General features: G+C 73.2%; 106 protein-coding genes (2 of these 106 running past the window's edge). 26 read left to right on the top strand and 80 right to left on the bottom strand.

Annotation, left to right across the window (positions count from 1 at the left end; all coding sequences use genetic code 11):
- The 16 genes from gltB to ACQPZP_RS16500 all read right to left on the bottom strand — a co-directional run.
- A protein-coding gene (gltB, locus tag ACQPZP_RS16575) for a glutamate synthase large subunit (RefSeq protein WP_433478500.1) crosses the window boundary here: on the bottom strand, nt 1–3,938 show its 5' portion. It extends 634 nt beyond the left edge of the window; the window shows 3,938 of its 4,572 coding nt (coding positions 1–3,938); its start codon is at nt 3,936–3,938; its stop codon lies off the left edge, out of view.
- Between the two features lie 283 nt (nt 3,939–4,221).
- Entirely contained in the window at nt 4,222–5,337 is a 1,116-nt protein-coding gene (locus ACQPZP_RS16570; RefSeq protein ID WP_433478499.1) for a hypothetical protein, read from the bottom strand.
- 33 nt (nt 5,338–5,370) lie between these two features.
- Nucleotides 5,371–6,162, bottom strand: a complete 792-nt coding sequence (locus ACQPZP_RS16565; protein WP_433478498.1) for a hypothetical protein — start codon at nt 6,160–6,162, stop codon at nt 5,371–5,373.
- A gap of 69 nt (nt 6,163–6,231) precedes the next feature.
- A complete protein-coding gene (locus ACQPZP_RS16560) occupies nt 6,232–6,969 on the bottom strand; it encodes a VIT1/CCC1 transporter family protein (RefSeq protein ID WP_433478497.1) in 738 nt (245 codons plus the stop codon).
- Between the two features lie 12 nt (nt 6,970–6,981).
- The gene (gene lgt, locus ACQPZP_RS16555) at nt 6,982–8,382 is read right to left on the bottom strand and encodes a prolipoprotein diacylglyceryl transferase (RefSeq protein WP_433478496.1); all 1,401 of its coding nucleotides are present in this window, start codon (nt 8,380–8,382) and stop codon (nt 6,982–6,984) included.
- 46 nt (nt 8,383–8,428) lie between these two features.
- The gene (locus ACQPZP_RS16550) at nt 8,429–9,286 is read right to left on the bottom strand and encodes a DsbA family protein (RefSeq protein WP_433478495.1); all 858 of its coding nucleotides are present in this window, start codon (nt 9,284–9,286) and stop codon (nt 8,429–8,431) included.
- 131 nt (nt 9,287–9,417) lie between these two features.
- A complete protein-coding gene (locus tag ACQPZP_RS16545) occupies nt 9,418–10,194 on the bottom strand; it encodes a DsbA family protein (protein WP_433478494.1) in 777 nt (258 codons plus the stop codon).
- 58 nt (nt 10,195–10,252) lie between these two features.
- Nucleotides 10,253–10,744: a vitamin K epoxide reductase family protein gene (locus ACQPZP_RS16540; protein ID WP_433478493.1), complete on the bottom strand. Its 492-nt coding sequence runs from the start codon at nt 10,742–10,744 to the stop codon at nt 10,253–10,255.
- Between the two features lie 128 nt (nt 10,745–10,872).
- A complete protein-coding gene (gene trpA, locus ACQPZP_RS16535) occupies nt 10,873–11,685 on the bottom strand; it encodes a tryptophan synthase subunit alpha (RefSeq protein WP_433478492.1) in 813 nt (270 codons plus the stop codon).
- On the bottom strand, nt 11,682–12,914 hold the full coding sequence (gene trpB / locus ACQPZP_RS16530; RefSeq protein ID WP_433478491.1) for a tryptophan synthase subunit beta: 1,233 nt from the start codon (nt 12,912–12,914) through the stop codon (nt 11,682–11,684). Before trpB ends, trpA begins: the two co-directional genes overlap by 4 nt.
- A gap of 127 nt (nt 12,915–13,041) precedes the next feature.
- Complete coding sequence (trpC, locus tag ACQPZP_RS16525; RefSeq protein WP_433478490.1) at nt 13,042–13,848, bottom strand: indole-3-glycerol phosphate synthase TrpC; 807 nt, start codon at nt 13,846–13,848, stop codon at nt 13,042–13,044.
- A gap of 113 nt (nt 13,849–13,961) precedes the next feature.
- Nucleotides 13,962–14,417 carry a DUF2752 domain-containing protein gene (locus tag ACQPZP_RS16520; protein ID WP_433468654.1) on the bottom strand — a complete coding sequence of 152 codons (456 nt, stop codon included), beginning with the start codon at nt 14,415–14,417 and terminating at the stop codon, nt 13,962–13,964.
- Nucleotides 14,418–14,446: 29 nt separating this feature from the next.
- Complete coding sequence (locus tag ACQPZP_RS16515; RefSeq protein ID WP_433478489.1) at nt 14,447–15,115, bottom strand: response regulator transcription factor; 669 nt, start codon at nt 15,113–15,115, stop codon at nt 14,447–14,449.
- Nucleotides 15,112–15,711, bottom strand: coding sequence for a Trp biosynthesis-associated membrane protein (locus tag ACQPZP_RS16510; RefSeq protein ID WP_433478488.1), 600 nt, complete (start codon nt 15,709–15,711; stop codon nt 15,112–15,114). Before ACQPZP_RS16510 ends, ACQPZP_RS16515 begins: the two co-directional genes overlap by 4 nt.
- 111 nt (nt 15,712–15,822) lie before the next feature.
- Nucleotides 15,823–16,029 carry a cold-shock protein gene (locus tag ACQPZP_RS16505; protein WP_018657218.1) on the bottom strand — a complete coding sequence of 69 codons (207 nt, stop codon included), beginning with the start codon at nt 16,027–16,029 and terminating at the stop codon, nt 15,823–15,825.
- 248 nt (nt 16,030–16,277) lie between these two features.
- On the bottom strand, nt 16,278–16,985 hold the full coding sequence (locus ACQPZP_RS16500; protein ID WP_433478487.1) for a TIGR03085 family metal-binding protein: 708 nt from the start codon (nt 16,983–16,985) through the stop codon (nt 16,278–16,280).
- Nucleotides 16,986–17,122: 137 nt separating this feature from the next.
- Between ACQPZP_RS16500 and ACQPZP_RS16495 the strand changes: the two genes are divergently transcribed.
- The 4 genes from ACQPZP_RS16495 (at nt 17,123) to ACQPZP_RS16480 (ending at nt 22,651) form a co-directional block, all read left to right on the top strand.
- Nucleotides 17,123–18,973, top strand: a complete 1,851-nt coding sequence (locus tag ACQPZP_RS16495; protein WP_433478486.1) for an ABC transporter ATP-binding protein — start codon at nt 17,123–17,125, stop codon at nt 18,971–18,973.
- Nucleotides 18,970–20,766: an ABC transporter ATP-binding protein gene (locus tag ACQPZP_RS16490; protein ID WP_433478485.1), complete on the top strand. Its 1,797-nt coding sequence runs from the start codon at nt 18,970–18,972 to the stop codon at nt 20,764–20,766. Before ACQPZP_RS16495 ends, ACQPZP_RS16490 begins: the two co-directional genes overlap by 4 nt.
- A gap of 103 nt (nt 20,767–20,869) precedes the next feature.
- Entirely contained in the window at nt 20,870–22,123 is a 1,254-nt protein-coding gene (locus ACQPZP_RS16485) for a hypothetical protein (protein WP_433478484.1), read from the top strand.
- Between the two features lie 78 nt (nt 22,124–22,201).
- Entirely contained in the window at nt 22,202–22,651 is a 450-nt protein-coding gene (locus tag ACQPZP_RS16480; protein WP_433478483.1) for a hypothetical protein, read from the top strand.
- Between the two features lie 6 nt (nt 22,652–22,657).
- Here the strand turns inward: ACQPZP_RS16480 and ACQPZP_RS16475 are convergent, their stop codons facing one another.
- Nucleotides 22,658–23,275, bottom strand: a complete 618-nt coding sequence (locus tag ACQPZP_RS16475) for a hypothetical protein (RefSeq protein WP_433479621.1) — start codon at nt 23,273–23,275, stop codon at nt 22,658–22,660.
- Nucleotides 23,276–23,406: 131 nt separating this feature from the next.
- On the opposite strand from ACQPZP_RS16475, the gene ACQPZP_RS16470 reads away from it, so the two are divergent.
- On the top strand, nt 23,407–23,742 hold the full coding sequence (locus tag ACQPZP_RS16470; protein ID WP_433478482.1) for a hypothetical protein: 336 nt from the start codon (nt 23,407–23,409) through the stop codon (nt 23,740–23,742).
- 19 nt (nt 23,743–23,761) lie between these two features.
- On the top strand, nt 23,762–24,937 hold the full coding sequence (locus ACQPZP_RS16465) for a winged helix DNA-binding domain-containing protein (protein ID WP_433478481.1): 1,176 nt from the start codon (nt 23,762–23,764) through the stop codon (nt 24,935–24,937).
- A gap of 7 nt (nt 24,938–24,944) precedes the next feature.
- Here ACQPZP_RS16465 and ACQPZP_RS16460 read toward each other — a convergent pair whose 3' ends face one another.
- Nucleotides 24,945–25,562, bottom strand: coding sequence for a hypothetical protein (locus ACQPZP_RS16460; protein ID WP_433478480.1), 618 nt, complete (start codon nt 25,560–25,562; stop codon nt 24,945–24,947).
- Nucleotides 25,563–25,706: 144 nt separating this feature from the next.
- Here ACQPZP_RS16460 and ACQPZP_RS16455 point away from each other — a divergent pair, with 144 nt between their 5' ends.
- From ACQPZP_RS16455 to ACQPZP_RS16445, 3 genes are all read left to right on the top strand, one after another.
- A complete protein-coding gene (locus ACQPZP_RS16455; RefSeq protein ID WP_433478479.1) occupies nt 25,707–26,840 on the top strand; it encodes an acyl-CoA dehydrogenase family protein in 1,134 nt (377 codons plus the stop codon).
- Nucleotides 26,840–27,808 (top strand): acyl-CoA dehydrogenase family protein, encoded by a 969-nt coding sequence (locus ACQPZP_RS16450; RefSeq protein ID WP_433478478.1) that lies wholly within the window; start codon nt 26,840–26,842, stop codon nt 27,806–27,808. Before ACQPZP_RS16455 ends, ACQPZP_RS16450 begins: the two co-directional genes overlap by 1 nt.
- 66 nt (nt 27,809–27,874) lie before the next feature.
- Nucleotides 27,875–29,566: a CocE/NonD family hydrolase gene (locus ACQPZP_RS16445; protein WP_433478477.1), complete on the top strand. Its 1,692-nt coding sequence runs from the start codon at nt 27,875–27,877 to the stop codon at nt 29,564–29,566.
- Nucleotides 29,567–29,752: 186 nt separating this feature from the next.
- Here ACQPZP_RS16445 and ACQPZP_RS16440 read toward each other — a convergent pair whose 3' ends face one another.
- From ACQPZP_RS16440 to ACQPZP_RS16400, 9 genes are all read right to left on the bottom strand, one after another.
- The gene (locus ACQPZP_RS16440) at nt 29,753–30,598 is read right to left on the bottom strand and encodes an ATP-grasp domain-containing protein (protein ID WP_433478476.1); all 846 of its coding nucleotides are present in this window, start codon (nt 30,596–30,598) and stop codon (nt 29,753–29,755) included.
- 31 nt (nt 30,599–30,629) lie between these two features.
- On the bottom strand, nt 30,630–31,391 hold the full coding sequence (gene hisF / locus ACQPZP_RS16435; protein WP_433478475.1) for an imidazole glycerol phosphate synthase subunit HisF: 762 nt from the start codon (nt 31,389–31,391) through the stop codon (nt 30,630–30,632).
- On the bottom strand, nt 31,388–32,143 hold the full coding sequence (gene priA, locus ACQPZP_RS16430; RefSeq protein WP_433478474.1) for a bifunctional 1-(5-phosphoribosyl)-5-((5-phosphoribosylamino)methylideneamino)imidazole-4-carboxamide isomerase/phosphoribosylanthranilate isomerase PriA: 756 nt from the start codon (nt 32,141–32,143) through the stop codon (nt 31,388–31,390). The genes hisF and priA overlap by 4 nt, the downstream gene beginning before the upstream one ends.
- A gap of 34 nt (nt 32,144–32,177) precedes the next feature.
- The gene (gene hisH / locus ACQPZP_RS16425) at nt 32,178–32,813 is read right to left on the bottom strand and encodes an imidazole glycerol phosphate synthase subunit HisH (RefSeq protein ID WP_433478473.1); all 636 of its coding nucleotides are present in this window, start codon (nt 32,811–32,813) and stop codon (nt 32,178–32,180) included.
- The gene (locus tag ACQPZP_RS16420) at nt 32,810–32,980 is read right to left on the bottom strand and encodes a hypothetical protein (RefSeq protein WP_433478472.1); all 171 of its coding nucleotides are present in this window, start codon (nt 32,978–32,980) and stop codon (nt 32,810–32,812) included. Before ACQPZP_RS16420 ends, hisH begins: the two co-directional genes overlap by 4 nt.
- A 2-nt stretch (nt 32,981–32,982) precedes the next feature.
- Nucleotides 32,983–33,576, bottom strand: a complete 594-nt coding sequence (gene hisB / locus ACQPZP_RS16415; RefSeq protein ID WP_433478471.1) for an imidazoleglycerol-phosphate dehydratase HisB — start codon at nt 33,574–33,576, stop codon at nt 32,983–32,985.
- A complete protein-coding gene (locus ACQPZP_RS16410) occupies nt 33,573–34,661 on the bottom strand; it encodes a histidinol-phosphate transaminase (RefSeq protein ID WP_433478470.1) in 1,089 nt (362 codons plus the stop codon). Before ACQPZP_RS16410 ends, hisB begins: the two co-directional genes overlap by 4 nt.
- A complete protein-coding gene (gene hisD, locus ACQPZP_RS16405; protein WP_433478469.1) occupies nt 34,658–35,965 on the bottom strand; it encodes a histidinol dehydrogenase in 1,308 nt (435 codons plus the stop codon). The genes ACQPZP_RS16410 and hisD overlap by 4 nt, the downstream gene beginning before the upstream one ends.
- A 67-nt stretch (nt 35,966–36,032) precedes the next feature.
- Complete coding sequence (locus ACQPZP_RS16400) at nt 36,033–36,845, bottom strand: PhzF family phenazine biosynthesis protein (RefSeq protein ID WP_433478468.1); 813 nt, start codon at nt 36,843–36,845, stop codon at nt 36,033–36,035.
- A 176-nt stretch (nt 36,846–37,021) separates the two neighbouring features.
- Between ACQPZP_RS16400 and ACQPZP_RS16395 the strand changes: the two genes are divergently transcribed.
- Both ACQPZP_RS16395 and ybaK read left to right on the top strand, forming a co-directional pair.
- On the top strand, nt 37,022–37,696 hold the full coding sequence (locus ACQPZP_RS16395; RefSeq protein WP_433478467.1) for an LON peptidase substrate-binding domain-containing protein: 675 nt from the start codon (nt 37,022–37,024) through the stop codon (nt 37,694–37,696).
- A gap of 23 nt (nt 37,697–37,719) precedes the next feature.
- Nucleotides 37,720–38,217, top strand: a complete 498-nt coding sequence (gene ybaK / locus ACQPZP_RS16390; RefSeq protein WP_433478466.1) for a Cys-tRNA(Pro) deacylase — start codon at nt 37,720–37,722, stop codon at nt 38,215–38,217.
- Here ybaK and ACQPZP_RS16385 read toward each other — a convergent pair.
- Nucleotides 38,101–38,703 carry a hypothetical protein gene (locus tag ACQPZP_RS16385; protein ID WP_433478465.1) on the bottom strand — a complete coding sequence of 201 codons (603 nt, stop codon included), beginning with the start codon at nt 38,701–38,703 and terminating at the stop codon, nt 38,101–38,103. The two genes, ybaK and ACQPZP_RS16385, sit on opposite strands and share 117 nt — an antisense overlap.
- Before the next feature lie 128 nt (nt 38,704–38,831).
- On the opposite strand from ACQPZP_RS16385, the gene ACQPZP_RS16380 reads away from it, so the two are divergent.
- The gene (locus tag ACQPZP_RS16380; protein WP_433468627.1) at nt 38,832–39,536 is read left to right on the top strand and encodes a DUF6882 domain-containing protein; all 705 of its coding nucleotides are present in this window, start codon (nt 38,832–38,834) and stop codon (nt 39,534–39,536) included.
- A gap of 246 nt (nt 39,537–39,782) precedes the next feature.
- Here ACQPZP_RS16380 and dnaE read toward each other — a convergent pair whose 3' ends face one another.
- From dnaE to ACQPZP_RS16360, 4 genes are all read right to left on the bottom strand, one after another.
- Nucleotides 39,783–44,474: a DNA polymerase III subunit alpha gene (dnaE, locus tag ACQPZP_RS16375; RefSeq protein ID WP_433478464.1), complete on the bottom strand. Its 4,692-nt coding sequence runs from the start codon at nt 44,472–44,474 to the stop codon at nt 39,783–39,785.
- Nucleotides 44,475–44,675: 201 nt separating this feature from the next.
- The gene (locus tag ACQPZP_RS16370; RefSeq protein WP_433478463.1) at nt 44,676–45,608 is read right to left on the bottom strand and encodes an RluA family pseudouridine synthase; all 933 of its coding nucleotides are present in this window, start codon (nt 45,606–45,608) and stop codon (nt 44,676–44,678) included.
- Nucleotides 45,608–46,339, bottom strand: coding sequence for a signal peptidase II (lspA, locus tag ACQPZP_RS16365; RefSeq protein WP_433478462.1), 732 nt, complete (start codon nt 46,337–46,339; stop codon nt 45,608–45,610). Before lspA ends, ACQPZP_RS16370 begins: the two co-directional genes overlap by 1 nt.
- Nucleotides 46,312–46,734, bottom strand: coding sequence for a TraR/DksA family transcriptional regulator (locus ACQPZP_RS16360; RefSeq protein ID WP_433479620.1), 423 nt, complete (start codon nt 46,732–46,734; stop codon nt 46,312–46,314). The genes lspA and ACQPZP_RS16360 overlap by 28 nt, the downstream gene beginning before the upstream one ends.
- Nucleotides 46,735–47,433: 699 nt before the next feature.
- On the opposite strand from ACQPZP_RS16360, the gene ileS reads away from it, so the two are divergent.
- Nucleotides 47,434–50,607 carry an isoleucine--tRNA ligase gene (ileS, locus tag ACQPZP_RS16355; protein ID WP_433478461.1) on the top strand — a complete coding sequence of 1,058 codons (3,174 nt, stop codon included), beginning with the start codon at nt 47,434–47,436 and terminating at the stop codon, nt 50,605–50,607.
- Nucleotides 50,608–50,700: 93 nt separating this feature from the next.
- Nucleotides 50,701–51,498 (top strand): DUF1707 SHOCT-like domain-containing protein, encoded by a 798-nt coding sequence (locus ACQPZP_RS16350; RefSeq protein ID WP_433478460.1) that lies wholly within the window; start codon nt 50,701–50,703, stop codon nt 51,496–51,498.
- A gap of 33 nt (nt 51,499–51,531) precedes the next feature.
- Here the strand turns inward: ACQPZP_RS16350 and ACQPZP_RS16345 are convergent, their stop codons facing one another.
- The 19 genes from ACQPZP_RS16345 to mraZ all read right to left on the bottom strand — a co-directional run bounded on the left by ACQPZP_RS16345 (nt 51,532) and on the right by mraZ (nt 72,801).
- Entirely contained in the window at nt 51,532–52,857 is a 1,326-nt protein-coding gene (locus ACQPZP_RS16345) for a hypothetical protein (RefSeq protein WP_433478459.1), read from the bottom strand.
- Between the two features lie 152 nt (nt 52,858–53,009).
- Entirely contained in the window at nt 53,010–53,939 is a 930-nt protein-coding gene (locus tag ACQPZP_RS16340) for a DivIVA domain-containing protein (RefSeq protein ID WP_433478458.1), read from the bottom strand.
- Between the two features lie 57 nt (nt 53,940–53,996).
- Nucleotides 53,997–54,293 (bottom strand): YggT family protein, encoded by a 297-nt coding sequence (locus ACQPZP_RS16335; protein ID WP_173397743.1) that lies wholly within the window; start codon nt 54,291–54,293, stop codon nt 53,997–53,999.
- A 21-nt stretch (nt 54,294–54,314) separates the two neighbouring features.
- Complete coding sequence (locus ACQPZP_RS16330) at nt 54,315–54,851, bottom strand: cell division protein SepF (protein ID WP_433468619.1); 537 nt, start codon at nt 54,849–54,851, stop codon at nt 54,315–54,317.
- Between the two features lie 105 nt (nt 54,852–54,956).
- A complete protein-coding gene (locus tag ACQPZP_RS16325) occupies nt 54,957–55,670 on the bottom strand; it encodes a YggS family pyridoxal phosphate-dependent enzyme (protein WP_433478457.1) in 714 nt (237 codons plus the stop codon).
- Nucleotides 55,667–56,395 (bottom strand): peptidoglycan editing factor PgeF, encoded by a 729-nt coding sequence (gene pgeF, locus ACQPZP_RS16320; RefSeq protein ID WP_433478456.1) that lies wholly within the window; start codon nt 56,393–56,395, stop codon nt 55,667–55,669. Before pgeF ends, ACQPZP_RS16325 begins: the two co-directional genes overlap by 4 nt.
- Nucleotides 56,392–57,852, bottom strand: coding sequence for a cell division protein FtsZ (ftsZ, locus tag ACQPZP_RS16315; protein ID WP_433478455.1), 1,461 nt, complete (start codon nt 57,850–57,852; stop codon nt 56,392–56,394). The genes pgeF and ftsZ overlap by 4 nt, the downstream gene beginning before the upstream one ends.
- Nucleotides 57,853–58,089: 237 nt before the next feature.
- The gene (locus ACQPZP_RS16310) at nt 58,090–58,836 is read right to left on the bottom strand and encodes a cell division protein FtsQ/DivIB (RefSeq protein ID WP_433478454.1); all 747 of its coding nucleotides are present in this window, start codon (nt 58,834–58,836) and stop codon (nt 58,090–58,092) included.
- A 63-nt stretch (nt 58,837–58,899) separates the two neighbouring features.
- A complete protein-coding gene (gene murC / locus ACQPZP_RS16305) occupies nt 58,900–60,309 on the bottom strand; it encodes a UDP-N-acetylmuramate--L-alanine ligase (protein WP_433478453.1) in 1,410 nt (469 codons plus the stop codon).
- The gene (murG, locus tag ACQPZP_RS16300; RefSeq protein ID WP_433478452.1) at nt 60,306–61,400 is read right to left on the bottom strand and encodes an undecaprenyldiphospho-muramoylpentapeptide beta-N-acetylglucosaminyltransferase; all 1,095 of its coding nucleotides are present in this window, start codon (nt 61,398–61,400) and stop codon (nt 60,306–60,308) included. Before murG ends, murC begins: the two co-directional genes overlap by 4 nt.
- Nucleotides 61,401–61,439: 39 nt before the next feature.
- Nucleotides 61,440–62,693: a putative lipid II flippase FtsW gene (gene ftsW / locus ACQPZP_RS16295; RefSeq protein ID WP_433468612.1), complete on the bottom strand. Its 1,254-nt coding sequence runs from the start codon at nt 62,691–62,693 to the stop codon at nt 61,440–61,442.
- Nucleotides 62,694–62,695: 2 nt separating this feature from the next.
- Nucleotides 62,696–64,117 carry a UDP-N-acetylmuramoyl-L-alanine--D-glutamate ligase gene (murD, locus tag ACQPZP_RS16290; protein WP_433478451.1) on the bottom strand — a complete coding sequence of 474 codons (1,422 nt, stop codon included), beginning with the start codon at nt 64,115–64,117 and terminating at the stop codon, nt 62,696–62,698.
- Entirely contained in the window at nt 64,099–65,157 is a 1,059-nt protein-coding gene (mraY, locus tag ACQPZP_RS16285) for a phospho-N-acetylmuramoyl-pentapeptide-transferase (protein ID WP_433468610.1), read from the bottom strand. The genes murD and mraY overlap by 19 nt, the downstream gene beginning before the upstream one ends.
- Nucleotides 65,154–66,536, bottom strand: coding sequence for a UDP-N-acetylmuramoyl-tripeptide--D-alanyl-D-alanine ligase (locus ACQPZP_RS16280; RefSeq protein ID WP_433478450.1), 1,383 nt, complete (start codon nt 66,534–66,536; stop codon nt 65,154–65,156). The genes mraY and ACQPZP_RS16280 overlap by 4 nt, the downstream gene beginning before the upstream one ends.
- Nucleotides 66,533–68,068, bottom strand: a complete 1,536-nt coding sequence (locus ACQPZP_RS16275) for a UDP-N-acetylmuramoyl-L-alanyl-D-glutamate--2,6-diaminopimelate ligase (protein ID WP_433478449.1) — start codon at nt 68,066–68,068, stop codon at nt 66,533–66,535. The genes ACQPZP_RS16280 and ACQPZP_RS16275 overlap by 4 nt, the downstream gene beginning before the upstream one ends.
- An 81-nt stretch (nt 68,069–68,149) precedes the next feature.
- Nucleotides 68,150–70,354: a penicillin-binding transpeptidase domain-containing protein gene (locus ACQPZP_RS16270; protein ID WP_433478448.1), complete on the bottom strand. Its 2,205-nt coding sequence runs from the start codon at nt 70,352–70,354 to the stop codon at nt 68,150–68,152.
- Entirely contained in the window at nt 70,351–71,112 is a 762-nt protein-coding gene (locus tag ACQPZP_RS16265) for a hypothetical protein (protein WP_433478447.1), read from the bottom strand. Before ACQPZP_RS16265 ends, ACQPZP_RS16270 begins: the two co-directional genes overlap by 4 nt.
- Nucleotides 71,109–72,125 (bottom strand): 16S rRNA (cytosine(1402)-N(4))-methyltransferase RsmH, encoded by a 1,017-nt coding sequence (rsmH, locus tag ACQPZP_RS16260; RefSeq protein WP_433478446.1) that lies wholly within the window; start codon nt 72,123–72,125, stop codon nt 71,109–71,111. Before rsmH ends, ACQPZP_RS16265 begins: the two co-directional genes overlap by 4 nt.
- 244 nt (nt 72,126–72,369) lie before the next feature.
- Nucleotides 72,370–72,801, bottom strand: coding sequence for a division/cell wall cluster transcriptional repressor MraZ (mraZ, locus tag ACQPZP_RS16255; RefSeq protein WP_433468604.1), 432 nt, complete (start codon nt 72,799–72,801; stop codon nt 72,370–72,372).
- Between the two features lie 393 nt (nt 72,802–73,194).
- On the opposite strand from mraZ, the gene ACQPZP_RS16250 reads away from it, so the two are divergent.
- Genes ACQPZP_RS16250 through ACQPZP_RS16240 form a run of 3 tightly spaced genes read left to right on the top strand, consistent with a single transcriptional unit; the run spans nt 73,195 to nt 77,960 of the window.
- Entirely contained in the window at nt 73,195–74,211 is a 1,017-nt protein-coding gene (locus tag ACQPZP_RS16250; protein WP_433479619.1) for an AAA family ATPase, read from the top strand.
- A 3-nt stretch (nt 74,212–74,214) separates the two neighbouring features.
- Nucleotides 74,215–75,504, top strand: a complete 1,290-nt coding sequence (locus ACQPZP_RS16245; RefSeq protein ID WP_433478445.1) for a DUF58 domain-containing protein — start codon at nt 74,215–74,217, stop codon at nt 75,502–75,504.
- Nucleotides 75,501–77,960: a transglutaminase TgpA family protein gene (locus ACQPZP_RS16240; RefSeq protein WP_433478444.1), complete on the top strand. Its 2,460-nt coding sequence runs from the start codon at nt 75,501–75,503 to the stop codon at nt 77,958–77,960. Before ACQPZP_RS16245 ends, ACQPZP_RS16240 begins: the two co-directional genes overlap by 4 nt.
- A 129-nt stretch (nt 77,961–78,089) precedes the next feature.
- Here ACQPZP_RS16240 and ACQPZP_RS16235 read toward each other — a convergent pair whose 3' ends face one another.
- From ACQPZP_RS16235 to ACQPZP_RS16210, 6 genes are all read right to left on the bottom strand, one after another.
- Nucleotides 78,090–78,482, bottom strand: a complete 393-nt coding sequence (locus ACQPZP_RS16235; RefSeq protein WP_433468601.1) for a DUF3040 domain-containing protein — start codon at nt 78,480–78,482, stop codon at nt 78,090–78,092.
- A gap of 147 nt (nt 78,483–78,629) precedes the next feature.
- Complete coding sequence (locus ACQPZP_RS16230; protein ID WP_433478443.1) at nt 78,630–79,895, bottom strand: DNA polymerase IV; 1,266 nt, start codon at nt 79,893–79,895, stop codon at nt 78,630–78,632.
- A gap of 102 nt (nt 79,896–79,997) precedes the next feature.
- The gene (locus ACQPZP_RS16225; protein ID WP_433478442.1) at nt 79,998–80,783 is read right to left on the bottom strand and encodes a methyltransferase domain-containing protein; all 786 of its coding nucleotides are present in this window, start codon (nt 80,781–80,783) and stop codon (nt 79,998–80,000) included.
- 58 nt (nt 80,784–80,841) lie between these two features.
- A complete protein-coding gene (nusB, locus tag ACQPZP_RS16220; RefSeq protein ID WP_433478441.1) occupies nt 80,842–81,258 on the bottom strand; it encodes a transcription antitermination factor NusB in 417 nt (138 codons plus the stop codon).
- A gap of 49 nt (nt 81,259–81,307) precedes the next feature.
- Nucleotides 81,308–81,865, bottom strand: a complete 558-nt coding sequence (gene efp, locus ACQPZP_RS16215) for an elongation factor P (RefSeq protein WP_433478440.1) — start codon at nt 81,863–81,865, stop codon at nt 81,308–81,310.
- A 33-nt stretch (nt 81,866–81,898) separates the two neighbouring features.
- The gene (locus tag ACQPZP_RS16210) at nt 81,899–82,975 is read right to left on the bottom strand and encodes a M24 family metallopeptidase (RefSeq protein WP_433478439.1); all 1,077 of its coding nucleotides are present in this window, start codon (nt 82,973–82,975) and stop codon (nt 81,899–81,901) included.
- A 152-nt stretch (nt 82,976–83,127) separates the two neighbouring features.
- Between ACQPZP_RS16210 and ACQPZP_RS16205 the strand changes: the two genes are divergently transcribed.
- On the top strand, nt 83,128–84,606 hold the full coding sequence (locus tag ACQPZP_RS16205; protein WP_433478438.1) for a flavin monoamine oxidase family protein: 1,479 nt from the start codon (nt 83,128–83,130) through the stop codon (nt 84,604–84,606).
- A 127-nt stretch (nt 84,607–84,733) separates the two neighbouring features.
- Nucleotides 84,734–85,456 (top strand): hypothetical protein, encoded by a 723-nt coding sequence (locus ACQPZP_RS16200; protein WP_433478437.1) that lies wholly within the window; start codon nt 84,734–84,736, stop codon nt 85,454–85,456.
- On the opposite strand, the gene ACQPZP_RS16195 is transcribed toward ACQPZP_RS16200, so the two are convergent.
- From ACQPZP_RS16195 to ACQPZP_RS16185, 3 genes are all read right to left on the bottom strand, one after another.
- The gene (locus ACQPZP_RS16195) at nt 85,431–86,477 is read right to left on the bottom strand and encodes an LLM class F420-dependent oxidoreductase (protein WP_433478436.1); all 1,047 of its coding nucleotides are present in this window, start codon (nt 86,475–86,477) and stop codon (nt 85,431–85,433) included. The genes ACQPZP_RS16200 and ACQPZP_RS16195 overlap by 26 nt on opposite strands.
- 71 nt (nt 86,478–86,548) lie before the next feature.
- Complete coding sequence (locus ACQPZP_RS16190) at nt 86,549–87,214, bottom strand: enoyl-CoA hydratase-related protein (RefSeq protein WP_433478435.1); 666 nt, start codon at nt 87,212–87,214, stop codon at nt 86,549–86,551.
- 32 nt (nt 87,215–87,246) lie between these two features.
- Nucleotides 87,247–87,693, bottom strand: coding sequence for a PaaI family thioesterase (locus ACQPZP_RS16185; protein WP_433478434.1), 447 nt, complete (start codon nt 87,691–87,693; stop codon nt 87,247–87,249).
- 100 nt (nt 87,694–87,793) lie between these two features.
- Here ACQPZP_RS16185 and ACQPZP_RS16180 point away from each other — a divergent pair, with 100 nt between their 5' ends.
- Nucleotides 87,794–88,369: a TetR/AcrR family transcriptional regulator gene (locus ACQPZP_RS16180; protein WP_433478433.1), complete on the top strand. Its 576-nt coding sequence runs from the start codon at nt 87,794–87,796 to the stop codon at nt 88,367–88,369.
- 16 nt (nt 88,370–88,385) lie between these two features.
- Here the strand turns inward: ACQPZP_RS16180 and aroQ are convergent, their stop codons facing one another.
- The 4 genes from aroQ to aroC are packed head-to-tail and all read right to left on the bottom strand — an operon-like array spanning nt 88,386 to nt 91,598.
- Nucleotides 88,386–88,835 carry a type II 3-dehydroquinate dehydratase gene (gene aroQ, locus ACQPZP_RS16175; RefSeq protein WP_433468589.1) on the bottom strand — a complete coding sequence of 150 codons (450 nt, stop codon included), beginning with the start codon at nt 88,833–88,835 and terminating at the stop codon, nt 88,386–88,388.
- Complete coding sequence (gene aroB / locus ACQPZP_RS16170; protein WP_433478432.1) at nt 88,832–89,905, bottom strand: 3-dehydroquinate synthase; 1,074 nt, start codon at nt 89,903–89,905, stop codon at nt 88,832–88,834. The genes aroQ and aroB overlap by 4 nt, the downstream gene beginning before the upstream one ends.
- Entirely contained in the window at nt 89,902–90,411 is a 510-nt protein-coding gene (locus tag ACQPZP_RS16165) for a shikimate kinase (protein ID WP_433478431.1), read from the bottom strand. Before ACQPZP_RS16165 ends, aroB begins: the two co-directional genes overlap by 4 nt.
- Nucleotides 90,412–90,419: 8 nt before the next feature.
- Complete coding sequence (gene aroC, locus ACQPZP_RS16160) at nt 90,420–91,598, bottom strand: chorismate synthase (protein WP_433478430.1); 1,179 nt, start codon at nt 91,596–91,598, stop codon at nt 90,420–90,422.
- A 79-nt stretch (nt 91,599–91,677) separates the two neighbouring features.
- On the opposite strand from aroC, the gene ACQPZP_RS16155 reads away from it, so the two are divergent.
- Complete coding sequence (locus tag ACQPZP_RS16155; protein WP_433478429.1) at nt 91,678–92,685, top strand: DUF2332 domain-containing protein; 1,008 nt, start codon at nt 91,678–91,680, stop codon at nt 92,683–92,685.
- On the opposite strand, the gene ACQPZP_RS16150 is transcribed toward ACQPZP_RS16155, so the two are convergent.
- The 13 genes from ACQPZP_RS16150 to ACQPZP_RS16090 form a co-directional block, all read right to left on the bottom strand.
- Nucleotides 92,682–95,654: a glycine--tRNA ligase gene (locus tag ACQPZP_RS16150; RefSeq protein ID WP_433479618.1), complete on the bottom strand. Its 2,973-nt coding sequence runs from the start codon at nt 95,652–95,654 to the stop codon at nt 92,682–92,684. The two genes, ACQPZP_RS16155 and ACQPZP_RS16150, sit on opposite strands and share 4 nt — an antisense overlap.
- A gap of 52 nt (nt 95,655–95,706) precedes the next feature.
- A complete protein-coding gene (locus tag ACQPZP_RS16145) occupies nt 95,707–96,456 on the bottom strand; it encodes a phytanoyl-CoA dioxygenase family protein (protein WP_433478428.1) in 750 nt (249 codons plus the stop codon).
- 55 nt (nt 96,457–96,511) lie between these two features.
- Nucleotides 96,512–97,207: an SseB family protein gene (locus ACQPZP_RS16140; protein ID WP_433478427.1), complete on the bottom strand. Its 696-nt coding sequence runs from the start codon at nt 97,205–97,207 to the stop codon at nt 96,512–96,514.
- Nucleotides 97,208–97,288: 81 nt separating this feature from the next.
- Nucleotides 97,289–98,395, bottom strand: coding sequence for a ring-opening amidohydrolase (locus ACQPZP_RS16135; protein WP_433478426.1), 1,107 nt, complete (start codon nt 98,393–98,395; stop codon nt 97,289–97,291).
- 44 nt (nt 98,396–98,439) lie between these two features.
- Nucleotides 98,440–99,402, bottom strand: a complete 963-nt coding sequence (locus tag ACQPZP_RS16130) for a carbamate kinase (RefSeq protein ID WP_433478425.1) — start codon at nt 99,400–99,402, stop codon at nt 98,440–98,442.
- A gap of 77 nt (nt 99,403–99,479) precedes the next feature.
- A complete protein-coding gene (locus ACQPZP_RS16125) occupies nt 99,480–100,577 on the bottom strand; it encodes a CU044_5270 family protein (RefSeq protein ID WP_433478424.1) in 1,098 nt (365 codons plus the stop codon).
- On the bottom strand, nt 100,574–101,128 hold the full coding sequence (locus tag ACQPZP_RS16120) for an RNA polymerase sigma factor (protein ID WP_433478423.1): 555 nt from the start codon (nt 101,126–101,128) through the stop codon (nt 100,574–100,576). Before ACQPZP_RS16120 ends, ACQPZP_RS16125 begins: the two co-directional genes overlap by 4 nt.
- A gap of 79 nt (nt 101,129–101,207) precedes the next feature.
- Nucleotides 101,208–102,371 (bottom strand): pyridoxal phosphate-dependent aminotransferase, encoded by a 1,164-nt coding sequence (locus ACQPZP_RS16115; protein ID WP_433478422.1) that lies wholly within the window; start codon nt 102,369–102,371, stop codon nt 101,208–101,210.
- 59 nt (nt 102,372–102,430) lie between these two features.
- Nucleotides 102,431–103,036 (bottom strand): response regulator, encoded by a 606-nt coding sequence (locus ACQPZP_RS16110; protein WP_433478421.1) that lies wholly within the window; start codon nt 103,034–103,036, stop codon nt 102,431–102,433.
- Nucleotides 103,033–104,271 (bottom strand): sensor histidine kinase, encoded by a 1,239-nt coding sequence (locus ACQPZP_RS16105; protein ID WP_433478420.1) that lies wholly within the window; start codon nt 104,269–104,271, stop codon nt 103,033–103,035. The genes ACQPZP_RS16110 and ACQPZP_RS16105 overlap by 4 nt, the downstream gene beginning before the upstream one ends.
- Before the next feature lie 40 nt (nt 104,272–104,311).
- A complete protein-coding gene (locus tag ACQPZP_RS16100; RefSeq protein ID WP_433478419.1) occupies nt 104,312–105,106 on the bottom strand; it encodes an ABC transporter permease in 795 nt (264 codons plus the stop codon).
- The gene (locus tag ACQPZP_RS16095) at nt 105,103–106,032 is read right to left on the bottom strand and encodes an ABC transporter ATP-binding protein (RefSeq protein WP_433478418.1); all 930 of its coding nucleotides are present in this window, start codon (nt 106,030–106,032) and stop codon (nt 105,103–105,105) included. The genes ACQPZP_RS16100 and ACQPZP_RS16095 overlap by 4 nt, the downstream gene beginning before the upstream one ends.
- A gap of 90 nt (nt 106,033–106,122) precedes the next feature.
- On the bottom strand, nt 106,123–106,761 hold the full coding sequence (locus tag ACQPZP_RS16090; RefSeq protein WP_433478417.1) for an NAD(P)-dependent oxidoreductase: 639 nt from the start codon (nt 106,759–106,761) through the stop codon (nt 106,123–106,125).
- 80 nt (nt 106,762–106,841) lie between these two features.
- Between ACQPZP_RS16090 and ACQPZP_RS16085 the strand changes: the two genes are divergently transcribed.
- The gene (locus ACQPZP_RS16085) at nt 106,842–107,417 is read left to right on the top strand and encodes a TetR/AcrR family transcriptional regulator (protein ID WP_433478416.1); all 576 of its coding nucleotides are present in this window, start codon (nt 106,842–106,844) and stop codon (nt 107,415–107,417) included.
- On the opposite strand, the gene codA is transcribed toward ACQPZP_RS16085, so the two are convergent.
- Both codA and ACQPZP_RS16075 read right to left on the bottom strand, forming a co-directional pair.
- Nucleotides 107,414–108,703, bottom strand: coding sequence for a cytosine deaminase (gene codA, locus ACQPZP_RS16080; RefSeq protein WP_433478415.1), 1,290 nt, complete (start codon nt 108,701–108,703; stop codon nt 107,414–107,416). The genes ACQPZP_RS16085 and codA overlap by 4 nt on opposite strands.
- Nucleotides 108,704–108,711: 8 nt before the next feature.
- Nucleotides 108,712–110,112 carry an acyl-CoA synthetase gene (locus ACQPZP_RS16075; RefSeq protein ID WP_433478414.1) on the bottom strand — a complete coding sequence of 467 codons (1,401 nt, stop codon included), beginning with the start codon at nt 110,110–110,112 and terminating at the stop codon, nt 108,712–108,714.
- A gap of 58 nt (nt 110,113–110,170) precedes the next feature.
- Here ACQPZP_RS16075 and ACQPZP_RS16070 point away from each other — a divergent pair, with 58 nt between their 5' ends.
- The 4 genes from ACQPZP_RS16070 to ACQPZP_RS16055 all read left to right on the top strand — a co-directional run bounded on the left by ACQPZP_RS16070 (nt 110,171) and on the right by ACQPZP_RS16055 (nt 113,017).
- On the top strand, nt 110,171–110,770 hold the full coding sequence (locus ACQPZP_RS16070) for a uridine kinase family protein (protein WP_433478413.1): 600 nt from the start codon (nt 110,171–110,173) through the stop codon (nt 110,768–110,770).
- Between the two features lie 280 nt (nt 110,771–111,050).
- Entirely contained in the window at nt 111,051–111,293 is a 243-nt protein-coding gene (locus ACQPZP_RS16065; protein ID WP_433478412.1) for a hypothetical protein, read from the top strand.
- A 298-nt stretch (nt 111,294–111,591) separates the two neighbouring features.
- Nucleotides 111,592–111,918, top strand: a complete 327-nt coding sequence (locus ACQPZP_RS16060) for a hypothetical protein (protein ID WP_433478411.1) — start codon at nt 111,592–111,594, stop codon at nt 111,916–111,918.
- A gap of 52 nt (nt 111,919–111,970) precedes the next feature.
- Nucleotides 111,971–113,017, top strand: coding sequence for a hypothetical protein (locus tag ACQPZP_RS16055; RefSeq protein WP_433478410.1), 1,047 nt, complete (start codon nt 111,971–111,973; stop codon nt 113,015–113,017).
- Between the two features lie 7 nt (nt 113,018–113,024).
- Here ACQPZP_RS16055 and ACQPZP_RS16050 read toward each other — a convergent pair whose 3' ends face one another.
- On the bottom strand, nt 113,025–113,954 hold the 3' portion of the coding sequence (locus ACQPZP_RS16050; RefSeq protein WP_433478409.1) for a hydantoinase B/oxoprolinase family protein. 888 nt of this gene lie beyond the right edge of the window; the window shows 930 of its 1,818 coding nt (coding positions 889–1,818); its start codon lies beyond the right edge, outside the window; it ends in the stop codon at nt 113,025–113,027.

Here is a 113,954-nt window from a genome sequence, read left to right as displayed (position 1 = left end):
GAGTTGCCCGCCGAGCCGGTGAAGACGACGTCGATCGTGTCGTCGGGCAGGCCCGCGCCGCCCCACTTCTTGGTCACCTCGTGGCCGAGCGTCGTGCCGACCGTGCGGTTGACGTTGCGGATCGGCAGCTCCAGCTTCACCGGGTCGCCGAACGCGATCGCGCCCTCGGCGAGCTGGATCAGCGTGTTGTCCAGGGCCTTCTCCAGCCCGTGGTCCTGCACGGTGACCCGGTGCAGGGCGGCGCCCGCCGCCCGGTCCGGGGTGTGCAGGATCGGGGCCAGGTCGAGGCCGGCGGCCTTCCAGTGCTCGACGGCCTCGCGGGTGTCGATCATCTCGACGTGCCCGATCGCCTCGTCCAGGGAGCGGAACCCGAGGGCCGCCAGGTACTCGCGGACCTCCTCGGCGACGAACTCGAAGAAGTTCACGACGAACTCCGGCTTGCCGGAGAACCGCTCCCGCAGGACGGGGTTCTGGGTGGCGACGCCGACCGGGCAGGTGTCCAGGTGGCAGACCCGCATCATGATGCAGCCCGACACCACCAGCGGCGCGGTCGCGAAGCCGTACTCCTCGGCGCCGAGGAGCGCGGCGACGACGACGTCGCGGCCGGTCTTCATCTGCCCGTCGGTCTGCACGACGATGCGGTCGCGCAGCCCGTTCAGCAGCAGCGTCTGCTGGGTCTCGGCGAGGCCGAGCTCCCAGGGCGCGCCGGCGTGCTTCAGCGACGTCAGCGGGGACGCGCCGGTGCCGCCGTCGTGCCCGGAGATCAGCACCACGTCGGCGTGCGCCTTGGACACCCCGGCCGCGACCGTCCCGACCCCGACCTCGGCGACGAGCTTGACGTGCACCCGCGCCGCCGGGTTGGCGTTCTTCAGGTCGTGGATGAGCTGCGCCAGGTCCTCGATCGAGTAGATGTCGTGGTGCGGCGGCGGCGAGATGAGGCCGACGCCCGGGGTGGAGTGCCGGGTCTTGGCGATCCACGGGTAGACCTTGTGGCCGGGCAGCTGGCCGCCCTCGCCGGGCTTGGCGCCCTGCGCCATCTTGATCTGGATGTCGTCGGAGTTGGTGAGGTACTCCGAGGTCACGCCGAACCGGCCGGACGCGACCTGCTTGATCGCGCTGCGCCGCAGGTCGCCGTTCTCGTCCGGGGTGAACCGCGCCGGGTCCTCGCCGCCCTCGCCGGTGTTGGACTTGCCGCCGAGCCGGTTCATCGCGATCGCGAGGGTCTCGTGCGCCTCGGCCGAGATGGAGCCGTAGGACATCGCGCCGGTGGAGAACCGCTTGACGATCTCCGACACGGGCTCGACCTCGTCGATCGGCACCGGTTCCCGGTCGCCCTCCTTGAGCTTGAACAGCCCGCGGAGGGTCATCAGCCGCTCGGCCTGCGAGTCGACCTTGGCGGTGTACTCCTTGAAGATCTCGTAGCGGCGGGTGCGGGTGGCGTGCTGCAGCTTGAACACCGTGTCCGGGTTGAACAGGTGCGGCTCGCCCTCGCGGCGCCACTGGTACTCGCCGCCGACCTCCAGGGTCCGGTGCGCGAGGTCGTTGCCGCCCGGCGGGTAGGCGCGGGAGTGCCGCTGCGCGACCTCGCGGGCCAGCACGTCGAAGCCGACGCCGCCGAGCCGGGACGTGGTGCCGGTGAAGCAGCGGCCGACGACGTCCGCGCCGAGCCCGATCGCCTCGAAGATCTGCGCGCCGGTGTAGGACGCGACCGTGGACACGCCCATCTTCGACATGACCTTCAGGACGCCCTTGCCGTACGCCTTCACGAGGTTCCGGACGGCCTTGGCCGGATCGAGGCCCTCGATGACGCCGCCGCGGACGAGGTCCTCGACGGTCTCGATGGCCAGGTACGGGTTGATCGCGGACGCGCCGTACCCGATGAGCAGCGCCATGTGGTGGCACTCGCGGGCCTCGCCCGTCTCGATCACCAGGCCGACCCGGGTGCGGGTCTTCTCCCGGATCAGGTGGTGGTGGACGGCGCCGGTCAGCAGCAGCGACGGGATCGCGGCGCGGGCCGAGTCGGCGCCGCGGTCGGACAGCACGATGATCCGCGCGCCCGCCTCGATCGCCCGGCCGACCTCGGAGTTGATCTCCTCCAGGCGGTCCTGCAGGGCCTGCCCGCCGCCGGCGACCTCGTAGAGGCCGTGCACGACATGGGCGTGCAGGTGCGGCAGCGATCCCTCGTCGTCGATGTGGATGATCTTGGAGAGTTCGTCGTTGTCCAGGATCGGGGTGGGCAGGACGAGCCGCCGGCACGAGTCCGGTCCCGGCTCCAGCAGGTTGCCCTCCGGGCCGAGCGTGGACTGCAGCGAGGTGACGAGCTCCTCGCGGATCGCGTCCAGCGGCGGGTTCGTGACCTGCGCGAACAGCTGCTTGAAGTAGTCGAACAGCAGCCGCGGGCGCTCCGACAGCACCGCGATCGGGGTGTCGGTGCCCATCGACCCGATCGGCTCCGCGCCCGTCCGCGCCATCGGCGTCAGGATGATCCGCTGCTCTTCGAGGGTGTAGCCGAACGTCTGCTGCCGCCTGACGAGCGTCTCGCGGGTCGGGATCTCCCGCTCGCGCTGCGGCAGCTCCTCGAACCGGACCAGGCCCTCGTGCAGCCACTGCCCGTACGGGTGCTCGGCGGCGAGCTCGGCCTTGACCTCGTCGTCCTCGACGATCCGCCCGGCGGCGGTGTCGACGAGGAAGATCTTGCCGGGCTGCAGCCGGCCCTTGCGCACCACCTTGGCGGCGGGGATGTCCAGCACGCCCGCCTCGCTGGCCAGCACGACCAGGCCGTCGTCGGTCACCCAGTACCGGCCGGGACGCAGCCCGTTGCGGTCCAGGACGGCGCCGACGACGGTGCCGTCGGTGAAGCTGACGCTGGCGGGGCCGTCCCACGCCTCCATCAGCGTGGAGTGGAACTCGTAGAAGGCCCGGCGGCCCGGGTCCATCTCGGTGTGGTTCTCCCACGCCTCCGGGATCATCATCAGCACCGCGTGCGGCAGCGACCGGCCGCCGAGGTGCAGCAGCTCCAGGCACTCGTCGAACGAGGCCGTGTCGCTGGCCTCGATGTCGATCACCGGGTACGTCCGGGACAGGTCGCCCGGGATCAGGTCGGACTTCAGCAGCGCCTCGCGGGCCCGCATCCAGTTCCGGTTGCCCTTGACGGTGTTGATCTCGCCGTTGTGCGCGATGAACCGGTACGGGTGGGCGAGCTCCCACGCGGGGAACGTGTTGGTCGAGAACCGCGAGTGGACCAGCGCGATCGCGCTGGAGAAGCGGCGGTCCGACAGGTCGGGGAAGAACGGCTCCAGCTGCGGGGTCGTCAGCATCCCCTTGTAGACGATCGTCCGGCTGGACAGGCTCGGGAAGTAGACCTGGACGTCCTGCTCGGCGCGCTCGCGCATGCAGAACACGGCGCGGTCCAGCTCCAGGCCCGTCTTGCCCGCGTGCGGGCCGCCGGCGGCGGGGGCGACGAACAGCTGCGCGAAGTGCGGCATGACCCGGCGGGCGGCCGGGCCGGTGAAGTCGGCGTCGTGCGGAAGCTCGCGCCAGCCGAGGACGGACAGGCCCTCCTCGACGCAGAGGGTCTCGACGTGGGCGGCCACGGCGGCGCGCTCGTCGCCGTCCGCGGGCAGGAACGCGATGCCGGCCGCGTACGCGCCGGCCTCGGGGAGCGGGAAGCCGCAGACCTCGCGGAAGAAGGCGTCCGGGATCTGGACGAGGATGCCGACGCCGTCGCCGTCGTCGGGCTCCGCGCCCACCGCCCCGCGGTGGTCCAGGTTCTTCAGGACGGTCAGGGCGTTCTGGACGATGTCGTGGCTCTTGCGTCCGTGCAGGTCGGCGACCATGCCGACGCCGCAGGCGTCGTGCTCGTTGGCCGGGTCGTACAGGCCCTCCGGCCGGGGACGGCCAGGTACGCGGCCAGCAGGTGTGAGGGCAGCAGCAGCCATCAACCCTCCCGTCGTCGTCGTGTCACTGCTTGATGTCAGTGCAAGCACGGGACGGCGTTGGCCCTGCTGCGGTGAGATGACATTACATCACTGCCGGGATCATGCCCGACTGCACCGGATCGCGAAACTTCATCGTCGCAATCGCCCGTGCGTCATCTCGGATTGGTTTAGACCAGAGTACCGGCTTCGGTCCGGCGCAAAACGTCCCGAACCCGGTGAGGATCATCACCGGGCCAGGAGGTTTACCGTGCGAATCCTCCGCCGACCTGCCGGAAGATCTCCCTCAGTGGGAGGCGCGGGCGGCACGGCCGAGGACCGCCGGGGCCTTCCCGCCCTCGATCAGCAGCGACAGCAGCGTCTCGTCCTTCTCGTCGCCCTTGCCGTCCAGGCGCTGCGCCCACGACACCACCGCGAAATGCCCCATCGCGAGGCCGCGCGCCATCCCGAAGCCGCGGCCGAACCCGTCCAGGGGGGCGGGCGCCTCCAGCGGCCGGACGAAACCCGCGCCGATCGTGGTCTCCAGCTTCGCGACGAACCGGTCCGCGTCCGCCGATCCGGCCAGGTTGAACACCGCGACGGCCAGCGCGTAGCCGTTCCCGGTGTCGGAGTAGATCCCCCGCGCCGCCTGCGTGCAGCCGCCCCTGCCCAGATCCTCGCCCACCGTCGTGCCCCACACGGCGGCGGCGCAGTCGCCGTCCAGCCGCTTCGCGCGCAGCTTCAGCGTCGCCTTCCCGTCCGGGACCGACAGCTTCGCCGCCGACGAGGGGAACGCCTCCCCGGCCGTCAGCGGGTCGGCGTCCGCACTGCGGGAGGCGATCCCGGCGTACGCGGCACTGGACGGCGAACTGGAGTAGGAGGTCGGCGAGACACCCGTCCCGGCGGGCTTGCCGATCTTCGCGTTGGTCGCGCCGGGGGTCTTCGGAGGATCTCCGCCGTCCAGGAGGACCACGGCGCCGAGCCCGAGAAGCACCAGCACGCCCAGGAGCGCCGCCGCGGCGAAGTACGGCTTCGGCCCGGGACCCCCGCGCCGAGCCGCACGGGCCCGGCGTTCCCGTTCGGCGGGACGTCCCGCCGGCCTGCCCGGCCGGCGGCCCCTGCCGCCCTTCTTCGGCCGCTTGCCGCGCGGACCCGGGCGCTGGGGCGGGATGTCGCCGTAGGCGTCCTCGGCGGGCGGCGCGCCGTCCAGGGGCGCCTCCTCATAGGGGGCGTCGTCGTAGGGCGTCACGGGCGGCGGCGGGGCGGGGCGTTCCCTCCGGGGCGCGGGACGGCGCGACTGGCCCGCCCGGCGGGGACCGCCCGCGCGGGCCTGCGCCGACCGGCGCGGGGCGGGCTGGCGGCGGCCCTGGCGGCTCACCGGGGGCCGCCCCCGCCCGCCGCGGCGCTGCTCATCGGAGTCCACGACCACGCGGACGGCCGGGCGGCACCGGCCGGCTCACTGGCCGGACCGCCCGCCGGAGGCCAGCTCAAGGCGCCCGTACAGGAAGTCGGCGGCGTTCTCGATCACCAGGCTCACATCGATCATCTCGTTGAGCGAGGCGGGCTGTGCGCCGCCGGCCCGCTCCACCCACGTGACCACCGCGTAGTGGCCGTAGGTCTTGGAGTAGGCGGCGCTGAACCCGGGCCCGAACGCGGGCACGCCCGGTGCCTTCAGCGGGGTCACCCAGCCGGCGCCGGCCGCCGGGTCCAGGTCGCGGAGGATCTGCTTGACCCCCTCCTCGCTCACCAGGTTGATCACGACGAACTGGCCGACGTACTTCTTGTCGTCGCTCACGTAGGCGGCCCGGACGACCTGGTTGCACTGGTACTTGGCGAGGTCGGCCTGCAGCCGGGAGCCCCACGTCGCGGCCTTGCAGTCCGAGCTCAGCTTGGACGCGGCCAGCGCGAAGGAGTACTTCCCCGACTTGAGGTTCTTGGCGGAGAACGCCTCGCCCTCGGTGATCGCGCGGCCGTCGGCGGACCGGCTCGCGATCTTGGCGAAGCCCTCGCCGAGGTAGTCCGGCGCGTAGGCGGTCGGCGCCGCCTGCTTCGCCGCCGGTTCGTCCTTCCCGCCGGTCAGCATGACCACCGCGACGGCCGCGACGATCACCACGACCAGCGCGGCGGCCGCGGCGAGCAGCAGCTTCGGACTGGGGAGCTTTCGGCCGGGCTTGTCGTCCGGCCAGAAGTCCCGCCCGCGGCCCTTCTGCGCGGCCTCGGCGGAACCTGAGTCACGAGCCTCGATCACAGCCCCGGAGCTTAGCGGTCCGGGTCGCCCCCGCGCGGCCAAAAGGGCGTTTCATCCAGATTCCTTCGGCTACAGCCCGTTGGTACCGATCAGCGCGCCGACGCCGTAGGTGATCGCCGCGGCGGCGGCGCCGAACAGCAGCTGCCGCGTCCCGCCGAACCACCAGGCGCGGGTCGTGACCCGCGACACCAGCGCCCCGGCGATGAACAGCCCGAGGGCCGCGACTCCCGCCGCCGGCCACAGCGAGGTGGCGCCCAGCAGGTACGGCAGCACCGGCAGCAGCGCGCCGACCGCGAACGACAGGAACGACGAGCCCGCCGCCAGCACCGGCGAGGGCAGGTCGCCGGGCGTCACCCCGAGCTCCTCCCTGCTGTGCACCTCCAGGGCCTCGTCGGGGTCGCGGGACAGCTGCCGGGCGACCTCGGCGGCCGTCTCGGGGTCCACGCCGCGGGCCTCGAAGACCTCGGCCAGCTCCCGTTCCTCGGCCGCCGGATGGCGGGCGAGCTCCAGCCGCTCGACCTCGATCTCGGCCTCCGCCAGCTCCGACTGGGAGGCGACCGAGATGTACTCCCCCGCCGCCATCGAGAACGCGCCCGCCGCCAGGCCGGCGAGGCCCGCGAGCAGGACGACCTTCTGGCTCGCCTGGCCGCCCGCGACGCCCGCGATCAGCGCGAAGTTGGAGACCAGCCCGTCCATCGCGCCGAACACCGCGGGCCGCAGCCAGCCCCCGGTGACGTCCCGGTGCCGGTGGTGGTGCTCCGCCGTGGTACCGGGCTTCTCACTGGTCATCTCGCCTGAGTCGGACACCGTCGCCGTTTCCTACTTCCCGTCCTTGACGGGCTCCCCCTTCTCGGTCCGATCGGGGTCGGCGGCACCGTCGTCCCCATTGTCCCCGGCCACGGACGCCCCTCCGGCCTCGGGGGTCTCACCTTCGTCCGCGGCTTCGGCCCCGCTCTCCTCGGCCTCCGGCTCCTCGGCCTCCGGCTCCTCGGCGTCGGCCCGCGGCTCGGCCGCCGCCTCCCCGGCCTCTTCCGGCTCGGCCTCTTCCGGCTCCGGCTCAGCCTCTTCGACCTTCGCCCCAGCCTCCTCGGGCTCCGGCTCTTCGGCCTTCGCCTCAGCCTCTTCAGGCTCCGCCGCGGGCTCTTCCGGCTCCGCCTCGGCCTTCTCGGGCTCGGCGGGATCCTCCTCGGACTCGGCCTCGGGCTCTTCAGGCTCCTCGTCCGGCTGCCCGGGCTCGGCCCCCGGTTCCTCGTCGGCCTGCTCCGCGATCTCGCCGACGGAGCCCGTGGCGCTCTTGGCGTTGTCCGTGGCGCCCGCGTCCTGCGCCTCGGTCTCCTTCGCGACGGAGACGCCGCCGGACGGGGTCTCCGCGGCCGGGCCGCCGACGTTCTCGGGGCCGGTGCGGCCGCGGGCCAGGTACAGGTAGGCGACCGCGCCGACGAAGATGACGATCGACGTCCAGTCGTTCAGCCGCAGGCCGAGGAAGTGGTGCGCGTCGTCGATCCGCAGCGCCTCGATCCAGCCCCGCCCGGCCGTGTAGGCGGCCACGTAGAGCGCGAAGGCGCGGCCGTGCGTGAGCTTGTAGCGGCGGTCCGCCCAGATCACGAGGATCGCGACGCCGACGCACCACAGCGACTCGTACAGGAACGTCGGATGGTAGGTCGCGACGTCGGCGTACTTGGGGTCGAGGGCGGGGCCGCCGTCCAGCATCGGCCGGTGGTTCTCGTCGATCTTCAGCGCCCAGAAGGTGTCCAGCGGACGGCCGTACAGCTCCTGGTTCCAGTAGTTGCCCCAGCGGCCGATCGCCTGCGCTAGCGCGATCCCGGGCGCCACCGCGTCGCCGAGCGCCAGCACCGAGATCCCGCGCCGCCGGCAGCCGATGACCGCGCCGACCGCGCCGAGGGCGACGGCGCCCCAGATGCCGAGCCCGCCCTTCCAGATCTCCAGCGCCCGGACGGGGTCGCCGCCCTCGCCGAAGTAGCGCTGGTAGTCGGTGATCACGTGGTAGAGCCGCCCGCCGACGAGGCCGAACGGAACCGCCCACACGGCCACGTCGATGATCACCCCGGGCGTGCCGCCCTTGGCGGCCCAGCGGCGCTCGCCCAGCCAGACCGCGGCGACGATGCCGAGGATGATCATGATGGCGTAGGCACGCAACGGGATGGGGCCGAGGTGCCAGACGCCCTGCGAGGGACTCGGTATGTAGGCGACCGGGTGCATGAGCGTTGACGTTACCGCCTTCCGGGCACCGTGTGCGCCCCCTGTGTCACCGCGATGAGGCCGTTACACCCGCCGCCCGGCCGAGGGCGGCCTCCGAGGCGCCGTCCGGGGTGCCGCCGGAACGCGTGCCGCCCGGGGCGGGCGTGCCGCCGGCGGCCTTCGCGACGGCCTTCTTCAGGCCGTCCGGGGACCCGAGGACCTCGTCGCGGACCTTCTCGCCGCCCAGCGCCAGGTACGGGGTGGAGTCGACGCCCGCCTTCCCCGCCTGGGCGCTCGCCTGGTCCACCGCCTTGATCTTCTGGTTCCCGTCGACGCAGGCGGCGAAGGACGGGTCGGTGACGCCCAGGTCCCCGGCCCACCTGATCAGGTCCGGCGGGGAGAAGCCCTTCTCGCCCTCGGGAGGCTGCTCGGCGTAGAGCCTGTCGTGGTACTCGACCCAGTGGCCGGCGGGCATGCAGGCGGCGGCGTTCGCGGCCCGCCGCGAGTTGGACATCAGCGGGTCCTGCTGGAACAGCTGGAACGGCCGGTAGACGACCTTCACCCTGCCCTCGGCGGCGAGCTGCTTCATCGTCCCGCCGAGCCGCTTCTCCATCGCCCTGCACGCCGGGCACTGGAAGTCCTCCCAGACGTCGAGGACGGGTGCGGTCACGCCCGGCTGCGCCATCGCGACCGATCCGTCCTGCTGCCGCGTCGCGGGCGCCAGCGCGCCCTTGTAGGAGTCGTCCAGCGGCTTGTTCCCGTCCCCGGAGGTCGCGACGACCACCACCACGACCGCGACGGCCACCACGGCGACGGCGCCGAGGACGACCAGCAGCGCCCGCTGCCGCCGCCGCCGGGCCGCGGCGCGCGCCCGTTCGCCCGCGAGCCGCTTGCGCGCGGACGGCTCCCTGCCCTGCTCGCTCATCGATCCCCCGATCGGCTACTGCGCGTGCACGTGAGCATCTACGAGCGTAGCGGGGAAGGGTCCGCCGGGCGGGCAGAAAGGCCGCGCCGCGCCGTCCCGGGGGGGACGGCGCGGCGCTCAGGGGCCTGTGGTCACTTGCCGGCGGCGGCCGCCGCGTCGATCGTCGCCCGCAGGGCGGCGGGGTTCATGAACTGCGTCTGGTCGAGCTTCTGGCCGTTCAGGAAGACCGTCGGCGTGCCGTCGACGCCGCGGTCCTGCAAGGCGTACTTGGTCATCGCGTCGACCGTGGACTTCTTCTGCCCGTCCCGCACGCACTTCTCGAAGTTCGGGTCGGTGACGCCGACGTTCTTGCCCCACTTGACGAGGTCGTCCGGCGAGAAGCCCTTCGAGCCCTCGGCGGGCTGGAACTTGAAGAGCGCGTCGTGGTAGGAGATCCACTGGGCGGCCGGGACGCACAGCGCCGCCTCGGCCGAGCGCAGCGAGTTGATCTTGACGGGGTCCTTCTGCTGGCCGAACAGGTGGAACGGCCGGTAGACGACCTTGACCTTGCCCTGCTGCGCGAGATCCTCGATGGTCTTGCCGGTGGTGGACTCGAACTGCTTGCAGATCGGGCACTGGAAGTCCTCGAAGATCTCCAGCTCCGGCTTGGTCACCCCGGACTTGGCCATCAGGATGGAGCCGTCGGCCTGCCGGCTGAGCGGGGCGAGCGCGCCCTTGTGCGGCTCGGCGCGGCCGTTCTTGTTCTTCTGGTCGATGACGATGACGGTCGCGACCACGATCACCGCCACCGCCACCACCGACCCGAGGACGATGGCGAGCAGCCGCCGCTGCTTCTCCCGCGCCGCCTGCCGCTTGCGCTCGGCGGCCAGGCGGTCCCTCGCGGACCGCTCTCGTGCGGCCTTGCTCATTGAGTCTCCTATGAATGCGGACCCGCGCCGTCACCGGTGCGGCGCGGTACCGGCGAGATTAGTCGACCTGACCGATCCGCCGGAATTCGTCGATCAGAACGAGGATGAACAGCAGGACGGTGATCACGTGGACGCCGGTGCACCACAGGCAGATCTTGTGCAGGATCGCCAGCTCGACGGTGACGAGGTACACGACGAACAGCACGCCCACCGCGGCGCTCGCCACCCGTCCCCACCGCAGCGGCGGCAGCGTCGACCGCAGCGCCCACGGCGTGATCAGCGCGCCGAACGCCACGAAGAACGCGAGGCCGAGCAGCGGCATCGGGATCCCCGCGAGGGAGGAGTACTCGCTGGTCGTGACGGCGTGGCAGTCGACGGTCCGGGACGCCGAGCACACCAGCGCACCCTCGTCGTAGTGCGTGATCGTCAGATAGACGGAGATCCCGAGCCCGGCGAGCGTCAGCAGCCAGGCCGCGCCCTGGAACCACACGGGCGGCAGCGGCGTCCCGGCCGCCCCGGCCCGGTCCTTCGCCGTCATCTCTTGCGTCATCGTGATCCTTCCGGGACCGCCTCCGCCGGCGAACACACCCTATTGGAGAGCGGAGGCGGCACATGACATGAACTCGGCGGCCGCCGCGAGGAGTTCCCGCGGCGGCGTAAAACGTCCGCGCGAGCCCGTCAGCGTCCGTGGCGGACGCCCGCCGCCAGCTCCTCGGTGAGCGACCGGACGCCGGCCAGCCCGGAGGCGGGGTCGGGGGCGTCCAGCAGGCGGCGGATGAACGCCGAGCCGACGATCACGCCGTCGGCGAACCCGGCGACCTCGGCGGCCTGGGCGCCGGTGCCGACACCGAGGCCGAGGCCGACCGGCAGGTCGGTCCCGGTCTTGTCGAGGACGGCGCGGGTCCGCTCGACCAGCCGCGGGGCGCCGGTGCCGACGGCGGTGCGGGCGCCGGTGACGCCCATCAGGGACGCCGCGTAGACGAAGCCGCGGCACACCCCGGTGATCGTCTCGATGCGCTCGTCGGTGGAGCTGAGCGCGACGAGGAACACCCGGTCGAGGCCGTGCGCGTCGGACGCCTCCAGCCACGCGCCGCCCTCCTCGGGGGTGAGGTCGGGCGTGATCAGCCCGGACCCGCCGGCCGAGGCGAGGTCGCGGGCGAAGGCGTCGGTGCCGTAGTGGTCGACGGGGTTCCAGTACGTCATGACGAGGGTCGGGACGCCGGTGGCGGCGACCGCCTCGACCGTGCGGAAGACGTCCGCGACCCGGACGCCGCCGACGAGCGCCTGGTGGACTGCGTCCTGGATTGTGGGGCCGTCCATCATCGGGTCGGTGTAGGGCAGGCCGATCTCGATGACGTCGCAGCCCGCGTCGACCATGGTCCGCGCCGCGTCGATGGCGCCCTGGTAGGTGGGGAACCCGGCGGGCAGGTAGCCGACGAGCGCCGCGCGCCCGTCGGCCTTGGCCTTGTCGTAGGCGGTCTTGACGGTCACGCGTTCTCTCCCTCGGGCATCAGGCCGAAGAAGGTGGCGGCCGTGTGCATGTCCTTGTCGCCGCGTCCGGACAGGCACACCACGATCGTGGCGTCCGGGCCGAGCTCCTCGCCGACCTTGAGCGCGCCCGCGAGCGCGTGCGCGGACTCGATCGCCGGGATGATCCCCTCGGTGCGGCACAGCAGCGCGAACGCGTCCATGGCCTCGGCGTCGGTGATCTCGCGGTACTCGGCGCGGCCGGTGTCGTGCAGCCACGAGTGCTCGGGGCCGACGCCGGGATAGTCGAGGCCGGCGGAGATCGAGTGGGTTTCGAGGGTCTGGCCGTCGGCGTCCTGCAGCAGGTAGGTGCGCATGCCGTGGATGACGCCGAGCGTACCGCCGACGAGGGTCGCGGCGTGCTTGCCGGTGGCGACGCCGTCGCCGCCCGCCTCGAACCCGTACAGCCGGACGGACTCGTCCGGGACGAAGGCGTGGAAGGTGCCGATCGCGTTGGAGCCGCCGCCGACGCAGGCGACCACGGCGTCCGGGAGGGCGCCGGTCATGTCGAGGCACTGCCGCCGCGCCTCGACGCCGATGATCCGCTGGAAGTCGCGGACCATCATCGGGAACGGGTGCGGGCCCATGGTGGAGCCGATGCAGTAGTGGGTGCCGTCGACGGTCGCGACCCAGTCGCGGAACGCCTCGTTGCAGGCGTCCTTGAGAGTGCGGCTCCCGTTCTTCACCGGGATCACCTCGGCGCCGAGCATCCGCATCCGGGCGACGTTGAGGGCCTGCCGCTCGGTGTCGACCTCGCCCATGTAGACGGTGCAGGTCAGGCCGAGCAGCGCCGCGGCGGTGGCGGTGGCGACGCCGTGCTGCCCGGCGCCGGTCTCGGCGATCACACGGCTCTTGCCCATCCGCCTGGTGAGCAGCGCCTGGCCGAGCACATTGTTGATCTTGTGGGAGCCGGTGTGGTTGAGGTCCTCGCGCTTGAGCAGCACGCGGGCGCCCGCGTGCTCGGAGAAGCGCCTGGCCTCGGTCAGCAGGCTCGGGCGGCCCGCGTAGTTCGCGAGCAGGTCGTCCAGCTCGGCGGTGAAGGCGGGGTCGTTCTTGGCGGTCTCGAACTCGCGGGTGAGCTCGTCCAGCGCCGCCATCAGCGCCTCGGGGGCGAACCGCCCGCCGAAACGGCCGAAGTGGCCCGTGGCGTCGGGCACGGCTCCAGCACCGCGCGCGGCGGTGTCGATGGTCATGGGAAAACGCGTCCTGTCATGGGAGAAGTGGCGATCCGGTCAGTGGGGTCCTGTTTCAGCCCCGCCATCGCTCCCGGAGCGGTTCGACCTGCATGCACTCACCCTACCGAGCCGCGGGCCCCGGCCGTCAGCCGCTCTGCCGCAGCGCCGGGTGGGCGCCCGCCGCGACCAGGTCGGCGACCGCGGAACGCGGGTCCTTGCCGACCACGAGGCTCTCCCCGACCAGCACCGCGTCGGCGCCGCTGGAGGCGTAGGCGAGCAGGTCGTGCGGCCCCCGCACCCCCGACTCGGCGACCTTCACGACGTCCTTGGGCAGCGTGGGCGCGACCCGGGCGAACACGCCGCGGTCGACCTGCAGGGTGCGCAGGTCGCGGGCGTTCACGCCGATGACCCTGGCGCCCGCGTCGACGGCGCGGGCCGCCTCCTCCTCGGTGTGCACCTCGACGAGCGGGACCAGCCCGATCGACTCGGCCCGCTCGACCAGCGAGACCAGGGCGTCCTGTTCCAGCGCGGCGACGATCAGCAGCGCCATGTCGGCGCCGGCCGCGCGCGCCTCCCACAGCTGGTAGGAGGTGACGATGAAGTCCTTGCGCAGGACGGCGACGTCGACGTCGGCGCGGACCTCGGCGAGGTCGGCCAGGCTGCCGCCGAAGCGGCGCCGCTCGGTCAGCACGCTGATCACCTTCGCGCCGCCGGCCGCGTAGTCGCGGGCGAGCGCGGCGGGGTCGGCGATCGCGGCGAGCGCGCCCTTGGACGGGCTGCTGCGCTTGACCTCGGCGATGACCGAGACGCCCTGCCCGCGCAGCGCGCCGAGCGCGTCCCGCGGAGCCGGGGCCTTCGCCGCCTTCTCCTTGAGGGCGTCGAGCGGGACCTCGCGCTGCCTGTCGGCGAGATCGGCCCGGACGCCCTCGATGATCTCGTCCAAAACGCTCAAGGTCGCAGGCCCCCTATTTCAGGTCGTTCCGTCCACCGATCGTAGCCGCCCCCTCGGACGCTCCCCGCACCCGGGCGGGCCGTCCGGCGCCGCCGCGCCGCGGGCGGCGCCCGTCAGGGCGCCAGCGCGTGCGCGAACGGCAGGTTGCGGACGATCCAGTAGACGACGAGAAGGCCGACGAACGAGTACGCGACGACCGGCTTGAACAGGGCCGAGCGCATCGGCAGCCCTTGCGCGGTCCTGACCGTCCACCGGACGTACAGGTAGCCGAAGACCGGCAGCATGACGAACAGCAGCGGGTTGAGCCCGAACGCGGTGCCCACGTGCCCGTGCGTGAGCGCGTACACGAGCCGCGTCATGCCGCAGCCGGGGCAGTAGTACCCGGTCAGGGCCAGGAACGGGCAGCCGGGGTAGTGCCCGGGCTCGTTGGGGTCCGCGCGGAACGCGATGACCAGTGCTCCGGCGACGACCCCGCCCAGCACCGCCGCCTGGGGCGCCAGCGCCCGTCCCAGGCTCCGCCCGGCGGGCGCATGCGAGTGCTCCTGCGCGTGGGCGGATAGGCGGGTCACACGTCCACCTTAAGCGTCCCCTGGAGGGATCAGGCGTCCAGGACGTAGCCGACGCCCCGGACGGTTCTGATGGGGCTGCCTTCGCCGAGCTTGGCGCGGAGCTGGGCGACGTGGACGTCGACCGTGCGGCTCCCGGCGCCGGCGCCGGGCCCCCAGGCGGCGTCGAGGAGCTGTTCGCGGGTGAAGACGCGCCCCGGGTTGCCCATGAGGAATTCGAGGAGGTCGAACTCGGTGACGGTGAGGGTGACGCGGCGGTCGGCGACGACGGCGGCGCGGTCGCGCGGGTCGAGGGCGATGCGGCCGGCGCGCAGCGGGCCCGGCGGCGTCTCGGCGGGCCCGCCGTGGCGGAGGGCCTCGGCGACGGCGCCGACGAGCACGCGGGGGCCGAAGGGCCGGTCGACGCGGTGGTCGCCGAGCGCCGGCGCGATCGCCGGATCGAGCGGGCCGGTGACGGCGACGACGGGCGCGGGGCGGGCGGCGTCGGCGACGCGCCGGTAGAGGTCGGCGGGCAGCGCGCAGGTGGACAGGTCGAGGACGACGACGTCCGGGCGGCTGCGCCGGGCGGCGGCGGGCGCCCGCGCCGGGTCGGCCTCGATCTCGACGTCGAAGCCCTCGCGGGCGAGGTAGCGGCGCTGGAGTTCGGCGACGGCGGGGTCGTGCTCGATCACGAGGACGAGGCCTCCCCCGTCGGCGCTCACGATCGTCCGTTCCGCCGCGCGGTCGGGTCCTCGCCTCGGTCGAGGGACTTCCACAGCGCGGACGGGTCGTCCTCCGCGGCCGCGGCGTCGCGCGGGGCGGCGCGCTCGTAGCGGGCCGACATGCCCGGCCAGCGCGTCCCGCGGACGGCGGTGAGAAGCCCGGCGACGACGAGCAGGATCCCGCCGGTGACCGAGACCATCCACCACAGGTCGACGTCCAGGGCGGGGTCGGCGCCGAGCTTGAGCAGGGCGCTCTTGTCCCCGGCGGCGGACAGCACGTTCGGGCGCTGGACGGCGGCGGTGGAGGCGTAGGCGATGCCGGCGCCGAACAGGGCGATGAGGACCCCCACGCCCGCGCGGACGCGTCCCCGGGTGGCGAACAGGGCGGCGAGCCCTGCGAGGCCGGCCCATCCGAGGGCGCCGGACGCGCCGCCGAGGTCGCCGCCGGTGAGGTGCTGTGTGAACGGGGTGATGGCGTTCTCGGCGCTGACGGTGGCCCAGGTGCGCCCGGCGGCGAGCAGGGCGAGGCCGGCTCCGGCGGCGCACAGCAGCGCCGTCAGGCCGCGTTCACGCGCGGGTGTTCCACCTAGCGACATGCGCCCATTCTGCCGTCCGTCCCGCGATGCGAGGCACGGACCCCGCCCGGACGTGACAGGGCCCACCCTCCCTGGCGGTGGGGGGTGGGCCCTGATGTACGACTGCGGGTGTTACAGGGGGACGACCTGGTCGGCCTGCGGACCCCGGTTACCCTGCGTCACCTCGAACTGGACGCGCTGGTTCTCGTCCAGCGTGCGGTACCCGGAGGACTGGATGGCCGAGTAATGCACGAAGACGTCCGGCCCGCCGCCGTCCACGGCGATGAAGCCGAAACCCTTCTCGGCGTTGAACCACTTCACGGTGCCCTGCTGGGGCATGTCTTTCTCCTTGCGGCAAAACCTGGGCCCACACCTCGCGGGCCCGTGCGGTCGCTGCGGAACGCTCTCGCCCCCGGTACGGTCCCGGAAAAGCCAAAACGCCCGCTGCCATCAGTTCGCGGGCGTCTTGAACGATCGAGAACCACGACTGCAACCGACCGCCCCACCGTATCACCGCTTCCGCGTAAAGCGGAGGAGCCGCATCACTTGCGTTTCTCCTCTCGGCGAACCGTGCCGTTACCTGCCCGTTAAAGACTCCAACCGGTCTCGGTCAGGGTCTTGACAGCGTCCGTGGCCCCGGTGAGGCGGACCTTCGCGACGTCCCCGCGGCCCAGTGCCCACAGGACGAGTTCGCCGACCGGGCCGTGCACGCGCACGGCTCCGCGAGTCCCGCCGGAGACGCGGACGCTCCTGCCGTCCGGTTGGACGAGCGTTACCTCGACATGAACTTTTCTTAGGACAAAGCGGGCAATTTTTATCCGTCGCCAGAGAAGTTCCTCGAGTTCCCGCGAGATCTCCCGAGGCTCCCAGTCGGGACGCGCACGGCGGACGTCCTCATGGTGAACAAAGAACTCGACGCCGTTCGCGATTTTGTCGACTCCGGGAACCGCGTAGGGCGAGAACTTCGGCGGTCCCTGCCGAAACCGTTCCACCAGCCGGTCGAACGGCACGGCGCGCGCCGTCCGCCGCCGCACACGCTCGGTGTAGAAGGCCAGCGGGGACAGCAGAATTCCCGGGGCCGCGTCGGGGCGTCCCTCCCGGACGACCAGATGGGCGGCCAGGTCGCGCGCGTTCCAGCCGGCGCATCCGGTGGCCGCTTCCGGCCCGGCCTCCGCCAGCGCGGCCGCCAGCAGCAGCCGCTCGCGGCGGACGGGGCCCGCGCCGGCGCCGGAGTCGGCACCGGTGGCCGCCGGTCCGGACGCGGCGGGGACCGGGTCGTCCTCGGGCGTGCTCATCGCCTGATCGTAGGCCGTCGCGAGGCGGCCGGGAATAAGCGTCCGGGCGGGATGGTAGGTGATATCCGGACCCGCAAATCCCCCCATCGCGGACGTGAGGGGGATTTCGGCCCCCCGCCCGTGATCAAGGAGTCGCCGTGCCACCTGCGTCCAGACGCGTCAGCCCGCATGTCCTCAGGGAGGGCCTGGGCGTCCTGTGGGTGGCGGTGAAGGCGGAACCGCGGGTCTTCACCCTGTCGGTGCTCGCCAGCGCCCTGTACGCGGCGATGACCGTGGCGACCGCGCGGGTGCTCGGCTGGGCGACCGAGAAGGTCGTGCTGCCGGCGTTCGAGTCGGGGCACACGACGGCCGGGGCGCTGGCCGGGGCCGCCGCCGTCGTCATGGCGGTGGCGCTGCTGAAGGCGCTCGGCGTCGCCGGCCGCCGGTTCTACGCGGGCCTCATGCAGTACCGGCTGCAGGCGTCCTACCGCCGGTCGGTGACCCGGCAGTACCTGCGGCTGCCGCTGGCCTGGCACCACCGGCATCCGACCGGGCAGCTGCTGTCGAACGCCAACGCCGACGTGGAGGCGGTGTGGGCGCCGATCGCGCCGCTGCCGATGGCGGTCGGCGTGGTGTTCATGCTGCTGATCGCGGCCGTGTCGATCCTGGTCACCGACGTGGTCGTCGCCGGGGTCGGCTTCCTGGTCTTCCCGGCCGTCGCGCTCATCAACGTCGTCTACCAGCGCCGGCTGTCGCCGGTGGCGACCCGCGCGCAGCAGCTGCGCGCGGAGGTCAGCGAGGTCGCGCACGAGAGCTTCGAGGGCGGGCTGGTCGTCAAGACCCTCGGCCGGGAGGCGGCGGAGACGCGCCGCTTCGCGGAGCGGGCCCGGGAACTGCGGGACGCGAACATCGCCGTCGGCCGGATCCGCGGGCTGTTCGACCCGGTGCTGGAGGCGCTGCCGAACCTGGGCGTGCTCGCCGTCCTGCTGATCGGGTCGGTGCGGCTGGACTCCGGCGCGATGTCGGCCGGCGACCTGGTGAACGTCGCCTACCTGTTCACGCTGCTGTCGTGGCCGATCCGCGCGCTGGGCTGGGTGCTCGGCGAGGTGCCGCGCAGCGTCGTCGGGTGGAACCGGGTCCGCGGCGTGCTGGACGCGACGGGGTCCCTCCCCTACGGGGACGGTTCGCTGGACGGCTCCGGCGGGAGGGCGACCGAGCTGGAGGTCCGGGAGGTCAGGTTCGCCTACGAGGCGGCCGACGGCGACGGTTCCGGGCGCCGCGTCCTGCACGACGTGTCGTTCGCCGCCTCCCCCGGACGGACGATCGCGATCGTCGGCCCGACGGGGTCGGGCAAGTCGACGCTGACCTCGCTGCTCGTCCGGCTGGTCGACCCGGCGGACGGGTCCGTCCTGCTGGACGGCGCCGATCTGCGGGACGTACGGCGCGGCGGGGTCGCGGCGACGGCGGCGCTCGTCCCGCAGCAGACGTTCCTGTTCGACGACACGGTGCGCGGCAACGTGACGCTCGGGCTGGACGTCCCGGACGAGCGGGTCTGGGAGGCGCTGCGCCTCGCCCAGGCCGAAGGGTTCGTGGCGGCCCTCCCCGGCGGGCTCGACACGCGGGTGGGCGAGCGCGGGGCGACGCTGTCCGGGGGCCAGCGCCAGCGGCTCGCGCTCGCGCGCGCCCTGGTGCGGCGGCCCCGGCTCCTCGTCCTGGACGACGCGACGTCCAGCGTCGACCCGCAGGTCGAGGCGCGCATCCTGGAAAGCCTGCGGGAGGCGCAAGAGGACGAGACCGGCGGCGCGACCGTCGTGGTCGTCGCCTACCGCAAGGCCACGATCGCGCTCGCCGACGAGGTCGTGTACATGGAGCACGGCCGGGTCATCGCGCGTGGCACCCACCTCGCGCTGCTGGACAGTTCGGAGGGCTACCGCAACCTCGTCAACGCCTATGAGCGGGCCGAGGCCGAGCAGGAAGCGGTCGAGGGCGGCGAGGAGGCCCTGACATGACGACGATGACGAACACCGCCGGGCTGAGCGACACCGCCGACGAGGGCGCGATCAGCACGCTCCGGCGCGGGCTGCGGCTCAGCCCGGAGTTCCGGGCCGGGCTGGCGGGGACGCTCGCGCTCGCCCTGGTGTCGACGGCGGGGCGCGTGGTGGTGCCGATCGCCGTCCAGCAGACCATCGACAAGGGGCTCGGCGGAACCGGCGGCCCCGACATCGGCTTCATCCGGACGGCGGTGCTGCTGTGCGCGGCGGCCGTGCTGGTGACGGCCGTGTGCGCGTACCTGATGAACGTGCGGCTGTACCGGACGTCCGAGGGCGGGCTGGCCGGTCTCCGGGTCAGGGCGTTCCGGCACGTCCACGACCTGTCGATGCTCACCCAGAGCGGCGAGCGGCGGGGCGCGCTGGTGTCGCGGGTGACGAGCGACGTCGACCAGATCAGCCAGTTCATGCAGTCGGGCGGGCTGATGTTCATCGTGTCGATGGGGCAGCTGCTCGTGGCGAGCCTGCTCATGGTCGTCTACTCGTGGGAGCTGGCCCTGCTGGTCTGGGCGGCGTTCCTGCCGCTGGCGTTCGCGCTGCGCCGCTTCCAGCGGATCCTGTCGCGGGCCTATATGCGGGTGCGCGAGCGGATGGGCGACCTGCTGGCGGCGGTCAGCGAGTCGGTCGTGGGCGCCCCGGTCATCCGCGCGTACGCGTCGGAGGAGCGCACCGGGCGGCGGGTGGACGAGACCGTGGAGTCCTACCGCTCCGCGCAGACCCGGGCGCAGGCCATGGTCGCGCTCACGTTCCCCATCAGCGAGCTGGTGGCCGCGCTGGCCACCGCCGCCGTCGTCATCGCCGGGACGCTGCTCGGCGTCGCCGGGGAGGTGTCGGCCGGAAAGCTGGTCGCGTTCCTCTTCCTGGTCACCCTGTTCGTCAGCCCCATGCAGACGGCCACGGAGGTGCTCAACGAGGCGCAGAACGCGATCGCGGGCTGGCGGCGGGTGCTCGGCGTGCTGGACACCGTCCCGGACGTCGCCGACCCGGGCGACGCGGGTGAGACGCTGCCGCGCGGCCCGATCGAGGTGCGGTTCGAGTCCGTGGGGTTCGCCTACCCCGGCGGCCCGCCCGTCCTGCACGACGCGGACGTCGCCATCGCGCCGCGCAGCCGCGTCGCGATCGTCGGGCAGACGGGCTCGGGCAAGACGACGTTCGCCAAGCTCCTGACCCGGCTCATGGACCCCGTCTCCGGCCGTGTGCTCGTGGACGGCGTGCCCCTGGACCGCGTCCGGTTCTCGTCGCTGCGCGAGCGGATCGTCATGGTGCCGCAGGACGGGTTCCTGTTCGACGCCTCGCTCGCCGACAACATCCGCTACGGGCGCCCGGACGCGTCCGACGAGGACCTCGTCCTGGCCTTGACCGAGCTCGGCCTCGCCGACTGGCTCGACGGGCTCCCGCAGGGCCTGCGCACGCCGGTCGGGCAGCGCGGCGAATCGCTGTCGGCCGGCGAGCGCCAGCTCGTCGCGCTGGCCCGCGCCTACATCGCCGACCCGGACCTCCTCGTCCTGGACGAGGCGACGTCCGCCGTCGACCCGGCCACCGAGGTGCGGATCCAGCGGGCGCTCGACGGCGTCACCCGCGGCCGCACGGCGATCTCCATCGCGCACCGTCTCTCCACCGCCGAGGCGGCGGACGAAGTGATCGTCTTCGACGCGGGACGGATCGTCCAGCGCGGCCCGCACGCCGACCTCGTGACCGAACCGGGCGTCTACGCCGACCTCCACACCTCCTGGATCGCCCAACGCGGGCTGTGATCGGAGAGGACGGCCCCCAGGACTCGCGTATCGGGCCCCCTCGACTGGGAAAACGCAGCTAAAGCACTTGCCCGTTATCTGGTCCAGTGCGCATTCTGCTGGGGTGAGCAACGAGGTGTTGGAATCGGCGGGCACGCTGCACGGTCAGCTGCAGCGGGGGCTCGGGAGGGCCGCGCGGCGCGCGGCGGACAGGCCCGGTGCGGGCGAGTACGTCTACGCCTGTGTCCGGCGGGATCCACGCTGGGATCGCCAGTGCGAGTCACGGCGGCTGTACTACGCCCGGTTGATGGTGGATCTGGAGTTGCCGGCGGGGCCGGTGGCGGAGCACCTGTTCGACCCGTCGGACCACACCGACCCGGACGAGTGGCGGGTGGATCTGGCGCTGGGCGTGCTCGCCGATCTGGTGCGGCTGAGCAGGCGGGAGGCCGCGGCGCCGCTGCGCCGGTACGCCGAGGAGGGCGCGCAGTGGTTCGACGCCGTCGCCGAGCTCATCGATCTCGAGGATCCGTCGCTAACGACCGGTTTGGACGCTCTCGTCGCCGCGCGCTGCGACGACGCGGACCTGGCGCTGCTGATCCCGGGCCGGTTCAACCCGGTGATCGAGGCGTGGGCGGCGCGGCAGCCGCGGGTGGCCGAGGCGCTGGAGCGGCAGCGGGAGGCGGGCCGGGCGGCGCGCCGGGCGATGGCCACGGCCCCCGGGCGGGACGGGCAGAGCGAGGCCGAGCTGCTGGACGTGGCCCGGCGGCGGGGCGAGGGGGCCATCGCGGCGATCTTCGAGCTGGGCCGCCGGCGCACGCTCGCGCTGCTCGACCTGGCCGAGGAGCTGCTGCCGCAGCGGCCCAGCCGGTTCGGCGGCGCGGTGTGCCGGGCGCTGCGCGAGTACGGGCCGGAGACGCTGCCGCGGGCGCGGGCGTGGGCGGCGGAGCGGGGCGGCTGCGCGGACATGGGGCTGCGCATCCTCGCCCGCTACGGCACCCGGCAGGACATACCGCTGCTGATGGACGAGCTGCGCGCCGCCGTCACCGGGCGGGAGTGGGCCGACGCCGCGAGCCCGATCGAGGGGCTGGGGCGGCTGCGCGCCGGTGAGGCCGTCCCGCTGTTGAAGACCGCTTGGGCCGAGTCCACCTATGCCTATCTGAGACCCCGCATTCTGACCGCGTTGACGAGAACGGCGCCGCACACCGCCGAGTCCTACACCGTCGAGGGGCTGTGGGACTGCGAGGACGGCGTCCGGGCCGAGGCCGCCCGGTTCGCGCCGCTGACCCACGAGACCGGGCTGCGGCTGCGGCGGCTGCACAACGACGGCGCCGAGGACCCTGACGTCCGCGCCGCGGCCGGCGCCCGCCTGATGACCTGAGAGCCCGGATGAACCCCGCCGGGGCGGGGCGCGTATTCCCCCGTCGAATCGCGCGTCTCACCCCGGAGAGGAAGAGCGATGGGTTCCCGACACCATCTCGGCCTGATGAAGACGGTGCCGCTGTGCGCCGCCGCGCTTGCCCTGCCGCTCGCGGCCGGCTGCTCCGCCAAGTCGGACGCGTCGGCGACCGGCGGCAAGGCCGCCGAGCCGGCGAGCCTGGCGGAGCTCGCCCAGCAGACGGACTGCTCCCTGACCGGGAAGCGGAAGGTCAAGGATCTGGAGCAGGGGAACTGCAAGACCTCGCAGGGACGCTTCGTCCTGCTCAGCTTCACCACCGACAACGGCATGAACGCCTGGCTGACGGAGGCCAAGCCCTGGGGCGGGACGTACCTCGTCGGGGCGCGCTGGGTGGCGGTCAGCCAGGAGCAGACCCTGCAGTCGCTCCGCAAGGAGCTGGGCGGCAAGATCGTCCAGGGTGACAACCACGGCCCGAGCCACGGATCCGGTCACGGCGCCGGTCACGGCTGAGCCGTCTCACCGGGTCCCGGCGGCCTCGTCGCCGCGGACGAGGAGGGCGCTCCAGCGCTCCAGGGCGGGGCCGAGGCGGGCCAGGACGCGCCGCGCCGCGAGGCCGCGGCCGATCACGCCCGGGTGCCACAGCGGGTGCCCGGGGCCGTCGACGACGACGCGGACGGCGGCGACCGGCAGGGTCCCGGCGCGCGCGGCGACGAGGGCGGACTCCATGTCCGCCACCCGGGCGCCCTGCGCCGCCAGCGGCGCGCGTTCCGCGCCGCGGACGACGTGGCCGGCGGTCAGCAGCGGACCGGTCTGCACGCTCAGGCCGTCCCGGATCAGCTCCTCGGCGAGCAGCCGCGGCGCCGCGCACGGCACCGCCTTCCCGCCCGCGGCGATCCCGCGGATCTCGTCGGCGACGAGGACGTCGCCGGGGCGCAGCCGCTCGTCGAGCGCGCCACCGAAGCCGACCGCGACCAGCGCGGCGCAGGCGTCCGGCAGCCGGTCGGCGCGGCGGGCCCGGTAGCCGACGACCACGACGGGCGTGCGGGTGAGGCCGCGCCGGACCGCGCGCGCCTCGATGCCCAGGGCGGCGCACACCACGGGGCCCAGCACCGGCGACTCCACGGCTTCGTCCATGTTCACCCGTCCAGCGAAACACGAGGTCATCCGGAGATCCAGTTCCGTCACCGCGGGGTACCACATTCGTCCTGGGCGGATCCGCCTCGCGGAGGGCGCGGGCGGGCCCCCGTCCCCATAGACTCCCGGGTATGACCTCCTTTCCCCTTCGGCGGAAGCTGGCCGTACTCCCGTTCGTCCTGCTGCTGCTCGGCGGTGCGGCCGCGTGCGGCGGCGAGAACAGCAAGACCTCCTGCGGCGTCAACTCGTGCACGGTGACCTTCGACCGCGGCGTCGACGCGAGCGCGTCCGTGCTGGGCGTCAAGGCCGAACTCGTGAAGGTGCAGGGCGAGATGGTCACCCTCAAGATCGGCGGGCAGACCGTGACGGTCCCGGCCGGCGACGGGCAGCAGTCCGACGGGTTCGACGTCTCGGTGCAGTCGGTCACCAAGGACCACGTGGTCGTGAAGATCTCCCACAGCGGCTGATCCGGTCTAGTATTCGCTCATGCGTTCGATGAACGTGGCGGAGCGGCGGGCCCGGCTCGCGCTCCGCCACCGGCTTTCCCCGCGGCTCAGGACCGACGACGTCGCCGACATCGCGCGGTCGATGGTGGTGCTGCACGCCACCGACCCGGCCACGGTGTTCCTGTCGGTCGCGGCCCGCAGCGTCGGCGCGGTCCCGGGCGCGGTGGAGAAGGCCCTGTACGACGACCGCACGCTGCTGCGGATGCTCGCGATGCGCCGGACGATGTTCGTCGCGCCCGTGGAGCTCGTCCCGGTCCTGCAGTCGTCCACGGCCGACGGGCTGGCCGCCAAGCAGCGCGCCACCTACTCACGGATGATCGAGCGCGGTGGCGACGTCCCCGACGTCCCGGCCTTCTTCGCCGAGGCCGAGGAGGCCGCGCACCGGGCCCTGCTGGCCCGCGGTGAGGCGACGGGCGCCCAGCTCAGCACGGATGTGCCGCTGCTGCGGACCAAGGTCGACCCGGCGCCCGGCAAGTCCTACTCGCGGCCGACGAGCGTCACCACGTGGATCCTGGTCACGCTCGGCTGCGAGGGCCGCATCGTGCGCGGCCGGCCGAACGGCTCGTGGACGAGCAGCCAGTACCGGTGGTCCCCCGTCGAGGCATGGCTGCCGGGCGGGATCGAGGACGTCCCGGCGGACGAGGCCCGGGCCGAGCTCGTCCGCCGCTGGCTGCGCGCGTTCGGGCCCGCGCCGGCCTCGGACCTGAAGTGGTGGACGGGCTGGAACGCCGGCGACGTCAAGAAGGCGCTCGCCCTCCTGGACGTCACCGAGGTCGATCTCGGCGGCGCGACCGGCCTCGTCCTGTCCGAAGACCTGGAGCCCACGCCCGCGCCGGAGCCGTGGGCGGCGCTGCTGCCCGCGCTCGACCCGACCCCGATGGGCTGGCAGGAGCGCGGCTGGTTCCTCGGCGGCCACGGCCCGGCGCTGTTCGACCGGAACGGCAACATCGGCCCGTCCGTGTGGTGGGACGGCCGCATCGTCGGCGGCTGGGCGCAGCGCAAGGACGGCGAGATCGTGTTCCGCCTGCTGGAGGACGCCGGCGCGGAGGCCGAGGCCGCCGTCGAACGGGAGGCCGCGCGCATGGCGGCGTGGTACGGCGACGTCCGCGCGATCCCGCGGTTCCGCACCCCGCTGGAGCGGGAGCTCACGTCCTGAGGCGGCGTCAGTAGTAGGGGCCGGCCGCGGTGACCGTCCGCCGCTTGGCGCTGCCGCGGCGCAGGAGGGTGACGACGAACGCGACGGCGGCGAGCCCGCCGAGGCCCAGCGCGGTCAGCAGGGCGAGACCGAGGTAGCCGTGGACGGTGTCGTCCGGTGTCACCAGAAGGGGCCCGTCGGCGCCCTGGCACGTCAGCAGGGCGTCACCGGACACCGGTGCCGTGAACGTCGCCGTGTAGCGGTAGGACGCGTGGTCGGACGCGCTCCAGGAGTTCTTCTTTGTCAGCCGGAGGGGCCCGGACTGTTCTCCCACCTGCACCCGGCAGGCGTAGGGCGACGACCCGCCCGTGCGGACGTACACGAAGTACCCGTATCCCTCCGTGAGCTCGATCCTCACTCCGGAGACGGAATCGCCCACGGCCGACGGGCCGTCCGCGACCTCAGAGCTGTCCCACAGCAACGCCACCATGGTGAAGAACCCCGCGACGGCGACCAGCACGAGGACGATCGGCAGCGCGTACCAGCCCGCGCCCGGCCGGATGCGCTGCGGCGGCGCCCAGTTCGGCCCCGCGGGCCCCGGCCCCATGGGCGGCGGTCCCATCGGCGGGTTCGACCCGGGCCACATGTCTTCTCCCCCCGCGGAGCACTTCTGCCGGATGACAACGATTCCAGAGAACCGCAGGCCCCGCCAGGAAGCCTTATGTAAGGGGCTGCTGATCGCGGCGTTCGAGCTTGTCTGTAACGTCGCCCTGGGACAGAGGAGGTGGGCGTGGCGACACCGTCCGGCCTGGAGCCCGTGACGCTGCCGCCCGAGACCGCGGGGCTGCGGTCGCGGGTCCGGGAGTTCCTCGCGGAGACCCCGTTCACGGCCCGCTGCGACAGCTGGCTCACCGGCGCCGACCCGGCGTTCAGCCGGCTTCTCGGCGAGCGCGGCTGGCTGGGCATGACGCTGCCGGAGCGCTACGGCGGGCACGGCCGCTCGCCGCTGGAACGCTTCGTGGTGATCGAGGAGCTGCTGGCCGCCGGGGCGCCGGTGGGCGCGCACTGGATCGCCGACCGGCAGACCGGGCCGTCCATCCTCGCCAACGGCACCGAGGAGCAGAAGAGGCGGTTCCTGCCGGCGATCGCGCGCGGCGAGTGCTTCTTCGCGATCGGGATGAGCGAACCCGACTCGGGGTCCGACCTGGCGTCCGTCCGCACGCGCGCCGAGCGGGCTGCGGGCGGGTGGCGGCTGCACGGCACCAAGGTGTGGACGAGCGGCGCCCACCTCGCGCACGCGATCCTCGTCCTCGCCCGCAGCGCGCCCCGGGACCGGGACCGGCACGCGGGGCTCGGCCAGTTCATCGTGCCGCTGCCGGACGAGCGGGTGACGATCAGGCCGATCCGCGGACTGTCCGGCGAGCACCATTTCAACGAGGTCGTGTTCGACGGCGTGTTCGTGCCGGACGCGATGGTGCTCGGCCGCGCCGGGGACGGGTGGCGGCAGGTCACCGCGGAGCTGGCCTACGAGCGCAGCGGCCCCGAGCGGCTGCTCAGCACGTTCATGCTCGTCCGGCTGCTGCACGGCCGTGCCGCCGGCCCGGCGGCGGTGCGGGCGGTCGGCGGGCTGACCGCGCGGCTGTGGGCGCTGCGCCAGGCGTCCCTGGCCGTCGCCGGCGCGCTCGCCAGGGGCGAGACGCCCGAACTGCAGGCGGCCCTCGTCAAGGACCTCGGAACGCGGTTCGAGCGCGAGGTCGTCGAGGTGGCGCGGCGGCACGCGGGCGTGGAGCCCGATCCCGGCTCCCCCGATCCGCTGGCCCGCGCGCTGGCCGAGTCGGTCGTCCAGGCGCCCGGGTTCACGCTGCGCGGCGGCACCAACGAGATCCTGCGCGGCATCGTCGCCCGCGGCCTGGGAGTCCGCTGATGGGGCTGCTGGAAGAGACCGCGGACGAGATCCTCTCCCGGCCGGATCCCTGGCCGGCGCTGGAGGAGGCGGGGCTCGCGCTCGCCGGGGTGCCGGAGGAGGCGGGCGGCAGCGGCGGTGACCTCGCCGACGCCGCCGTCGTCCTGCGCGCGGCCGGATACCACGCGGCCTCCGTGCCGCTCGCCGAGACGGGCGCGCTCGCCGGGCGGCTGCTCGCGGGCGCCGGGCTGCCGGTGCCGCCGGGCGTCCTCACGGCCATGTCCGGGGAGGCCGAGGCGGTCGAGGACGCCGGCGGCTGGACGTTGAACGGAACGTTCCGCCGGGTGCCCTGGGCCCGCTCGGCGCGGTTCCTGGTCGTCCTCGGGAACGGCCTGGTCTCCCTCGTCGACCCGGCCCGCGCGCAGATCACCGAAGGGGCGAACGTGGCGGGGGAGCCGCGCGACGACGTCGTCCTGTCCGGTGTCCGGGTGGAGGCGGCGGCGCCGTGCGCGGTGGACGCGGCGGAGCTGCGGCGGCGCGGGGCGCTGGCGCGGGCCGTCCAGCTGACGGGGGCGATGCGGCGCGCGCTGGACCTCAGCGTCCGGTACGCGGGCGAGCGCGAGCAGTTCGGGCGGCCGATCGGGCGGTTCCAGGCCGTCCAGCAGATGCTCGCCGAACTGGCCGGGGAGGCGACGGTCGCGGACGTCGCGGTGCGCGCGGCCGTCGGCACCCCGGGCGACCCGGTCGCGGTGGCCGCCGCCAAGGCGAACGCCTCGCGGGCGGCGGGCACGGTCGCGGCGATCGCCCACCAGGTGCACGGGGCGCTCGGCGTCACCGAGGAGCACGTCCTGCGCCGGGTCACGCTGCGGCTGTGGTCGTGGCGGGACGAGTACGGTGAGACCGCCTGGGCGGACGAGCTCGGCGCCGCGGCCGCCGCGGCGTCCGACCCGTGGGCCCTCATCGCGGCCGGGCCGCAACAGGGGGCCTGAACGGTTGGACGAAGCCGCGGGCGGATACCTTACTAGGTAGTAGCAAATTCCGCGCAGGGAGGCGGCATGGCGCTCTGGGACCGACTGCCCGCCCCGCCGATCCGGCTGCCCCGACCCCGCGGGCTCGGCCGCTACACCGTCGAGCGCGACCTGCCGGTGACCATGCCGGACGGCGTGACGCTGCTCGCCGACCGGTACGTCCCGGCCGGTGTGGAGCGTCCGCCCACGATCCTCGTGCGGACCCCCTACGGGCGGCGCGGGCCCGCCGCCCTCGCCAACGGGCTGCTTTTCGTCCCGTTCGGATTCCAGCTGGTCGTGCAGAGCGCGCGCGGGACGTCCGGGTCCGGCGGCGAGTTCGATCCTCTCGGCAGCGAGCGGGCCGACGGGCTCGTCACCGTCGAATGGCTGAAGCGGCAGTCCTGGTTCCACGGCAGCTTCGCCGCCTTCGGCCCCAGCTACCTCGGCTACTCCGCGTGGGCGATCGCGGCCGAGGCGGGGCCCGAGCTGAAGGCAATGTCCCTGCAGATCACCGCGTCCTCGTTCCGGGACGCCGCCTACGTGGGCGGTTCGTTCGCGCTGGAGTCCGCGCTCACCTGGACCGACCTCACCCACCGGCAGCAGCGGCCGCTCGGCATGATCACCGCGCCGCTGACCTCGCGCCGCCGCGCCGTGCGCGCCGCCCGCTCCGGGCGCCCCCTCACCGAGCTGGACGTGCTGGCGGGCGGCGCGCCCATGCGCTTCTACCAGGACCTCCTCGCCAACCACACCGGCGCCGGCGGGTACTGGGAGAGCCGCGACTTCAGCGGCACCGTCGGCGAGGTCGCCGCCCCCGTCACCCTGCTCGGCGGCTGGTACGACGTGTTCCTGCCCTGGATGGTCAAGGACTATCTCGCGCTGCGCGCCGCCGGGCACACCCCGTACCTGACGATCGGGCCGTGGTGGCACACCGACGCCCGCCACGGCCTGCCGGCGATCCGCGAGTCGCTCGCCTGGTTCCGCGCCCACCTGCAGGGCGACCCGTCCGGGCTGCGGGTGGACCCCGTCCGCGTCTACGTCACCGGCGCCCGCGAGTGGCGGCACTACCGCGAGTGGCCCCCGCCCGGCACGCGGCAGGAGCGCTGGCACCTGCACGCCGGCGGCGGCCTCGGCGAGGACGGCCCGCAGGACCACCCGGCGAGCACCTACACCTTCGACCCGGACCGCCCCACGCCCGCGCTCGGCGGTCCCACCCTGCTCGGCAGTTCCCGCCCGGTCGACAACCGCCCGCTGGAGCGGCGCCCGGACGTCCTGGTGTTCACCTCCCCCGCCCTGGCCGCCGACCTGGACGTCATCGGCCCCGTGGGCGCCGACCTGTTCGTCCGCTCCGACCGCGAGCACACCGACTTCGTCGTCCGGCTCTGCGACGTCGACCCGGACGGGACGTCCCGCAACGTCTGCGAGGGCGGCCTGCGGCTGCCCGCCGCCGCGGCGAAACCCACCGGGACGGACGGTGTCCTCCGCATCGCGGTCGACCTGTGGCCCACGGGGCACCGCTTCGCCCGCGGCCACCGCGTCCGCGTCCATGTCACGAGCGGCGCCCACCCCAAGGTCGCCGCCAACCCCGGCACCGGCGAACCCCTCGCCACCGCCGCGACGAGAACGGTCAGGGCGCACCAGGAGATCTTCCACGACCCGGGCCACCCGTCCGCGATCATCCTCCCGATCGCCGAACGCTCCCCCGAGGCCATCGTCCCGGCCCCCGAGGAGGACGCCCTCTAGCCGACCGCCCCGGCCACCGGTCAAGGGCAGGGGCGTGGAGCGAGCACAGCGAGCGCAACGAGCGCAACGCGCCTGCCCGCCGAGCCGGTCGACCGCAGCGACACGCCACAAACCCGCACGGTCACGGCGACCCGAGCCGTGGCGTGAGGATCGACCGGCTCGTGACGGGGGGTTCCAGGGGGGTCGCTACCCCTGGGCCAATATCGCCTTGGCGAAGCGTTCGGCGCTGCCTGGGCCGTGCTGGAGGTAGAGGTTGGGCTCGGTCAGCTCCAGTTCGATGATCAGCGGCGCGCCGTCGGGGCCGGGGATCATGTCGACGCGCGCGTAGAGGAGGTCCTCCCCGCCCGGGACGGCGGCGAGGGCGCGGGCGGCCAGCTCCAGTTCCGCCTCGGTCGCCGTGGACGCGGTGACCCGGCCCCGTGTGGCGTCGTCGCGGACCGGCCCCTCGACGCCCGCCCCGGCGGTGAGGATCCGGGCCTTGCGGCCGGCGTGGCTGTACTCGCCGTCGCAGAAGATCAGCGCAGTCTCGCCGGCCGTGTCGACGGCGGACAGGTACGGCTGGACCATCACCGTCCGGCCCGCGTCGCGGAGCGAGCGCAGGTGGGCGCGGGCGGCGTCCTCCTCGCCGGGCCCCCAGCGGGCCGTGTCGCCGGCGCCGATCGACACGGCCGGCTTGATGACGTACTCGGGCCACCCGGACGGGATGTCGTCCGGGTCCCACAGGGTCGGGACGACCGGGACGCCCGCTTCGGCGAGGTCGCGGAGGTAGCGCTTGTCGGTGTTCCACCGCACGATCGCGGCCGGGTTGAGAACGCGCGGCAGGCTCTCGGCCCACGCCGTGAACTCGTCCCGACGGTCGGTGTAGTCCCAGGTGGAGCGGATGACGACCAGGTCATAGCGGTCCCAGTCGACGTCGGCGTCCCAGATCACGGGCTCGGCGGCGACGCCCAGTTCCGCGAGGGCGGCGGTCAGGAACTGGACGTCGTCGCTTCCGTCGGGCAGCAGCGAGCACGTCGCGAACGCGACGGTCATGTCAGGGGGGTCATGTCGGGGGGTTTCCTCTTCAGCGGACGGGGTGGCCGGCCTCGCGCAGCGCGGCCTTGACCTCGGGGATCTTCAGCTCTCCGAAGTGGAAGACGCTGGCGGCGAGGACGGCGTCGGCGCCCGCGTCCACGGCGGGCGCGAAGTGCCGGGCGGCCCCGGCGCCGCCGCTGGCGATCACCGGCACGGTGACCGTCTCCCGGACGAGCCGGAGCATCTCCAGGTCGAATCCGGCCTTGGTGCCGTCGGCGTCCATGGAGTTCAGCAGGATCTCGCCGACGCCGAGGTCCTCGGCCCGGCGGGCCCACTCGATCGCGTCGATGCCGGTGCCCTTGCGGCCGCCGTGCGTGGTGACCTCGAACCCGGACCCGGTCCCCTCGGCACGCCGCGCGTCCACCGACAGCACGACGCACTGGGACCCGAACCGGTGCGCGGCCTCCCGCAGGAACTCCGGCCGCGCGATCGCGGCGGTGTTGATCGAGACCTTGTCGGCGCCGGCGCGCAGCAGCCGGTCGACGTCCTCGACGGTGCGGACGCCGCCGCCGACCGTCAGCGGGATGAACACCTGCTCGGCGGTGCGCCGCACCACGTCGTAGGTCGTGGAGCGGTCGGCGCTGGAGGCGGTGATGTCCAGGAATGTCAGCTCGTCGGCGCCCTCGGCGTCGTAGCGGGCGGCCAGTTCCACCGGGTCCCCGGCGTCCCGCAGGTTCTGGAAGTTGACGCCCTTGACCACGCGCCCGGCGTCGACGTCCAGGCACGGGATCACCCGCACGGCCACGCTCACTTCACGGCCTCCAGGGCCTCTTCCAGCGTGAACGCCTGCGCGTAGAGCGCCTTGCCGACGATCGCGCCCTCGAGTCCGCCCCGACCAACCGACCCCGGCCTGCCGCCTCGGCCGTCGGAGACGAGCCCGGCGAGCGCGCGCAGGTCGTCCAGCGAGGACACACCACCGGACGCGATGACGGGCTTGTCCGTCTTGGAGCAGACCTCGCGCAGCAGCTCGGTGTTGGGGCCGCGCAGCGTCCCGTCCTTGGTGACGTCCGTGACGACGTAACGGGGGCAGCCGTCGTCCTCCAGCCGCGCGAGGACGTCCCACAGGTCGCCGCCGTCCCGCGTCCAGCCGCGCGCGGCCAGCGTCGTGCCCCGCACGTCCAGCCCCACCGCGATCCGGTCGCCGTGCGAGGCGATGATCTTCCGGCACCAGTCCGGGTTCTCCAGCGCGGCGGTGCCGATGTTGACCCGGGCGCATCCGGTGGACAGGGCCGCCTCCAGCGACGCGTCGTCGCGGATGCCGCCGGACAACTCCACCTTCACGTCCAGCTTCCCGGTCACCTCGGCGAGCAGTTCCCGGTTCGACCCGCGCCCGAACGCCGCGTCCAGGTCGACCAGATGGATCCACTCCGCCCCCGCCCGCTGCCAGGCGAGCGCCGCCTCCAGCGGGGCGCCGTAGGAGGTCTCGGTGCCCGCCTCGCCCTGGACCAGGCGAACCGCCTGGCCGTCGGCGACGTCAACGGCGGGAAGGAGCGTCAAAGTCATGCGGAAACCCTATCGAGGCTGGTGGGACGGGTGCTCAGGCCAGGGTGGCGAGCCAGTTGCGGAGGATTCCGGCGCCGGCGTCGCCGGACTTCTCCGGGTGGAACTGGGTCGCGCACAGGGGGCCGTTCTCGACGGCGGCGACGAAGCGGTCGCCGTGCTCGGACCAGGTGACCAGGGGCGGGGCGATGGTGCCGGTCGGGTCGGGCTCCAGGTCCCAGCTGCGGGCGGCATAGGAGTGGACGAAGTAGAAGCGCTCGTCCTCCAGGCCGTTGAAGAGCGCGGAGCCCTCGGGGACGTCCACGGTATTCCAGCCCATGTGCGGGACGACCGGGGCGTCGAGGCGGTCGACCGTGCCGGGCCACTCGTCGCAGCCCTCGGTGGTGACGCCGTGCTCGATGCCCTTGGAGAACAGGATCTGCATGCCGACGCAGATGCCGAGGACCGGGCGGCCTCCGGCGAGGCGGCGGCCGATGATCTGGTCGCCGCGGACCGATCGCAGCCCCGCCATGCAGGCGGCGAACGCGCCGACGCCCGGGACGACCAGGCCGTCGGCGGCCAGGGCCGCGTCCCAGTCGGCGGTGACGGTCACGTCCGCGCCGGCGCGGGCGACGGCGCGCTCGGCGGAGCGCAGGTTCCCGGAGCCGTAGTCGAGGATCACGATGCTCTTCACAGCCACATCACTCCCCCGGCGAAGGCGAGCGCGGCCAGGACGAGCACGAGAAGCGCGGCGATCTTCAGCCCCTGCTTGACGAAACTGTAGACGCCCGCCAGCAGGAACACCGCGACGGCGAAGACCACCACGTTCCCGTAGGTGAGGTGCAGGTCGCCGATGCTCACGGCTACAGGGCCCCCTTGGTGGAGGGGATGCCGTGCACCTTCGGGTCGAACGCCACCGCGTCGCGCAGCGCGCGGGCCAGGGCCTTGAACTGCGCCTCGACGATGTGGTGGGCGTTGCGCCCGTACGGGACGTGGACGTGCAGCGCCACCTGGGCGTTCGACACGAACGACTCGAAGATGTGCCGGGTCATCGTGGTGTCGTACTCGGGGCCGATCATCGGGGCCATGCCGTCCGGTTCCACGTGCACCAGGTAGGGCCGGCCGGACACGTCCACGGCGACCTGCGCGAGCGCCTCGTCGAGGGGGATGGAGGCGTCGGCGAACCGGCGGATGCCGGCCTTGTCGCCGAGCGCCTCGCGGAACGCCTGGCCGAGCGCGATGGCGGTGTCCTCGATCGTGTGGTGGCTGTCGATGTGCAGGTCGCCGGCGGTCTTGACGGTCAGGTCGAACGACCCGTGCTTGCCGAGCTGGGCCAGCATGTGGTCGAAGAACCCCACGCCGGTCGCCACGTCGACCTGCCCGGTGCCGTCCAGGTCGATCTCGACGAGGACCTGGGTCTCCTTGGTCCCGCGTTCGACTCGTCCCTTGCGCGTCACACGCTCTCCTTCAGTGCAGTGCGGAAGGCGGCCATCTCCTCGGGGGTGCCGACGCTGACCCGCAGCCACTCGGGCGGTCCCACCTCCCGGATCAGCACGCCGCGGTCGAGCAGTTTCTCCCAGACCTTCCGGCGGTCCGGGAACGTCCCGAACAGGACGAAGTTGGCGTCGGAGTCGGCCACCCGGAACCCCTCGGCGCGCAGCCAGGCGACGACGGCGTCGCGGTCGCGGCGCAGGGCCTCGACGCCGCCGAGCAGCTCCTCGCCGTGGGCGAGGGCGGTGCGCGCCACGGCCTGGGTGACGGCCGACAGGTGGTAGGGCAGCCGGACGAGCAGCAGCGCATCGATCACGGCGGGGTCCGCGGCCAGGTAGCCGAGGCGGGTCCCGGCCATCGCGAACGCCTTGGACATCGTCCTCGTGACGATCAGGCGCGGGTTCCCGTCCAGCAGTGTCAGCGCCGACGGGGTCCCCGCGCGGCGGAACTCGGCGTACGCCTCGTCGACGACGACCATGCCGGGCGCCGCCTCCAGCACCGCCTTGATCGCGTCCAGCGGCAGGGCGGTGCCGGTCGGGTTGTTCGGCGAGGTCAGGAACACGATGTCGGGCCGGTGCTCCTCGACGGCCGCGACGGCGCGCTCCGGTTCGAGGCCGAAGTCCTCGTCCCGGAAGGCGTCGACCCAGCGGGTCCCGGACACCCCGGTGATGATCGGGTGCATCGAGTAGGACGGCTCGAAGCCGAGCGCGGTCCGGCCGGCGCCGCCGAACGCCTGCAGGATCTGCTGGATGATCTCGTTGGAGCCGTTGGCGGCCCACACCCGCCCGGCGGTGAGGCCCACGCCCGGCGTGTCGGCGTTGAGGAAGGCGGCGAGGTCCTCGCGGAGCGCGACCGCGTCCCGGTCGGGGTAGCGGTTCAGCGAACCGGCGGCGTCCATGACGGCCTCGCCGATGGCCTGCACGAGGCGGCCGGACGGCGGGTACGGGTTCTCGTTGGTGTTCAGCGCGTACGGGACGTCGAGCTGCGGCGCCCCATAGGGCTCCCGGCCGCGCAGGTCGTCCCGGAGCGGCAGGTCGTTGAGCGAGGTCACGAAGGGATCTCCCAGTCGAAGCGGGCCTTCAGGGCGGCGCCGTGCGCGGGCAGGTCCTCGGCCTCGGCGAGCGCGACCACGCGGGCGGTCGCGGCGGCGAGGGCGTCGCGGTCGTACTCGACGACGTGCACGCCGCGCAGGAACGACTGCACCGACAGGCCGGACGAGTGGCAGGCGCACCCGCCGGTCGGCAGGACGTGGTTGGACCCCGCGAGGTAGTCGCCGAGCGACACCGGCGCGTGCCGGCCCACGAAGATCGCCCCCGCGTTGCGGACGCGGGCGGCGACCGCGGACGCGTCCGCGGTCTGGATCTCCAGGTGCTCGGCGGCGTAGGCGTCCACGACCTTCAGGCCGTCCTCGATCCCGTCCACCAGGACGATGCCGGACTGCCGCCCGGCGAGCGCCTCGGTGATCCGCTCGGTGTGCCTGGTGCGCGCGACCTGGGCCTTCAGCTCGGCCTCGACCTCGTCGGCGAGCCGCACCGAGTCGGTCACCAGGACGGCGGCGGCGAGCGTGTCGTGCTCGGCCTGGCTGATCAGGTCGGCGGCGACGTCCACCGGGTCCGCGGTGCCGTCGGCGAGGATCGCGATCTCCGTCGGGCCCGCCTCGGCGTCGATGCCGATCACGCCCTTGAGCAGCCGCTTGGCGGCGGCGACGTAGACGTTGCCGGGCCCGGTGACCAGGTCGGCGCGCGGGCACTCCCCGGTGCCGTAGGCGAACATGGCGATCGCCTGCGCGCCGCCGGCGGCGTACACCTCGTCCACGCCGAGGAGCGCGCACGCCGCCAGGATCGTGGGGTGCGGCAGCCCGCCGGACTCCTTCTGCGCGGGCGAGGTGACGGCGAGGGAGCCGACGCCCGCCTCCTGCGCGGGGACGACGTTCATCACCACGCTGGACGGGTAGACGGCGCGCCCGCCCGGCACGTACAGGCCGACCCGCCCGACCGGGATCCACTTCTCGGTGACGGTGCCGCCGGGCACGACCCGCGTGGTCACGTCGGTGCGGCGCTGCGCGCGGTGCACGACGCGGGCGCGGCGGATGCTCTCCTCCAGCGCGTCCCGTACGGCCGGATCGAGGTCGGCGAGGGCCCGGTGGACGGTCTCGACCGGAACCCGCGTGCTCTCCTGCTCGACCCCGTCGAACGCCTTCGTGTACTCCCGGACCGCCTCCGAGCCGCGATGGCGGACGTCCTCGCAGATGGGCCGCACCTTCTCCAGGGCGGCCTCGACGTCGAGTTCGGCGCGGGGCAGCACGGAGCGCGGATCGCCGGGAAGCGAGCCGCGCAGGTCGATACGGGAAATCACCCGTCCAGTCTACGGAGTGGCCTCGGTCCGCCGCGCACCGTCTCACGTGCCGAGACGCGTGTGTCGGTCACGCGCTCAGGGTGCCGTCCAGGACGATGACGGCCCGGCCGGACAGCGTCACCCGGTCGCCGCGCAAGGCGACGCGGACGTAGCCGCCACGTTCGGACGCCTGGTAGCCGGTCAGGGTGTCCCGGCCGAGACGCTCAGCCCAGTAGGGCGCAAGGGCGCAGTGCGCGGAGCCGGTCACCGGGTCCTCGCCGTGACCCCCCAGGACGCGCGCGGCGAAGAAGCGGGACACGAAGTCGTGCTCCTGCCCGGGGTCGGCCGCCGCCGTGACGATCACGCCGCGGGCGTCGATCGCGGCGAGCGCCCTGATGTCCGGGGCGAGCTTGCGGACCGACGTCTCGTCGGCGACCTCGATGAGCCGGTCGTTCTGGGCGTTGCGCCCGGCGCTCAGGACCGGGACGCCGAGAGCCTCCGCGAGCCCTTCCGGGATGCCGGTCGGCTCGGCGGGGACGGCCGGGAAGTCCATCGACAGGGCGCCGTCCTCCTCGCGGGCGACGGTGAGGACGCCGCTTTTCAGCGTGTTGAACGAGATCAGGTGGTCCGGGGAGACCATCCCGATCTCGTAGAGGGCCTGCGCGGATGCGAGGGTGGCGTGCCCGCAGAGGGCGACCTCCGTCACAGGCGTGAACCACCGCAGTTCGAAACCGCCACCGGACTCCCCCAGCGGACGGACGAACGCCGTCTCGGAGTGCTTCATCTCGGCGGCGACGCGCTGCATCCATCCGGGATCGGCGGCGTCGCGGAGCAGGCACACCCCGGCCGGGTTGCCTGCGAACGGTCGGTCGGCGAAGGCGTCAACGACGAGCATCCTCATGCCGCCGACGCTATCGGCCGTCCCGGCGGCCGCGGCATGGCCAATCCGCGAGAAGTGGCCCGCCGGCGCCGCGTCGATGACACCCGCTTCACACTCTGAAAAATCCACCCTTACCAAGATCATCAATATCGACGTACTCTTGCGGCGGAGGGCGTTTCCCGGTGGCGCCCAGGAGCGTGGGAGAAGTTGTGACCGAGCGGCTCGCCCTGTTCCCCCTGGGCACCGTGCTGTTCCCCGGCCTGGTGCTCCCGCTGCATCTGTTCGAGGACCGGTACCGGCGGCTGATCGGCGACCTCCTCGACCAGCCCGAACCCCGGGGGTTCGGCGTCGTCGGCATCGAACTCGGCCACGAGGTCGGCGAGGGGGCCGCGCACCGCCTCGCCGAGATCGGCTGCGTCGCCGAACTGCGCGAGGTGACGCCGCATCCGGACGGGCGGTACGACGTCGTGACGGTAGGCACCCGGCGGTTCAGGCTGAAGGAGCTGGACCGGTCCCGCCCCTATCTGCGCGGCGAGGTCGAGTTCCTGCCCGAGGAGCCCGGGAGCGACCCGGAACCCGTCGCGGCCCGGGTCCGGCGGCTGTTCCGGCTCTACCGGCACCGGCTCGGGGCCGCCGGCGCCGGGCATGTCGACAGGGCGGAGCCGCCGGAGACCCCGGTCGCGCTGTCGTACGCGATCGCGGCGTCGCTCGTCCTGGACGGGCACGACAAGCAGCGGCTGCTGGAGTGCGAGGACGCGACGCTGCGGCTGGAGGCGGAGCGGGAGCTGCTGGCCCGGGAGAACCGCATCCTGGACGTGCTCCCGATGATCCCCGCCGGGCAGTTCCTGGACGGGTCGTTCACGCCGAACTGAAGGATCACGGCAGACTGCCCTCCATGAGCACAGCCAAAGCCAAGGGCGGCAAGGGGACGCCGGCGACGGTCGCCGCGGCGAAGGCCGAGGTCGGCTTCACGCTGCACACCTACGAGGTGGACCCGGACGCCGAGTCCTTCGGGGAGGCCGCCGCCGACGCACTGGGCGTCCCGCACGACCGGATCTTCAAGACGCTGCTGGCGGAGGTCGACGGGAACCTCACGGTCGGGGTCGTCCCCGTGTCGTCCAGCCTGGACCTGAAGGCGCTCGCCGCGGCGGCCGGCGGGAAGAAGGCGCGGATGGCCGACCCGAAGGACGCCGAGCGCGCCACCGGGTACGTCGTCGGCGGGATCAGCCCGCTCGGGCAGCGCCGGCGGCTGCCGACCGTGATCGACGCGTCGGTGTCAGCGCTCGCGACCGTCTATGTCTCGGCCGGCCGGCGCGGACTCCAGATCGAGCTCGTCCCCGCCGACCTCGTCCGCCTCACCGGCGCCCGCGTCGCCGGGATCGCCCGCGGGTAGCCGCCGGACGACCATCTCCAGCAGCCCGTACACGGCGACCGCCGGCAGCGCCCAGAACACGAGCACGCCCCTGGCGCGCAGGTCGGCGACGCCGGTGACGGTGGCGCCGTCGCGCCCGTGCCGGACCACGTCCTCGAAGTGCCCCAGCCCGATCTGGTGGCCGGTCTTCCAGGCGAGGACGGCCGCGGCGACACCGCCGGCGGCCAGCCCGAGCAGCAGCGCGATGTCGTTGCCGCGCCCGCCGGCCAGGTAGGCGCCGACGCCGCACAGGACCCCGGCGACGAGCGCGATCAGGGCGAAGCGGGCGTCGATGCCGATCGGCCCCTGGCCTTCCGGGTCGGCCAGAAGTGCCTCACCCTGCACGACCACATACGTCACCTTGGGAACGGTCGCCGCCCACAGCAGTCCGGCGAGCGGTCCCAGCAGCGTGACGACGCCGCTGGTGACCGCCCAGATCGCCAAGAGCCTCCCGGTCGGTCGCCGCACCTCGTACGCTCCTAGGTGGAAGTCCTCTGACAGCGAAAGCCTAGCCTGCCCAGGTCAGCCGATCGACTCTCGAAGGGTGTCCGATTCCCGCCCACGACCGCCACGATTACTGGGATAATGTGCCCGACATGTCCGGATTCAGTCCTGCGTTCCATCGCCTCGGCGCCGCGCTGGCGGCCGTCGTCCTGCAGCAGCAGGAGACGCTCGCCGAGTTCCTGCCCCGCGAGGACTGGAGCGCCGACCTGACCGCCCGCACCTACTCCAGCGGCGGCGTCACCGTGCGGGTCTCGCTGCTCGGCAGCTACGCGGCGCGGGAGCGCACCTGGCTGTGGGGCTGGGCCAACCCGCAGTTCGGCGACGCGCACCCCGCGGTCGCCCCGACGCTGGTCATCCGGACGCTCGGCGAGCGGCTCGGCATCACCGAGTTCGTCACCCCGGAGGTCGACCTGTCCTGGTACGAGGGGCCCGCCGGGCACGGCGGCGAACTCATCGCGATGGCCGCGGGCGGCGTCCTCGGCGGCGCCGGCTACATCGGCGCCGGCTACGACGGCGGCTCCGCCTACCTGCACGTGGACGACCCCCAGGCGCCGCCCGCCCGGTGGGACCCGGTGCCGCTCCCCCGGCTGCTGGCGAACGCGGCGAGCCTGTTCCCGCGCGAGCCGCGGCTGACGCTCGCCGGCCTCCTGTCGCGCCACCGCGTCCCCTACCGACAGACGGACGTGCTGACCGAGGTGCTCCTCCCCGGCGGCGGCACCGCCCGCGCCCGCTTCGACGGCCTGGGCCGCTTCGTCGACTGGAAGGCCGAACTGACCCCCGCCGTCCTCGGCACTTAGCCGCCGTCTGAAGGGCGGTGCACAGCACCGCTGGCCGACGCGACGACCTCAGCCGCGGCCGCGACCACGCAACAACCTGTGCCGTTGCGATCGCGTCCGAAGGCAGTTTCGAGCTTGCGAGAAACTGATCGCGCAGCGAGCCGCCAGGCGAGCCGGAGCGATGCCGCGATCGCTCGCATCGCCCGACGATGGAGGGCCGCCAGGCCCGAAGGAGGAGGGCGCTGCCATGGGCACAGCGGGCATGCGTCAGCCGAGGCAGGACGGGCCGAGCAGCTGCTTCAGGTCGCCCATCAGGGCCGGGGACGGCGCCACCCGGAGTTTGTCGTCCAGGCGGACGACCGTGGTGCGCGGGCCGTTCTGGAGGTGCAGGTGCACCTCGGAGGTGCCGGGATGGGTGATCAGGACCTCCTTCAGCCGCGACACCGTGGGGGGCGTGCAGCGGCCGAGCGGCATCATGACCGAGAACGGGCCGGTCGCGTCGGTGATGGTCAGGTCCGGCTGGGTGACCTCCATCGCGATGATCTTCGCGACGTCCTCGCGGCGGTCCAGCCTCCCCTTGACGATCAGGATCGCGTCCTCGGCGAGGAGCGTCGAGCACAGCTGGTACGACGACGGGAAGCACAGCACCTCGATGGAGCCGCCGAGGTCCTCCAGCTGGAACATGGCCCACGAGTTGCCCTGCTTGGTGACCTTGCGCTGCAGCCCGGACAGCAGGCCCGCGATGACCACGATCTGGCCGTCGGGCCGCTCGCCCTCGTTCAGGACGGCGATGGTGCAGTCGGCCTCGCGTTCCAGGATGTGCTCGACGCCGAGGAGCGGGTGGTCCGACACGTACAGGCCGAGCATCTCCCGCTCGAAGGCGAGCAGGGTGGTCTTGTCCCACTCCTCGCCCTCGGGGATCGCGACGGCGAACGCGTCCTCGCCGCCGTCGTCCTCCAGGGCGCCGAACAGGGAGTCCTGCCCGACGGCCTCCTTGCGCTTGATGTCGATGACCGAGTCGATCGCCTGCTCGTGCACCATCAGCAGCGCCTTGCGCTGGTGGCCCAGCTCGTCGAACGCGCCCGCCTTGATCAGCGACTCCACGACCCGCTTGTTGCACACCTGCGGCGGGACCTTGTTCAGGAAGTCGTTGAAGTCGGTGTAGGCGCCCTTCTCCCGGCGGGCCGCGACGATGCCGTCCACCACGTTGTGGCCGACGTTGCGGACCGCCGACAGCCCGAAGCGGATCTCGGTGTCGCCGAGCGGGGTGAAGTCGGCCTCGGACGTGTTGACGTCCGGCGGCAGCACCTTCAGGCCCATCCGGCGGCACTCCGACAGGTACAGGGCGCTCTTGTCCTTGTCGTCGCCGACGGACGTGAGCAGGCCCGCCATGTACTCGGCCGGGTAGTTCGCCTTCAGGTAGGCCGTCCAGTAGGAGACCAGCCCGTAGGCGGCGGAGTGCGCCTTGTTGAACGCGTAGTCGGAGAACGGGACGAGGATGTCCCACAGCGTCTTCACGGCCTCCTTGGAGAAGCCGTTGTCGGCCATGCCCTGCTCGAACCCGACGAACTGGGCGTCCAGTTCGGCCTTCTTCTTCTTGCCCATGACGCGGCGGAGCAGGTCCGCCTTGCCGAGCGTGTACCCGGCCACCTTCTGCGCGATCGCCATGACCTGCTCCTGGTAGACGATCAGGCCGTAGGTCGTGTCGAGGATCTCCTTGAGGGGCTCCTCCAGCTCCGGGTGGATCGGGGTGATCTCCTGCTGCCCGTTCTTGCGGAGCGCGTAGTTGGTGTGGGAGTTCGCGCCCATCGGGCCGGGCCGGTAGAGGGCGCCGACGGCGGAGATGTCCTCGAAGTTGTCCGGCTTCATCAGGCGGAGCAGGGAGCGCATCGGCCCGCCGTCGAACTGGAACACGCCGAGGGTGTCGCCGCGGGCGAGCAGCTCGTAGGTCGGCTGGTCGTCCAGCGGGAGGCCGAGCAGGTCGACGTCGACGCCCTTGTTCTTCTTGATGCCCTTGAGCGCGTCGTCGATGATCGTCAGGTTCCGCAGGCCCAGGAAGTCCATCTTCAGCAGGCCGAGCGTCTCGCAGGTCGGGTAGTCGAACTGCGTGATGATCGCGCCGTCGGCGTCCCGGCGCATGATCGGGACGTGGTCGGTGATCGTCTCACCGGACATGATGATCCCGGCGGCGTGCACGCCGGTCTGGCGGATCAGGCCCTCCAGGCCCTGCGCCAGGTCCATGATCTGCTTGACGTCGGTCTCTTCCTCGTACAGCTTGCGCAGCTCGCCCGCCTCGCCGTGGCGGGGGTGCTTGTCGTCGAAGATCCCCGAGAGCGGGATGTCCTTGCCCATCACGGCGGGCGGGAACGCCTTGGAGATCCGGTCGCCGAGCGCGTACGGGAAGCCGAGGACGCGGCCGGCGTCCTTGATGGCGGCCTTCGCCTTGATGGTGCCGAAGGTGGCGATGAACGAGACCTTGTCGGCGCCCCACTTCTCGGTGGTGTAGCGGATGACCTCGGCGCGCCGGTCTTCAGGGAAGTCGATGTCGATGTCGGGCATGGACGCGCGCTCGGGGTTCAGGAACCGCTCGAAGATCAGCCCGTGCGGGATCGGGTCGAGGTCGGTGATGCCCATCGCGTACGCGATCAGGGAGCCCGCCGCGCTGCCTCGCCCCGGCCCGACCAGGATGCCGTTCTCCTTGGCCCACATGATGAAGTCGGCCACGACCAGGAAGTACGAGGGGTACCCCTTGCCGAGGATGACGCCCATCTCGTACTCGGCCTGCTCCTTGTAGCCGTCCGGGAGACCGTCGGGGAAGCGGCGCTCCAGGCCCTTCCAGACCTCCTTGCGGAACCAGCTCTCCTCCGTCTCGCCCTCGGGCACGGGGAAGCGGGGGCTGAGGTCGCGGTACTCGAACATGCCGGCGGGATCGACGCGCTCGGCGATCATGAGGGTGTTGCGGCAACCCTCCAGCCAGGCGTCAGAGGAGTCGATTCCGCGCATCTCGTCGGCGGTCTTGAGGTAGTAGCCGCTGCCGTTGAACCGGAACCGGTCGGGGTCGGCGAGCTGCTTGCCGACCTGCACGCACAGCAGCGCGTCGTGCGCGGTCGCCTCCGACTCGTGGGTGTAGTGCGAGTCGTTGGTCACCACCGGGGGGATCCCGAGCTTCTTGCCGATGTCGAGCAGGCCCTGCCGAACGTTGCGCTCGATGTCGAGCCCGTGGTCCATCAGCTCAAGGAAGTAGTTCTCCTTGCCCAGGATGTCCTGGAAGTTCGCGGCGGCCTTCAGCGCCTCGTCGAACTGGCCGAGCCGTAGCCGCGTCTGGATCTTTCCGGACGGGCAGCCGGTCGTTCCCATGACGCCCTCGGCGTGCTCGGCCAACAGTTCCTCGTCCATGCGCGCGTACTTGAAGACGAAGCCTTCGGTGTATGCACGGCTGGACAGCTTGAACATATTGTGCAGCCCGGCCCTGTTTCGGGCCCAGAGCGTCATGTGGTTGATCAGACCACCGCCCGACACGTCGTCCCGCTTCTGGCTCGGCTCGCCCCACTGCACCTTCTTCTTGTGGAAGCGGGATTCGGGCGCCATGTACGCCTCGCAGTTGTGCAGGATGAAGTCCGAGACGTAGGAGTTGTCCTCCTCGACCTCGAAATTGAAGACCTCGCACTCCAGCTCGACGGCCTCCACGTGCCGGATCGGACGGTACAGGTAGTCGTCGTCCTCGATGGTTCGGGCGTAGGCACGGTCCGGGTGATAGGAAACCTGGTACCAGCGGTAGTCGTGGTCGCTCCGTCCTTGAGGGAAGTTCCCCTTCTCGACGCCACTGGACACCGTGCTCCAATGCCCGAGGTCGGCGAGGAGCGCACGCACGCCCCAAGCCAGTGATCGGGAGGCGACCTTGATGTCACGTCGGCCGGCGGTGTTCGTAACCGCCGCCGACGACCGGCCGTCGCCGTCGAGGAAACCGTCGAGGAAGCCCCTGCGGACGTCGGCGGGTCCGTTGAGCACGCAGTCCGGTACCCGCTTGCCACGGGCTCCTCGACCCACCAGCCTCGCGAAGACCGAGGCCAGTGGTACACAGCAGGCGCTGATCTCCTGGGAGCCCTTCTCGGGCCGGGGGTACGTCTGAGACGGGATCTCGAAGCGGCCGAGCAGGCGTCGCCACCGGTCCGCGAGCAGCTCTTCGGCCTGGTTGAGCGTGATCCCGATGCCGCCCGTCAGCTCACCGTCCCGGGCCTGCAGATGGCCCTCGGCGGCGTACAGCCCGAGCAGGTAGCCGAAGTCATGGTCCAAGGTGATCCGGCGCGGCAGCGCGGGCCACACGTGGTCCGTGCGGTGTTCGGACGCATAGGCGCGTCGCAACCCGCCCGCGGGGTCTTCGGTGAAACCGCCGGGCATCAGCGGAAGAATGTCGAGCGTCCGCCGTTCGTCGGCGAGCTTGGGCAGGCATGCCCAGGAATTCCATGAGTCGACGCCGCCCCTGGCGGTGCGCCGCCCCGCCAGGATGTCTCCGGGCTTCTTCCAGTCCACCAGACCGTCCGGGGTGCGGACCAGGACCGGATGTTCTTCCGTCAAGGTCAGGGTGCGTCCGTACCGGCCCGCGAGTTCGATCCTGTACCCGCGCCCGGAGTAAGCGCGCCGCATCGTCCTCAGCACGCGCCGGAAGCGGCCCCGATGCGTCAGGACGAGGTCTCCCACCCGGACGTCCTCGACGTGCTTGACGCCCTCTGCGGTGAGGATCTCCTGGCCGGCGAGCAGGCAGCCGATGATCGGGGTGACGTCCGCGGCGCTGGCGTGCTTCCAGAACTCGTAGGCGCCGTGCATGTTGCCGTGGTCGGTCATGGCGATCGCCGGCATCTCCTGCCGCCCGACCTCCTCGAACATCTGCTTCAACCGGGCGGCTCCGTCGAGCATGGAGTACTCGGTATGAACGTGCAGGTGAACGAAAGAGTCGGCCATGCCTGCTGCGCCTCCTGCTCGTCGCATGCGAGCGCCCACGCGCGTGGCCGCACGTGGTCGCGTGTCGGTACCGGGGGAAGATCGTCAACCCGGAGCGGGGCGCCGGGATGACGCGGTGGTGCGAGCCTAACCGCTTCACCCGTCACTCGCGCCCCGACGCGCCCCGGAACCCCGCCGTCCGGTCCGCCCGGCCTCCGCGGGTCAGGACTCCGCTTCGACGATCTCCAGGGCGCGGGCCAGGTCGTCCGGGTAGGGGCTCTCGAACTCCACCCACTCGCCCTTCGTCGGATGGTCGAAACCCAGCCGGACGGCGTGCAGCCATTGCCGCCCGAGACCGAGCCGCTCCGCCAAGGTCGGGTCGGCCCCGTAGGCCATGTCGCCGACGCACGGATGCCGGATCGCGGACATGTGGACGCGGATCTGGTGGGTGCGCCCCGTCTCCAGATCGATGTCGAGGAGCGTCGCGGCCCGGAACGCCTCGACGGTGTCGTAGTGGGTGACGGACGGCTTGCCGCCCGCCACGACCGCGAACCGTCCGTCGCCGGAGGGGTGCCGGTCGATGGGCGCGTCGACCGTCCCGCGGAACGGGTCGGGATGCCCTTGGACGAGTGCCTGGTAGCGCTTGTCGATGCGGCGCTCCTTGAAGGCGCGCTTGAGCCGCGAGTAGGCGACCTCGCTCTTCGCGACGACCATCGCCCCGGTGGTGTTGGCGTCCAGCCGGTGCACGATGCCCTGCCGCTCGGACGCGCCGCTGGTCGCGATCGTGTGCCCGGCACCGAGCAGCCCGCCGAGGACGGTCGGGCCCGTCCACCCGGTCGTTGGATGGGCGGCGACGCCGACCGGCTTGTTGACCACGACGATGTCGTCGTCCTCGAACAGCACGCCCATCCCGGGGACGGGCTCGGCGACCGGCGCGGGCGCGGCGGGCGGCGGCGGGAGGGTGACCTCCAGCCACGCTCCGGCGCGCAGCCGCTCGGACTTGGTGGCCACCTGGGCGCCGTCCAGCAGCACCTCGCCGGCGGCGATGATCTCGGCGGCGCTGCCCCGCGACACCCCGAACAGCCGGGCCAGCGCGGCGTCGACCCGCTCGCCCTCCAGGCCGTCCGGCACGGGGAGGCTGCGCACCTCGCCCATCAGGACTTCTCTTCCGGCGCCGGAACCTCAGCCTCGTCGCGGGTCTCCGGCCCGGGCGCGTCATCGGCCGCGCCATCGGCCTTGGACCCGGCCTCCGGTTCGGGCTTCCCGGCCTGGGGGGCGGTCTCGCCCTCGGGGCCGGCCTCGTCCTCGCCGGGGGCCTGGTCCTTGCCGGCGAGGCGCGTCCCGTCGACCTGGAGCCCGCGCGCCGCCAGCAGCACGGCCAGCACGCCGCCGCAGACGATCGCCGAGTCGGCCAGGTTGAACACCGGCCAGTGCGGCAGCTGGATCCAGTCGACGACATGGCCCTTCAGCGGGGCCGGGGCCCGCAGCAGCCGGTCGATGAGGTTGCCGATCGCGCCGCCGAGCAGCAGGCCGAGGCAGACCGCCCACGGCGCGCTCCGCAGGTTGCGGGCCGTCCGCAGGATCGCCACCACCACGCCGCAGGCGATCAGGGTGAACACGATCGTGTAGCCGGTGCCGATCGAGAACGCGGCGCCGCTGTTGCGGGTCTCGCGCAGCGTCAGCAGCCCGCCGAGCAGCCGGACCGGCTCCCGGTCCTGCAGCGTCGCCACCACGACGATCTTGGACACGATGTCGGCGGCGAGCGCGGCCAGGGCCACGCCGACCAGCACGCCGACGCGGCGCGGCCGAGGAGATCCCGTGGTCTCCCCGGCCTCGCGCTCTGGGTTCGTTGAGTCGCTCAGCGACGTTCCTCGCGTTGTTTGCATGTCACACACAGGGTCGCACGCGGAAAGACCTGGAGGCGCGCCTTGCCGATCGGCTTGGCGCAGGACTCGCAGGTCCCGTACGTGCCGGCTTCCATCCGCTGGACGGCCCGCTCTATCTGGGCGAGCAGGTCCTGTGAATTGTAGGCCAGCGCGAGCTCGTGCTCGCGCTCGTAGGTCTTGGCGCCCGCGTCGGCCTGGTCGTCGCCGGCCCCGTCGCTGGTGTCGCCCTCGGCGATCTGGCTCGCGGACGCGGCGATCTCGGCCCGCAGCGCCGAGATCTGCTCCTCCAGGCCGGCCCGCACCTCGGCGAGCTCGTCCGGCGTCCACTGGTGCTCCCCCTCGCGGACCGGCAGCGCCGCGGCCGTCGCCTTCGCCGGCTCCCGCCGGTCCCGCACCCCCGCCTTGCCGGCCTTGCCCGCCTTCGCCGGCGCCCGCCTGCCCTGCTTCGCGGCGGCGCCCGCGGCCGCGGGACTCGTGGCGGCGGGCGGCTTGGCCGCGGCCGTCCTCCCGGTCGCCGTCCTGCTCTGGGACGGCCGCGCCGGGCCCCGGGTCTTGCTTGCGGCGGGCGTCGCGCCCTTCCTCGCGCCGGGCATGTCGGCCTCCCTCGCGCTGGTCGCCTCGACGGGCAGTGCGGGCAGCATTGGTCCCCTCTCTCAGACACGGTAAACAACCTGGGCCGTGTTACCGACCGCTTATGCCCGGTCGCCGATCGCCCGGAAACCCCAGGACACCGCACGAGATCGCAAAGGAACCGCGCGGCCCGGCGCGGCGCGGAAAACGGGAAGAGGAAGGGGCCGGCGTGCGTTAAAGTCTGGACGAGCAGTCGTATGGCAGGCGCTGATGGGGACACCTGCCGCCGCACGCAGCCATGAGCGACCCGGGGACGGTGCGAGCCCGGGGGCGAGCCCGGCGGTCTGATCACCCCGGAGCCGCCGGAAGAACCGCCTCCGTCCACGGAGCGCGCCAGACCCGGCAGCCGAGACTCGAACGAAGCGGGCCGTGCCGTCCGGGCACGGTCAAGGAGGGTGGTACCGCGGGGCATGCGCCTCGTCCCTCCGGTCAACGTGCCCACGTCGATCCGGAGGTCCGCCATCGTGAGCCGAGCTTTTCGGCCGCTGCCCGCGCAGGTCGATCTGCCCGCCCTGGAGCGGGACATGCTGCGCCGCTGGCAGGAGAACAAGGTTTTCGAGCGGTCGCTGGAACGCACCGCGTCCGGCACCCCGTGGGTGTTCTACGAGGGGCCGCCGACCGCCAACGGCATGCCGGGCGTCCACCACGTCGAGGCCCGCGTGTTCAAGGACGTCTTCCCCCGCTTCAAGACCATGAAGGGCCACCACGTCCCGCGCAAGGCCGGCTGGGACTGCCACGGGCTGCCCGTCGAGGTCGCCGTGGAGAAGGAGCTCGGCCTCACCGGCAAGAAGGACATCGAGGAGTACGGCGTCGCGGAGTTCAACGCCCGCTGCCGCGAATCGGTCCTGCGCCACGTGGACGCGTTCGAAGAGATGACCGAGCGCATGGGCTACTGGGTCAACACCGACCAGGCGTACCGGACGATGGACCCCGAGTACGTCGAGGCCGTCTGGTGGTCCCTGAAGCAGGTGTTCGACAAGGGCCTGCTCTTCCGCGACTTCCGCATCACGCCGTACTGCCCCCGCTGCGGGACGGGCCTGTCCGACCATGAGCTGGGCCAGCCGGGCGGGTACGAGACGGTGTCCAGCCCGTCGGTGTACGTGCGGATGCCCGTCACGTCCGGCCCGCTCGCCGAGATGGGCGCCGCACTGCTCATCTGGACCACGACCCCCTGGACGCTGGTGTCCAACACCGCCGTGGCCGTCCACCCGGACGTCACCTACGTCGCGGCCCGCCCGAATGGGGCGGACGAGGTGCTCGTCGTCGCGGAGCCCCTCCTGGACCAGGTGCTCGGTGAGGGCGCCGAACGGCTGGCCACGTTCCAGGGCACCGAACTTGAGCGGACGACCTACCAGCGGCCCTTCGAACTGGTCGACATCCCGGACGCGCACTACGTCGTCCTGGGCGACTACGTCACCGTCGAGGACGGCACCGGCCTCGTCCACCAGGCGCCCGCGTTCGGCGGCGACGACATGACCGTCTGCAAGCGCTACGGGATGCCGATCGTCAACCCGATCGGGCCGGACGGGCGCTTCCTGCGTGAGGTCCCCCTGGTCGGCAACAAGTTCTTCAAGGACGCCGACGAGCCGCTCACCGACGACATGCGCGCGCGCGGGCTGCTGTTCCGCGGCGGCCACTTCGAGCACAGCTACCCGCACTGCTGGCGCTGCCACACGCCGCTGCTCTACTACGCGCTCCCTGCCTGGTACATCCGCACCACGCAGATCAAGGACCGGCTCCTGGAGGAGAACGAGAAGACCAACTGGTACCCCGAGACGGTCAAGCACGGCCGGTACGGGGAGTGGCTGCGCAACAACGTCGACTGGTCGCTGTCCCGCAGCCGCTACTGGGGTACGCCCCTCCCCCTGTGGGTGTGCGGCGCCGACGAGGACCACGTCACCTGCGTCGGGTCGCTCAAGGAACTGGGCGAGCGGGCGGGCGAGGACCTGTCCGCCCTCGACCCGCACCGCCCCTTCGTCGACGACGTCACGTTCCCCTGCCCCCAGTGCGGGACGGAGGCGCGCCGAGTCCCGGACGTCATCGACGCCTGGTACGACTCCGGGTCGATGCCCTTCGCCCAGTGGGGCGCGCCCTTCCGCAGCAACGAGGTCTTCGAGAGCTCCTACCCGGCGCAGTACATCTGCGAGGCCCAGGACCAGACCCGCGGCTGGTTCTACTCCCTCATGGCCGTCGGCACGCTCGTGTTCGACCGGTCGTCCTACGAGAACGTCGTGTGCCTCGGGCTGATCCTCGCCGAGGACGGCCGCAAGATGAGCAAGCACCTCGGCAACGTCCTCCGGCCCATCCCGCTGATGGACGAGCACGGCGCTGACGCGGTCCGCTGGTTCATGGCCGCCAACGGGCTGCCCTGGGCGTCCCGCCGCGTCGGGCACGCCGCCCTGGAGGAGATCGTCCGCAAGGTCCTCCTCACCTACTGGAACACCGCGTCCTTCTTCGTCCTGTACGCGAACGCGGCGCAGGCGCAGGGCCGCGCGTGGACGCCGGACCGGCTGTCCGAGGCGCCCGCCCCGGCCGACCGTCCCCTCCTGGACCGCTGGGCGCTCGCCGAACTGCACGGCACGGTCCGCGAGGTCGACACGGCGCTGGAGGAGTTCGACACGGCCCGCGCGGGACGGCGCCTCTCCCAGTTCGTCGACGACCTGTCCAACTGGTACGTGCGGCGTTCGCGCCGGCGCTTCTGGGAGGGCCCGGAGACGCCCGAGGGCTCGGCCGCGTTCGCGACGCTCTACGAGTGCCTGGAGACCCTCACCCGCCTGATGGCGCCGATGGTCCCGTTCATCACCGACCACGTCTGGGACGTCATCCGCCCCGAGGACGCCCCCGAGTCCGTGCACCTCGCCGACTGGCCCGCCGTCGACGAGGCACTGCTCGACGAGGACCTGACCGCGCAGATGGCGCTCGTCCGCCGCCTGGTCGAACTGGGCCGCGCCGCCCGCTCCGCGAGCGGCGTCCGGACCCGGCAGCCCCTGGGCCGCGCCCTCGTCGGCGCCGCCGGCTGGTCCGCGCTGCCCGCGCAGCTGCGCGCCCAGATCTCCGAGGAGCTGAACGTCCTCGGCTTCGAGGAGCTGTCCTCGATCGGCGGCGACCTGGTCGAGTACGAGGTCAAGCCCAACTTCCGCGAGCTGGGCAAGCGGTACGCCAAGGACACCCCGAAGGTCGCCAAGGCGATCACGTCCGCCGGACCGGCGGACCTCGTGCGGGCGCTGCGCGCGGGCTCCGCCGAGGTCGAGGCCGCCGATCTCGGCACGGTGCCGCTCGGCCCCGACGACGTGATCGTCACCGAGCGCCCGCGCAGCGGCTGGGCGGTGGAGAGCGCCGCCGGCGAGACGGTCGCGCTCGACCTCGCCGTCACGCCCGAACTGCGCCGCGCGGGCCTGGTGCGGGAGGCCGTCCGGCTCGTCCAGGAGGGCCGCAAGGCCGCCGGGCTGGAAGTCACCGACCGCATCGACCTGTGGTGGGAGGCCACCGGCACCGACCTCGCCGAGGCGCTGCGCGCCCACGGCGGCGAGCTGGCCGCCGAGGTCCTCGCGGCCACGGTGACCGAGGGCCGCCCCGAGGGCCTCCCCGCCGCCCGCGACGAGGACCTGGGCCTCACCTACTACCTCCGCAAGGCGTGATCGTTCTCCGCCGGGCCGCATCCGGATGCGGCCCGGTGGAGAAGTTCTGCGATGGGGTTTTTCGCGACACATCGCGTTTGCGATGATGGTCGGGTGAATCTTCCCGAGCAGCCTTCGGGCTCCGAACCTCCGGCGCGGCCGTCCCCCGCGAGCATGCGCGCGTCGGACGCCGACCGCGACGAGGTCGCCGACCGCCTGCGCGAGGCCCTGGCGGAGGGGCGCATCACGCCGGAGGAGCACGCCGAGCGCATCGACGCCGTCTACAACGCCAAGACGTACGCCGAGCTGGAGCCCGTCCTCAGCGACCTGCCGCCGGAGTACGCGCCGCGCCCCCGGGTGGACCTGCGCAAGGAGCCGCAGCCGCTCGCGCCGCCCCCGCCGCAGTCGCCCAACCTCGTGGCGATCTTCTCCGGGGCGGGGCGGAAGGGCCGCTGGCTCGTCGAGCCCACCACCAACGTGTCGTGCGTGTTCGGCGGTGTGGACCTGGACTTCCGGCAGGCCGTCCTCAGCCGGAGCGAGGTGACGATCAACGTCAACTGCGTCTTCGGCGGCGTGAACATGATCGTGCCGCCCGGGGTCAGGGTCGTCGGGTCCAACGTCTCGATCTTCGGCGGGAACGATCTGCCGGAGGACGACACCACCGACCCGGACGCGCCCGTCATCCGGCTGACCGGGATGCTGCTGTTCGGCGGCGTCTCGGTGAAACGCCGCGCGCCCAAGGAGAAGGGCGGGCACCGCGACCGGCACCGGGAGATCCACCAGCTGCACAGGCGGCACCGCGAGGAAATGCGGGACCTGCAGCAGGAGCGGCGCGAGGAGCGGCGGCAGCGGCGGGACGAGCGCCGTGACCGGCTCCGCGAGCTGCGGGACGAGCGCCACCGCGGCCGCTGACCCCGGCCCCGCGCCCGCCCGGGCGCGGGCCGGTCAGTCGCGGACGTGCTCGCGGTCGGGCTGGCAGACCAGGCAGGGCGTGCAGCCCCGCGACTTGGCCTCGGCGCGGGACAGCGACTCCAGGTCGTCGGCCTCGTCGCCGATGTCCTCGATCAGGGCGCAGTCGACGCGGTGGTAGCGCTTGGTGCCGCTCAGGATGCGGACCTGCGGGCCGTCGCCGTCGGGCTCGTCCGTGGACGGCTCGGACGGCTCGGACGGCTCCTCGGCGGGCTCCTGCTCCGCGACCGGCTCGGGTTCCGGTGCGGGGGCCTCCTCCTCGCGGGGCCGCGGGGCGGGCGCCGTGGCGTCGGCCAGGCCGAGCGCCGCGGAGCCGAGGTCGACGGTGATGTCCGGCGGCGCCGATTCGGTCTCAGCGGACCGTTCCGCGGCGGAGCCTTCCTCCGTCTCGGCCTCGGCGGGATCGGCCTTCTCCGGCGCCGTGAGAGCCTCCTCGGGCTCATCGGCCGCCTTGCCGGACGCGAAGACGCCCGCGACGGGGATGTCGGCCCGGGTCGGCCCCGCCTGGCCCCGCACCGGGGCGTCCGGCTCCGCGGCGGGCTCGTCCGCCTGCGGGATCTCGGTCGTCGCGTCGAACGTGCCGCCGGGATCGCCCGCGGCGGGCTTGTCGAACGAGGCGGGCTTGTCGAACGACGTGGGCGCCGGCTTGGCGAGGCCCGCCAGGCCGCCCTCGGATCGCTCCGCGCCGGGCTCGCGGATCGCGGGTCCGGCCCCCGCCGCCTTGCCCGCGTCGGGTGACGCGGGTGCCGACACCGCGGCGCGCGCCGCCAGTGCGGTGTCGGGCATGCAGGCGGTACAGGGGCTGAACCCCTCCTCCTTGGCCTCGGCGTAGGTGAGCTCCTCGGTCTCCCGGCCGGCGAGCTGCCGGCAGGTGTCGAGGTGGTAGCGCTTGCGGCCGCGGACGACGAAGACGAGCGCGTCGTCCGGGACGTCGACGGCCGGGGCGGGGAGTTCCACCTCGTCGTCGGCCGGCTCCACGGCCGGGGACTTGGCGTCCGGCGCGCCCTGGGCGTTCGCCGCCGGGGCGGGAGGCGCGGCCTTCCCGCGCTTGTCCTTCTTCTTGGCCTTCTTGCCCGCGCGGGCGGGAGCGGGCGGGGCGCCCGGGCCGAACAGCTCCTTGCGCCGCAGGAACACCCCGATGGCCAGGCAGAGCGCGGAGACGATGCTGACGGCGATCGATATGTAGATCACCACCAGCGCATCCAGGCCGAAGACCTGGGCGCTGTCTCCGTTGCCGACGACGATTCCCGCTACCAGCAGGGCGATCGCCACCACCACGAGAACGCCACTCAGGATGATCACAGGGTCTCTCCCACTCGTTCGGACCGCTCGGTTCCGGGCCGCGCGAGGGGCCCGGCGGCCGGCCGCGAGGGGCCGCCCGGCGCCGCGGGGATGGCGGCTCGGCCATCCCCGGCGCGGCGATCAGAACGACACTATCGCCTGCGGCGGCCCGATCAGCGCCTGTCGTGCGGCGGGTTGTCGCCGCCCGAGTGGAACGCGCCGGTCGCCGAGTGCTGCACCTGCTGGGTGTGCTCCGGTGCCGGGAACGTGCCCGGCGCCGGGGCCTGTCCACCCGGGGTGCCGTTGCGGTTCTCGGCGTGCGGCAGCGAGTTCTGCGGGCTCGGCTGCGGAGCGGGCTGCGGGGGGTTCTGCGGCGACTGGGCCGGGGCCGCGCCCGGGACGGCCGCGAACGCGCCGGTCTCGGTGCTGCCCGCCTCGAGATCGCGCAGCTGGCCCTCCAGGTACACCTTCAGGCGGCTGCGGTACTCGCGCTCGAACGCGCGCAGGTTGTCGACCTCGCGCTCCAGCTCCTCGCGCTGCTGCACGAGCGAGCCCATGACCTGGCGGTGCCGCTCCTGGGCGTCGCGGTCGAGGGCCTCGGCGCGGGAGCGCGCCTCGCTGACGATCTGGTCGGCCTGCCGGCGGGCCTTGCCGAGGATCTCCTCGGCCTCGCGGCGGGCGCGGCCGAGCGTCTCGTCGGCCTCCCGGCGGGCGTCGGCGATCGCCTGGTCGGCGGTCTGCTGGGCCAGCGCGAGGACGCGGGCCGCGGTGTCCATGTTGTCCTCGCCGGTGGGCGCGGGAGCCATGCCGAGGCCGCCGAGCACGGGCTCCGGCTCGGGCTGCGGCTGCGGTTCGGGACGAGGAGGCTCGGGAATCTTCTGGACGTCCGGCTTGGGCTCCACGATGGGGGCGGCCATGGCGGGGACCTTGCCGCGCAGGCACTCGGCCAGCTTGGCCCGCAGCTCCTCGTTCTCCTGGATGAGGCGGTCGAGCTCGGCCTCGACCTCGTCGAGGAAGGCGTCCACCTCCTCCTCGTCGTACCCCGGCCTCAGCCTGGTGGTACTGAACTGCTTGTTCCGCACATCGGCGGGTGTCAGCGGCATGTTCTCGTCTCCTTGGCGCGCTTGGAGTCTGTCCCCGAAGGACGGTATCCGATCGACCTAACCTCCGCCGAATATGGAGCCGACGAAGACGATCAAGACCCAGACCACAAGTATGAGCACGGTGAAGCTGAGGTCCAGTGCAACGTTACCCAGCCGGATGGGCGGGATGAAACGCCTGAGCAGCTTCAGGGGCGGATCGGTGACCGTGTAGGTCACTTCGGCGATCACCAGCACCACCCCGGTCGGCTTCCATTGCCGGGCGAACGACTGCAGGACCTCCAGGACCAGCCTCCCGATCAGGAACAGCAGGAAGAGGTACAGGACGCCCTGCAGGACGGATCCAACGATGTTCACGGATACTCTCGCATGCGACTCTCAGCTTTGGTTGAAGAACCCTCGTTCTGCCATCCGGGCCTTGTCCTCGGCCGTCACCTCCACGTTGGCGGGCGACAGCAGGAACACCTTGTTGGTAACACGCTCGATGCTGCCGTGCAGGCCGAACACGAGACCCGCCGCGAAGTCGACCAGACGCTTGGCGTCGCTGTCGACCATCTCGGTCAGGTTCATGATCACCGGCGTGCCCTCCCGGAAATGCTCCCCGATGGTCCTCGCCTCGTTGTAGGTCCTTGGGTGCAGCGTAGTGATACGCGCAAGGTCGGTGGTACCCGACTCGTAGAGCGCCACGGAGCGTCGCTCGATCGTCGACGTGGAGTGATGGTCGCGATCCCGGTCCGAGGTCTCTTCCGCTCGGGTAAGCTGACCGCCGGATTCGTCCTCGCGACGACGGCCCTGGCCGGTGTCGGTCTCCTCGTCGTAGACCTCGTACTCGTCGTAGTCGCCGTACTTGTCGTCGTAACGGTCGTCCTCCACAAGGCCGAGGTAGACCGCCATCTTGCGCATCGCGCTGGCCATACGCCCCTCCGTGTCCTGTGGATGCGGCGGCCGGGCGCGTCCGGCACCGCGTTGGACTGGTCCGTCGTGGCGGCCCGCGTTCCGGCAGGTACCACTGGGGGGACATTACCTGACGATTGCCCGTCGGCCGCCGAGCAACGCCGTACCGACCCGCAGGTGTGTCGCGCCGCACGCGATCGCCTGCTCCAGATCGCCGCTCATACCCGCACTGACGATCGAGGCGCCCGGATGGTTCCGCCGCAGTTCGTCCGCAACCCCCGCGAGGCGGGTGAAGGCGGGCAGCGGGTCGGCGCCGAGCGGCGCGACGGCCATCACCCCGCCGAGTTCCAGGCCGGCGGCCCCGGCGATCTCGTCGGCCAGTCCCGGGACCGCGCCGGGTGCCGCCCCGCCCCGCCCTTCGGCCTCGTCCAGCGACACCTGGACGAGGCAGCGGAGCGTGCGGCCGGCCCGGACGGCGCCGTCCGACAGGCCGGTGACCAGCCTCGACCGGTCCACGGAGTGGACGACGTCGGCGTACCCGGCGACGGCGCGGGCCTTGTTGGTCTGCAGGCGCCCGACGAAGTGCCAGGTGAGCGGCAGGTCGGCGCAGTCGGCGGCCTTCGGGCGGGCCTCCTGGTCGCGGTTCTCCCCGACCTCGGTGAGCCCGAGCCCGGCCAGCAGCCGCACGTCGGACGCGGGGAACGTCTTGGTCACCGCGATCAGCGTGATCTCGCCCTCGTCCCGCCCGGCGGCGGCGCAGGCGGCGGCGATGCGCGCCCGGACCGCCGCGATGCCCTCGGCGATCTCGGCGCGCCGCTCGGGGGCGTCCGGGCCGGTCACGCGTCTTCCTTGAGCCAGACATATCCGGCGAAGCGCCCGGTGTTCCCCTCGCGGCGGTACGAGAAGAGGCCCGGGTCCTCGATGGTGCAGCGCGGGTCGGCGTCCACCGCGGTCACTCCGGCGGAGGCGAGCTGCTCGGCGACACCGGCGCGGATGTCGAGACCGGGCGTGCCCTTCGACGTGGTGGCGTAGGCGGCGGGGACGGTCGCGGCGACCTCGTCCCGCATCCGCGCGGGGACCTCGTAGCAGCGGCCGCACGCGGCGGGACCGATCGCTGCCGTCATCCGCGCGGGGTCGGCGCCCCGCTCGCACATCGCCTTCACCAGCGCCGGCACGACGCCCGCGGCCGTTCCGGGACGGCCGGAGTGCGCGGCGCCGACGACCCCGGCGGCGGGATCGGCCAGCAGCACGGGCGCGCAGTCGGCGACGAGGACGGCGAGGGCGAGGCCGGGGACGGTCGTGACGATCGCGTCGACCGGGCCGGGCAGATCGGGGGACGTGACGAACGCGACGTCGGCGCCGTGCACCTGCCGCATGAAGACGGTGCGTTCCGGGTCGGCGCCGAGCGCGGCGGCGGCGCGCCGCCGGTTGTCCAGGACGGCGGCCGGGTCGTCGCCGACCGCGCCGCCGAGGTTGAGGGAGTCGTAGGGGGGCCTGCTCACGCCGCCGGCGCGGCCGGTGAAGCCGGCGCCGACGCCGTCGCCCAGGGCGACGGCGGTGATCACTTCAGGAAGTCGGGGACGTCGAGGTCGTCGTCCTCGTCGAACACCACGGGACGGCGCCGCTGCCCGGAGGAGGCGGGGCCGCCGTCGTTCTCTCCCGCGTGCACGCGGGGCGACGCCTGCTCGGAGGGCGGGCGGGGCGCGGGGGTGCGCGCACCGCCGGACTCGCCGGACGATCCCGCCTCACGGTCGCCCGGAGGCCCGGGCTGCCCGGACGAGGCGCCCTCGGGCCGCGAGGGCTCGCCGCGTCCGGCGGCCCGGTCGCCCTGGCCCTGCCCGGCCGGCTGCGCCCGGTCGCTCTCGGGCCTCGGCGGAGCGGGGGCCGGCGCGGACGGCGCGGCGGCGGCCTGCGCCACCGACTGCTGCTGCGCGGGCGGCTGGCCGCCCGCGGCCTCGGACCGCCCGACCCGGCTGGGGATCGGGTTGGCCGGGGCGGCGGGCGCCGGCGGCGGGACGGGCCGCGGCGGCGGGGGCAGCCGCTTGCTCTCCGGCGCGGGGGCGGGCTTGGCGGGGCGGCCTTCGTCGAAGCCCGCCGCGATCACCGTGACCCGGACCTCGTCGCCGAGCGCGTCGTCGATGACCGCGCCGAAGATGATGTTGGCGTCGGGGGCTGCCGCGTTGGACACCAGCTGCGCGGCCTCGTTGATCTCGAACAGGCCGAGGTCGGAGCCGCCGGAGATGGACAGCAGCACGCCGTGCGCGCCGTCGATGCTGGCCTCCAGCAGCGGGCTGGAGATCGCCATCTCGGCGGCGGCGACCGAGCGGTCGTCGCCGCGCGCCGAGCCGATGCCCATCAGCGCCGAGCCGGCGCCGGACATGACGGACTTGACGTCGGCGAAGTCGAGGTTGATCAGGCCCGGGGTGGTGATCAGGTCGGTGATGCCCTGGACACCGGAGAGCAGGACCTGGTCGGCGGCCTTGAACGCGTCCAGCACGCTGACCTGCCGGTCGGAGATCGACAGCAGCCGGTCGTTGGGGATGACGATGAGGGTGTCGACCTCGTCGCGCAGCGTCTCGATGCCGGCCTCGGCCTGCATGGCGCGGCGCTTGCCCTCGAAGCTGAACGGCCGGGTGACCACGCCGATCGTCAGCGCGCCGAGCGAGCGGGCGATGTTGGCGACCACGGGCGCCCCGCCGGTGCCGGTGCCGCCGCCCTCCCCGGCGGTGACGAAGACCATGTCGGCGCCCTTGAGCACCTCCTCGATCTCCTCCCGGTGGTCCTCGGCGGCCTTGCGGCCGACGTCGGGGTTCGCGCCCGCGCCGAGACCCCGGGTGAGCTCGCGGCCCACGTCCAGTTTCACGTCGGCGTCACTCATCAGCAGCGCCTGGGCGTCCGTGTTGATCGCGATGAACTCGACGCCCTTGAGTCCCTCTTCGATCATCCTGTTGACGGCGTTGACGCCGCCGCCGCCGATGCCGACGACCTTGATGACCGCGAGGTAATTCTGCGGTGCTGCCACGACGAGGGGCCTTTCCGCTCTCTCCGACCGCCCTGACCGGTCTGCCGACCGTGCCGCCGCGGTGTTCCCGACCTGTGTGCATGTTGGGTGCGGGCTTGAACCCTCACCCTCAACTTGAGGCTTACACTTATGTCAACCTGAGGACTGATACGGACAGTAGGGCGGCCTTACCGCCAGGGTCAACTAACCTGCCCTCAACCGCTCCGGCGTGTCGCATCCGGTGCGCATCCGCCCGGGTCACTTCGTCTTGAGCACCTCGGGCGAGCTGATGTCGACGGTGCGGATCGCGCGCCCGGCGGCCGTGCGCCGCAGGGCCTCCAGAAGCCGGATCTTCTCCGCCGACCGTTCCGCCGCGCCCCACTCCACCGTCTGGCCTCCCGCCAGGTACAGGGTGACGGCCTCCGGGCCGGTCGCCTCCACCTCGGTGAGCCTGTCGCCGAGGCTTTCGGGCAGGCCGGTGAGCACCGTGAGCGCCGCGAGGGTCGCCTTGTCGGACGGCCCGGGCGACGCGACCGTCAGCGCCGGGAGCCCCGGCGGCCGGGACTCGCCGTCGGCGACGGTCACCCCGTGCCGGTCGAGCAGCAGGTAGCGGCCGGCGCGGGCGAACACGGCCACCGGCACCCGTTCCCGCACCACGATCCGCACCGTGCCCGGCCAGTGCCGCTCGATCTTCACCGAGTCGACCTCGCGCAGCCGCTCCACCCGGTCCCGGACCGCGCCGGTCCGGAGCCGCGCCATCGGCGTCCCGAGATCGATCCCGGCGGCGGCCACCACCCGGTCCCGCGGCGCGAGATGGGTGCCGGTCACCTCGACGTGCCGCACGACCAGCAGCCGGGACCCGAGCAGCACCCAGCTCACCGCGCCGAGCGCGCCGAGGACCAGCAGGGTGACGAACACCACCTTCCACCGGTTCGGGCGGCCGCGCCCGCCGGGCGCCGCGTCCCCGTCCGGCGCCGCGGGCCGGTCCGTCCGCGCCTCGGTCATGACCCAAGCTTGACAGTGTTCCGCCCGTCCGCCGCCGACCGCGCGGGCCGCGGCGTGTCATCCTCACGCTCCGGCGAGACGTTCCAGCACGAGCGGGCCCAGCTGCGTCACGTCCCCCGCACCCAGCGTGATGACGACGTCGCCAGGCCGGGCCAGCGACGCCGCGATGTCGGGCACCTCGTCCCGGACCGGGACGTACACGGCCTCGGTGCCCGCCGGGACGGCGTCCGCGACGAGCGCGCCGGTCACCCCCGGCTCCGGGTCCTCACGGGCGCCGTACACGTCCAGCACGACCGCGACGTCGGCGAGCCCGAGCGCCGCGCCGAACTCGGCGGCGAAGAACCGGGTGCGGCTGTACAGGTGCGGCTGGAACACCGCGACGATGCGGCCCTGCCCGCCCTTCTCCCCCAGGTAGTCGCGGGTGGCGTCCAGGTCGGCGGTCAGCTCGGTCGGGTGGTGGGCGTAGCTGTCGAACACCTCGACGCCGCCCGCCTCGCCCTTGCGCTCCAGCCTCCGCATCGCCCCGCCGAACCCGGCGAGGCCGGCCCGCACGGCCTCCTCGTCCGCGCCGAGGGCCCGCGCGACCGCGACCACGGCGGCGGCGTTGAGCGCGTTGTGCCGGCCGGGGACGGCGAGCGCGACCTCGCCGGCGCCCTCGATCCCGAACCGGGAGCCGAGGCCGCGCGGGGTGAATCCGGTCACGCGCAGGTCGGCGCCCTCGGCCGCCCCGTACGTCAGGACCGTCAGCCCGCGGGCCCGCGCCCGTTCCGACAGCTCCATCGCGACGGGATCGTCGGCGCCGGCGACGAGCGTCCCGCCGGGCTCGATCCGGTCGACGAAGCGGGCGAAGTTCTCCTTCACCTTCTCGAAGCCGCCGTAGTTGTCGAGGTGGTCGGCCTCGACGTTGGTGACGACCGCGATGCGCGGGGTGTACATGAGGAACGACCCGTCGCTCTCGTCGGCCTCCGCGACGAACACGTCCCCGGTGCCCTCGTCGGCGCCGAGCCCGGTGGTGACGAGCTGCCCGCCGATGCAGTAGGACGGGTCGATGCCGGCGTGCTGGAGCGCCACCGTCAGCATCGACGTCGTGGTGGTCTTGCCGTGCGTGCCCGCCACCGCCACGGCCCGCCGGCCCGCCATCAGGGAGGCGAGCGCGGCGGAGCGGTGCAGGACGCGCAGCCCGCGCTCGCGGGCGGCGACCAGCTCCGGGTTGGTCTCCCGGATCGCCGTGGACACCACCACCGTGTCGGCGTCGCCCACGTGCGCCGCGTCGTGCCCGACGAAGACCTTGGCGCCGAGGTCGCCGAGCTGGGTGAGCAGCTCGGAGTCGCGCGCGTCGCTGCCGGACACCCCGATGCCGCGGCGCAGCATGATGCGGGCGACGCCGGACATCCCGGCGCCCCCGATCGCGATGAAGTGCACCCGGCCGAGCTCGCCGGCCGGCACCACCTCGCCGGGGTCGATCAGGCTCATCGGGCGGCGCCCGCCGAGCGGACCACGTCGTAGACCATCCGGGCGAGCGCGACGTCGGCGTCGCGGCGTCCCATCCGGCCGGCGGCCTCCGACATGTGCGCGACGCGGGCCGGGTCGGCCAGCACCGGCAGCAGGTGCCGCGCGATCCAGTCGGGCGACAGCTCGGCGTTGTCGACCAGCATGCCGCCGCCCGCCGCGACGATCGGTTCGGCGTTCAGCCGCTGCTCTCCGTTGCCGATCGGGAGCGGGACGTACACCGCCGGCAGCGCGACCGCGGCGAGCTCGGCGCAGGTCATCGCGCCCGCGCGGCACATCGCCATGTCGGCGGCGGCGTAGGCGAGGTCCATCCGGTCGCAGTACGGGATGGTCACGTACTGGGGGCCGCCGGACGCGGGCTCGGGCTCCTCGGTGTTCTTCGGCCCGACGATGTGCAGCACCTGGATGCCCGCCTGCCGGAAGTACGGCGCGGAGGCGACGGCGGCCTGGTTGAGCGAGCGGGCGCCCTGCGAGCCGCCGAAGATCAGCAGCGTGGGCAGGTCGGGGAGCAGCCCGAAGTAGGAGCGGGCCTTGTCGCCCATCGCGAGCCGGTCGAGGGTCGCGATCTCGCGCCGCAGCGGGATGCCGACGAACGTGGCGTTCGGCAGCGGCGAGTCCGAGTGCGACACCGCGACGTGGTCGGTGAAGCGGGCGCCGAGCTTGTTGGCGAGGCCCGGCTTCGGGTTGGCCTCGTGCACGATGATCGGCACCTTGCGCTTGCGCGCCGCCAGGTAGCCGGGTGTGGCGACGTAGCCGCCGAACCCGACCAGGACGTCGGCCTGCGCCTGGTCGAGGACGGACGCGGCCGCGTTGATCGCCCCGCGGAGCCGGCCGGGGACCGACAGCAGCTGCGGGGTCAGCGTGCGCGGCAGCGGCACCGGCGGGATCAGGGCGAGCTCGTAGCCCCGCTGCGGGACGAGGCGGGTCTCCAGCCCCCGCTCGGTCCCGAGGCAGACGATCCCGGTGTTCGGGTCGTTGCGGCGCAGCGCGTCGGCGAGCGCCAGGGCGGGCTCGATGTGTCCGGCGGTGCCGCCGCCGGCCAGGACAACCCTCATGTCCGTTGACAACTCCTCAGCGTGTTCGGAAGGGGGATTTCAACGCCGTGCCAGACCCAGCCAGCTTAGAGCCCTCACGACCGGTCCGGGACCCCGTGCGGAGAGTGCCTGCCGCGCGCCGGGCTCCCGTTTGGCGAACGCGAGCAGCATCCCGAGCGCGAACAGGGTCGGGATCAGCGCCGAGCCTCCGTAGGAGACCAGCGGCAGCGGGATGCCGGTGATGGGCAGGACGCCGATGACGGCGCCGATGTTCACGATCGCCTGCACCACCAGCCACGCCGTGGCGCCGGCGGCGGCGAGCCGGGTGAACGGGTCCTTCACGCGCCGCGCGATCCGCAGCCCGGCGTAGGCGAGCAGCCCGAACAGGCCGAGCACGACGAGGGCGCCGACCAGCCCCAGCTCCTCCCCCACGATCGCGAAGATGAAGTCGGTCTCGGCGTGCGGCAGATAGTCCCACTTGGCGCGCCCCTCCCCGAGACCGGTGCCGAAGAAGCCGCCCGAGGCGACCGCGTACAGCCCCTGGGTGCCCTGGTAGTTGATGGTGAGCTTGTTGCCGGAGGAGTCCAGGAAGCCGGTGAGCCGCTGCATCCGGTACGGCTCGACGACGATCAGGATGGACACCAGCAGGCAGACGAGACCGCCGATGCCGAGGAACAGCCGTCCGGGCGCGCCGACGACCCACAGCAGCGCCAGGAAGATCGTGAGGAGCACCAGCGTGGTGCCGAGGTCGCTGCCCAGCATGACCAGCAGGACGAGGACCCCGGCCCCCGGCATCAGCGGGACGAGCAGCGGCCGCCACTCGGTGAGCTGGCCGAGCCGGTCCTTGCGGGCCAGCAGGTCGGCGCCCCACAGCACGAGGGCGAGCTTGGCGAGCTCGGACGGCTGGATCTGCACCGGGCCGAGATCGACCCAGCGGGTGGCGCCGCCCGCGCTGCGCCCGAGCCCGGGGACCAGCACCATCGCCAGCGCGACGACCGACAGCAGCAGCAGCGGGTAGGCGAGCGCACGGAACGTCTTCACCGGCAGCCGGGACGCCAGCCACATCCCCGGCAGCCCGATCGCCACCCACATGGCCTGCTTCTGGAACAGCGTGTACGCCGAGCCCGTCGCCTGGAGCTGCTTGACGCTGGACGCCGACAGCACCATCGTCAGGCCGAGCGCGAGCAGCATCACCGAGCAGCCCAGCACCAGGTAGTAGGAGGTGAGGGGCCGGTCGAGCAGCCCGACGGCGGCGACCACCTGCTCCCGTGGCCCCGGGCGCCGGCCGCTCTCCTCCTCGGCCGCGGCGGTCACGGCTAGCCGGCGTTTCCGGCGGCGAGGCGTCCGACGGCCGCGATGAAGGCGTCCCCCCGGGCCGGGTAGTTGGCGAACATGTCGAAGGACGCCCCGACGGGCGCGAGCAGCACGGTGTCCCCGGGGCGGGCGAGGCCGGAGGCTTCGTTGACGACGCGGTCCATGGCCCCAGTGTCGGTGTCGGGGACGTCCACCACCGGGACATCCGGGGCGTGTCGCGCGAGTGCCTCGGCGATCCGGTGCCGGTCGCGCCCCATGAGCACGACCCCGCGCAGCCGCGCGGCGCACGAGCGCACGAGGTCGTCGACGTCGAGGCCCTTGAGAAGGCCGCCGGCGATCCACACGACCGGCTCGTAGGCGGCGAGGGACGCGGCGGCCGCGTGCGGCTGGGTCGCCTTGGAGTCGTTGACGTAGGCGACGCCGGCGACGTCCGCGACGTGCTGGATGCGGTGCGGGTCGGGCACGAACGCCTGCAGACCCGCGCGGACGGCCTCGGGCGGCACGCCGAACGCGCGGGCCAGCCCGGCGGCGGCCAGCGCGTTGGCGACGTTGTGCGGCGCGAACGGGCGGACGTCGGCGAGTCCGGCCAGCTCCGCCGCCTGGCTCACCGGATCCTCGGTGAACGCCCGGTCGACCATCAGCTCCTCGACGACGCCGAGCTCGCCGGGGCGCGGCACCCGGAGGGTGAAGCCGACCTTCCGGTCCAGGCCCCCGGCGCGCTCCGCGAGCGCGGTGGACGTGGCGTCGTCGGCGTTGTAGACCGCGACGCAGCCGGGCGCGAAGATCTTGGCCTTGGCGCCGACGTAGGCGTCCATGGAACCGTGCCAGTCGAGGTGGTCCGGCGCGACGTTCAGCACCGCCGCCGCCTGCGGGGCGAGCGTGCTGGACCAGTGCAGCTGGTAGCTCGACAGCTCGACCGCCAGGACGTCGTACGGCTCGGCGACCGCCTCCACGATGGGGGTTCCGACATTTCCGACGGCCAGGGCCTTGTGGCCGGCGGCGGTGAGCATGCACGCCAGCATCCGCACGACGGTGGTCTTGCCGTCCGTCCCCGTGATGGCCAGCCAGGGCGCCGCATCCGGCGCACGGAGCCGCCATGCCAGCTCGACCTCGCCGATGATCTCGATCCCGGCCGCGGCGGCCGCGGCGAGCAGCGGCACGTCCGGCCGCCAGCCCGGCGAGGTCACGACGAGCCCGGTGCCCGCCGGGAGGCCCTCCCCGTCGCCGAGCCGGACGGTGACCCCGCGGGCCTCCAGCTCGGCGGCGTGCCCGCGCTGCTCCGCGCCGTCGCGGGCGTCCACGACGGTGACGCGGGCGCCGCGCCCGGCGAGGACGCGGGCGGCGGCGCGGCCGGACACGCCGAGCCCCGCCACGCACACCGGCAGGCCGTCCCAGGGGCGGTCGCTCACTTCTTCGGCATCCATTCCAGGTAGAACAGGCCGATGCCGATCGCGACGAACGTCGCCGACATCAGCCAGAACCGCACGACGATCGTGGTCTCGGCCCAGCCGGACAGCTCGAAGTGGTGCTGCAGCGGGGCCATCTTGAACACCCGTTTCCTGGTCAGCTTGAACCCGCCGACCTGGATGATCACCGACAGCGTGATCATGACGATCAGGCCGCACAGGATGGCGAGCAGGAACTGGGTGCGGGTGAGGATCGCGAGGCCGACCAGCACGCCGCCGAGGGCGAGCGAGCCGGTGTCGCCCATGAAGATCTTCGCGGGCGGGGCGTTCCACCACAGGAAGCCGAACACGCCGCCGAGCACGGCCGCGGCGACCACCGCGAGGTCGAGGGGGTCGCGGACGCTGTAGCAGTTGGGGGCGAGGGCGGCGGCGCAGCTGTTGCGCAGCTGCCAGTTCCCGATGATCACGTAGGCGGCCAGCACCATGCCGGCCGGGCCCGCCGCGAGGCCGTCCAGCCCGTCGGTCAGGTTCACGCCGTTGGACATCGCCGCGATGAGCAGCAGCGCCCACACCACGAACAGGTACGGGCCGATCGAGGGGCCGAAGTCGCGCAGGAAGGACAGGTGGGGGTCGGCGGGGGTGACGTCGTAGCCGTTGGGGAAGTTCAGCGACCCGACGGCGAACACGACGCCGACGAGGATGATGCCGATCATCTTGGCGCCGCTGCGCAGCCCGAGGCTGCGCTGCTTGAACACCTTGATGTAGTCGTCCACGAACCCGACGAGGCCGAGGCCGGTCATCAGGAACAGCACGAGGACGCCCGAGATCGTGGGCGCGTCCCCGGTGAACAGGTGCGCCGCGGCGTAGCCGACGAGCGAGCCGACGATGAAGACCGTCCCGCCCATCGTGGGGGTGCCGCGCTTGTTCAGATGGGCCTCGGGGCCCTCGTCCCGGATCATCTGGCCGTAGCCGAGCCGGTTGACGATCCGGATCCACACCGGGGTGCCGACCATCACGAAGACCAGCGCGATCCCCGCGGCGATGATGATGTTGGTCATCGGCCGCCCTCCGCGAGGAGCGCCTCGGCCACCCGTTCCAGGCCGGCCACGCGGGAGCCCTTCACCAGCACGACGTCCCGCGGCGCGAGCCGCTCCCTGAGCACGGTCACCGCCGCGCCGACGTCATCCACCTGTACGCACTCTCCCGTCCATGACGCCACCTGCCCGGCCCCTTCGGCCATCGCCGCCGCGTTCGGGCCGACGACGACGAGGCCGGCGATCCCGCTGCGCGCGACATGCTGCCCGATCTTGGCATGTTCCGCCACGGCGGAGTCGCCGAGTTCGGCCATCTCGCCCAGCACCGCGTAGGCCCGGCGTCCGCGGGCCATGTGGGCGAGCACGTCGATCGCGGCGCGGGTCGAGTCGGGGTTGGCGTTGTAGGCGTCGTTCACCACGGTCACCCCGTCGGCGCGTTCGGTGACCTCCATCCGCCAGCGGCTCACCGGCACGGCCGCGGAGAGCGCCTCGGCGACCGCGTCCGCGGCCAGCCCTGCCGCGCGCGCGGCGGCGGCCGCGGCCAGCGCGTTCGGGACGGCGTGCGAGCCGTGCAGGCGCAGCGCGACGGGTGCCCGGCCCTCCGGCGTGACCAGCGTGAACCGGGCCCGGCCCTGCTCGTCGAGGGTCTCGTCCTCGGCGCGGATCATCGCGTCCGGGGAGCGGCCGAACGTGACGACCCCGGCCCGGGTGCGCGCCGCCATCGCGGCGACCAGCGGGTCGTCGGCGTTCAGGACGGCGGTCCCGCCCGGCGGCACCGCCTCCACGATCTCGCCCTTGGCACGGGCGATGTTCTCCCGGCCGCCGAACTCGCCGACGTGCGCCGTGCCGACGTTCAGCACCACGCCGACGTCCGGGCGCGCGATGCCGGTCAGGTAGGCGATGTGACCGATCCCACGCGCGCCCATCTCCAGGACGAGGTGGCGGGTGCCGGCATCGGCGCGCAGGACGGTGAGCGGCAGCCCGATCTCGTTGTTGAACGAGCCGGGCGGGAAGACCGTGGGGCCGGCGCCGCTCAGGACCTGCGCGATCAGGTCCTTGGTGGAGGTCTTGCCCGCCGACCCGGTGACCGCGACGACGGTCAGGCCGGGCAGCCGCTCCAGCAGCCCCCTGGCGAGCCGCCCGAGCGCCTCCTGGACGTCGGGGACGACCACGCAGGGCCCGTCCACCGGGCGCTGCGCGAGCACCCCGGCGGCCCCGGCCGCCAGCGCTCCGGCCGCGAAGTCGTGCCCGTCGGCGCGCTCGCCCTTCAGCGCCGCGAACAGCGCGCCCGGCCCGGCCGCGCGGGAGTCGATGACCGCGGGACCGCTCACCACCACGTCCGGAGGCCCGTGGAGGGTGCCTCCTGTGATCTCCGCGATCGTCGACAGCGGAAGTGGGATCACGCCTGCGTCCCGTCCCCTCTAGTCCCTCGTGAGTGGTGCCGGAGCGCGGCGCGGACGACCTCGCGGTCGTCGAACGGATGCACCTCGCCCGCCACGTTCTGGCCCTGCTCGTGGCCCTTGCCCGCGACGACGAGGACGTCGCCGCGGCGGGCCCGGCCGACGGCGAGCGCGATCGCGGCGGCGCGGTCGGGCTCGACGACGATGTGCGCGCGCTCCGGCTGCGGCACCTTGAGCCCGCCCTCGACCATAGCGGCGAGGATCCCGAGCGGATCTTCCGACCTCGGGTTGTCGTTGGTGAAGTACGCGGTGTCGGCCAGCCGGGCGGCGGCCTCCCCCATGAGCGGGCGCTTGCCGCGGTCGCGGTCGCCGCCGCAGCCGAGCACCACGACGAGGTCGCCCTCGGTGACGGGCCGCAGCGCGTTCAGGACGGCCTCGACCGCGCCCGGCTTGTGCGAGTAGTCGACGAGGGTCACGAAGTCCTGGCCCTCGTCCACCCGCTCCAGCCGGCCGGGGACGCCGGGCAGCGAGGCGACCCCGCGGACCGCCGCCTGCAGCGGGATGCCGGCCTCGACCAGCGCGACGATCGCGGCGAGGGCGTTGGCGACGTTGAACGGGCCGGCGAGCCGGACCTCGCCGTCGGCCTCGATCCCGCCGGGCCCGACGACGCGGAACACGCTGCCGTCGGCGCCGACGCGCACGTTCTCGGCCCGCCAGTCGGCGGCCGGGTCCCCGGACGGCGAGAACGTCGTGGCCGGCACCGTGGCGATCTCCAGCAGCTCGCGGCCGTAGTGGTCGTCGAGGTTGACCACGCCGACGCGGGAGTACTCGGGCGTGAACAGCCGCGCCTTCGCGAGGAAGTAGTCCTGCATGGTCGGGTGGTAGTCCAGGTGGTCCTGGGACAGGTTGGTGAACACCGCGACCTCGTAGCGGGCGCCGCCGACGCGGCCCTGCACGAGGGCGTGGCTGGACACCTCCATCGCGGCGGCGCCGACGCCGCGCTCGCGCATCATCGCCAGCAGCGCGTGCAGGTCGGTGGCCTCCGGCGTGGTCAGCGCGCTCGGCACCCGGTCGCCGCCCACCCGGATCTCGACGCCGCCGACCAGGCCGGTCTCGATCCCGGCGGCGCGCAGGCCCGCGTCCAGCAGGAACACCGTCGTGGTCTTGCCGCTGGTGCCGGTCACGCCGATGAGGGTGATGTCGCGTCCCGGCTCGCCGTACACCCACGACGCGACGTCGCCGAGCCGCGCCCGGACGTCGGCCGTCACCAGGACCGGCAGGCCCGTCGCCGCCGCCCGGTCGTACCCGTCGGCGTCGGTGAGGACCGCCACCGCGCCCGCCTCGGCGGCCTGGGCGGAGAACTGGGCGCCGTGTGCGCGCGCGCCGGGCAGCGCCGCGTAGATGTCGCCGGGCAGCACCGCGCGCGAGTCGTGCGTGATCCCCGTGGCCGACACATCGTCCCATCCCTGCCGTCCGATGCCGAGAAGCGCCGCGAGCCCGCTCAGCGGACGAGCCGGATTGGTAGTGGGACGCATGGCGTTTCTTTCGGTGCGAACGGAACGGGACTGCTGGGACACGGGTGGTGGACTCACAGGCGAGGAGGGTACTCGCTGCGGTCAGTCTCGGGCGTAGATCTCGGTGATCGGCGGGCGGCTCCCGGTCGGCGGGATCTTCTCGGACTGCAGGGCGAAGCTCATCACGTCCTTGAAGACCGGTGCGGCCGCATCGCCACCATAGTGGCTGCCCCGCTTCGGGGCCTGCAGGACCACCTGCACGACCAGCCGCGGATCGTCGGCCGGGGCGAACCCGGCGAACGACGCGGTGTAGCCGCCGCCGTCGTAGCACCCGCAGCGCGGGTTGACGATCTCGGCGGTGCCGGTCTTGCCCGCGACGCGGTATCCCTTGATCTGGGCCTTCGGGGCGGTGCCCTCCTTCGTCGTGACGCCCTCCAGCATGTCGCTGATCTGCCGGGCGGTCGTGGCGCTGATGACCTGCCTGCGCTGCGGCGCGGGCGCGGGCGTGAACCTGTCGTGCTCGCCGACGGTGCCCGCGACGAGGTTCGGCGCGACGCGGACGCCGCCGTTGGCGATCGTCGCGTACACGCTCGCCATCTGCACCGCGTTCACCGAGACCGTCTGCCCGAACGCGATCGGGTAGCGGTCGGTGCCCGACCACCTGGCCGGCGATTCCAGCAGGCCGGGCGTCTCACCCGGCAGCGGCAGGCCGGTCTTCTGGCCGAACCCGAAGTCGCGCAGCGTCTGGTAGAGCTGCTGCGAGGTGATGCTCTCGCTGGCCATGATGGTGCCGACGTTGCTGGACTTGGCCAGCACACCGGCGAACGTGAGCGGCTCGGGCGCGTGGTCGTGCGAGTCGTGGAACACGACGTCGTACTTCTTGATCTTGTCGGGGACGGTGTAGGGCGTCTTCGGCGTCACGCCGCCGTGCTGCATGACGGCGGCGGCCGTGACGACCTTGCCGGTGCTGCCCGGCTCGTAGGCGTCCTGCACCAGCGGGCTGCCCCACCGGGACCGGTCGGACGCGGCGTAGCGGTTCGGGTCGAACCCGGGCGCCGAGGCCATGGCGAGGAGCCGGCCGGTGCGCGGGTCCATGACGATCACGCTGCCGCTCTCCGCCCCGGTGGCCCTGACCTGCTTCTCGATCGCCGCCTGCGCCTTGAACTGCAGGTCGCGCTGCAGCGTCAGGCGGACGCCGCTGCCGGGCACGGACGGGCGCTTCTGGTCCTCGCCCATGGGGATGTGCTGGCCCTCGGGGCTGATCTCCACCCGCTGCCAGCCCGCCTTGCCGGCGAGGACGTCGTTCAGCGAGCTCTCCAGGCCGGCCGCGCCCTTCCCCGTGTCGTTCACGAACCCTATGACGCTGGCGGCCAGCGAATCGTTGGGATACTCCCGGCGATATTCCGGCAAAGTCCCGATGCCGAGGAAGTTCCACGAGCTGACCAGCCGCGCCTGGTCCGGGCGGACCCCGTGCGCCAGGTACACGAACTTGGTGTCCCGCTTGCTGATCTGCTTCATCAGGCTCGCGGGGTTCAGCCCGAGCGTCGGGGCCAGCGCATTGACGATCGGCTGCCGCTTCTCCGGTTCGATCAGCGACGGGTCGGCGAAGATCGCCCGCGCCTCCACGGTCATCGCGAGAGGGTTGCCCTGCGCGTCGGTGATGTCGCCGCGGACGGCGGGCAGCTTGATCTCCCGCATCCGCTGGAGCATCGCCTCCTCGGTGTACTTGCCGGACTCGATCGTCTGGAGCTGCACGAGCCGCCCCGCGAACAGCGACAGCACGAACGCGACGACGAGCAGCCCGACGTTCAGCCGCTTGAGCGGGTCGCGCCGGTGGAACGGGACGCGGGGCCGCGGCGGCCGGCCGGGCGGCCGCCCGGAGCCCCCGCCGGGGCGCGGGCCGCGCGGGCCTCCACCGCCCGTCTTCGGCCTGGTGCCCTCGCCGCCGCGCGCCGTGCGGCCGGTACCGCCCTTCCCGGACGTGCTCTTGGCGGGCGCCTTCTTCTGCGCCTGCCGGGCGGACGCTCCGGCCGTCCCCGAGCGCTGGGTCTCCGCGCGGGGGGCGGGGACCGTGCCGCTGCGCGCGGGACGGCGGGCGGCGCCGCCCTTCTTGCCCGGCCGTCCCGCGCCGTCGGCTCGCCCGCCGGGCGGGCGCGGTGTGCCCCCGGTCTGACGCCCGGACGCGCGCGCCGCGCCCGGGCCGTTCTTGTCGTCCCGCCCGGCCGCGCCGCGCGGACCGCGCCCGTCCGAGCCGCGTTTCCGGCCGGGCGGCGGCCCGGCGGTCCCGCGTCCCGGCCCTTTCGTCACCGTGTCCCCCGCTCCCCTGTGTGCTCGCGCCCGCTCACGGCGCCCCGTGCCCGCGCCCGCCGCCGTTCCCGGTCGGGCCGGCTGCTCCCGCCGGGCGCCGTGGCGCCGTTGCCGGGCCCGCCGGCGGTGGCGGCGGGCGGGACCCCGTCGCCGGGCACCACGGTGCCGGGGACGCCGAGGACGCCCGCCGCGCCGGCCGACGCGGCCGCCGCGTGCGGGACGGGACGGATCCTCCCGCCGTTCGCCCGGCCGGTGTCGGTGGAGAAGAAGGCCGGGTCCTCGCCCTGCTTCATGCCGAGCGCCTCCGCCTTGTTCGACAGCTGCTGCGGGGAGCCCTCCCGGGCGATCTCCTCCTCGTAGGCCTGGCGCTGCTGGTCGAGCTGCTTGTTGCTCTGCTGCAGCCGCGTCAGGGTGAACGCGTCCTTGGCCAGGACGGTGTTGAGCAGCAGCAGGCTCACCAGGGCGCCGCCGAGCAGCCCGACGATGAGCAGGACGAACGGCGCACGCGGCGGCGCCTGGGCGGCGCGGCGCGACGTGCCCGGCTTCGCGCTCTTCGCGGACGAGGCCTTCCCCGCCGTCTTGGCCGTCGTCTTCGCCGCCGTCGCCTTCGTCTTCGCCGGTGCGCTCTTCGGCGGTGCGGGCCGGACGGACGGAGTCTCCTTGCCCGGGGCCTCGGCCGGTGCGGCGGTGGCGTCCGGGCGCTCCGGGGTCCGCCTCTTCGGCGCCTTGGTCGGCGGACGCCTGCTCGTCGTGGTCATGTCGCCTCCCGGACCCGCTCCGCGGCGCGCATCCGCACCGATCCGGCCCGTGGGTTGGTCGTGGTCTCCTCGTCGGACGGCAGCTCCGCCCCGCGCGTCAGGAGCCGGAACCTCGGCTCGTGCGCGGGCAGCGGGACGGGCAGGTCCGGCGGGGTGGTGTCGGCCGCCTGGGCGGCGAGGACCTGCTTGGTGATGCGGTCCTCAAGGGAGTGGTAGGACAGGACGGCGACCCGGCCGCCGACCGGGAGCGCGTCCAGGGCGGCGGGCAGCGCCCGCCGCCAGATGTCGAGCTCCCCGTTCACCTCGATGCGCAGCGCCTGGAAGGTGCGCTTGGCCGGGTTGCCGCCGGTGCGGCGGGTCGCGGCCGGGATCGAGGTGCGCACCAGGTCGGCGAGGCGCCGGGTGGACCGCAGCGGGGCGCGCTCGCGCTCCCGGACGATCGCGGAGGCGATGCGCTGGGCGAACCGCTCCTCCCCGTACTCGCGCAGGATGCGGGCGAGCTCGGCGGCGGGGTAGCCGTTGACGACCTCCTCCGCGGTGAGGCTCTGGGTGCGGTCCATCCGCATGTCGAGCGGCGCGTCGTAGGAGTAGGCGAAGCCGCGGCCCGACTCGTCCAGTTGCGGGGAGGACACCCCGAGGTCGAACAGGACGGCGTCCACGGCGGGGACGCCGAGCCGGCGCAGCACCGCGGGGATCTCGTCGTAGACGGCGTGCTCCAGCGTCACGCGGTCGCCGAACGGCGCGAGCCTGCGCGCGGAGCGCTCCAGCGCGGTCGTGTCGCGGTCGAGGCCGATCAGGCGCAGCTCCGGGACGGCCCGCAGCATCGCCTCGGCGTGACCGCCCATGCCGAGCGTGGCGTCGAGGTACACGGGCGCACGGCCGGTGACCGCCTCGGCGGCGGGGATGAGAAGTTCGAGGACGCGGCCGAGCATGACCGGCACGTGGCCGCTCTCCGGCCCGTGGCCCCCGGTCGTGCGGTCGCCGCCTGCGGACGCGTGGTTCCCCACGTCCATGCTTCACCCCCTGTACTGCCACCTCGCTCGCGGACTGTGTGGCATCGCCGGACCGGACCGCCCCTGCCCCCGGCGGCGGCCTCGCCCGGCCAGGTCCCCATCCGCTGCCCTAGGGAAGATCACCGCGTTGTCCGCGGGGGGTCGCCGTCTGGCACCGGGGAAGCTGCGCCAGCTGGCTCGGAGAGCGGCTGGAGACCTGGCCGAACGTGGGCCATAGCCGGTCAACGGACCGACGAGTCGTTTCTCAGAGGATCCCTGGCAACACCTCCTCCGAGACGTCGGAGAACGTCTGCTCCTCCTGCTCCAGGTAGGTCTCCCAGGCCGCGGCGTCCCAGATCTCCAGACGCGTGTTGGCCCCGATGACCGTGCAGTCGCGGGTGAGCCCCGCGTACTTGCGCAGCGGCGGAGGAATCGTGACGCGGCCCTGCTTGTCGGGTACCTCGTCGGACGCGCTGGCGAAGAAGACCCGGCTGTAGCCCCGCACCGCCTTCTCGGTGACCGGAGCGGCACGCAGAGCCTCGGTAATCCGCTGGAACTCCGCCATGGGGAAGACGTACAGGCAGCGTTCCTGGCCCTTCGTGATCACCAATCCCCCCGACAGCTCCTCGCGGTACTTCGCCGGCAGGAACAGTCGTCCCTTGTCGTCGAGGCGCGGTGAGTGGGTGCCGAGGAACACCGGCCCCACCTCCCGTGCCGCGTGAGGTGCTACCGCCCCCCACGGCGCCCCACTCTACTCCACTCTTCCCCACCGTCAACAAGAAAAACACCGTCCACGCGCCGTTTTCCCGAGCAAAACCGCAGGTCAACAGGGGTGGTGCCGAGTGGAGCCCAGGGGCGCCCGCCCCGCGTGCCGGACTCCCCGGCAAGACGCGTCAGGCCGGTTCCACGGGGGATCACATGGGCGGTGGAGCGAAGTGGAGTGCTCCGGCCGGACCTCGCCGGTGCTCACCGTGGAGCACAATTGGCTCGCGTTCCACATGAACATCGCGGTGTGCGTTCCGACGACGTACTGTCGGTTGGGACGGCTGAGGAGGGTTTGGTGGCAGTAGGCACGCACGGCGAGTCGTTCATGGAGACCGACCCCCCGGCATCCCACCCGGCCCGGCAAGGCGCCAGGGAGCACGACGCGGTGGACGGCGGGCTCGACGGGCTCGCCAAGGTCGCGAACAAGATCCGCGGCGCGGTGGAGTCGGTGATCGAGGGCAAGCCCTCGGTGGTGCGGCTAGCACTGACGGTGCTGCTGGCGGAGGGGCACCTGCTGATCGAGGACGTGCCCGGGGTCGGCAAGACGATGCTCGCGAAAGCGCTCGCACGCTCGGTCGACTGCTCGGTGCGGCGCGTCCAGTTCACCCCCGACCTGCTGCCCAGCGACATCACCGGGGTCAGCGCCTACAACCAGGAACTGCGCGAGTTCGAGTTCAAGCCGGGGCCGGTTTTCGCCAACATCGTGGTCGGCGACGAGATCAACCGGGCGTCCCCGAAGACGCAGTCCGCGCTGCTGGAGTGCATGGAGGAACGCCAGGTCACGGTGGACGGCACCACCTACTTGCTGGAGCCTCCGTTCATGGTGATCTCCACCCAGAACCCGGTGGAGATGGAGGGCACCTACCCGCTGCCCGAGGCGCAGCGCGACCGGTTCACCGCCCGCATCTCGATGGGCTACCCGGACCCCGCCGCCGAGCTGGAGATGCTCGACACGCACGGAGAGACGTCCCCGCTCGACCGGCTCACCCCGGTCGCGCACGCCGCCGACGTCCGCGAGCTCATCGAGGTGGTGCGGCGCCAGCACGTCTCGCCCGCGGTGCGGCAGTACGCGATCGACCTCGTCGGCGCCACCCGGAGGCATCCGGAGCTGCGGCTCGGCGCCTCCCCGCGGGCGACCCTGCACCTGGTGCGGGCCGCGCGGGCGTACGCGGCGCTCGACGACCGCGACTACGTCGTCCCCGACGACGTCCAGGACCTCGCCGTCCCCGTCCTCGCGCACCGGCTGCTGCCGACCGCCGAGGCGCAGGTGGAGCGGCGCCGTCCCGAGCAGGTCGTCGCCGACCTGGTGAAGCGCCTGCCGGTGCCCTCCCCCGGGAAGTGAGCGGTGCGACGAGCGCTGGCCGGCCTGACCACCCGCGGGCGGTCCTTCGTGGCCGCCGGGACGACCGCGATCGTCTGCGCGGTCGTGCTCGGCGAGCGCGACCTGCTGCGCGCCGGGGTGCTCGTGCTGGTGCTGCCGCTGCTGTGCACGCTCGCGGTGTCGCGGACCCGCTACCGGCTGGCGTGCGCGCGGCGGCTGGAGCCGGCGCGGCTGCCGGTCGGCCACGAGGCACGCGTCGACCTGCGGCTGGAGAACGTGTCGCGGCTGCCGAGCGGGCTGCTGATGGTGGAGGACCGGGTCCCCTACGCGCTCGGCGGGCGGGCGCGGTTCGTGCTGGAGCGGATCGAGTCGCACGGCACCCGTGAGCTGGGGTACCGGATCCGCTCGGACGTGCGCGGCCGCTACCGGGTGGGGCCGCTGACGGTCCGGCTCGCCGACCCGTTCGGCATGGTGGAGCTGGTCCGCTCGTTCAGCCTGTCCGACACGCTCACGGTGACGCCCGCGATCGTCCCGCTGCCGCCGAGCCGGCTGTCGGGCGCGTGGACGGGCGGCGGCGACAGCATCGCACGCGCACTCTCCGCCGCGGGCGAGGACGACGTCGCGCCGCGCGACTACCGGCACGGCGACGACCTGCGCCGCGTGCACTGGCGGTCCACCGCCCGGCGCGGCGAGCTGATGGTGCGGCGCGAGGAGCAGCACTTCCAGAGCAGCGGGACCCTGTTCCTCGACACCCGCCGCTCCGCGCACTGGGGCGACGGGCCGGCCGGGTCCTTCGAGCAGGCCGTGTCGGCGACCGCGTCGATCGGCGTGCACCTCGTCCGGACGGGGATGAGCCTGCGCTACGTCACCGACGCCGGGGAGGCGCTGCCGGCCGCGCCGTCCGAGGGGGCGTTCGAGGGGCTGCTGCTCGACGCGCTGGCCGTGGCCCGCAGGTCCAAGGCCGGAACGCTGTCGGCGGGACTCGCCGCGCTGCACGGCGCCCACAACCGGGGCCGGGAGGGCAACGGGCTGGTCATCGCGGTGTTCGGCGTGCTGTCGGAGGAGGAGGCCCGCACGGTGGCCGCGGCGCGCCGCGGCGGCGGCACCTGCGTGGCGGTGCTGGTCCAGGGCGGGACCGGGCCGGAGACGGCGAACGCCGGAACGAACGCCACGAAGACGGCCGAGGAGACGGCCGCGGGGCTGCTGCGCGCGGGCGGCTGGCGGGTGGTGACCGTCCGGTCCGCCGCCGACCTGGCCGGCGCGTGGAGGCAGGCCGGCAAGGCCGGCGAGAACTTCGTCAGGGACGGCTCATGAGGATCCGGATGACGGTGATGGCCGGGCTGGCGACGCTCGCCGGCTCGCTCGGCCTGTACCCGCTGTTCGAGAAGGCCGGATGGTTCTGGGCGGGGTTCGGCGCGGTGCTGGCCGTGTCCGGCGGCGGGCTGCTGGCCCGGCGGCTGCGGATGCCCGCGCTGGTCGGCCTCCTGTTCGGGCTGGCGTCCCTGCTGCTCTACCTCAACCTGGTCTACGCCGCCGACGAGGCGTGGCTGGTGTTCATCCCCTCTCCCGAGTCGGTGCGCCACCTCGGCGAGCTCGCGGACGAGGGCTGGCGGGCGGCCAACCGGTACGCCGCGCCGGTCCCGCTCGTCCCGGGCATCGCGATGCTGGCCGCCGCCGGCATCGGCCTGGTCGCCGTCCTGGTCGACCTGCTGGCCGTCCGGCTGCGCCGCACCGCGCCCGCCGGGCTGCCGCTGCTGGCCATGTACAGCGTGCCCGCGGCCGTCCGCGAGGACGGCGTCGGCTGGCTCGCGTTCGGTGTCGGCGCGGTCGGCTTCCTCGCCCTGCTCATGGCCGACGCCCGCGAGCGGGTCGGCGGCTGGGGCCGGACGGTGACCACGCGGCGCCGCCCGCGGGAGGTCCCGATGGCCGGCGCCGCACCGGCGCCCGGGGACTACGCCGAGCCGCCGGACGCCTCGGCGCTGGCGGCGAGCGGCCGCCGGATCGCGGCGGGCGCCGTCGCCGTCGCCGTGCTGCTGCCGGCGGCGATCCCCGGCCTGCACCCGCGCGGCGTGTTCGGGCTGGGCGGCGGCTCCGGCCGGGGCACCCAGACGGTGACGACGCCCGACCCGCTGGTCAGCCTGAAACGGGAACTGACCCGGCTGGACGACTCGGTCGTCCTCACCTACAAGACCGACGACCCGGAGAGCCCCGGCTACCTGCGCCTCTACTCCCTCGACCGGTTCGACGGCGACCGGTGGACCTACAGCCCGCTGAAGAGCAGCTCCAGGGACCGCCTGTCGGACGAGCGCACGCTGCCCTCGCCGCCTGGGCTGACGGTCGCGCCCGTGCACGAGGTGACGACCAGGGTGCACGTGCGGCCCGAGGTCCGGAACATGACCTTCCTTCCGGTGCCGTACGCCCCGTCCCAGGTGTCGATCAAGGGCGACTGGCGGGTGCACGACCAGTCGCTGATGATCTACTCGCTGCGCGACTCCGCGGGCGGCCGCTCCTACACCGTGAAGAGCCTGCTCGCGGAGCCGACCGCCGGGCAGCTCGCCGGGGCCGGCGCCTCCCCGGCCGAGATCGTCTCGCACTACACGGCGGTGCCGAGGAACGTCCCGCAGCAGGTCCGGAACCTGGCCGCGACCGTCACCGCCGGGTCGGCGAGCGCGCTCTCCCAGGCGGTGAAGCTGCAGCGCTGGTTCACCCTGACCGGCGGGTTCAGCTACGACCTGACCGCGCCAGCGCCGCAGCGCGGCAGCGACCTCGTCGACTTCCTCCTGCACAGCAAGCGCGGCTACTGCGAGCAGTACGCCGCCGCGATGGCGCTGATGGCGCGCATCCTCGGCATCCCGTCCCGGGTGGCGATGGGGTACACGCCGGGCAGCGAGGTCAAGCCCGGCGAGTGGGTCGTCCGGTCACAGGACGCGCACGCCTGGCCGGAACTGTACTTCGAGGGCTCGGGATGGGTGCGGTTCGAGCCCACCCCCGCCGGCGCCGGCGGGCAGGGCACCGCCGTCGCGCCCGGATACAGCCGTCCCGCGGTCAGCACCGGCGGCGGGCCGGAGAGCGAGGTCGCGCCGGAACCGGACTCCTCGTCCCCCGCCGACGCCGCGACCGCCACGCCCACCGGGCCCCGGCACCGCAACGACGAGGGCGCGGGCGGCGCCGCCGGCGCGCAGGACGAGGGCTCGGGCGGGTCTTCCGCGGCGCCCTGGCTCGCGGGCGCCCTGCTGACGCTGCTGCTGATGGGCGTGCCGATGGCGCTGCGGATGGTCACCCGGCGGCGCCGCTGGGCGGCCCTGACGCCCCCGCCCGCCCCGGCGGCGGGGGCGCCGCCGCGGACCCGCGCGCCCGACCCGGCCGGTGCGGCGCACGCCGCGTGGCGGGAGATGCACGCCGACGCGCTCGACCACGGGCTCGAATGGCGGGCCAGCGACTCCCCGCGCGCCACCGCCCGCCGCCTCGGCGAGCTGCTCGAACTGGACGCGGCGGGCGCGCAGGCCCTCACCCGCATCGCCCGCGCCGAGGAACTGGCCCGCTACTCCAGGACCCGCTCCGCCGAGCCGCCGGAGCGGCTGCGCGCCGACGTCCGGACCGTCCGGGAGGCGTTCGCCTCGTCCGTGGGGCGCCGGGCACGCTGGCGGGCCCGGCTGCTCCCGCCGTCGACCGTCGCGCAGACGGGCTCCGCGCTCCGCACGGCCCTGGACCGCGCCCTCGACCTCACCGCCCGCCTGAACGAGCTCCCGGCCCGCCTCCGCCGCCGATAGGCGCACGCCCCCGGACACACGTTCGCCCCGGCCCCGCGCTCGACCACGCAAGGCCGGGACGGTCAACGCCCTGCCGGCCTGGGGGACGACCCCCAGGCCCCCGAAAAGGCAGACTGAGCGTCGTCCTGCTCAGTCGCCCTCGGTGCGGCGGCGCCAGCGTTCTTCCATGCGCTCCATGAAGCCCGCCTTGGCGGGGCGGGCCTGGCGCCCTCCGCCGCGTGCGGGCTCGTTGCCGATGCCGGTCATCCGCTTCCAGCTCGTCAGCGCCCAGACGCAGCAGACGACCATCAGCAGGAAACCGGTCACGCTGACGGCGATGGTGACCGTGCCCTCGTTGATCACAAGACCGGCCATCAGGGCGCACACGCCCACGACGAACCCGAAGGCCGCCTTGACGATCCGGCGCTTGTAGTGGACCTGGGGGTTGGTCGAGCGAACCGCGTGAGCGAACTTCGGATCCTCGGCGTACAACGCCGATTCGATCTGTTCGAGCATGCGCTGCTCGTGCTCAGAGAGCGGCACGGCACCTCCCAACGACAGCTCCGCTACGGGGTATCCGATGCGGGACGCGAACGTCAACGGTGATATGCCCAGAATACGAGCACTGTCGAGCGTACGAAAGCGAACGGCCCCCCGAGGGCTCGGTGCCGGTCACCCCACAGCCATCTTTCATTGTCCTCTGCCCCTGCCGTCCCGTCCGTCACCATCCGCCGCACGCCTGACGAGCGCGGCGGGTCGCACCGCGCCGCGGCCGAACCGGTGCGCGACCTGGTCCATGGCTTGCTCGGCCTCACGCCAGCCGTTGTCCGGCTCGTCGAAGGCGAGCTGACGGGGGGCCTCGCCGGCGGGGCTCAGGTTCTCGACCCGCACCCCGACCAGACGGAGTCGTACCCGTTCCAGCCCGGCCGCCTCGTACAGCTCGCGGGCTGTGATATAGATCACACGAGCGAGATCGGTCGGCTCGCTCAGCGTGCGCGCCCGCGTGATCGTCTTGAAGTTCGCCATCCGCAGTTTGACGCTCACCGTCCGTCCGGCGTTCCCGCTCTCCCGCAGCCGCGCGCCGACCTTCTCCGCCAGCCGCAGCAGTTCCCGCCGGATGACCTCCGGGTCGTCGATGTCGGTGTCGAAGGTCTCCTCGGCGCCGATGCTCTTGTCGGGGGTGTGCGGGTCGACCTCCCGGGGGTCGCGTCCCCACGCCAGTGCGTGCAGGTGCGCTCCGAGCGCGTTGCCGAGCTCGCGCTGGAGGGTGTCCGGCGGGACCTGGGCGAGCTGCCCGACCGTCCGCAGGCCGAGCCTGGTGAGCGTCTGCTCCGTCCGCTCCCCGACGCCCCAGAGGGCCGCGACGGGCAGCGGGTGCAGGAAGTCGACCACGCCGTCGGCGGGCACGACGAGCAGCCCGTCCGGCTTGCACCGGGTCGAGGCCAGTTTCGCGACGAACTTGGTGCTCGCGACGCCCACCGAGCAGGTGATGCCCTGCTGGTCGCGGACCTGGTCGCGGATCAGCTGCGCGATCACGGCGGGACGGCCGAGCCGCCGTCGCGCGCCCGCCACGTCCAGGAACGCCTCGTCCAGGGAGAGGCCCTCCACCAGCGGGGTGACGGAGCGGAAGATCTCGAAGACGGCCGCGGACACGCGGGAGTACTTGCCGTGGTCCGGCGGCAGGACGACCGCCTGCGGGCACAGCCGCCGCGCCCGCGTCATCGGCATCGCCGAGTGCACGCCGAACCCGCGGGCCTCGTAGGACGCCGCGGACACCACCCCGCGCGGCCCGGCGCCGCCCACGACGACGGGACGCCCCCGCAGCTCGGGACGTTCGAGCAGCTCGACGCTGACGAAGAACGCGTCCATGTCCACGTGCAGGATGCCGCAGCCGGTGTCGTCCGCGGGCGGGCCCGGCTGCGGCCCCGGCCGGTGCAGCTGCTGCTTGCGGCTCACGCGGCCTCCTCGCCTGGCGGCTCGGAGGCTGCCTCGCCTGGCGGCTCGGCCATGCGTGGGCTTCGCTGCTGCGCTCTCTGGTTCGCTCCGCTCACGGGCGCACTATCCGGCCGGTTTGTCGGCCACCAGGTGCAGCTGGGTGGCGAGGTCGCGCAGGACGGGGTGGACGGCCGCCACCGACTCCAGCGCGATCAGCGCGTCGGCGGAGTCGGCGTCGCCGTCCGGCAGGCCGCTCGGCACGAGGTCGGCGAAGATCCGGACGCCGTGCAGCTCGGCGACCCGCAGGCCCGCGCCGCCCACCAGCGCCGACAGCGTCTCGCGGGTGAACCGGCGGGGCATCCGGTCGCCCTCGCCCCACCGTCCGGCCGGGTCGGTCAGCACCCGCCGGGCGTCGTCGAAGTGCCCGGACACGGCGCGGTGCAGCGCGGCGGCGACCTGCCCGGCCACCAGCACGCTGACCGAGCCGCCCGGGCGGACGGTGCCGGTCAGCGCCGCCATCGCCGCGCCCGGCTCGTCGACGTACTCCAGGACGCTGTGGCACAGCACGAGGTCGGCGGCGTCCCGGCCCAGCAGGTCGGGCAGGTCGACGGCGTCGCCCTGCATCGCGCGGACCCGCACCCCGGACTCGGCGGCGCGGCGCTCCAGCGCGGCCAGCGCGTCCGGGTTGGAGTCGATCACGGTGACGCGGTGCCCCAGCTCGGCGAGCGGGACCGCGAACCCGCCGGTGCCGCCGCCGACGTCCACCACATCGATCTGGCCGGCCTCGGGGGTGATCCGGCCGAGGACCGTGCGCAGGGCGTCCCACAGAACCGCGCTGCGCACCCGGCTGCCGCCCCGCACCCGCTTCTGTTGCCGGCCGGTCACGGCCACTCCCCTAACGTCGCTCATCGCCGTCCAGCCTAGCCGCCCGCCGTCCCCGGCCGGGGGCTGGACGAGGATGCCGGTGCTAGAGGGTGAGAGACGGCTTGAGCTGCTGGAGCCGGGCCAGCAGGCCGTTGACGAAGCGCGGGGACTCGTCGGTGGACAGTTCGGTGGCGAGGCCGACCGCCTCGCTGACCGCGACGGCGTCGGGGACGTCGTCCACCCACAGCAGCTCGAACGCGCCCATCCGCAGGACGTTTCGGTCGACGACGGGCATCCGCTCCAGGGTCCACCCCGTCGCGTAGGTGGCGAGCAGCTCGTCGATGCGCTCCCGGTGCTCCTGGACGCCCTCGATCAGCCGGACGGCGTGCGGGTACTCGGCCAGCTCGTCCTGGTTGGGGCGGCCCCGCCCGGCGAGCACCGCCGTCGGCTGCTCCTCCCGCAGCTCCGCCGCGAACAGGATGTCCAGCGCGAGCTTCCGTGCCTTGGTGCGTGCGCTCAATGCCTCGCTCCGCTCGGCGGCTCGCCGCCTTTTTCGCGCGCCGCCGCCATCAGGCGCGGCCGAGGTAGTCGCCGGAGCGGGTGTCGACCTTGACCTTCTCGCCGGTGGTGATGAACAGCGGGACCTGGACCTGCGCGCCGGTCTCCACGGTGGCGGGCTTGCTGCCGCCGGTGGAGCGGTCGCCCTGCAGGCCGGGCTCGGTCTCGGTGATCTCCAGCACGACGGCGGCGGGCAGCTCGACGTACAGCGGGTTCTCGTCGTTGAACGCGATCACGGCGTTCTGCTCGGGGAGCAGGTAGTTCGCGGCGTCGCCGACGACGGTCTCCGGGATGTGCGGCTGGTCGTAGGTCTCGGTGTCCATGAAGACGAAGTCCTCGCCCTCGCGGTAGAGGTACTGCATCTCCCGCTTGTCGACGCTGGCCACGTCGACCTTGGTGCCGGCGTTGAAGGTCTTGTCGACGACCTTCCCGGACAGCACGTTCTTGAGCTTGGTGCGGACGAACGCGCCGCCCTTGCCGGGCTTGACGTGCTGGAACTCAAGGACGGTCCACAGCTGGCCGTCGAGGTTCAGCGTCATGCCGTTCTTCAGGTCGTTCGTCGTCGCCACTGCGTTGTTCTCCCGGTCGCGAACCCGCGCGCCCTAAAGGACGAGCAGGTCTTTCGTCGTTGTGGTGAGGAGCTCCGGCCCGTCCGCGCGGACGACGACCGTGTCCTCGATGCGGACTCCGCCCCGGCCCGCGAGGTAGACCCCCGGCTCCGCCGTGATGGGAACCCGATCCGTCAGTTTACCGGTCTTGTCGTACCCCATGAGCGGCGCTTCGTGGATCTCCAGGCCGACGCCGTGCCCGAGGCCGTGGGTGAACGCCTCGCCGTGCCCGGCCGCCGCGATGACGTCGCGGGCCGCGGCGTCGACGTCCTTCGTCTCGGCCCCGGGGAGGGCGGCGTCCAGCCCGGCCCGCTGCGCCCGGTGGACGAGGTCGTAGAGGTCCCGCTGCCAGCCGGCGGGCTCGCCGATCGCGACGGTGCGGGTCATGTCGGCGTGGTAGCCGTCGTAGAGGGCGCCGAAGTCCATGGTGACGAGGTCGCCGCGTTCCAGCTCGCGGCCGCCGGGGTGGTGGTGCGGGACGGCGCCGTTCGGCCCCGAGGCGATGATCGACGCGAAGGCGGGGCGTTCGGCGCCGAAGTCGACCATGGCCCGTTCGAGCGCGATCGCCACGGCCCGCTCGGTGACCCCGGCGCGGATCTCCGGGAGGACGGCCTCGAACGCGCGGTCGGTGATGGCGCAGGCCTCCCGCAGAAGGGCGATCTCCTCCTCGTCCTTGACCATGCGGAGTTCCTCGACGAGGTGGCCGAGCGGCGACAGCCCGGTCTCGGCGTCGTCGAGGAGGGCGGTGTGCTGCTCGACGGTCATGTCGTGCGCCTCGAAGCCGACCCGGCGGTGGCCGTCTTCGGCCGCCCGCTTCACGAGCGCGCCGGCCACCTGCCGGTCGACGACGACGGGCAGCTCCGGGCAGACCTGCGCGGCCATCCCGGCGTACCGCCCGTCGGTCGCGAGCACGGCCTGCCCGTCGGCCGGGACGAGCAGCGCGGCCCGGGAGCTGTCCAGGCCGGTCAGGTAGCGGACGTTGACGAGCCGGGTCACCAGCAGTGCGCCGGCGCCGCGGTCCGCGACGAGCGCGGCCAGCCGGCGGCGCCGTGCGATGTGCGTCTCCCCCATGGCCCGACTCTAGATCATCGTTCCCGGACGCCGTCTCAACGGGATCACAGAACATGAAGAACCCTCGACTTTTCCCTGAGGCCCGGCCTAGCGTGGCCGGTCGTGTGCTCCGTCCGTCCCCCCGCATGGACTTCCCCCGGGAGTGATTCACCTTGACCCGAGTCAGCCGCCGCAGACTGCTCGGCACGGGCGCCCTCACCGCCGCCGGAGCCGTCGTCTCCGCGGCCGCGGCCCCGTCCGCCGCCGCCCGCACCGCCCCCCTGAGCACCGACGTGGTGATCGTCGGGGCCGGCCTGTCCGGTCTCACCGCCGCCCGCGACCTCGTGGCGGCAGGCCGGTCCGTGCTCGTCTTAGAGGCGCGGGAGCGGCCGGGCGGGCGCGTGTACGGGATGCCGCTCGGCGACGGCACCACCAACGAGGGCGGCGCCGAGTTCATCGGCCCGACGCAGGACCGCATCGCCGCGCTCGCCAAGGACATGGGCGTCGACACCTACCCCACCTACAACGAGGGCAAGAACGTCTACTACCGCAACGGCCAGCGGTCCCTGTACGCGACCGACGGCATCCTCGGCGCCGTCCCGCCGGACTGGGGCGTGGTCGACCTGGAGGTCGCGCTGCTGAGGCTCGGCGGCATGATCAAGGACGTGCCGGTCGGCGAGCCGTGGAAGGCGGCGAAGGCCGAGGAGTGGGACGCGCAGACGTTCCACACCTGGTCGCGGGCCAACACGCTGAGCGGCGGCGCGCGGTTCCTGATGGACGCGTTCGCCTCCTCGACCCTGTCGATGCGCTCGCAGGAGATCTCGCTGCTCTACCTGCTGAACTACGCGGCCTCGGCGGGAAACGAGAGCACCCCGGGGACGATCGACCGGCTGATCAACACCAAGGGCGGCGCGCAGGAGTCCCGGTTCACCGGCGGCTCGCAGGAGGTGCCGATCCGGCTGGCCGCCAAGCTCGGCGACGTCGTCCGCTACAACGCGCCGGTGCGGTCCATCGTCACCGGTTCGGGCGGTGTCACGGTCACCGCGGACGGTGTCACGGTGTCGGCCAGGCGCGTCATCGTCGCGATGTCCCCCGCGATCGCCGGCAAGATCGACTACTCGCCGGCGCTGCCCGCGAGCAGGGCGCAGCTCATGCAGCGCTACCCGATGGGCTCGATCGCCAAGTTCGTCGCCGTCTACGACACGCCCTTCTGGCGCGCGGACGGCCTGACCGGGCAGGCGGTCGCCGACAGCGGCGCGATCGACGCGACGTTCGACAACAGCCCGCCGGACGGATCGCGCGGCATCCTGATGGGCTTCATGAACCAGGCCAACATCCGCAAGCTGGACGCCGCGTCCGCGGACGACGTCAGGGCGGCGGGCCTCGCCTCGTTCGCCAAGCTGTTCGGCGACAAGGCGGCGAGCCCGAAGCTGACGGCTTTCCAGCGCTGGGACAACGAGACGTGGAGCGGCGGCGGCCCGGTCGGCGTGGCCCCGCCCGGCGCGCTGACCGCGTTCGGCCCGGCGCTGCGGGCGGCGTGCGGCCCGATCCACTGGGCCGGCACGGAGACGTCCGACTACTGGACGGGCTACATGGACGGCGCGGTCCGCTCCGGGGAGCGCGTCGCCAAGGAGGTGGGCGCGGCGCTCTGACACCACCCTCCCGGAGCCGTTCCCGCACGGTTCCACCGGCCGCGAAAAGTAAGGATCAAGTGGCGATCCGGCCGGCGGAACCGTGCATCTCATCCAAGGACAGGGATGGACGACGGAACGGGTTCCGATGGTGCGGTACGGGAAGCGGTCGGACTGGGCCTCCGCGGCGCTGCCGGCGGTCGGCGCGCCCCTGGCCGGGCTCGCGCTCGTCGTCGGCCAGGCCGCCCTGAACGCGAACGGCCCGTCGGCGCTGGCGGACAACTGGGCGGGCACCGCGCTGCTCTTCGTGATGATGATGGCCGGGTACGCCGTGATGGTCTTCACGCAGCTGCGCTACGAGAACATCCTGGTGTTCTTCGGCGCGTTCTTCCTGCTGTTCCTCGGGGTGACCTTCATCGCCAACGCGGTGTCGGATCAGGCGCTGCACGAGCGCGGCCGGACCACGGCGTGCACGGTGAAGAAGGTCGACAGGCGCGAGGTCACCAGCACCGACAGCGAGGGGCACACGACCACGGACGTCTACTACGACCACGAGCTGGCCTGTGCCGAGCCGCGGGTGCGGGAGATGACCACCGGCTCCCCGGTGGCGGAGCGAGGCGGCCGCGTCCAGGTCATGTACGACCCGCTCGGCCGCCTCGACCCGCGTCCCGCCGGCTCGGTGGGCGATCCGGGCACCTCCCTGAAGCGGGGAGCCGCCATGTTCGGGGGCGGAGTCCTGCTTCGCGTGCTGTTCGAGCTGAACGTCCCGCCGTTCGGCTCCGGGTCGGGACTGGGGCTCGGCGCCCTGCGCCGCAGGTGGCGGGCACGCCGGGCGCGGCGGTCCCTCAGAGACCGGCGGTCATCTCCTTGACCTTCTCGATCAGGGCGAGGCGGCCCTTGTGGTCGCCCGCGATCGGGGTCACGTTGAGCGTGGTGACGCCGGACTCCTTCATGGCGGCGAGCCGTTCGCGGACGTGGCCCTCGGAGCCGATGAGGGACATCTTCTCCAGCAGCTCTTGGGGGACCTTGGCGGCGGCCTCGTCCTTCTTGCCGTCCAGGTACAGGTCCTGGATCTCCTCGGCCTCCTTCTCGAAGCCGTAGCGGCGGGCGAGGTCGTTGTAGAAGTTCTTGCCCTTGGCGCCCATGCCGCCGATGTAGAGCGCGGCCATCGGGCGCCCGAACTCCAGGAAGCCCTGGACGTCGTCGCCGATGGCGAGGGGGGACTGCCCGACCACGTCCAGCTCGCCGAGCGCCGGGTCGCGCTTGGCCTTGCCCGCGGCGAGGGAGGGACCCCAGACGTCCTTCGCCTTCTCCGGCATGTAGAAGATGGGCTCCCAGCCGTTGGCGATCTCCGCGGTCAGCTCGACGTTCTTCGGGCCGATCGCGGCGACCAGGACCGGGATGTCGGCCCGCACCGGATGGTTGATGAGCTTGAGCGCCTTGCCGAGGCCGGTGCCCTGGCCCTCCGGCAGCGGCAGCTTGTAGTGCCGGCCGTCGTGCTGCACCCGCTCGCGCCGCCACACCTTGCGGCAGATCTCGATGATCTCCCGGGTGCGGCCGAGCGGCGCGGTGTAGGGGACGCCGTGGAAGCCCTCGATGACCTGCGGGCCGGACGCGCCGATGCCGAGCGTGAACCGCCCGTCCGAGACGTAGTCCAGGCCCGCGGCGGTCTGCGCGATCGCGGTCGGGGTGCGCGAGTAGATGTTGAGGATGCCGGAGGCGATCTCCACCCGCTCGGTCCTGGCGGCGATGTAGCCCATCTGGCTCACCGCGTCGAAGCTGTACGCCTCCGCGACATAGACGATGTCGAGGCCGGCCTTCTCGTAGTCGGCCAGCTCCTCGACGGTCTCCTTGAAACCGCCCGAGTAGCTGAGCGCCATCCCGATGCGCATCGGCATCCTCCCTAACCGAATCCGATTCCAGTCGAACGTAACCTACTCCGCCGCGCCGCACCGCGCCGCGGTCAGGGCAGGGCGGGACCGCGCAGCGCGTCGAGCGCCGGCCGGTACAGGCCGGTGCGGATCTTCGCGACGGTCCCGCCGTCCTTGCCCGCCAGCGCCGCCGCCGCCTCGACGGCGGCGGGCAGGACCTCCTCCTCGGCGGCGGTCCGCTGGACGATCCCGGCGGCGCGCGCCTCCTCCGCGGTGTAGCGGCGGCCGGTGAGCATCGCCTCGTGCGCGGTGGCCTTCGGCAGGCGTCCCGTGATGAGCGCGTTCATCCCGGGCGTGAAGCTCATCCCGAGATCGACCTCGGGCAGGCAGAAGTAGCCCCGGTCCGTCCGCATGACGGCGACGTCGTGGCAGAGGGCGAGCATCCCGCCGCCCGCGAACGCGTGCCCGTTCAGCGCCGCGACGGTGGGCATCGGCAGTTCCAGGACGCGCGCGAACAGCCCGTGGACGCGCCGCAGGTACTCCTCGAACCGGTCCTGGTTGGCGCCGAGCCAGTCCAGGTCGAGGCCGTTGGAGTAGAACTTGCCGGTGCCCACGGTGACCAGGGCGCCGGGCCCGTCGTTCTTGGCCACGGTGTCGAGCGCCCCCTCGACCGCGCCGAGGAAGTCCGGACCGAACCGGTTCTCACCGGCGTCGAACCGCAGGACGTACACGTCTCCGTCACGCTGGAGGTCGATCACGTGGCTCTCCTTCATCCGTGCCTGACCGAACCCTACTCGGGAGTAGCCGCCGGGGAGACCATGCAGGTGGTCGTGCCGTGGGCGACCAGCTTTCCGTCGGCGTTGACGATGCGGCCCTCGGCCGTCGCGACCTTGCGTCCGACGTGGACCGTCGTCCCCTCGCACACCAGACGGCCGCCCTCCAGCGGCACCGCCCGGACGAAGTTCACCTTCAGCTCCAGCGTGGTGTAGCTCGCCCCCGCGGGCAGCGAGGTGTGGACCGCGCAGGCCATCGCCGAGTCGAGCAGCGTGGACATGATGCCGCCGTGCACGGTGCCGAGCGGATTGCTGAAATCGGACCGCGGAGTGAGGGCGAACACCACCCGCCCGGGCTCCAGTGTCTCGGCCGTCATGCCGAGCAGGGCGCCGATGCCGTAGCCCTTCTCCACGCCCATGTTGAGCAGATCCTTCAGCTGCTCCAGGCCCGCCGTGGTCTCCATGCGCGCTCCCAGTCGGTATGACGTCCGTCATAACAAGCTTTTTCCATGACGCTCGTCATGGTCAACGCGACGACCGTATGATGAATGTCATAATCGGTCCATGGGGACGGACAGCCGGGAACGCATGGTGCGCAGCGCCGCCTACCTCTTCCGCGAGCGCGGCTACAGCGGCACCGGGTTCCGCGACGTGATCGCGCACAGCGGCGCCCCGCGCGGGTCGATCTACCACCACTTCCCGGAGGGCAAGGCGCAGCTCGCCGAGGAGGCCGTCCGCTACGCCGGGGAGTTCCTCAACGCCGGCATCCTCGCCGCCACCGAGGGCGGCGACGCCGCGTCCGCGGTCGACGCCTTCGTCGGCTGGTGGCGCCAGGTCCTGATCAAGAGCGAGTTCCGGGCCGGCTGCCCCATCGTCGCCGTCACCATCGAGTCCCACGACGAGGCCCCGCAGCTGGCCGCGGCGGCCGCGGCGGCGTTCGGCCGCTGGCAGGACACCCTCGCCACCGGCCTCGGCAACGCCGGGGTCCCCGACGACCGCGCCGCCCGCCTGGCCCGCCTCATCGTCGCCGCCGTGGAGGGCGCCACGATCCTCTGCCGCGCCCACCGCGACGTCGCCCCGCTCGACGACGTCGTCGCCGAGCTCAAGGACATGGCGAGGAAGGCGGCCGAGGAGGACTGACGGGGCCGCGGCGGGGTCAGGCGGTCCGCTGCTCGGCGATCAGTTCGGCGATGGCCTGGAGGGCCAGGACGTAGGACATCGTGCCGAAGCCGGCGATGGTGCCGGTCGCCACGCCGGCGACGACGGAGGTGTGGCGGAACTCCTCGCGGGCCGCCGGATTGGTGATGTGGACCTCGACGAGCGGGGCGGTGCGCTGGGCCAGCGCGTCGCGGAGCGCGTAGGAGTAGTGGGTGAAGGCGGCCGGGTTGAGCACCATCGGGATGCGCTCGTCGGCGGCCTCGTGCACCCAGCGCATCATCTCGGCCTCGTCGTCGGTCTGCCGGACCTCGACGCTCAGGTCCAGGCGGCGGCCGGCGTCGCGGCACAGGGCGGCGAGGTCGTCGAAGCTGGTCGTCCCGTACTTGTCGGGCTCGCGCACGCCGAGCCGCCGCAGATTGGGCCCGTTCAGAACGAGAACGCGGGTCACCGGTTGACCTCCCGGTATGCCGCGGCGAGCAGTTGCTCGTCCGGGCCTTCGAGGCGGCCGGGCTCGGCGACGCCGTCCAGGACGACGAACCGGAGCGTCGCGCCGCGCGACTTCTTGTCGATGGTCATCGTGGCGCGCAGCCCGGCCCAGTCCGCGGCGTAGGAGACCGGGAGGCCGACGGAGGCGAGGACGTCGCGGTGCCGCCGGACGACCTCGGCGGGCAGGCGGCCGGCGAGGCGGGCCAGCTCGGCGGCGTAGACCATGCCGATCGCGACGGCGTGGCCATGGCGGAACCGGTACTCCTCGGCCTTCTCGATGGCGTGCGCGAGGGTGTGCCCGTAGTTGAGGATCTCGCGGAGCCCGCCCTCCCTGAGGTCGGCGGACACCACGTCGGCCTTGACCTGGATCGCGCGTTCGACCAGCTCGCGGGTGTGCGGGCCGTCCGGGGACGCGGCGCCCTTCGGGTCGTCCTCGACCAGTTCGAGGATCTTCGGGTCCGCGATGAACCCGGCCTTGATGATCTCCGCGAGGCCGCTGACGTAGTCCTCGCGCGGCATCGTCATCAGCGTGGCGAGGTCGCACAGCACGCCGGCGGGCGGGTGGAACGCGCCGACGAGGTTCTTGCCCTCGGGGATGTTGATGCCGGTCTTGCCGCCGACGGCCGCGTCCACCATGCCGAGCAGCGTGGTCGGCACCAGCACGGCGCGCACGCCGCGCAGCCAGGACGCCGCCGCGAACCCGGCGAGGTCGGTGGTCGCGCCGCCGCCGACGCCGACGACGGCGTCCGTCCGGGTCATGCCGGACCGGGCGAAGGACGACCAGAGCCCGGCGAGGACGCCGGCCTCCTTCGCGGCCTCGCCGTCCGGGACGGGCAGCGCGGTGACCGTGTACCCGGCCTGTTCGAGCACCCGGCAGACGGGGCGGGCGATCTCCGGCAGCCCCTCGGCATGGACGACGGCGACGGTGCGGGCCCGGTCGCCGACCATGGCGGGCAGCTCGCCGAGCACGCCCGTGCCGATGACGACGTCGTACGGGTCGGCGCCGCCGACGTGCACCCGCGCCTGCGTCACCGCGGGCTCCCCAGGGCCTTCGCGATCTCCTCGACGATGTCGGCGGGCTCGCGGCCGTCGGTGTCGACGTGGACGGTGCCGAGCCGCTCGTAGATCGGGAGGCGCTCCTCCAGCAGCTTGCGCATCTGGCTGCGCGGGTTCAGCACGAGCAGCGGCCGCGCGGACGCCAGCCCGACCCGCTTGATCGCCTCCGACAGCCCGACCCGCAGATAGACGACGGCGTGCCCGGCGAGGAGTTCCCGGCTCTCCGGCGCGAGGACGGCGCCGCCGCCGAGCGCGACGACGCCCTCGTGTTCGGCTAGGGCCGCGGCGACCGCCGCGCCCTCCAGTTCGCGGAAGCGCTCCTCGCCGTCGTCGATGAAGATCTCGCCGATCGGCTTGCCCGCGACCCGCTCGACGTCGGCGTCGGTGTCGCGCAGCGCGACGCCGAGCCGTTCCGCCAGCGCGGTGCCGATCGTGGTCTTGCCCGAGCCCGGCGGCCCGATGATGACTGCCTTCGGTCGCATGGTCCCGTTCACTTGATCGTCAGGGAGGACAGGTAACCCCGCAGGTTGCGGGCGGTCTCCTCGGCGGAGTCGCCGCCGAACTTCTCCAGCGCCGCGTCCGCGAGGACGAGCGCGACCATCGCCTCGGCGACCACCCCGGCGGCGGGGACGGCGGTGACGTCGCTGCGCTGGTTGATCGCCTTGGCGGGTTCGCCGGTCTTCACGTCGATGGTGTCCAGCCGCCGCGGCACGGTGGAGATCGGCTTCATCGCGGCGCGGACCCGCAGCACCTCGCCGGTGGTCATGCCGCCCTCGACGCCGCCGGCCCGGTTCGTCCGGCGGCGGACGCCTTCGGGCGTCGCGTCGATCTCGTCGTGCGCCCCGGACCCGGGACGGCGCGCGGTGGTGAACCCGTCGCCGAGCTCCACGCCCTTGATCGCCTGGATGCCCATCAGGATCCCGGCGAGCCGGGAGTCGAGCCGGCGGTCCCAGTGGACGTGGCTGCCGAGACCGGCCGGCAGCCCGTAGGCGAGGACCTCCACGACACCGCCGAGGGTGTCGCCGGCCTTCTTGGTCTCGTCGATGTGCGCGACCATCTTCGCGGACGCCTCGTCGTCGAAGCAGCGCACCGGGCTCTCGTCAACGCGGGCGAGGTCGCCGGGCCCGGGCAGGACGCCGTCGGGCGCCCCGACCTCGCCGAGCGCGATCACGTGGCTGAGGACGTCCACGCCGAGGGCCTGCTCGAGGAACGCCTTGGCGACCGTGCCGAGCGCGACGCGGGCCGCGGTCTCCCGCGCGCTCGCGCGCTCCAGCACGGGCCGGGCGTCGTCGAACCCGTACTTCTGCATGCCGACGAGGTCGGCGTGCCCGGGCCGCGGCTGCGACAGGGGGGCGTTCCGCGCCTGGGCGGCGAGGACGTCGGCGTCCACGGGGTCGGCCGACATGACCGTCTCCCACTTGGGCCACTCGGTGTTGCCGACCTCGATCGCGACCGGCCCGCCGAGCGTCACCCCGTGCCGGACGCCGCCGAGGATCGTCACCTTGTCCTGCTCGAACTTCATCCGGGCGCCCCGCCCGTGGCCGAGCCGGCGGCGGCGCAGTTCCTCGGCGATGTCCCCCGAGGTCACGCGCACACCGGCCGGCAGCCCCTCCACGATCGCGGTGAGGGCCGGGCCATGGGACTCCCCCGCGGTCAACCAGCGCAGCATGCCAACGATCCTATTGACTCCATGCCCCCGCCTGTGACGGCGTCCAGCATCTGAGAGGCTCGTCGGAGGAGGTGGGGGAATGAGAGGGGCCTTGCTCGCCCAGGCACAGGCGTGCGCCGACCTGGGGTCGCCGATGTACGCGGAGCTGCTCACCCGTGCCGCGGACGACCCGGGCGAGGCGGCCGCCGCGGTCCTTGGAGACCGCACCGGGCCCGGCTTCGTCCTCGGGATGCTGGGCACCGTGCACCGTCTCGTCCTGGAAGGGCGGGTGCCCGAGCTGGCCGCTCACTACCCGACCGCCGGCGGGACGGAGGACCCGCTGGAGGCATGGCCCGCCTTCCGGGACGTGCTGTCCGAGCACGCCGCGGAGATCCGGGAGGGGCTCACCGACCCGCCGCAGACCAACGAGGTCGGCCGGGCGGCCCCACTGGTCGGCGGTCTCCTCGCGGTCGCCGCGGCCACCGGGCTGCCGATCAGGCTGCTGGAGATCGGCGCGAGCGCGGGGCTGAACCTGCGCGCCGACCATTTCCGCTTCCTGCACGAGCACGGCGCGTACGGGCCGGAGTCGCCGGTCGTCCTGCCCGGCGCCTGGCGGGGTCTTCCTCCGGTGGACGCCCCGCTCGCCGTCACGGAGCGTCGAGGGTGCGACCCGAACCCGCTGGACGTGACGTTCCCGGAGGCGCGGCGGCGGCTCCTGTCCTACGTGTGGCCCGACCAGACGGCGCGGGTCGAGCGGCTGCGGGCGGCGTTCGAGGTGGCCGCGCGGGTTCCGGCGACGGTCGTGCGGGCGGGTGCGGCGGACTTCCTGGACGGTCTCGCCCCTGAGCGGGGCGTCGTGACGGTCGTGTGGCATTCGACGATGCGCGCGTACCTGTCGGGAGAGGAGGGCGCCCGGGTCGACCGGCACATCGAGGCGGCGGGCGCGGCCGCCACCGCCGGCGCGCCCGTGGCCCACCTGTCGTTCGAGGGACGCGACGCCTCCCGGCTCGACGCCGCCCAGGTCGTGGCGCTGCGGATCTGGCCGGGCGGGGAGCGCCGGATCCTCGGCGAGGGCCCGTCGCACGGCCTGCCCACGACCTGGCTCTAGGCGATCTCCCGCCAGTCGAGGACGGGCGCGGCCAGGTCCCGGACGGCGGCGAGGAAGCCGAGCCGGTTGGCGCGGCGGGCCGGGTCCTCGTCCATGACCATCACGTCGTCGAAGTAGGTGTCGATGGGGGCGACGAGGGCGGCCGCGGCCGCGGAGAACTCCGGGAGGGCCGGGCGTGCGGGCAGCTCGGCCCGGACACGCGAGAACGCCTCTTCCAGGACCTGCTCCGCGGGCTCGGTGAACAACGCCGGGTCGTAGCCGGCGTCCGTCCCGTCCGGGACGATCCGCAGGACGCGCTGCAACGCCGTCGTGAGCCGCTCGAACCGTGACGACCGCAGAAGGTTCGCCAGGTCGGCGGCGGCCTGGGCGGCGTGGGCGGGCGCACCGGCGTGCGGGAGGACGGCCCTGACGATGTTCACGGGATGCCCCTCGTCCAGGAGGTTCTGTTCGAGGCGCCTCGCGACGAACCGCCCGGCCTCCGCGAGCGCCTCGGGCGGGACCTCGACGGGCTGGTGCCGGGCGGCGAGGGCGAGGCCGTCCCCGACCGTGACGGGCGCGAGGCGCGGGACGTCCCGCAGGATCGCGGTGAGGGCGAGCGCGGCCCGCCGCATGCCGAACGGGTCGGAGCTGCCCGTCGGAGCGGACCCGACGGCGAACAGCCCGGCCAGAAGGTCGAGCCGGTCGGCGACGGCGAGGACCGCGCCGGGCAGGCTGCCGGGCAGGGCGCCGCCGGCCGCGCGAGGCAGCTCCATCTCGTACAGGGCCTGCGCGACGGCGTCGTCCTCGCCGGCGCGGCGGGCGTATTCGCCCGCCATGGTCCCGGCGAGGCTCGACAGCTCGATGACCATGGACGAGGCCAGGTCGAACTTGGCCAGCCCGGCGGCGCGGCGGATCGTGTCCCGCTCCCCCGCGGCCGGGTCGAGGCGGTCGGCCAGCTCGGCGGCGATCGCGGCGATGCGCGCCGACCGGTCGGCCATCGACCCGAGGCGCTCGGTGAACGTGAGCCTGGCGAGCCCCTCCTTGATCTGCGCAGGTGTACTCCGCAGGTCCTGCTGGTAGAAGAACGCGGCGTCCTCGTAGCGTGCGCGCAGGACCGCCTCGTTCCCGGCCCGGACGGCGTCGTGGTCGCATTCGCCGTTGGCGACCGTGACGAAGTGCGGGAGAAGCCGACCGGTGGACGCCCGCACCGGCAGGTACCGCTGGTGCTTGCGCATGACCGTGGTGAGGATCTCCTCGGGCAGCTCAAGGTACTTCTCGTCGAACGAGCCGAGGATGGTCACGGGCTCCTCGGCCAGGTCGACGATCTCCTCGACGAGGTCCTGCTCGCCGGCGAAGTCGATCGTCCCGCCAAGCCGCCGTGCGAGCGCGCCCGCGTCCTCGACGATGCGGGACCGCCGCCGCGACGGCTCGGGCTCGATCCCGTGCTCGCGGAGCGTCGTGACAAGGGACGAGGCGTCCACGACCTCGACGAGCGGCGTTTCCGCCGTGCGGTGGACGCGGGTCGTGCGGCCGGCGGTGATGCCGGAGACGGTGAACGGTATCTCCGCGCCGTCCAGCAGGGCGAGCAGCCAGCGGATCGGGCGGGCGAACGACAGGCCGGGCGCGTTCCACCGCATGTTCTTCCCGGCGCGGAGCCCGGCGACGATGTCCGGCAGCAGCTCGGCCAGGACCTCGGCGGCGGGGCGTCCCACCACCTTCCGGATGTACCCGGCGTACTCCCCGCCCGGCAGGGTGATCCGCTGGACGTCCTCCACCGCGATGCCCTGGCCGCGCGCGAACCCCTGCAACGCCCGCGTCGGCTCCCCGGACGCGTCGTAGGCGGCGGCGAGCCGCGGGCCCTTCACCATCTGCTCGGTGTCGGGCTCGCGCGGCTCCAGGTCACGGACGACCGCGATGATCCGGCGGGGCGTGGCGCACGTGTCGAGCGAGGACGCGTCCGTGATCAGCCCGGCCTCCTCCAGCCCTGCCAGCAGGCGTTCCGCCACCTGCGACGCCGTCCGGGCCACCTCGTGCGGCGGGAGCTCCTCGACACCGATCTCCAGCGCGAACGAGCCGGCCGTGGTGAGGTCCGGCAGAACGCCCCGCCCGGCGTCGGCGAGGCGGGGCGCGGCGTCGCCGAGGGGATGCCCCAGCTCGGCACGGCGCTCCACCCACAGCGCGGCGACCTCGTGGGCGAGGCCGCGCATCCGGGCGAACGCGCGGGCGCGCTCGGTCGTGCCGACGGCCCCGCGCGCGTCCAGGACGTTGAACGCGTGCGAGCACTTCAGCATGTAGGAGTGGGCGGGGACGGGCAGCCGGGCGTCGAGCATCCGCCGCGCCTCGGCCGCGTAGGACTCGAACAGCTCCCGGTTCGTCGCGATGTCGGCGTCGTCCAGGTAGTAGCGGCTCATCTCGTACTCGGCCTGCCCGAACGCCTCGCCATAGGAGATGCCGGGGGCGTACGCGATGTCCTTGAAATGGGAGACGCCCTGGAGCGCCATCAGGATGCGTTCCATCCCGTAGGTGATCTCGACCGACACCGGATCGAGGGTCAGCCCGCCCGACTGCTGGAAGTAGGTGAACTGGGTGATCTCCAGGCCGTCGAGCCAGACCTCCCAGCCGAGCCCCCACGCGCCGAGCGCGGGCGACGCCCAGTCGTCCTCGACGAACCGGACGTCGTGCGCGCGCAGGTCGATCCCGAGTGCGGTGAGGCTGCCGAGGTAGAGCTCCTGCGCGTCGCCCGGCTCCGGTTTGAGGATCACCTGGAACTGGGTGTGGGTCTGCAGCCGGTTCGGGTTGTCGCCGTACCGGGAGTCGTCGGGGCGGACGCTCGGCTCGGTGTAGGCGACCCGCCACGGCTCCGGCCCGAGGACGCGCAGCGCGGTGGCCGGGTTGAGCGTGCCCGCGCCGACCTCGGTGTTCATCGGCTGCGCGACGAGGCAGCCCCGTCCCGCCCAGTACCCGGTGAGCCGGATGAGCGCGTCCTGCATGGTCAGCACGGAATTCTCCAAACGGGATCGGGCGGCCTCAAGCCTGCAAGCGTCAGCGCCCGAGACCTCGCTGGATCGCCGCCCGCACCGGAGACGATTCGGGGAGCGGCCCCGACGGGAGCAGCGGGGGCTGCGCCATGAACTTGACCTCCGTGCCGCGGTGCGGCTGCGCCGCGTGCACGAGGAACGGATGACACAGGTAGACGTCCCCGGCCCGGCCGGTGGCGAACGCGACGGGACGGTGTTCGGACGCCGGAACGGCCTTCCCGGCGAGATCCATCATGCCGAGCCCGGAGTCGCCCTCGGGTTCCAGGATCGGCGGAACGTCCAGATGGGAGCCGACCCGGATGCGCGTGGGCGCGTCGTCCTCGCCCACGTCGGAGAACAGGAACAACATCAGCAGCGCGCGGCCCCTGGAGGCCAGGTTCACCCGCCACTTCATGAAGTCGGACGGTTCGTCGCCGGGGAAGCTCGCGTCGATGTGCCAGCCGTCGTCGCCCGGCGGCTCGTCTCTGGGGAACCGGACCGGGAACGTGCCGAGGCTGCCGCGGGGCAGCCAGGCGCCCTTCCCGACGGCCGCGTCGAACGCGGCGTGCAGGCGGGGCGTGTTCACGGCGGCCCGGAACGGCTCCTGCGGGTAGTCGCCGAGCCGGACGACCGGCCGCGTCCAGGTCGAGCGGTCACCGGGGTCGCAGCCGGTGTCCCGCCAGAGGATCTCGCGGCCCTGCTCGGCCAGTTCCCGGGGGAAGGCCTCCTCGACGCGGACGAAACCGTCGGCGATGAAGGCGTCAACGTCGATCATGACGCCAGGGTGCCAAGACGGGCGCGGCGGACGCGAGCGATTTACCGGCGCCCGGTCACCTGCGCACGACGTTCAGCTCGACGCCGCCGACGATGCGGCCGCGCAGCACTTCGGCGAGCCGGTCGGACACCCGCTGCACGGTGCGGCGCTCGTCGTGGCCGGGGACGACGGCGAACCGGACGGCGACCTCGGCGGACGTGCCCTCGGTCACGCGGACGCCGCTGACGGACTGGTCGGAACCGAACGCCGCCTCGACGGCCGCGAGGATGTCGGGGTCCTCGTGCGGCGGCGGGATGGGGCGGCCCTCGGCCAGCAGGTGCAGGCGCAGGCCGTCCACGGCGAACGGGACGGGACCCGCCACGTCCACGACCAGGGCGTCGGCGCCCTCGTCCAGGGTGGCGCGGCACGCGTCGCCGCCGCGGACCGTCACGGGCCGGGCGTCGGCGCGCCACGCCTTCATCGTCTCGCCGCAGGTGAACGCGAGCACCCCGCGTCGCCCGTCGTCGCCGATCAGGGTGGGCAGCGCCATGTCGCTCGACTTCTCCCGGCGCGGCTCGCCGGGGGCGACGTCCTCCTCCTCGGTGAGGACGGCGACGACGGGGACGAGGAGCCGCGCGCCCTGCAGCCGCCGCAGCACCGTGTGGGCGCCGACGCGGCCGGACGCGTACCCGGCGAGCGCCTCGCACAGCCGGGGGTCGGCGCTCCCGTCGTCCCCGGGGAACTGTGGTTCGGGAATGGTCAGTCCGGACACGGCAGGAAGGCTATAGCCTCCGGCGACCGCGGGGGGCGACTATCCGGATACTCTCCGCTTTCCGACGGGCGCCGGTCGGCATCAGCCGAGATCGGCGATGGCCGCGACGGTGCCGCCACCGGACGGCCCCTGGTGGACGGCCGCGACCGACACGAACACCGCCGGGTCGCCGGTGACGGACGCGGCGACGCCGCCGACGCACGCCTTGATCTGCCGGTGCCAGTGCACGTCGGAGTCGTCCAGCATGATGTTGCGGCGTCCGCGGACCGAGCCGGTCGGGTCGGCCTCGCACTTGATGAAGACGTTCACGAGCCGGTCACCGAGGTCGGAGGTGCGGGGCCGGCCGGGCAGGTCGAGGCCCGCCGTCCTGATCGCGTCCCAGATGCCGTCGGCGTCGAGGGCGTCCTTCATCACACCGTGCCCGGCCCGGTACCGGCCGCCGATGCCGCGGACGTTGCCGACGACGACGATCTGCGCCCGGTCCAGTTCCACCCCGGACGAGCAGGACGCCACCGACGAGTACAGCGACAGGTCCTTGTGGATCCGCTCCGCGGACGGCGTCTCGATCTCGCCGAGCGCGACGGCGATGCCGAGCGCGGTCGTGGAGTTGGAGATGTCCATCGACTTGAGGGTGTCCTCGGTGACGACGCCGCGGCCGCGCGACCTGGCGTCGTTGATCGTGTCGAGGGTGAGCAGCGGCGTCTTGGTCTGGACGTAGTGGACGTCCGCGGGGTCGTCGATCCCGGCGGTCTTCATGGCCTCGCGGACCCCGGCGGCGACCGTCTCGACCATCGCGGGCCGGCCGATGTCCTCGGGCAGGATGATGTCGCTCATCGCGACGCCGACCGAGAGCCGCGGCTCGTCCGACCTCGGCGCGTTCGCCGGATCGACGGTGGCGAACACGGTCGCGTGCGGGCTGAGCACCCCGTCGGTCCCGCCGGACCACACCAGCGGGACGCGCGCCACCTCGTCCGCGGGCCGGGTGCCCTTGGTGACGAGGACCTCGCGGAACGCCCGGTCGGCCAGCAGCCGGGTGTAGTCGTTCACCCCGCCGTTGCCCTCGGTCTTGCCGACCACGGCGAGGACCCGGTCGGCCTCCAGCACGCCGTCGTCGATCAGCCGGGCCAGCCCGGACGCGTCGGTCACGCTCTCGATGGGGATCTTGCGGACTTCGATCGGATCGGGCACGTCATCGCTCCTCAGCTGCTCTGCTCATCGGTCTCTACCCCGGGTCACGCCTCCACGACCGTCCCGGCCACGCCGTGCGCGGCGTCGCCGAGCCGGGCCAGCGACGCGATCGCCGCGCGCCGCCCGCCGGCGGCGACGAACCGCACCACCGCCTCGACCTTGGGACCCATGCTTCCCCCGGCGAAGTGCCCGGCGGCGGCCAGCGCCGCCAGCTCCGCCGCCGTCGTGCGGCGCAGGGGGCGGGCCAGCGGCGTCCCGAACCCGGTCATCGCGTTCTCGACGTCGGTGGCGATCACGAGGGTGGTCGCGCCGAGGCGCCGGGCCAGCAGCTGCGCCGCGAGGTCCTTGTCGACGACGGCCTCGACGCCGCGCAGCGTCCCGTCCGCCCGGACGACGGGCGCTCCCCCGCCGCCCGCGGCGACCACGACGTGCCCGGCCTCCAGCAGGACGGCCGCCGCGTCGGCGTCCAGGATCTCCAGCGGTTCCGGCGAGGCGACGACGCGCCGCCAGCCCCGCTCCCCGAACCGTTTCCACGCCTGGCCGAGCGCCATCGACCGGCGTGCCTCCTCCTCGGGGAAGTAGCGGCCGATCGGCTTGGCGGGCGCGTCGAACCCGGGGTCGGACGCGTCCACCAGCGTCCGCGTCACGACCGTGGACACCGGGCGGGCGGCGCCCCGCGCGCACAGCGCCCGCTCCAGCGCGTTCATGACCATCACGCCGACGGTGGCCTGGGTCTGCGCGCCGCACCAGTCCAGCGGGACGGGCGGCACCACGCCCGCCGCCAGCTGGTTCTTGATCAGCAGATTGCCGACCTGCGGCCCGTTCCCGTGCGTGAGCGCGACCCGCGCGCCCGCCGCGACCAGCTCCGCGACGGGAGCCATCGCGGCCTCGATCGCCGCCGCCTGGGCGTCCGGGGTGGCGCTGCCGTCCGGTGCGGTCATGGCGTTGCCGCCGAGCGCGATCAGGATCCGCTCGCCGCTGAGCGTCCCCCCGCCGTTCCAGGTCACGGACGGACGCTAACCCGCGCGAAGGGCGGCGCTCATGGGCGAAATCCGCCCAACGAGCGCCGCTTCTTCGGCAGTTTCTAGAGGCGTGCGCCGAGCGCGCCGACCCATCCCATCTTCTCGTAGGTGGTCACGCCGGCCCCGTATCCGGACTCCCACACCCCGAATTCGAGCAGGTCGGCGGTCTTCGCCGAGATGACCAGCCGGGACTCGGTCGCGTTCGCGCCGCCGTCCGGGGCCTCCTTCACGGTGACCGCCATGCCGGGACGGCCGAGCCGGTCCGTCGTCCTGCCGGCCATCCGGATCCCCGGCTGACCGGCGAGGACCTTGAACAGCGCCGACTTGGTACCGGGCGTGATCGGCCCGGCGAGCAGGTCGCGCGCCGTCTCCCAGAGGTAGACCGTGAACGTGCCCGTGAACGGGTTCTCGGAGTCCTTCAGGTCACGCGCGTAGCGGTCGCGCAGCACCGCCTGCAGGCGCCCGGCGTCCGTGGGCAGGGCCGCAAGCTCCTTGAAGGAGACCTCGTCATTGCCGATGGACGGCCGCGACGGCCCCTCCCAGATCCGCTTCTCGTTCGAGCCGGAGACGAGGCGGGGAGAGCCGTCCTTGCGCCAGCCGGCCTCGTCCCCGGCGGTCGGGAAGACGAGCTTCTCCGGGCCGCTGATCTTGCGTCCCTTGCCCTGGTCGCGCGCGAGCCACATCTCGCCGGGGGTCTCGATGGAGGCCCGGTAGGAGATCTTCTTCTTCACCTTGCGGGCGTCCGGCCCCTTGCCGACGACGACCGTGCGGTACCCGCCGACCTCGCCCGACGTCCGCTGCCGGTTGTACCAGTAGCGGCCGGTCGCGGCCGGGGCCTTGGCCGCGGCCGTGGCGCTGGCCAGCAGGAACGTGCGCGCGTCGACGGCCTCCCGCCCCGCCGCGGGCGGCCGGGACGCGGGCTCGCCCCCGTTCGCGAGCACGACGGTCCCGGCCGCGGCGCAGGCCGCGGCCGCCACCCCGGCGACGAGCAGCACGGGCCGGCGAGCGCGGCGGCGGCGCGCGGCGGGGGCGTGCATGGCTCGCGCGAGGTCGCCGTCGCGGCGGCGCGCATGGGCGTCGCCGGCCAGCTCGTCCAGCGCGGCGGGCTTCAGCTCGCGGAAGATCGTGTCGGCGTCCTTCATCTTCTCTCCGGTTGTCATCGGGCCGCCTCCTCGGCGACCGGGGCGGGACGGGCCGGGGCCGCGGCGCCCGCGGCGCCCGCGGCGTCCAGGGCGCGGGCCAGGCGTTTGCGGGCCCGGTGCAGCCGGACGGCGAAGGCGGGCACCGAGCAGCCCATGACCTTCGCCGCCTGCCGGGGGTCGAGGCCGTGCCAGTTGACGAGCGCGAGGATCTCCAGGTCGCGCTCGGCCAGCGCGGCGATGGCGGACAGCGCGGTCTCGCGTTCGATCACGTGCTCGGCGACGTCCCACGCGGCGAGATCGCCCGCCGTGGTCAGCGCCCGGATCCGCTCGGCGAGGGCGCGGCCGCGGTTGCCCCGGTCGCGCTGCTTGTGCAGCAGGTTGCGGGCCACTCCGAGCAGCCACGGCAGGGCCGGGTCGCGGACGTCGTCCAGCCGCCGCCAGGCGATCAGGAACGTCTCGCCGGCGATGTCCTCGGCCGTGTGCGGCTCGGCATGGGTGAGCGCGTACGCGAGGACGCGCCGGTGGTTCTCGTCGTACAGGCGGGTGAACCGTGTTTCGGGATCATCCACGAAGAACCTCCCGTCGGGGTCGGTTGTCGTGGAGTAATCCCGAAGCGGCGGATCCGTTTACAGGCGGCTGCCGGTTTTCTCAGCCGAGGCGGGCGAGGCGTTCCACGGCCTCGTCGATGACCGCGTCCTTCTTGCAGAACGCGAACCGGACGAAATGCGCGCCCGCCTCGGCGTGGTCGTAGAAGACCTGAGTCGGGATGGCGACGACGCCCGCCTTCTCCGGCAGGGCCCGGGCCAGCTCCCTGCCGTCGGTGAACCCGAGCGGCCGGATGTCGGCCTGCACGAAGTACGTCCCCTGCGGCCGGTAGGTGGCGAACCCGGCCGCCTCAAGGCCGGTGATGAGACGGTCCCGCTTGGCCTGGAGCGATTTGCGCAGCTCCTCCACCCACGGGATCTCGTTGCGCAGCGCGTACGCGGCAGCGCGCTGGTAGGGCGCGCTGACCGCGTAGGTGAGGAACTGCTTCACGGTCTGGACGGCCCGGACGTACGGTGCGGGCGCGGTCACCCAGCCGGTCTTCCATCCGGTGACGGAGAACGACTTGCCCGCGGACGAGACCGACACCGTCCGCTCGCGCATGCCGTCGAGCGTCGCCAGGGGGATGTGCTCGGTCTCGTCGAACGTCAGGTACTCGTACACCTCGTCGGTGATCGCGACGAGGTCGTGCTCGCGGCAGACGTCCGCGATGGTCTCCAGCTCGGCGCGCGTGAACACGGTGCCCGCCGGGTTGTGCGGCGAGTTCACCAGGATCGCGCGGGTTCGCGGCCCGACGGCGGCGCGCAGCTCGTCCGGGTCGAAGGTGAAGCGTCCCTCCGCGGGCCGCAGCGTGACGGGCCTGCGCACCGCCCCGGCGAGCGCGATCACGGCGGCGTAGGAGTCGTAGTACGGCTCGAACACGATGACCTCGTCGCCCGGGCCCGCCAGCGACAGCACCGACGCCGCGATCCCCTCGGTCGCCCCGACGGTCACGAACACCTCGGCCGCCGGGTCGTACTCCAGCCCGTACCGCTCCAGCCGCTGCGCCGCCACCGCCTCCCGGAGCTCCGGCAGCCCCGGACCGGGTGGATACTGGTTGCCGCCCGAGCGGATCGCCTCGACCGCCGTGTCCAGCACCCCGGCCGGGCCGTCCTCGTCCGGAAAGCCCTGGCCCAGATTGATGGAGCCGGTCTGGAGGGCGAGAGCCGACATCTCCGCGAAGATCGTCTCACCGAAACCCTGCATGCGCTCGACCAGTGGCTCACTCACGCCACAAGATTAGACGCCCGCCCGCCCCGCGGGCCTGGCGCGGTCAGATCCAGCCCCAGTCAGATCCAGCCCATTTCGCGGGCGGCCTGGAAGGCGGCGGCGCGGTTGGACTCGCCGAGCTTGGCCATGGCGGTGGAGAGGTAGTTGCGGACGGTGCCCTCGGACAGGTGCAGCCGGGTCGCGATGCGGGCGGTCTCGGTTCCGGTGCCGGTGAGGCGGAGGATCTCGCGTTCGCGCGCGGTGAGCGGGTTGTCGCCGGCGGCCATCGCGCCGGCGGCGAGTTCGGCGTCCAGGTAGCGGCCGCCGCCGTGGATCTTGCGGATGGCGGCGGCGAGTTCCTGGGTGGGGGCGTCCTTGGCGACGAAGCCGCGGACGCCGGCGGCCATGGCGCGGCGCAGGTAGCCGGGGCGGCCGAAGCTCGTGAGGATGCAGACGGCGCAGCGGGCCCCGGACGCGTTCAGCTCTTCGGAGACTGTGAGGCCGTCCGCGCCCGGCATCTCGATGTCGAGGACGGCCACGTCCGGGTCGTGTTCGGCGACCGCGGCGGCGACCTCGTCGCCGCGGCCGGCCTCGGCGACGATCTCCAGGTCGGGTTCGAGGCCGAGCAGGGCGGCGACGGCGCCGCGGATGAGGTGTTCGTCGTCGGCCAGCAGGACGCGGATCACGTGTGCCTCCCCGCCGCGACGGCCTCGCCGGACTCCGCCCCGTCCGCGCTCGGGAGCGGGACGGTGGCGCGCAGCAGGAACCCGTCGCGGCCGTGCCGCCCGGCGCTGATCTCGCCGCCGAGCACGGCGACGCGCTCGGTGAGCCCGGTCAGCCCGGAGCCCGCGGCGGTCTGCGCGCCGCGCACGCCGTCGTTGCGCATCTCCATCACCACGGAGTCACCGTAGAGGGTGAGCGTGATCGCGCAGTGCCGGGCCTCGCTGTGCTTGATCACATTGGTGGCGCCCTCGCGGATCACCCAGGCGAGCACCGAGCGGACCTCCGGCGGCGGTCCGTCCGGGAACTCGCCGATCTCGCAGCGCACGCCCGCGGCCTCCAGCACGGCCCGCACCCCGGCCAGCTCGGCGTCCAGTTCGACGGCCCGGTAGCCGCGGACGGCGGCGCGGACCTCGCGCAGGGCGTTCCGGGCGGCGCGCTGGACGTCGGCCATCTCGGCGTGCGCCCGGTCCGGGTCGTCGTGCGCCGTCCGCATGGCCAGCTCGCTCTTCACCGCGATGAGGGACAGGCTGTGGCCGAGCAGGTCGTGCAGGTCGCGGGAGAAGCGGAGCCGCTCCTCGGTCACCGCGAGCCTGGCCATGGCGTCGCGGGCCGCGTGGGACTCCTGGTGCAGGTCCCACATGCGCCGCTGGTACCGGTTGACGAACACGACGAACCCGCATGTCGCGGTGTAGATGACGAGCAGGACCGGGAAGAGCGCGTACCAGGGCGCGTCGCCGTCGGGGTAAAGGTGTTCCGCGGCGAATGTGGCGACCGCCCCGCAGTAGGCCCCGGTCCCCGCGCACAGCGCGATGATCTGCCTGCGGCCCAGCGGGGAGAGCACCACGGCGGAGATCCAGAAGACGGGGATGACGCTGAACCACGGGCTGGTGAGCAGCATCAGGCTGAGCGCACCGGCGACGACGCCGCTGACCACGATGTCGCGCAACGGCGCGCCACCGTCCAGGCCCGCCCGGACGAGCCGCGCGTAGTACCAGGTGAGCAGGGTGAGTCCCGTGACCACCGCGGCGACGAGGGGCACGCCGCCGTCGCCTTCGCTGTAGGCGGTCGCGAGCCCGCCGAGGCTCGGCGCGATGAAGCCGAAGGCGGCGATGAGGAACGAGCGGTAGGTCACCCGCCGGTAGCGCTCCAGCCGGCGGCCGGCCTGTTCCTCGATGTCCGCCGTCGTCGCGACCGTCATGTCCTTGTCCCTCCCGGCATCGCACTGTAATCGGTGGCGCTCAGGCGTGCCGCGGTTCCCAGCGGAACCAGCGGGCGGCGAGAGCGCGGCCGAGCGCCGCCCAGAAGACCAGGACGAGGAACGACCGGATGCAGGAGAGCCAGCCTTCGGCGAGGCCGACGGACGGGTGGCCGGCCCGCTGGACGAAGTCCTGGCCGAAGTAGCCGGTCCGGACGATCTCCACGACCGGGCTGAGCGGGACGAACCGGCAGATCTCCTGGAGCCACCCGGGCAGGCCGTCCATCGGGAACATCACGCCGGCGCCGAGCATGCACCCGAACATGATCGGCAGGACGGTCAGCTGCGCGAGTTCGGCGTTCGGGGTGATCCCGGACACCGCGAACGCCAGCGTCGCGAACACCGCGACGCCGCCCGCGAGCCCGGCCAGCATCAGGACCGGGTCGGCGGGGAGCCGGCCGCCCATCGCCGCTCCCAGCACCGCGAGCAGCGCGATCGCCTGCACGGTGTACATCGCGGTCGCGGTGAGGATGCTGCCGCCCGTGATCTCCGCGTCCGACAGGGCGGTGCCGCGCATCCGCTTGAGCGTGCGGTCCTCGCGCCGGGCGGTGAACACGTTCACGAGGTTCATGAAGACGGCGAAGACGAGGAAGAACCCCAGATGACCCGTGCCCTGCAGGAGGGCGCCGTCCACTCCGTCGATCTCCTGGCCGCGCATGGGGACGAGCATGCCCGCGAACAGGATCGGCAGGCCGAAGACGGTGAACAGGGCGGTCCGGTTCCGCCAGAGCAGGGTGAGGTCGAGGCGGGCGACGCTGAGCATGGCGGAGGTCTTCACGGGGTCGCTCCTTCGGCGGTGCGGAGGAAGACGTCTTCGAGGGACGCGCTGCGCGCGGTCAGGCCGTCCAGCCGGACGCCCTTCCGGTCGGCCCAGCGCAGCAGCTCGTACAGGCCGTCTTGGAGACCGGCGCTCTCGACGGTGTAGGACGCGACGGCGCGGCCGCGGTCCACGGAGATGTCGGCGCGGGCGCCGTGCAGGCCGGGGAGTTCGGCGACCTGGAGCCGCTCGGGGAGCTGGAAGGTGACGCGGTCGCCGTACCCGGCGACGACGTCGGCGACCGTGCCGGACGCCTCGATCCGCCCGCGGTGCATGATCGCGAGGCGGTCGGCGAGGTGCTCGGCCTCCTCCAGGTAGTGGGTGGTGAGCAGGACGGTCGTGCCGCCGGCGACCACGTCCCGGACGGTGCGCCAGGTCGCCTGGCGGGCCTCGGGGTCCATGCCGCTCGTCGGCTCGTCCAGGAAGAGGACGGCGGGCCGGCCGAGCAGGGCGAGCGCGAGGTCGAGGCGGCGTTTCTGCCCGCCGGACAGCTGCCGCACGCGCACGCCGGCCTTGTCGGCCAGGCCCGCGATCGCGATGGCCTCGCCGCGGTCGCGGGCGGACGGGGTGAAGGCGCGCCAGTGCTCGACGGTCTCGGCGACGGTGAGGTCGGCGAAGAAGCCCCCGTCCTGGAGCATGATGCCGATGCGCGGCCGGACCTCCCGGCGTTCCCGGTGCGGGTCGTGGCCGAGGACGCGGACCGTGCCCTCGTGGACGGCCCGGTGTCCCTCCAGGGTTTCGAGCGTGGTCGTCTTCCCCGCGCCGTTGGTGCCGAGCAGCGCGAACAGCTCGCCCTCGCCGACCTCGAAGGAGATCCCGGCGACGGCCTCGAAGTCCCCGTACCGCTGCCGCAGCCCGTCCACGCGGATGGCCGAGTTCGTTTCCATGCCCCCAGCGTCGCGAGGACGGGCGTGTGCGGGTAGAAGCGCGTGTCACCGGTTCCGGCGGCGCCTGTCAGCCGATCGGCATGACACCTGTCATCCGGCGACGCTGACGACGTGCCGGATGGACGACGGGTCGCCCGCCACGTCGAGGAGGGCGGTGGCCAGGTCGGTGCGGGCGATGGACACACCGCCGAGGACGTTGCGGTCGGCCGCCTTCCGGTAGCGCCCGTTGCCCGGTCCGTTCGTCAGGCGGGGCGGGCGGACGATCGTCCAGGCGAGGCCGGAGTCGCGGGTGAGGGCCTCGGCGGCGCGCATGTCGGCGAAGGCGTGCTTGAGGAAGCGCTGCAGCAGCGGCTTGGCCACGAACCGGGTGAGGGGGTCGTCGCCCGGCCCGGCGTGGAGACCGGACGCGCTGGTGAGCACGAACCGTTCCGTCCCGGCGGCCGCCATCGCGGCGAGGATGCCGCGCGTGCTGTCCGCGCAGACGCTGGTCGGCCGGCCGCCGTCGCGGGTGCCGATGGCGGTGACGACCGCGTCGCGTCCCTTGACCGTCTCCTCGATCGCGCCCGGGTCCATGACGTCGGCCTGGACGACGTCGGCGCAGGCGCGCAGTTCGGCGGGCAGCCCGGCCTGGTCGCGGACGACGGCGGTCACCTCGTGCCCGGCGTCCAGGGCCCGCCTGACGGCGTGCACGCCGGTGCCGCCGGTCGCCCCGAAGATCGTGATCCTCATCGGGTTCCCCTTCCAAGGTGAGTGAATACTTACTAACCACTATCGTGGTGAGCATCCACTCACCTGTCAAGGGGGCCTCATTGAGCGCGCGCGAACGGATCCTGGACGCCGCGGCGGACATCATGCGGCGGCACGGGGTCGCCCGCGCCACCACCAAGGAGATCGCGAAGGCCGCCGGCTACTCCGAGGCACTGCTCTACAAGCACTTCCGGGACAAGGAGGAGCTGATGCTGAACGTCATCAAGGAGCGGATGCCGGCGTTCGCGAAGGCGTGCGTCCCGGGCGAGGGGTCCCTGGAGTCCAATCTCGTCACGATCGTCCATGGCGGGCTGCGCTTCTACCGGCAGGCGTTCCCGATGATGGCCTCGATGGTGGCGCAGCCGCGGCTGATGGTGGCGACCCGCGAGTCGCTGCGCAAGTACGGCGCGGGCCCGCAGGAACCGGTGCGCGCCCTCACCCGGTATCTGGACGCCGAGCGCGGCCTCGGCAGGGTCACGGCGGACGCCGACACCGCGGCGGTGGCGGCGCTGCTGATGGGCGCCTGTTTCCAGCAGGGGTTCCTGCACTACTTCGCCGAGGGCGACGGCGGCCCGGACCTGCCGGAGTCCGTGGCGCGGGACCTGGTCCGCCCCGTCCTCGCCGAACTGCTCCCCTAACGGCGCCGGTCGCGCGCACGGACGAAGTCGACGTCCTCCGGCTCGCGTCCCGGCCAGGTCAGCCGGGTGACCGCGGGCGGCGTCTCGGCGACGAGCCGGCCCCGCGCGACCACATGGCTCGGGCGGGTCTGCCGCCGGACGGCGTCGAACGGCGACGCGGCGGGCAGGACGACCAGGTTCGCGGGCCGGCCGGGCTCGACGCCGTACCCGTCGCCGAGGCCGAGCACCCTGGCGGCGCGCCCCGTCACCATGGCGAACGCCTCGTCGATCTCGGCGGCGCCGGTCAGCTGCGCGGCGGCGACGCCGGCCAGCGCGACCTGCAGCGGGGACGCGGTGCCGAGCGGGAACCACGGGTCCATGACGTCGTCGTGCCCGAACGCGACGTTCACCCCGGCGCCGAGCATCTCCTTGACCTGGGTGAGGCCGCGCCGCTTGGGATACGCGTCGAACCGGCCCTGCAGGCACAGGTTGGCGAGCGGGTTGCAGACGAGGTTGACGCCCGAGCGGGCGAGGATGCGCTGGAGCTTGTAGGAGTAGGCGCCGTTGTAGGAACCCATCGCCGTGGTGTGGGAGGCCGTGGCCCGGTCGCGGAGCCCGCCGCGCCGCGCGAGCGTGGCCAGCACCTCCACGAACCTGGACTGCTCGTCGTCGATCTCGTCGCAGTGCGCGTCGAGGCGCAGCCCGTACCGCTGCGCGATGCCGAACGCGATCTCCAGGGAGCGGACGCCGTCCTCGCGGGTGTCCTCGAAGTGCGGGATGGCGCCGACAGCGTCCACGCCGCGCTGGGCCGCCTCCTCCAGCAGCCCGGCGCCGTCGTCGAAGGAGCAGATGCCCTCCTGCGGGAACGCGACGATCTGGAGCCCGATGACGTCGGCGACCTGTTCGCGGACTTCGAGCATCGCGTCCAGCGCGACCAGCCCGGGGTCGGTGACGTCCACGTGGCTGCGCACGTGCAGGACGCCGTTGGCGGCGTACCAGCGCAGCACCTCCGACGCGCGGGACACGACGTCCTCGCGTGTGAGGGACGTCTTGCGCTCGCTCCAGACGGCGATGCCCTCCCACAGCGAACCGGACGCGTTCCAGCGCGGTTCACCGGCGGTCAGGGTCGTGTCGAGGTGGACGTGCGGCTCGACGAACGGCGGGGTGACGAGGTTTCCGGCGGCGTCGGCGAGCGCGTCGCCGGCGAGTTCCCCGGCGGGCGCGATGCGGCCGAAGCGGTCGCCGTCGATCTCGATGTCGTGCAGGCCGTCCCGGCCGATGAGCCGGGCGTTCGTCACGAGGCGCATGCGACCCCTCAAGGCGTGATGTCGGTCAGGCGGGTCTTGACGACCTTGCCCATGGCGTTGCGGGGCAGCGCGCCGACCAGGTGGACGACGCGCGGCCGCTTGTGCACCGACAGGCGTCCGGCGACGAAGTCGATGAGCTGCTTCTCGCCGACCCCTTCGGCGACGACGTAGGCGGTGACCTGCTCGCCGAGGTCGTCGTGCGGGGTGCCGACGACCGCCGCCTCCCGGACCGCGGGATGCGCGAGCAGCGCGTTCTCGATCTCGCCGGCGCCGATCCGGTAGCCGCCGCTCTTGATGAGGTCGGTGGACGCGCGGCCGACGATCCGGTGCCAGCCGTCCGGGCCGATCGTGGCGATGTCGCCGGTGCGGAACCAGCCGTCCGCCGTGAACGACTTCGCGGTGGCCTCCGGGCGGTTGAGGTACCCCTTGAACAGCAGCGGGGCGCGGACGTGCAGCTCGCCGGGCGTCTCGCCGTCCGGGGGGACGCCGGAGCCGTCCTCGGCGGCCAGGCGGGTCTCCACACCGGGCAGCGGAGTGCCGACGTAGCCGGGCCGCCGGTCGCCGCCGGCGCGCGCGCTGAGCGTGATGAGCGTCTCCGTCATGCCGTACCGCTCGACCGGGCGGTGCCCGGTGAGTCCGGCGAGCCGCTCGAAGACGGGCACGGGAAGGGGCGCGCTGCCGGAGACGAGGAGGCGGGCGCCGCGGAGGGCCTCCGCGGCGGACGGGTCCGCCGCGGTCCGCGACCAGACGGTGGGGACGCCGAAGAACAGGCTGCCGCCGTCGTTCTCCGCCGCCGCCGCGTACAGCCCGGGCTTGGGACGCCCCGTGTGGACGAGCGGCGAGCCGACCCGCAGTGCGCCGAGGACGCCGAGGACGAGCCCGTGCACGTGGAACAGGGGCAGTCCGTGGACGAGGACGTCGCCGGGCGTCCAGGCCCAGGCTTCGGCGAGCGCGTCCAGCCCGGCGGCGATGGCCCCCCGCGAGATCAGCACGCCCTTCGGCGCGCCCGTCGTCCCGCTCGTGTAGAGGATCAGCGCGGTGGCGTCGGCGGGAACCTCGTCCCGCACGCTCCCGTTGTGCGGCAGCGCGCCGACCGGGACCAGCGGCGGCTCGCCGTCGACGGGCTGCGCGTCGCCGGTGGCCAGCAGCAGGCCCGCCCCCGAGTCGCCGAGGATGTGTGCGCGCTCGGCGGGACCGGAGTCCGGCGGCAGCGGCACCACGGGCACGCCGGCGAGGATGCCGCCGACGACCGCGGCGACGGTCTCCAGGGACGCCGTGGCGTGCACGGCGACGGCGTCTGCGCCCCGGATCTCCGCGGCGACGGCGGACGCCCAGCCGAGCAGCTCGTCGCGCGGCAGTTCCCGTCCGGCGACCCGCACCGGGCCGCCCGTCCCGCCGAGCAGGTCCATCACTCGCCCCTCTCCCTCTCGTCCAGCTGGAAGTATGCCGTCCGTGCCGGATTCCGCCATGACCTACCCCGCGCTCGCCGCGCGGCTGCTCGTCCTGCCGCCGTCGTGCGGCCCGGTCCGGATCGTCGCGGTGGACGGCCCGAGCGGCGCGGGCAAGTCGACGTTCGCCGACCACCTGGCGGAGGTCCTGGTCGGCGCGCCCGTCATCCGGTCGGACGATTTCCGCGTTCCCTGGGACGCCGACCCGCTGACCTGGTGGCGTCCCCTCCGCCGCGCGGTGCTCGACCCGCTGCGCGACGGCCGTCCCGCCGTGCTGCGCCGCTACGACTGGCATCACGACCGCTACGGGCCCGAAGAGGAGATCCCGCCCGCACCCGTCCTGTTCGTCGAGGGCGTCGGCTCGGCCTGGGCGAAGTCACCCGCCGCCTGCCGCATCTGGATCGACGCGCCCCACGATCTGCGCCGCGCCCGCGCCATCGACCGCGACGGCCCCGAGTACGCCGAAGCCTGGGACGCCTGGGCCGTCCGCGAGTCCGCCCTCTTCGCCGCCGACGGCACGCGGGCCCGCTGCGACCTGGACGTGGACGGCACCACCTTCACCCGGTACCGCTTCAAGGTGCGCCCTGCAGCCGAGGGGGACCACTTGATGACCCCATAGAGGACTTGGGATGTTGCGAATCCGTCTTCGAATTGGTCCCCGCGAAGTGCAGCGAGCGCATCACAAGAATGAACCGCACAAAGCGTGGCGATATGTGTCTACTCCCCTACAATGCGGAGTCATGTCACACCCACCCCCATACGGCCAAGGCCCCCACGGTCCTCCCCCGTACCACGGGGCAGACCCTTACCCGCCTCACCGCGTCCCGGACCCTTATCAATCCCCGCGCGGCGATTATCACCGCCGCGACGGCGCCGGAGCCGTCGCCGGCGTGATACGCGTGATCACCGGCTTCGTCGCGGCGATCTTCCTGCTCCACATCGTGTTCGTCGTGTTCGAGGCGAACCAGGGCAACGGCTTCGTCCACGGCGTCTACAACATCGCCAAGGTCCTGGTGCTCGGCCTCGGCGACGTCTTCACCCCCGATGACGCCAAGCTCGGGGTCGCCCTGAACTACGGGCTGGCGGCACTGCTCTACGTCGTCGTCGGCCAGCTCGTCATCAGCGCGTTCAACCGCCGCTGACCGTTTGAGCCGCCGATCCTGGCGTTGTCCGCGGGCGCGGTGACCGGAGCCGGTGGAAAACGACGGCCCGCCCCTGCCTCACCAAAGGAGTTTTCCCAACGCAGAGCCGGGTCGCCGCCTCCCATGCGCCCCTGCCGACGGGTGAACAGTCCGCCGCGATCAAGGAGGGGCTTGCACGCCGGTGAGATCACCAAATGCAAGGATCGGGGTTTCGGAGTAGCGATTCACCTCATAACGGCATGAGCGAGGACCCTGGGATCAGTTCATGATGATCAATGTCGATCGCACAAGCGTCGCCATGGGGGACGATGTCCTCCCCCATGCTCAGACGATCGAGCTGCCGCCTGAGACGTCCCTGGCCCGTGTCGTCGCTCATCTGCTGGAGCGGCACTTCCTCGCGACGATCGCCGGCGGGAAGGCCACGTGGATTCTCGTCGCCGGCGGTCCGCTGGCCGTCGTGGCGCAGCAGTGGGACGAACCCCGCTTCCTCGTCGACCCGTCCCGGCCGATCGGCTCGTTCGCCGCGGAGGGGGGCGGCGTCTCGCTCATGTTCAGGTACTGGAAGCAGAACGACCCCGACCGTGTCTTCGAGGACCTCGCCGCCGGACGCGAACCTGAGCGATGATCGCGCGGTGGGCAGGAGCAGGAAGACATTCATGCCGTGGCACCGTTCGGTCTTGCGGAAGGCCGCCGAGGCCGGGCTGGGCGCCGTCCGGCGGGTGCACCGGCAGCGCCGGGACTGGCCCGACTGGACCCGGCTGGCGCCCGGGATTCCGCTCTTCGGCGTGGCGGTGGGCGCGGTCGCCGTCTTCGACTGGCGTTCGGTCTTCCTGCTGCCCGTCCTGGCGTGGGCGGGCCTGGTCTGCTGGGTGCATCTGGCGCCGCTGCCGGGGCCGCACGGCCCGCGGCTCCGGTTCGCCGTGTGCGAGGGCGGGGTGCTGGTGCTGTCGCGAGCGGCCCCGGTCGCCATCCCGTGGGAGGCGCTGACGACGCCGAAGTTCGGCGTGAAAAGGACGATGCGGCGGCTCGTGTGGACCGACGGCGCCGACGAGCGCCACCTTGACGTCGGGCCGGTGAGCGGTGGCAGGGACCTGGGCCGGGCGGTCGCGAGCCGGGGGCCGGTGCGGGCCCGGGTGGGACCGCGGCTGGCGGTCGTCGCGGTGGGTGCGGCGACTCTGGCGCTGGTGGGATGGATGGCGCAGCCCTGGCTGGTTCGCGCCGTCCTCGGGGAGAAGCCCGAGCACCTGGAGGATCTCGCCCGGCTCTGCTCGCCGCAGGGCCGCCCCTTCGACGGCGTCGCGCCCTACGAGGGAGCGGGCCCGCACCCGCTGGTGTTCTTCGGCGAGGGCGCGGGGCGCCCCGACCTCGCGACCACCGGCGGCGGCAGGGCCCGGCCGGAGCCGGACGAGGTGCAGCTGGTGGCGTGCGGCCAACCGGCGGGCCGGGTGTCGGACACGCCGCTCCAGGTCTGCGACTACCAGGGCGGCCTGCGCCTGGAGTCCTACCAGGGCCGCCGGCATCTCGACGTCTTCGAGGCGCGCACCGGCCGCAGGGTCGGGCGGCAGACGCTGACCGGCCCCGGCGGCGCGGGGAAGTGCGCCCCTTCGCAGCTCGTCCACGGGGATCCGCCCTACACCGAGCTCCGGCGGACGGACACCTCTCCCCCGATGAGCGAGTACGAGGCGGCGCTGCGGGCCTACATCACCGGCCCGCGGCGCCCCTAGGCCGCCGTCACCGGTCGAGGGCGTCGACGTCGGCGGAGGCGGCACCGCCGGAGAGCTCGGAGTAACCGGACCCCCGGTCGAAGAACGGGACGGTGCCGCGCTCGGCGCGCAGACGCGCGCGGAGGGTCTCGGTCGCCGCCGCGTCCACGAGACCGTCGGCCAGGACGACGCCGTAGTCGTCGCGGGCGCCGTCCAGGGACACCTTGCCGTCGCGGACGTCGGCCGCCACACGGGACGGGTCGCGGTTCAGCGGGTCGCCCCAGCCGCCTCCCCCGGTCGTGCGGATGCGGATGATCTGACCGGCGCGGACGGGCCGGTCGTCCACGAGACCGTCCATCTCCTCGCCGTCGATGTCGACGCGGAAGGGACGTCCCGCGCGGCCCCCGTTGACGCCCCAGCACGACAGGATCGAGCGGTCGGCGATCGACATGTAGTGGGCGTCGCGGAGCATCCGGATGTGCTTGTCGTAGCCGAGGCCGCCCCGGTACTCCCCCGGCCCGCCCGAGTCGACGGCCAGGCCGAGCCGCTCGACGACGAACGGCCAGCGCGCCTCGGCGAACTCGGCGGGGATGTTGCGGGAGTCCGGCACGACGTGGATGGTGTCCTCGCCGTCGGCGTAGTAGCGGCCGCCGGAACCGCCGCCGAGCACCTCCCGCATCAGGTAGGGGCCGCGGTCGTCCTCCCCGTAGACGCCGGTGTAGCGGATCGTCTCCTGGTCGGCGGGCATCCGGCCGCCGGTGGCCTTTGCGAGGACGCCGGCGAGGACGCCGAGCAGCCGCAGGATCACGAAGGTGCGGGCGTTGGTCGGCGCGGGGAAGACGGGCGTCAGCAGCGTGCCCTTCTCCGGGAACCGCATCTCGATGAGCGGCACCACGCCCTCGTTGACGTCCAGTTCGGCGGCCCGCTCCGGTGTGTCGGCCAGGTTCCGCAGGACGGG

The organism is Spirillospora sp. CA-142024 (genome assembly GCF_050942325.1).
Classification (GTDB): Bacteria; Actinomycetota; Actinomycetes; order Streptosporangiales; family Streptosporangiaceae; genus Spirillospora.
Note: the sequence above shows the minus strand (reverse complement) of the source record. Positions and strands in the feature narration are given on the sequence as shown.

Excerpts from the sequence above, each read along its gene's own strand:
- lgt (WP_433478496.1), bottom strand. The coding sequence starts at position 8,382 with ATGCACCCGGTCGCCTACATACCGAGTCCCTCGCAGGGCGTCTGGCAC.
- ACQPZP_RS16550 (WP_433478495.1), bottom strand. The coding sequence starts at position 9,286 with ATGAGCGAGCAGGGCAGGGAGCCGTCCGCGCGCAAGCGGCTCGCGGGC.
- ACQPZP_RS16545 (WP_433478494.1), bottom strand. The coding sequence starts at position 10,194 with ATGAGCAAGGCCGCACGAGAGCGGTCCGCGAGGGACCGCCTGGCCGCC.
- ACQPZP_RS16540 (WP_433478493.1), bottom strand. The coding sequence starts at position 10,744 with ATGACGCAAGAGATGACGGCGAAGGACCGGGCCGGGGCGGCCGGGACG.
- trpB (WP_433478491.1), bottom strand. The coding sequence starts at position 12,914 with ATGACCATCGACACCGCCGCGCGCGGTGCTGGAGCCGTGCCCGACGCC.
- ACQPZP_RS16510 (WP_433478488.1), bottom strand. The coding sequence starts at position 15,711 with ATGTCGCTAGGTGGAACACCCGCGCGTGAACGCGGCCTGACGGCGCTG.
- ACQPZP_RS16505 (WP_018657218.1), bottom strand. The coding sequence starts at position 16,029 with ATGCCCCAGCAGGGCACCGTGAAGTGGTTCAACGCCGAGAAGGGTTTC.
- ACQPZP_RS16500 (WP_433478487.1), bottom strand. The coding sequence starts at position 16,985 with ATGAGCACGCCCGAGGACGACCCGGTCCCCGCCGCGTCCGGACCGGCG.
- ACQPZP_RS16490 (WP_433478485.1), top strand. The coding sequence starts at position 18,970 with ATGACGACGATGACGAACACCGCCGGGCTGAGCGACACCGCCGACGAG.
- ACQPZP_RS16480 (WP_433478483.1), top strand. The coding sequence starts at position 22,202 with ATGGGTTCCCGACACCATCTCGGCCTGATGAAGACGGTGCCGCTGTGC.
- ACQPZP_RS16475 (WP_433479621.1), bottom strand. The coding sequence starts at position 23,275 with ATGGACGAAGCCGTGGAGTCGCCGGTGCTGGGCCCCGTGGTGTGCGCC.
- ACQPZP_RS16470 (WP_433478482.1), top strand. The coding sequence starts at position 23,407 with ATGACCTCCTTTCCCCTTCGGCGGAAGCTGGCCGTACTCCCGTTCGTC.
- ACQPZP_RS16465 (WP_433478481.1), top strand. The coding sequence starts at position 23,762 with ATGCGTTCGATGAACGTGGCGGAGCGGCGGGCCCGGCTCGCGCTCCGC.
- ACQPZP_RS16460 (WP_433478480.1), bottom strand. The coding sequence starts at position 25,562 with ATGTGGCCCGGGTCGAACCCGCCGATGGGACCGCCGCCCATGGGGCCG.
- ACQPZP_RS16450 (WP_433478478.1), top strand. The coding sequence starts at position 26,840 with ATGGGGCTGCTGGAAGAGACCGCGGACGAGATCCTCTCCCGGCCGGAT.
- ACQPZP_RS16445 (WP_433478477.1), top strand. The coding sequence starts at position 27,875 with ATGGCGCTCTGGGACCGACTGCCCGCCCCGCCGATCCGGCTGCCCCGA.
- ACQPZP_RS16440 (WP_433478476.1), bottom strand. The coding sequence starts at position 30,598 with ATGACCGTCGCGTTCGCGACGTGCTCGCTGCTGCCCGACGGAAGCGAC.
- priA (WP_433478474.1), bottom strand. The coding sequence starts at position 32,143 with ATGACTTTGACGCTCCTTCCCGCCGTTGACGTCGCCGACGGCCAGGCG.
- ACQPZP_RS16400 (WP_433478468.1), bottom strand. The coding sequence starts at position 36,845 with ATGAGGATGCTCGTCGTTGACGCCTTCGCCGACCGACCGTTCGCAGGC.
- ybaK (WP_433478466.1), top strand. The coding sequence starts at position 37,720 with ATGAGCACAGCCAAAGCCAAGGGCGGCAAGGGGACGCCGGCGACGGTC.
- ACQPZP_RS16380 (WP_433468627.1), top strand. The coding sequence starts at position 38,832 with ATGTCCGGATTCAGTCCTGCGTTCCATCGCCTCGGCGCCGCGCTGGCG.
- dnaE (WP_433478464.1), bottom strand. The coding sequence starts at position 44,474 with ATGGCCGACTCTTTCGTTCACCTGCACGTTCATACCGAGTACTCCATG.
- ACQPZP_RS16370 (WP_433478463.1), bottom strand. The coding sequence starts at position 45,608 with ATGGGCGAGGTGCGCAGCCTCCCCGTGCCGGACGGCCTGGAGGGCGAG.
- lspA (WP_433478462.1), bottom strand. The coding sequence starts at position 46,339 with ATGCAAACAACGCGAGGAACGTCGCTGAGCGACTCAACGAACCCAGAG.
- ACQPZP_RS16340 (WP_433478458.1), bottom strand. The coding sequence starts at position 53,939 with ATGCCGCTGACACCCGCCGATGTGCGGAACAAGCAGTTCAGTACCACC.
- ACQPZP_RS16330 (WP_433468619.1), bottom strand. The coding sequence starts at position 54,851 with ATGGCCAGCGCGATGCGCAAGATGGCGGTCTACCTCGGCCTTGTGGAG.
- ACQPZP_RS16310 (WP_433478454.1), bottom strand. The coding sequence starts at position 58,836 with ATGACCGAGGCGCGGACGGACCGGCCCGCGGCGCCGGACGGGGACGCG.
- murC (WP_433478453.1), bottom strand. The coding sequence starts at position 60,309 with ATGAGCCTGATCGACCCCGGCGAGGTGGTGCCGGCCGGCGAGCTCGGC.
- murG (WP_433478452.1), bottom strand. The coding sequence starts at position 61,400 with ATGAGGGTTGTCCTGGCCGGCGGCGGCACCGCCGGACACATCGAGCCC.
- murD (WP_433478451.1), bottom strand. The coding sequence starts at position 64,117 with ATGGATGCCGAAGAAGTGAGCGACCGCCCCTGGGACGGCCTGCCGGTG.
- mraY (WP_433468610.1), bottom strand. The coding sequence starts at position 65,157 with ATGACCAACATCATCATCGCCGCGGGGATCGCGCTGGTCTTCGTGATG.
- ACQPZP_RS16275 (WP_433478449.1), bottom strand. The coding sequence starts at position 68,068 with ATGCGTCCCACTACCAATCCGGCTCGTCCGCTGAGCGGGCTCGCGGCG.
- ACQPZP_RS16265 (WP_433478447.1), bottom strand. The coding sequence starts at position 71,112 with ATGACCACGACGAGCAGGCGTCCGCCGACCAAGGCGCCGAAGAGGCGG.
- rsmH (WP_433478446.1), bottom strand. The coding sequence starts at position 72,125 with ATGGACGTGGGGAACCACGCGTCCGCAGGCGGCGACCGCACGACCGGG.
- ACQPZP_RS16250 (WP_433479619.1), top strand. The coding sequence starts at position 73,195 with ATGGAGACCGACCCCCCGGCATCCCACCCGGCCCGGCAAGGCGCCAGG.
- ACQPZP_RS16240 (WP_433478444.1), top strand. The coding sequence starts at position 75,501 with ATGAGGATCCGGATGACGGTGATGGCCGGGCTGGCGACGCTCGCCGGC.
- ACQPZP_RS16225 (WP_433478442.1), bottom strand. The coding sequence starts at position 80,783 with ATGAGCGACGTTAGGGGAGTGGCCGTGACCGGCCGGCAACAGAAGCGG.
- ACQPZP_RS16210 (WP_433478439.1), bottom strand. The coding sequence starts at position 82,975 with ATGGGGGAGACGCACATCGCACGGCGCCGCCGGCTGGCCGCGCTCGTC.
- ACQPZP_RS16200 (WP_433478437.1), top strand. The coding sequence starts at position 84,734 with ATGGTGCGGTACGGGAAGCGGTCGGACTGGGCCTCCGCGGCGCTGCCG.
- ACQPZP_RS16195 (WP_433478436.1), bottom strand. The coding sequence starts at position 86,477 with ATGCGCATCGGGATGGCGCTCAGCTACTCGGGCGGTTTCAAGGAGACC.
- ACQPZP_RS16185 (WP_433478434.1), bottom strand. The coding sequence starts at position 87,693 with ATGGAGACCACGGCGGGCCTGGAGCAGCTGAAGGATCTGCTCAACATG.
- ACQPZP_RS16180 (WP_433478433.1), top strand. The coding sequence starts at position 87,794 with ATGGGGACGGACAGCCGGGAACGCATGGTGCGCAGCGCCGCCTACCTC.
- ACQPZP_RS16165 (WP_433478431.1), bottom strand. The coding sequence starts at position 90,411 with ATGCGACCGAAGGCAGTCATCATCGGGCCGCCGGGCTCGGGCAAGACC.
- aroC (WP_433478430.1), bottom strand. The coding sequence starts at position 91,598 with ATGCTGCGCTGGTTGACCGCGGGGGAGTCCCATGGCCCGGCCCTCACC.
- ACQPZP_RS16155 (WP_433478429.1), top strand. The coding sequence starts at position 91,678 with ATGAGAGGGGCCTTGCTCGCCCAGGCACAGGCGTGCGCCGACCTGGGG.
- ACQPZP_RS16150 (WP_433479618.1), bottom strand. The coding sequence starts at position 95,654 with ATGCAGGACGCGCTCATCCGGCTCACCGGGTACTGGGCGGGACGGGGC.
- ACQPZP_RS16145 (WP_433478428.1), bottom strand. The coding sequence starts at position 96,456 with ATGATCGACGTTGACGCCTTCATCGCCGACGGTTTCGTCCGCGTCGAG.
- ACQPZP_RS16125 (WP_433478424.1), bottom strand. The coding sequence starts at position 100,577 with ATGACAACCGGAGAGAAGATGAAGGACGCCGACACGATCTTCCGCGAG.
- ACQPZP_RS16105 (WP_433478420.1), bottom strand. The coding sequence starts at position 104,271 with ATGACGGTCGCGACGACGGCGGACATCGAGGAACAGGCCGGCCGCCGG.
- ACQPZP_RS16095 (WP_433478418.1), bottom strand. The coding sequence starts at position 106,032 with ATGGAAACGAACTCGGCCATCCGCGTGGACGGGCTGCGGCAGCGGTAC.
- ACQPZP_RS16090 (WP_433478417.1), bottom strand. The coding sequence starts at position 106,761 with ATGAGGATCACGATCTTCGGGGCGACCGGCGGCACCGGCGTGCACGCC.
- codA (WP_433478415.1), bottom strand. The coding sequence starts at position 108,703 with ATGCGCCTCGTGACGAACGCCCGGCTCATCGGCCGGGACGGCCTGCAC.
- ACQPZP_RS16075 (WP_433478414.1), bottom strand. The coding sequence starts at position 110,112 with ATGGACCTGCTCGGCGGGACGGGCGGCCCGGTGCGGGTCGCCGGACGG.
- ACQPZP_RS16070 (WP_433478413.1), top strand. The coding sequence starts at position 110,171 with ATGACCTACCCCGCGCTCGCCGCGCGGCTGCTCGTCCTGCCGCCGTCG.
- ACQPZP_RS16060 (WP_433478411.1), top strand. The coding sequence starts at position 111,592 with ATGGGGGACGATGTCCTCCCCCATGCTCAGACGATCGAGCTGCCGCCT.